The 115,343-nt window shown below is 33.5% G+C and carries 104 protein-coding genes, 1 tRNA gene and 11 pseudogenes (2 of these 116 running past the window's edge); 60 read left to right on the forward strand and 56 right to left on the reverse strand.

Annotated elements, in window-relative coordinates; genetic code table 11:
* The 4 genes from P5P87_RS15835 to P5P87_RS26160 all read left to right on the forward strand — a co-directional run.
* Positions 1-1,358: the 3' portion of a lantibiotic dehydratase family protein gene (locus tag P5P87_RS15835; RefSeq protein WP_278019887.1), read on the forward strand. 472 nt of this gene lie to the left of the window's left edge; the window shows 1,358 of its 1,830 coding nt (coding positions 473-1,830); its start codon lies off the left edge, out of view; the stop codon is at positions 1,356-1,358.
* Between the two features lie 29 nt (positions 1,359-1,387).
* Positions 1,388-1,729: a lantibiotic dehydratase gene (locus tag P5P87_RS26155; protein ID WP_278019888.1), complete on the forward strand. Its 342-nt coding sequence runs from the start codon at positions 1,388-1,390 to the stop codon at positions 1,727-1,729.
* Positions 1,730-1,733: 4 nt separating this feature from the next.
* Positions 1,734-2,579, forward strand: a complete 846-nt coding sequence (locus P5P87_RS15845; protein WP_198854938.1) for a thiopeptide-type bacteriocin biosynthesis protein — start codon at positions 1,734-1,736, stop codon at positions 2,577-2,579.
* A 184-nt stretch (positions 2,580-2,763) separates the two neighbouring features.
* Positions 2,764-2,892 (forward strand): helix-turn-helix transcriptional regulator, encoded by a 129-nt coding sequence (locus P5P87_RS26160; protein WP_198854939.1) that lies wholly within the window; start codon positions 2,764-2,766, stop codon positions 2,890-2,892.
* Positions 2,893-3,242: 350 nt separating this feature from the next.
* Here P5P87_RS26160 and P5P87_RS15850 read toward each other — a convergent pair whose 3' ends face one another.
* Positions 3,243-3,926, reverse strand: a complete 684-nt coding sequence (locus tag P5P87_RS15850; protein WP_198854940.1) for a hypothetical protein — start codon at positions 3,924-3,926, stop codon at positions 3,243-3,245.
* Positions 3,927-4,046: 120 nt separating this feature from the next.
* Positions 4,047-4,325, reverse strand: a complete 279-nt coding sequence (locus tag P5P87_RS15855; RefSeq protein WP_278019889.1) for a hypothetical protein — start codon at positions 4,323-4,325, stop codon at positions 4,047-4,049.
* Positions 4,326-4,503: 178 nt separating this feature from the next.
* On the opposite strand from P5P87_RS15855, the gene P5P87_RS15860 reads away from it, so the two are divergent.
* From P5P87_RS15860 to P5P87_RS15870, 3 genes are all read left to right on the forward strand, one after another.
* Positions 4,504-4,899, forward strand: a complete 396-nt coding sequence (locus tag P5P87_RS15860) for a helix-turn-helix domain-containing protein (RefSeq protein WP_278019890.1) — start codon at positions 4,504-4,506, stop codon at positions 4,897-4,899.
* A gap of 187 nt (positions 4,900-5,086) precedes the next feature.
* Entirely contained in the window at positions 5,087-6,763 is a 1,677-nt protein-coding gene (locus P5P87_RS15865) for a DUF262 domain-containing protein (protein WP_278019891.1), read from the forward strand.
* A gap of 6 nt (positions 6,764-6,769) precedes the next feature.
* Positions 6,770-8,746, forward strand: a complete 1,977-nt coding sequence (locus P5P87_RS15870; protein WP_278019892.1) for a DUF262 domain-containing protein — start codon at positions 6,770-6,772, stop codon at positions 8,744-8,746.
* A 94-nt stretch (positions 8,747-8,840) separates the two neighbouring features.
* Here P5P87_RS15870 and P5P87_RS15875 read toward each other — a convergent pair whose 3' ends face one another.
* The 15 genes from P5P87_RS15875 to P5P87_RS15945 form a co-directional block, all read right to left on the reverse strand.
* The gene (locus P5P87_RS15875) at positions 8,841-10,010 is read right to left on the reverse strand and encodes a C1 family peptidase (protein WP_278019893.1); all 1,170 of its coding nucleotides are present in this window, start codon (positions 10,008-10,010) and stop codon (positions 8,841-8,843) included.
* Between the two features lie 250 nt (positions 10,011-10,260).
* Positions 10,261-11,421, reverse strand: coding sequence for a BamA/TamA family outer membrane protein (locus tag P5P87_RS15880; protein WP_278019894.1), 1,161 nt, complete (start codon positions 11,419-11,421; stop codon positions 10,261-10,263).
* Between the two features lie 69 nt (positions 11,422-11,490).
* Positions 11,491-12,459, reverse strand: coding sequence for a SphA family protein (locus P5P87_RS15885; RefSeq protein WP_278019895.1), 969 nt, complete (start codon positions 12,457-12,459; stop codon positions 11,491-11,493).
* A 66-nt stretch (positions 12,460-12,525) separates the two neighbouring features.
* Positions 12,526-13,587, reverse strand: coding sequence for a helix-turn-helix domain-containing protein (locus P5P87_RS15890; RefSeq protein WP_278022803.1), 1,062 nt, complete (start codon positions 13,585-13,587; stop codon positions 12,526-12,528).
* Between the two features lie 234 nt (positions 13,588-13,821).
* Positions 13,822-14,403 carry a DUF4136 domain-containing protein gene (locus P5P87_RS15895; protein WP_278019896.1) on the reverse strand — a complete coding sequence of 194 codons (582 nt, stop codon included), beginning with the start codon at positions 14,401-14,403 and terminating at the stop codon, positions 13,822-13,824.
* Between the two features lie 246 nt (positions 14,404-14,649).
* A complete protein-coding gene (locus tag P5P87_RS15900; protein ID WP_278019897.1) occupies positions 14,650-16,050 on the reverse strand; it encodes a DUF2252 domain-containing protein in 1,401 nt (466 codons plus the stop codon).
* A gap of 45 nt (positions 16,051-16,095) precedes the next feature.
* Complete coding sequence (locus P5P87_RS15905) at positions 16,096-16,899, reverse strand: hypothetical protein (RefSeq protein WP_278019898.1); 804 nt, start codon at positions 16,897-16,899, stop codon at positions 16,096-16,098.
* A 123-nt stretch (positions 16,900-17,022) separates the two neighbouring features.
* Positions 17,023-17,982: an HAD family hydrolase gene (locus tag P5P87_RS15910; protein ID WP_278019899.1), complete on the reverse strand. Its 960-nt coding sequence runs from the start codon at positions 17,980-17,982 to the stop codon at positions 17,023-17,025.
* Positions 17,983-18,017: 35 nt separating this feature from the next.
* Positions 18,018-19,001 carry a sulfatase-like hydrolase/transferase gene (locus tag P5P87_RS15915; protein ID WP_278019900.1) on the reverse strand — a complete coding sequence of 328 codons (984 nt, stop codon included), beginning with the start codon at positions 18,999-19,001 and terminating at the stop codon, positions 18,018-18,020.
* Positions 19,002-19,009: 8 nt separating this feature from the next.
* On the reverse strand, positions 19,010-19,729 hold the full coding sequence (locus tag P5P87_RS15920; RefSeq protein WP_278019901.1) for a sulfatase-like hydrolase/transferase: 720 nt from the start codon (positions 19,727-19,729) through the stop codon (positions 19,010-19,012).
* A gap of 600 nt (positions 19,730-20,329) precedes the next feature.
* The gene (gene pyk, locus P5P87_RS15925; protein ID WP_278019902.1) at positions 20,330-21,763 is read right to left on the reverse strand and encodes a pyruvate kinase; all 1,434 of its coding nucleotides are present in this window, start codon (positions 21,761-21,763) and stop codon (positions 20,330-20,332) included.
* Positions 21,764-21,768: 5 nt separating this feature from the next.
* Entirely contained in the window at positions 21,769-22,257 is a 489-nt protein-coding gene (locus P5P87_RS15930; protein WP_198854955.1) for an IPExxxVDY family protein, read from the reverse strand.
* Positions 22,258-22,382: 125 nt separating this feature from the next.
* Complete coding sequence (rnc, locus tag P5P87_RS15935; protein ID WP_278019903.1) at positions 22,383-23,123, reverse strand: ribonuclease III; 741 nt, start codon at positions 23,121-23,123, stop codon at positions 22,383-22,385.
* A gap of 10 nt (positions 23,124-23,133) precedes the next feature.
* Positions 23,134-24,387, reverse strand: a complete 1,254-nt coding sequence (gene fabF / locus P5P87_RS15940; protein ID WP_111368511.1) for a beta-ketoacyl-ACP synthase II — start codon at positions 24,385-24,387, stop codon at positions 23,134-23,136.
* Positions 24,388-24,623: 236 nt separating this feature from the next.
* A complete protein-coding gene (locus P5P87_RS15945) occupies positions 24,624-24,860 on the reverse strand; it encodes an acyl carrier protein (RefSeq protein ID WP_007137004.1) in 237 nt (78 codons plus the stop codon).
* Between the two features lie 175 nt (positions 24,861-25,035).
* Between P5P87_RS15945 and purN the strand changes: the two are divergent.
* Positions 25,036-25,607, forward strand: a pseudogene (purN, locus tag P5P87_RS15950) (phosphoribosylglycinamide formyltransferase).
* A 41-nt stretch (positions 25,608-25,648) separates the two neighbouring features.
* A complete protein-coding gene (gene rnhA / locus P5P87_RS15955) occupies positions 25,649-26,125 on the forward strand; it encodes a ribonuclease HI (protein WP_198854958.1) in 477 nt (158 codons plus the stop codon).
* A gap of 54 nt (positions 26,126-26,179) precedes the next feature.
* On the opposite strand, the gene P5P87_RS15960 is transcribed toward rnhA, so the two are convergent.
* The gene (locus tag P5P87_RS15960) at positions 26,180-26,527 is read right to left on the reverse strand and encodes a DUF6249 domain-containing protein (RefSeq protein WP_198854959.1); all 348 of its coding nucleotides are present in this window, start codon (positions 26,525-26,527) and stop codon (positions 26,180-26,182) included.
* A gap of 315 nt (positions 26,528-26,842) precedes the next feature.
* On the opposite strand from P5P87_RS15960, the gene P5P87_RS15965 reads away from it, so the two are divergent.
* The 5 genes and pseudogenes from P5P87_RS15965 to P5P87_RS15985 all read left to right on the forward strand — a co-directional run bounded on the left by P5P87_RS15965 (position 26,843) and on the right by P5P87_RS15985 (position 31,924).
* Positions 26,843-27,430: an RNA polymerase sigma factor gene (locus tag P5P87_RS15965; protein WP_198854960.1), complete on the forward strand. Its 588-nt coding sequence runs from the start codon at positions 26,843-26,845 to the stop codon at positions 27,428-27,430.
* Complete coding sequence (locus P5P87_RS15970; RefSeq protein ID WP_198854961.1) at positions 27,414-27,809, forward strand: hypothetical protein; 396 nt, start codon at positions 27,414-27,416, stop codon at positions 27,807-27,809. Before P5P87_RS15965 ends, P5P87_RS15970 begins: the two co-directional genes overlap by 17 nt.
* An 8-nt stretch (positions 27,810-27,817) precedes the next feature.
* The gene (locus tag P5P87_RS15975) at positions 27,818-28,720 is read left to right on the forward strand and encodes an alpha/beta hydrolase family protein (protein WP_233074022.1); all 903 of its coding nucleotides are present in this window, start codon (positions 27,818-27,820) and stop codon (positions 28,718-28,720) included.
* Between the two features lie 300 nt (positions 28,721-29,020).
* Entirely contained in the window at positions 29,021-29,944 is a 924-nt protein-coding gene (locus P5P87_RS15980; protein ID WP_008465988.1) for a PfkB family carbohydrate kinase, read from the forward strand.
* An 80-nt stretch (positions 29,945-30,024) separates the two neighbouring features.
* Positions 30,025-31,924 (forward strand): annotated as a pseudogene (locus P5P87_RS15985) (amidophosphoribosyltransferase).
* Between the two features lie 845 nt (positions 31,925-32,769).
* On the opposite strand, the gene P5P87_RS15990 reads toward P5P87_RS15985, so the two are convergent.
* The 4 genes and pseudogenes from P5P87_RS15990 to P5P87_RS16005 form a co-directional block, all read right to left on the reverse strand.
* The gene (locus tag P5P87_RS15990) at positions 32,770-33,381 is read right to left on the reverse strand and encodes a superoxide dismutase (protein ID WP_091490394.1); all 612 of its coding nucleotides are present in this window, start codon (positions 33,379-33,381) and stop codon (positions 32,770-32,772) included.
* Positions 33,382-33,521: 140 nt separating this feature from the next.
* Positions 33,522-34,199 (reverse strand): aminoacyl-tRNA hydrolase, encoded by a 678-nt coding sequence (pth, locus tag P5P87_RS15995; RefSeq protein ID WP_198854963.1) that lies wholly within the window; start codon positions 34,197-34,199, stop codon positions 33,522-33,524.
* A 345-nt stretch (positions 34,200-34,544) separates the two neighbouring features.
* A pseudogene (locus P5P87_RS16000) lies at positions 34,545-35,157 on the reverse strand (50S ribosomal protein L25/general stress protein Ctc).
* 120 nt (positions 35,158-35,277) lie between these two features.
* A pseudogene (locus tag P5P87_RS16005) lies at positions 35,278-36,220 on the reverse strand (ribose-phosphate pyrophosphokinase).
* 286 nt (positions 36,221-36,506) lie between these two features.
* Between P5P87_RS16005 and P5P87_RS16010 the strand changes: the two are divergent.
* Positions 36,507-36,585, forward strand: a tRNA-Leu gene (locus P5P87_RS16010).
* A 784-nt stretch (positions 36,586-37,369) separates the two neighbouring features.
* On the opposite strand, the pseudogene P5P87_RS26165 reads toward P5P87_RS16010, so the two are convergent.
* The 3 genes and pseudogenes from P5P87_RS26165 to P5P87_RS16020 all read right to left on the reverse strand — a co-directional run.
* Positions 37,370-38,116, reverse strand: a pseudogene (locus tag P5P87_RS26165) (recombinase family protein); the annotation flags it as partial.
* On the reverse strand, positions 38,097-38,390 hold the full coding sequence (locus P5P87_RS16015) for a hypothetical protein (protein WP_278019905.1): 294 nt from the start codon (positions 38,388-38,390) through the stop codon (positions 38,097-38,099). The gene P5P87_RS16015 and the pseudogene P5P87_RS26165, both read right to left, overlap by 20 nt.
* Positions 38,391-39,069: 679 nt before the next feature.
* On the reverse strand, positions 39,070-39,645 hold the full coding sequence (locus tag P5P87_RS16020; RefSeq protein ID WP_278019906.1) for a tyrosine-type recombinase/integrase: 576 nt from the start codon (positions 39,643-39,645) through the stop codon (positions 39,070-39,072).
* A 1,214-nt stretch (positions 39,646-40,859) separates the two neighbouring features.
* Between P5P87_RS16020 and P5P87_RS16025 the strand changes: the two genes are divergently transcribed.
* On the forward strand, positions 40,860-42,458 hold the full coding sequence (locus tag P5P87_RS16025) for a hypothetical protein (protein WP_278019907.1): 1,599 nt from the start codon (positions 40,860-40,862) through the stop codon (positions 42,456-42,458).
* Positions 42,459-42,518: 60 nt separating this feature from the next.
* On the opposite strand, the gene P5P87_RS16030 is transcribed toward P5P87_RS16025, so the two are convergent.
* Positions 42,519-42,782 carry a helix-turn-helix domain-containing protein gene (locus P5P87_RS16030; protein WP_278019908.1) on the reverse strand — a complete coding sequence of 88 codons (264 nt, stop codon included), beginning with the start codon at positions 42,780-42,782 and terminating at the stop codon, positions 42,519-42,521.
* 112 nt (positions 42,783-42,894) lie between these two features.
* Between P5P87_RS16030 and P5P87_RS16035 the strand changes: the two genes are divergently transcribed.
* The 4 genes from P5P87_RS16035 to P5P87_RS16050 all read left to right on the forward strand — a co-directional run bounded on the left by P5P87_RS16035 (position 42,895) and on the right by P5P87_RS16050 (position 45,470).
* Positions 42,895-43,266 (forward strand): hypothetical protein, encoded by a 372-nt coding sequence (locus P5P87_RS16035; RefSeq protein WP_278019909.1) that lies wholly within the window; start codon positions 42,895-42,897, stop codon positions 43,264-43,266.
* Positions 43,267-43,301: 35 nt separating this feature from the next.
* The gene (locus P5P87_RS16040; RefSeq protein WP_278019910.1) at positions 43,302-43,913 is read left to right on the forward strand and encodes a hypothetical protein; all 612 of its coding nucleotides are present in this window, start codon (positions 43,302-43,304) and stop codon (positions 43,911-43,913) included.
* 171 nt (positions 43,914-44,084) lie between these two features.
* The gene (locus P5P87_RS16045) at positions 44,085-44,654 is read left to right on the forward strand and encodes a hypothetical protein (RefSeq protein WP_278019911.1); all 570 of its coding nucleotides are present in this window, start codon (positions 44,085-44,087) and stop codon (positions 44,652-44,654) included.
* A gap of 3 nt (positions 44,655-44,657) precedes the next feature.
* Positions 44,658-45,470: a hypothetical protein gene (locus P5P87_RS16050; RefSeq protein WP_278019912.1), complete on the forward strand. Its 813-nt coding sequence runs from the start codon at positions 44,658-44,660 to the stop codon at positions 45,468-45,470.
* 63 nt (positions 45,471-45,533) lie between these two features.
* On the opposite strand, the gene P5P87_RS16055 is transcribed toward P5P87_RS16050, so the two are convergent.
* From P5P87_RS16055 to P5P87_RS16175, 26 genes and pseudogenes are all read right to left on the reverse strand, one after another.
* Positions 45,534-46,046 (reverse strand): hypothetical protein, encoded by a 513-nt coding sequence (locus tag P5P87_RS16055; protein ID WP_278019913.1) that lies wholly within the window; start codon positions 46,044-46,046, stop codon positions 45,534-45,536.
* On the reverse strand, positions 46,043-47,011 hold the full coding sequence (locus P5P87_RS16060) for a hypothetical protein (protein WP_278019914.1): 969 nt from the start codon (positions 47,009-47,011) through the stop codon (positions 46,043-46,045). The genes P5P87_RS16055 and P5P87_RS16060 overlap by 4 nt, the downstream gene beginning before the upstream one ends.
* 304 nt (positions 47,012-47,315) lie before the next feature.
* On the reverse strand, positions 47,316-47,456 hold the full coding sequence (locus tag P5P87_RS16065; protein ID WP_278019915.1) for a hypothetical protein: 141 nt from the start codon (positions 47,454-47,456) through the stop codon (positions 47,316-47,318).
* 115 nt (positions 47,457-47,571) lie between these two features.
* Positions 47,572-48,042, reverse strand: coding sequence for an OsmC family protein (locus P5P87_RS16070; RefSeq protein ID WP_278019916.1), 471 nt, complete (start codon positions 48,040-48,042; stop codon positions 47,572-47,574).
* A 42-nt stretch (positions 48,043-48,084) separates the two neighbouring features.
* Complete coding sequence (locus tag P5P87_RS16075) at positions 48,085-51,897, reverse strand: T9SS type B sorting domain-containing protein (RefSeq protein WP_278019917.1); 3,813 nt, start codon at positions 51,895-51,897, stop codon at positions 48,085-48,087.
* Positions 51,898-52,091: 194 nt separating this feature from the next.
* Entirely contained in the window at positions 52,092-53,234 is a 1,143-nt protein-coding gene (locus P5P87_RS16080; RefSeq protein ID WP_278019918.1) for a T9SS type B sorting domain-containing protein, read from the reverse strand.
* A 76-nt stretch (positions 53,235-53,310) separates the two neighbouring features.
* A complete protein-coding gene (locus P5P87_RS16085; protein ID WP_278019919.1) occupies positions 53,311-55,380 on the reverse strand; it encodes a PKD domain-containing protein in 2,070 nt (689 codons plus the stop codon).
* A gap of 192 nt (positions 55,381-55,572) precedes the next feature.
* Positions 55,573-56,758 (reverse strand): annotated as a pseudogene (locus P5P87_RS26170) (aldose epimerase family protein).
* Positions 56,759-56,897: 139 nt separating this feature from the next.
* Positions 56,898-58,406, reverse strand: a complete 1,509-nt coding sequence (gene araA / locus P5P87_RS16095) for an L-arabinose isomerase (RefSeq protein WP_278019920.1) — start codon at positions 58,404-58,406, stop codon at positions 56,898-56,900.
* A 131-nt stretch (positions 58,407-58,537) separates the two neighbouring features.
* Positions 58,538-59,239 (reverse strand): annotated as a pseudogene (locus P5P87_RS16100) (L-ribulose-5-phosphate 4-epimerase).
* Positions 59,223-60,914 (reverse strand): ribulokinase, encoded by a 1,692-nt coding sequence (locus tag P5P87_RS16105; RefSeq protein ID WP_278019921.1) that lies wholly within the window; start codon positions 60,912-60,914, stop codon positions 59,223-59,225. The pseudogene P5P87_RS16100 and the gene P5P87_RS16105 overlap by 17 nt, the downstream one beginning before the upstream one ends.
* A 291-nt stretch (positions 60,915-61,205) precedes the next feature.
* Positions 61,206-62,321 carry a family 43 glycosylhydrolase gene (locus P5P87_RS16110; RefSeq protein WP_278019922.1) on the reverse strand — a complete coding sequence of 372 codons (1,116 nt, stop codon included), beginning with the start codon at positions 62,319-62,321 and terminating at the stop codon, positions 61,206-61,208.
* A gap of 45 nt (positions 62,322-62,366) precedes the next feature.
* The gene (locus P5P87_RS16115) at positions 62,367-63,284 is read right to left on the reverse strand and encodes a glycoside hydrolase family 127 protein (protein ID WP_278019923.1); all 918 of its coding nucleotides are present in this window, start codon (positions 63,282-63,284) and stop codon (positions 62,367-62,369) included.
* Complete coding sequence (locus tag P5P87_RS16120) at positions 63,259-64,347, reverse strand: glycoside hydrolase family 127 protein (protein ID WP_278019924.1); 1,089 nt, start codon at positions 64,345-64,347, stop codon at positions 63,259-63,261. The genes P5P87_RS16115 and P5P87_RS16120 overlap by 26 nt, the downstream gene beginning before the upstream one ends.
* A gap of 12 nt (positions 64,348-64,359) precedes the next feature.
* Positions 64,360-65,340 (reverse strand): arabinan endo-1,5-alpha-L-arabinosidase, encoded by a 981-nt coding sequence (locus P5P87_RS16125; protein ID WP_278019925.1) that lies wholly within the window; start codon positions 65,338-65,340, stop codon positions 64,360-64,362.
* Between the two features lie 80 nt (positions 65,341-65,420).
* Positions 65,421-66,365 (reverse strand): glycoside hydrolase family 43 protein, encoded by a 945-nt coding sequence (locus P5P87_RS16130; RefSeq protein ID WP_278019926.1) that lies wholly within the window; start codon positions 66,363-66,365, stop codon positions 65,421-65,423.
* A 180-nt stretch (positions 66,366-66,545) separates the two neighbouring features.
* Complete coding sequence (locus P5P87_RS16135) at positions 66,546-68,168, reverse strand: arabinan endo-1,5-alpha-L-arabinosidase (protein WP_278019927.1); 1,623 nt, start codon at positions 68,166-68,168, stop codon at positions 66,546-66,548.
* 11 nt (positions 68,169-68,179) lie between these two features.
* Positions 68,180-69,718, reverse strand: a complete 1,539-nt coding sequence (locus tag P5P87_RS16140; protein WP_198854975.1) for an alpha-N-arabinofuranosidase — start codon at positions 69,716-69,718, stop codon at positions 68,180-68,182.
* Between the two features lie 54 nt (positions 69,719-69,772).
* Positions 69,773-70,780, reverse strand: coding sequence for an arabinan endo-1,5-alpha-L-arabinosidase (locus P5P87_RS16145; RefSeq protein WP_198854976.1), 1,008 nt, complete (start codon positions 70,778-70,780; stop codon positions 69,773-69,775).
* A gap of 168 nt (positions 70,781-70,948) precedes the next feature.
* On the reverse strand, positions 70,949-72,211 hold the full coding sequence (locus P5P87_RS16150) for a RagB/SusD family nutrient uptake outer membrane protein (protein ID WP_278019928.1): 1,263 nt from the start codon (positions 72,209-72,211) through the stop codon (positions 70,949-70,951).
* A complete protein-coding gene (locus P5P87_RS16155) occupies positions 72,153-72,512 on the reverse strand; it encodes a hypothetical protein (RefSeq protein WP_278019929.1) in 360 nt (119 codons plus the stop codon). Before P5P87_RS16155 ends, P5P87_RS16150 begins: the two co-directional genes overlap by 59 nt.
* A 28-nt stretch (positions 72,513-72,540) precedes the next feature.
* Positions 72,541-73,500, reverse strand: a complete 960-nt coding sequence (locus tag P5P87_RS16160; protein ID WP_278022804.1) for a SusC/RagA family TonB-linked outer membrane protein — start codon at positions 73,498-73,500, stop codon at positions 72,541-72,543.
* A 43-nt stretch (positions 73,501-73,543) separates the two neighbouring features.
* A complete protein-coding gene (locus P5P87_RS16165) occupies positions 73,544-74,944 on the reverse strand; it encodes a SusC/RagA family TonB-linked outer membrane protein (RefSeq protein WP_278019930.1) in 1,401 nt (466 codons plus the stop codon).
* Positions 74,880-75,149 carry a TonB-dependent receptor plug domain-containing protein gene (locus P5P87_RS16170; protein ID WP_278019931.1) on the reverse strand — a complete coding sequence of 90 codons (270 nt, stop codon included), beginning with the start codon at positions 75,147-75,149 and terminating at the stop codon, positions 74,880-74,882. Before P5P87_RS16170 ends, P5P87_RS16165 begins: the two co-directional genes overlap by 65 nt.
* Positions 75,058-75,462 carry a carboxypeptidase-like regulatory domain-containing protein gene (locus P5P87_RS26175; protein WP_422854100.1) on the reverse strand — a complete coding sequence of 135 codons (405 nt, stop codon included), beginning with the start codon at positions 75,460-75,462 and terminating at the stop codon, positions 75,058-75,060. The genes P5P87_RS16170 and P5P87_RS26175 overlap by 92 nt, the downstream gene beginning before the upstream one ends.
* The gene (locus P5P87_RS16175) at positions 75,429-75,599 is read right to left on the reverse strand and encodes a hypothetical protein (protein ID WP_278019932.1); all 171 of its coding nucleotides are present in this window, start codon (positions 75,597-75,599) and stop codon (positions 75,429-75,431) included. The genes P5P87_RS26175 and P5P87_RS16175 overlap by 34 nt, the downstream gene beginning before the upstream one ends.
* Positions 75,600-76,172: 573 nt before the next feature.
* Between P5P87_RS16175 and P5P87_RS16180 the strand changes: the two genes are divergently transcribed.
* A complete protein-coding gene (locus tag P5P87_RS16180) occupies positions 76,173-76,862 on the forward strand; it encodes an NUDIX hydrolase (RefSeq protein ID WP_198854979.1) in 690 nt (229 codons plus the stop codon).
* An 85-nt stretch (positions 76,863-76,947) separates the two neighbouring features.
* On the opposite strand, the gene P5P87_RS16185 is transcribed toward P5P87_RS16180, so the two are convergent.
* A complete protein-coding gene (locus P5P87_RS16185) occupies positions 76,948-77,946 on the reverse strand; it encodes a GntR family transcriptional regulator (RefSeq protein ID WP_278019933.1) in 999 nt (332 codons plus the stop codon).
* Between the two features lie 102 nt (positions 77,947-78,048).
* On the opposite strand from P5P87_RS16185, the gene P5P87_RS16190 reads away from it, so the two are divergent.
* The 5 genes and pseudogenes from P5P87_RS16190 to P5P87_RS16210 all read left to right on the forward strand — a co-directional run bounded on the left by P5P87_RS16190 (position 78,049) and on the right by P5P87_RS16210 (position 84,383).
* The gene (locus tag P5P87_RS16190; protein ID WP_278019934.1) at positions 78,049-79,101 is read left to right on the forward strand and encodes an aldose epimerase family protein; all 1,053 of its coding nucleotides are present in this window, start codon (positions 78,049-78,051) and stop codon (positions 79,099-79,101) included.
* 35 nt (positions 79,102-79,136) lie between these two features.
* On the forward strand, positions 79,137-80,297 hold the full coding sequence (gene galK, locus P5P87_RS16195; protein WP_278019935.1) for a galactokinase: 1,161 nt from the start codon (positions 79,137-79,139) through the stop codon (positions 80,295-80,297).
* A 16-nt stretch (positions 80,298-80,313) separates the two neighbouring features.
* A complete protein-coding gene (locus P5P87_RS16200; protein WP_198854983.1) occupies positions 80,314-81,372 on the forward strand; it encodes a UDP-glucose--hexose-1-phosphate uridylyltransferase in 1,059 nt (352 codons plus the stop codon).
* A gap of 253 nt (positions 81,373-81,625) precedes the next feature.
* Positions 81,626-83,312: pseudogene (locus P5P87_RS16205) on the forward strand (sodium/sugar symporter).
* A gap of 291 nt (positions 83,313-83,603) precedes the next feature.
* Positions 83,604-84,383, forward strand: coding sequence for an SDR family oxidoreductase (locus tag P5P87_RS16210; RefSeq protein WP_278019936.1), 780 nt, complete (start codon positions 83,604-83,606; stop codon positions 84,381-84,383).
* A gap of 134 nt (positions 84,384-84,517) precedes the next feature.
* Here the strand turns inward: P5P87_RS16210 and P5P87_RS16215 are convergent, their stop codons facing one another.
* Together P5P87_RS16215 and P5P87_RS16220 are read right to left on the reverse strand one after the other, a co-directional pair.
* Positions 84,518-84,880 (reverse strand): helix-turn-helix domain-containing protein, encoded by a 363-nt coding sequence (locus P5P87_RS16215; RefSeq protein ID WP_278019937.1) that lies wholly within the window; start codon positions 84,878-84,880, stop codon positions 84,518-84,520.
* A gap of 113 nt (positions 84,881-84,993) precedes the next feature.
* On the reverse strand, positions 84,994-85,407 hold the full coding sequence (locus P5P87_RS16220; RefSeq protein WP_278019938.1) for a cupin domain-containing protein: 414 nt from the start codon (positions 85,405-85,407) through the stop codon (positions 84,994-84,996).
* Positions 85,408-85,579: 172 nt separating this feature from the next.
* Here P5P87_RS16220 and P5P87_RS16225 point away from each other — a divergent pair, with 172 nt between their 5' ends.
* The 5 genes from P5P87_RS16225 (at position 85,580) to P5P87_RS16245 (ending at position 90,171) form a co-directional block, all read left to right on the forward strand.
* Complete coding sequence (locus P5P87_RS16225; protein ID WP_278019939.1) at positions 85,580-87,235, forward strand: UxaA family hydrolase; 1,656 nt, start codon at positions 85,580-85,582, stop codon at positions 87,233-87,235.
* A 37-nt stretch (positions 87,236-87,272) separates the two neighbouring features.
* Entirely contained in the window at positions 87,273-88,037 is a 765-nt protein-coding gene (locus tag P5P87_RS16230; RefSeq protein ID WP_278019940.1) for an SDR family NAD(P)-dependent oxidoreductase, read from the forward strand.
* A 177-nt stretch (positions 88,038-88,214) separates the two neighbouring features.
* Positions 88,215-89,072 (forward strand): fumarylacetoacetate hydrolase family protein, encoded by an 858-nt coding sequence (locus tag P5P87_RS16235; protein ID WP_263523806.1) that lies wholly within the window; start codon positions 88,215-88,217, stop codon positions 89,070-89,072.
* Between the two features lie 4 nt (positions 89,073-89,076).
* Entirely contained in the window at positions 89,077-89,412 is a 336-nt protein-coding gene (locus P5P87_RS16240; protein WP_278019941.1) for an L-rhamnose mutarotase, read from the forward strand.
* 153 nt (positions 89,413-89,565) lie between these two features.
* A complete protein-coding gene (locus tag P5P87_RS16245; protein ID WP_278019942.1) occupies positions 89,566-90,171 on the forward strand; it encodes a hypothetical protein in 606 nt (201 codons plus the stop codon).
* Between the two features lie 49 nt (positions 90,172-90,220).
* Here the strand turns inward: P5P87_RS16245 and P5P87_RS16250 are convergent, their stop codons facing one another.
* Positions 90,221-91,471 (reverse strand): NAD(P)/FAD-dependent oxidoreductase, encoded by a 1,251-nt coding sequence (locus P5P87_RS16250; RefSeq protein ID WP_278019943.1) that lies wholly within the window; start codon positions 91,469-91,471, stop codon positions 90,221-90,223.
* Between the two features lie 101 nt (positions 91,472-91,572).
* Here P5P87_RS16250 and flxA point away from each other — a divergent pair, with 101 nt between their 5' ends.
* From flxA to P5P87_RS16395, 29 genes and pseudogenes are all read left to right on the forward strand, one after another.
* Complete coding sequence (gene flxA, locus P5P87_RS16255; protein ID WP_278019944.1) at positions 91,573-93,093, forward strand: flexirubin biosynthesis tyrosine ammonia-lyase FlxA; 1,521 nt, start codon at positions 91,573-91,575, stop codon at positions 93,091-93,093.
* 40 nt (positions 93,094-93,133) lie between these two features.
* Positions 93,134-94,357 carry a WG repeat-containing protein gene (locus P5P87_RS16260; RefSeq protein WP_278019945.1) on the forward strand — a complete coding sequence of 408 codons (1,224 nt, stop codon included), beginning with the start codon at positions 93,134-93,136 and terminating at the stop codon, positions 94,355-94,357.
* A gap of 94 nt (positions 94,358-94,451) precedes the next feature.
* On the forward strand, positions 94,452-95,183 hold the full coding sequence (flxB, locus tag P5P87_RS16265; RefSeq protein ID WP_111378968.1) for a flexirubin biosynthesis SDR family reductase FlxB: 732 nt from the start codon (positions 94,452-94,454) through the stop codon (positions 95,181-95,183).
* Between the two features lie 175 nt (positions 95,184-95,358).
* A complete protein-coding gene (locus P5P87_RS16270) occupies positions 95,359-96,594 on the forward strand; it encodes a beta-ketoacyl-[acyl-carrier-protein] synthase family protein (RefSeq protein ID WP_278019946.1) in 1,236 nt (411 codons plus the stop codon).
* Complete coding sequence (locus P5P87_RS16275; protein ID WP_008465907.1) at positions 96,587-96,841, forward strand: acyl carrier protein; 255 nt, start codon at positions 96,587-96,589, stop codon at positions 96,839-96,841. The genes P5P87_RS16270 and P5P87_RS16275 overlap by 8 nt, the downstream gene beginning before the upstream one ends.
* A complete protein-coding gene (locus P5P87_RS16280) occupies positions 96,842-97,741 on the forward strand; it encodes an LpxL/LpxP family acyltransferase (protein ID WP_278019947.1) in 900 nt (299 codons plus the stop codon).
* A gap of 137 nt (positions 97,742-97,878) precedes the next feature.
* Positions 97,879-98,781 carry an NADPH-dependent FMN reductase family protein gene (locus tag P5P87_RS16285; protein WP_198854996.1) on the forward strand — a complete coding sequence of 301 codons (903 nt, stop codon included), beginning with the start codon at positions 97,879-97,881 and terminating at the stop codon, positions 98,779-98,781.
* 17 nt (positions 98,782-98,798) lie between these two features.
* Positions 98,799-99,932 (forward strand): dialkylresorcinol biosynthesis protein DarB, encoded by a 1,134-nt coding sequence (gene darB / locus P5P87_RS16290; protein WP_278019948.1) that lies wholly within the window; start codon positions 98,799-98,801, stop codon positions 99,930-99,932.
* Positions 99,932-100,360 (forward strand): hotdog family protein, encoded by a 429-nt coding sequence (locus P5P87_RS16295; protein WP_278019949.1) that lies wholly within the window; start codon positions 99,932-99,934, stop codon positions 100,358-100,360. Before darB ends, P5P87_RS16295 begins: the two co-directional genes overlap by 1 nt.
* A gap of 8 nt (positions 100,361-100,368) precedes the next feature.
* Positions 100,369-100,836: a hotdog family protein gene (locus tag P5P87_RS16300; RefSeq protein ID WP_278019950.1), complete on the forward strand. Its 468-nt coding sequence runs from the start codon at positions 100,369-100,371 to the stop codon at positions 100,834-100,836.
* A 499-nt stretch (positions 100,837-101,335) separates the two neighbouring features.
* A complete protein-coding gene (locus tag P5P87_RS16305) occupies positions 101,336-101,740 on the forward strand; it encodes a hypothetical protein (protein ID WP_278019951.1) in 405 nt (134 codons plus the stop codon).
* Between the two features lie 11 nt (positions 101,741-101,751).
* Entirely contained in the window at positions 101,752-102,156 is a 405-nt protein-coding gene (gene DarG / locus P5P87_RS16310) for a flexirubin biosynthesis protein DarG (protein ID WP_278019952.1), read from the forward strand.
* A complete protein-coding gene (gene darH, locus P5P87_RS16315) occupies positions 102,157-103,155 on the forward strand; it encodes a BtrH-related acyltransferase DarH (RefSeq protein WP_278019953.1) in 999 nt (332 codons plus the stop codon).
* A 63-nt stretch (positions 103,156-103,218) separates the two neighbouring features.
* Positions 103,219-103,917 (forward strand): ABC transporter ATP-binding protein, encoded by a 699-nt coding sequence (locus P5P87_RS16320; protein WP_278022805.1) that lies wholly within the window; start codon positions 103,219-103,221, stop codon positions 103,915-103,917.
* Positions 103,907-105,192: pseudogene (locus P5P87_RS16325) on the forward strand (ABC transporter permease). The gene P5P87_RS16320 and the pseudogene P5P87_RS16325 overlap by 11 nt, the downstream one beginning before the upstream one ends.
* Positions 105,167-105,617, forward strand: a pseudogene (locus P5P87_RS16330) (acyl-CoA thioesterase). The pseudogenes P5P87_RS16325 and P5P87_RS16330 overlap by 26 nt, the downstream one beginning before the upstream one ends.
* A 314-nt stretch (positions 105,618-105,931) precedes the next feature.
* Positions 105,932-106,162, forward strand: a complete 231-nt coding sequence (locus P5P87_RS16335) for a hypothetical protein (RefSeq protein ID WP_278019954.1) — start codon at positions 105,932-105,934, stop codon at positions 106,160-106,162.
* A 112-nt stretch (positions 106,163-106,274) separates the two neighbouring features.
* The gene (locus P5P87_RS16340) at positions 106,275-107,414 is read left to right on the forward strand and encodes a beta-ketoacyl-[acyl-carrier-protein] synthase family protein (RefSeq protein WP_278019955.1); all 1,140 of its coding nucleotides are present in this window, start codon (positions 106,275-106,277) and stop codon (positions 107,412-107,414) included.
* Positions 107,415-107,436: 22 nt separating this feature from the next.
* Entirely contained in the window at positions 107,437-108,258 is an 822-nt protein-coding gene (locus tag P5P87_RS16345; protein WP_278019956.1) for a GNAT family N-acetyltransferase, read from the forward strand.
* A 33-nt stretch (positions 108,259-108,291) separates the two neighbouring features.
* Positions 108,292-108,909 carry a 3-oxoacyl-ACP synthase gene (locus P5P87_RS16350; protein WP_278019957.1) on the forward strand — a complete coding sequence of 206 codons (618 nt, stop codon included), beginning with the start codon at positions 108,292-108,294 and terminating at the stop codon, positions 108,907-108,909.
* Between the two features lie 2 nt (positions 108,910-108,911).
* The gene (locus P5P87_RS16355; protein ID WP_111378796.1) at positions 108,912-109,169 is read left to right on the forward strand and encodes a phosphopantetheine-binding protein; all 258 of its coding nucleotides are present in this window, start codon (positions 108,912-108,914) and stop codon (positions 109,167-109,169) included.
* A 120-nt stretch (positions 109,170-109,289) separates the two neighbouring features.
* Positions 109,290-110,489 carry a beta-ketoacyl-[acyl-carrier-protein] synthase family protein gene (locus P5P87_RS16360; RefSeq protein ID WP_278019958.1) on the forward strand — a complete coding sequence of 400 codons (1,200 nt, stop codon included), beginning with the start codon at positions 109,290-109,292 and terminating at the stop codon, positions 110,487-110,489.
* Positions 110,489-111,551 (forward strand): annotated as a pseudogene (locus tag P5P87_RS16365) (beta-ketoacyl synthase N-terminal-like domain-containing protein). The gene P5P87_RS16360 and the pseudogene P5P87_RS16365 overlap by 1 nt, the downstream one beginning before the upstream one ends.
* The gene (locus P5P87_RS16370) at positions 111,548-112,333 is read left to right on the forward strand and encodes a polysaccharide deacetylase family protein (protein ID WP_278019959.1); all 786 of its coding nucleotides are present in this window, start codon (positions 111,548-111,550) and stop codon (positions 112,331-112,333) included. The pseudogene P5P87_RS16365 and the gene P5P87_RS16370 overlap by 4 nt, the downstream one beginning before the upstream one ends.
* A 35-nt stretch (positions 112,334-112,368) precedes the next feature.
* The gene (locus tag P5P87_RS16375) at positions 112,369-113,175 is read left to right on the forward strand and encodes a hypothetical protein (RefSeq protein WP_278019960.1); all 807 of its coding nucleotides are present in this window, start codon (positions 112,369-112,371) and stop codon (positions 113,173-113,175) included.
* Positions 113,176-113,236: 61 nt separating this feature from the next.
* Positions 113,237-113,863: a flexirubin biosynthesis/transport protein LolA2 gene (lolA2, locus tag P5P87_RS16380; protein ID WP_278019961.1), complete on the forward strand. Its 627-nt coding sequence runs from the start codon at positions 113,237-113,239 to the stop codon at positions 113,861-113,863.
* Complete coding sequence (gene lolB2, locus P5P87_RS16385) at positions 113,829-114,464, forward strand: flexirubin biosynthesis protein LolB2 (RefSeq protein ID WP_278019962.1); 636 nt, start codon at positions 113,829-113,831, stop codon at positions 114,462-114,464. The genes lolA2 and lolB2 overlap by 35 nt, the downstream gene beginning before the upstream one ends.
* Before the next feature lie 37 nt (positions 114,465-114,501).
* Positions 114,502-115,098: a porin family protein gene (locus tag P5P87_RS16390; protein ID WP_177211465.1), complete on the forward strand. Its 597-nt coding sequence runs from the start codon at positions 114,502-114,504 to the stop codon at positions 115,096-115,098.
* 2 nt (positions 115,099-115,100) lie between these two features.
* A protein-coding gene (locus P5P87_RS16395) for an outer membrane beta-barrel protein (RefSeq protein WP_278019963.1) crosses the window boundary here: on the forward strand, positions 115,101-115,343 show its 5' portion. The gene runs 369 nt beyond the window's last position; 243 of the gene's 612 nt are visible here — the first part of the coding sequence; the start codon lies at positions 115,101-115,103; its stop codon lies off the right edge, out of view.

Below are 115,343 nucleotides of genomic sequence, written 5' to 3' on the forward strand. Positions count from 1 at the left end.
ATGAAACTGGTGATTTTTATCGGTTTATTGAATATAAATATGCCAATGCAAAGCGTGAACATGCCATTTCAGCATTGCGAAAATCTGATCTATTGACTCAGGTTTTAAACCAGTCAAAATCTGGAATGACTGTCAATGAAATAGCATCCCTTCTGGCTGATAGTGAATCTGAAAAAGAGCAGGCTGAAAAATATATTTTTCAGCTAATTGATTTCCATTTTTTAGTGCCTGACATTGATGCATCACTGACTGGAAATAACGAATGGGAAAAAATAATTAGACTCTTTAACGATATTCCTTTTTATAATAACCAAACCGAGATGTTTAAAAGTTTAAAAATAAAACTTTCTGATCTAGATATTAGTTTATCGCCGTCTGGAGCAATATATAAAGAAATAAAAACAATAATAGATAGAATTGGAACGACATATGACGAAAAATATCTTTTCCAGACAGATTTAAATCTATCAGCCCAAAAAAACAATTTAAATCAAAAGATTCCACAAAGAGTTCTAAAAGCTATTGAATTCTTAAACAGCATCCAGACTCAGAAGGAATTTCAAAATCTAGAAAATTTCAAAAAAGCCTTCACCAAAAGATATGAAACCAGAGAAATGCCCTTAAGCATGGTATTGGACACTGAAATTGGAATTGGATACCTGCAAAATCATGATATGAATGATACTCATGATCTATTAGAGAATTTTTCATTCAGAGCTAAACCAGCAAAAGAAAAAAAACAGGTTTGGACTGATTTTGATTTTATTATGCAGAAGAAACTTCACGACTGCTATATTGGAAAAGAAAAAGAAATTCAGCTTAATAAAAATGACTTTCCTGAATCAGATTACAACCTCAAGAATATTCCGGTAACATTTTCGGTAATGATCGAAGTCTTAAATGACGATCAGATTGTTTTAATATCTTCCGGAAATGTCAGTCTTGCAAAATTACTTGGAAGATTTTGCGGCTCTAACACTGATATACATAATTTAATCAAACAGATTATTGAAAAAGAGAACGGATATCATGATGATAAAATTCTGGCAGAAATTGTTCATATACCCGAATCCAGGACGGGCAATATCCTTAAAAGGCCAAATCTGAGAGAGCATGAGATAAGCTATTTATGCAAATCTGGCGTTTCAAATGAAAATAACTTTGATCTAAATGATCTTTATGTATCGGTCAGATCCAATAGAATTGTTTTGAGATCCCAAAAACACAATAAAGAAATACTTCCATGCATGTCAAATGCTCATAATTTCACAAGTAATTCGCTTCCCGTTTATCATTTTTTATGTGATTTGGAAATGCAGGATAGCAAACCAGTATCTTCATTTAACTGGGGGTTTTAGAATCTCATTATATCTATTTTCCAAGAGTTGTGTATAATGCAACTATACTTTCTAAAGCTAAATGGAAAATTAAAAAAGACGAAATAAAAAATTTTCATAAAATCGATGAAAGTATTTTAAAAGAACATTTCTTGAAATGGCGGTCAGAAAGGAATCTTCCACGTTTTGTAAATTGGATTAATGGCGACAATACGCTTCTATTTGATTTTGAATCTTTGATTTCAATAAAATTATTTTTAAATGCAACTAAATCAAAAGAAGAGTTTTTTCTAGAAGAATTTCTATTTGTTGATGATGCGGCCGTAAAAAACAATTTAGGAGAGAATTTTTCCAATCAGATTATACTTTCTTATTATAAAGAAAAAGCGTAAAAAAATGCAAAGAGATTTTTGTCTTGGCAGCGAATGGCTGTACTATAAAATTTATACTGGGGTTAAAACTTCTGATTATATTTTACTAGAAAAATTGAAACCTGTTATTTTAAAATTAGAACGCAAAAAAATAATCAAACAATGGTTTTTTATTCGTTACAAAGACACAGATGAACATCTTCGAATTAGATTTTTGATAAAAAACACTAACAATTTAGTTGTTGTAATTCAAGCTTTACATACTGTTCTTAATCAACTGCTACAACAAAACTTAATATGGAAAATACAAACAGACACCTATAATAGAGAAATAGAACGATATGGAGCCAATACAATTTCAGATTCAGAATATCTATTTTGGAAAGACAGTAAAATGATTCTGCAATACATCAAAATAAAATCTTCCTTTAAAAAACAAGAAACCCCATTACTGTTCAGTTTTTTAGCAGTTAATTCATTTCTGGATTCTTTTCAATTATCAAATCAGGAGAAACTGTCATTAATGGATGATTTACAAAGATCCTATAAAACTGAATTTGAAACTGACACAGCGCAAAAAAAAGATCTGTCTAAAAACTATCGGATGATTTATTCCCAAATGAAGGCACTTTTATCAGATATGCCAAGTAATAATTATCCTGAAATGCACAAGATTGTAAATAAAAAAACTATTAAAACTATTAAACGCTCAATACAAATTAAAACCAAAATCGAAATTTCTTTACAAAACTTTCTCGCGAGTCATATCCATATGATGATTAATAGGCAATATACTTCTAACCAAAGAATGTATGAATTAATTATCTATGATCAGTTATTTAGATTTTACAAATCTTTAAACTATAGATAAATGCATGAATATGTGTTTTTTTCATAATTTGCAAAATCCATTTCTCACAATGTTAAAAACTTTATTACAAAAAACAACCCTTTTAAGCTTCATTCAATAAAGCTAATGATTTTATATTATCTCAAAGTTAATTTTAGTTCCAAATATTTTTAATTAAATATTATCTAATAGCATTTTAGCCGAAATGGTTGGAAAAGATAGACAGTATCTTTATAAAATTGAAAAAAGAAAAGTTACCCCAAACATCGTTACACTTTCAGTTTTAGCAAAAGCTTTAAAAATATCACTATCTGAATTATTTCAAAAGATTTAATCAATATTTCTTTTAAACAATATTTTAGTTTGCACTTGAGTGTGATCCTTCGTTCCTCAGGATGACGAACTGTAGGTAAAACAAAAAAAATCGCAAAGCCTTATACACATAAAGCTTTGCGAACTTAATCTTTAGATTTTGGCTAAACTCCACATTAAAATAGCTTTGTGCTCTTTGCGTAAATCTTAGCTACTTTGCGTTAAAAAACTTCACACAAAAAAGCTCGCAAAGCTTTATAAACACAAAGCTTTGCGAACTTAATCTTTAGATTTAACTCAAAAAATAATCTTAGCGAACTTTGCGTAAAACCTTAGCGCTCTTTGCGGTTAAAAAAACACACAAAGAAAACCTTATTTCATTGTCAAAGTTTCGCTCTTGAACCTTTTCATTAAAGTATTGGCTTTTTCATCTTCGTTTATTGCTTTTAAAGACTGGGCGTATCTATAATAATAAATAACTTCTAGATTGGGCGATTCTTCAAATAGCTGCGCATAATAACCTACTGCTTCCTTTAAATTTCCTTCAAAATACAGTCGGTCGGCGACTTTTTTTAGCATGTCGGTAGATTTATATCCTTTATCAATAACTTTTGCATACGTGTTGACTACATCGACTTTTACGTATTTTGAACTTATAGATGCAGGAGCTGTAATTTCTACCTTTACAGGTTCTAAAGAAGCAGATGCGCTTGCAACAGTTGTTTTGGCCTCTATGGCATTTGGAGCTACTTTAGGTTTTCTTTTTACGTAATTCGGAATTACTGTTCTAGTATTATTAGGCCCAAGATCGTAAGTGTCGACCATGTCCAATTTTGAAACTTGGTAAGTAATAATTCTACCTCCAAATAACTTATTTATTCTTTCTTCTACATAATACGATTGTATTACAAAATCGCTATTATTAGCAAGACTATCCGTCAATAATGTCGTTTTTCCTGTTACTGGCGAAGCGGAGGCATGGTTGGTGCGCTGGGCAAAACAGCCGAGAGAAAATACGAACGCAAGTGTACATAAAATTGCTTCATACTTTTTCATGATTTTTTTGAATAAAATTAGATGCCCCAATTAAAAAACTCAGACCAAAGTTACTGATTTTCTTTTACTTAGCTCTACACACACCATGAATTACTTAGAAAGCCGATAAAGTACTTCTTTTTACGCATTTATCATTTGAACGCAGGCTTTTTGTATTTCTTCGTCTGAAAATGGTTCTAGCGCTTTTGCCAACATTTTGCTCGTTCTAATGCAACTTAACATTTTAATTCTCAGCGGAAGACTGTTTCCTGGCTCAGTCTCGAGAAGATGCTCAAAAATCTCGGTTAAGTATTCTGGATGGCTTTTAAATTCTCCGTCGAAACAAATATCTGATACCAATCTAGCTACCGATTCTATTATTTTGTTTTGATTTGCATTGTTTTCGTTTTCTGTTTTCATGGCGTTTATTTATGGTTTTGGTTACGAATAATTATTGTACGAAAAATTGTATTTTTGTTTCAGCTAAATAAACGATAGAATACATTCTAACAAAATAGATCATGATTTTATCTCACAAGCAAAAAGATTGTATTTTACTATATTCCTAATTTTTAAGGATTTTTAATATCTTTGAAGTATGAGCACAGCAACAAAACCAAAACATATCGGAAGAAACATAAGCCGAATTAGAGAGCTTAGAGGAATGAAACAAGAAGCACTTGCGATTGCAATTGGCGTAAGCCAGCAATACGTTTCTACCATTGAAGGAAGCGAAAATGTTGACGATGAAAGACTAAACTCTATTGCTGAAGCTTTGGGAGTTTCGGCTGATGCAATTAAAAATTATAGCGACGAAGTTGTATTAAACAACATTCAAAATAATCACGAAGGTTCTGTTATTCATAGCGGACCAACTGTAAACCATAATTGCAACTTCAATCCACTTGATAAAGTTGTGGAACTTTATGAACGTTTGGTTCAGGCTGAAAAAGATAAAGTGGAGTATTTGGAGAAGTTGATGAAGGGTAAGTAATTTCTGGTTTTTGAAAATATATAATAAAAAGAGGCGCATTGATTGCGCCTCTTTTTATTATATATAGTAAAATCCCTAATTGTTCAAAAACTATCAACAGAGAAAAACAGGTATTTATACGTGTATAAATTTCCATATAAAGTTCTTTTATTTATAAATCTCTTTTAAAAACAGATATTAAATATAAATGGAAAATATATTAGAACTTAAAACCGTAAATGAACTTCAAGAATATAAATTTTATGTTCCTTCTTATCAAAGAGGATATCGATGGAGTTCAACTGAAGTTACAGAGCTATTAAATGATATTTCAGAATTTAATCCTAGATTAGTAGAAGCAACTGATGATAAAACCTGGTATTGTTTACAACCAATTGTAGTCAAAGAAAAACATGATAGAACATTTGAAGTAATTGATGGCCAGCAACGTTTGACAACTATATACTTAATTCTTTTCTATCTAAATCAGGATTACAAAGAAGACCGAAGGGATAAGTTATTCGATTTAGATTACGAAACAAGACATGGTTCTAAAGATTTTTTAAAAGACTTAGAAAATATAAAAGATGAAGAGAAATGTATAGATTTTCATTTTATTGCCAACGCGTATAAAACGATAAACGAATGGTTTAATAATAAAGGAATAAACTTTGATAAAAACAATTTTAAATCAAATTTTAAATTCCACTCCAAAGTAATTTGGTACCTCAGTAATGAAGATGATTCCATAGCAATTTTTACGAGAATTAATATTGGGAAAATTCCGTTAACAAATTCTGAATTAATCAAAGCTCTTTTTTTGAATAGTTCAAATTTTGATAAAACAGATGATAAACTACGTTTAAGACAATTGGAGATTTCAACAGAATGGGATTTCTTTGAGCATTCTTTACAAAATCAAAAATTTTGGTATTTTTTAAATCAAAATAATTCAACAACAAATAGAATTGAATTTATTTTTAGATTAATGAATGATAATAATGAAGAAAACGATAATTATTCAACATTTCGTTTTTTCAGTAAAAAATTTGCTTCAAAAAAGCAGATAGATTTGGATGAAAATTGGAATGAAGTTAAAAGATATTTTCAAACTTTTAATGAATGGTTCCATGAACGAGAATTGTACCATAAAATTGGATATCTTGTAAGTATTGAAGATGTAAATCTTAAAGAACTTTATTTAATTTCTGATAAAATAACAAAAACTGAATTTAAATTACATTTAGATAATTTAATTAGGAATAGTTTAAAAAATATTGATCTCAATAAATTGCAATATTCAGACGGTAAAAACGTACGAAAAATACTTCTTTTATACAACATATTAACAATGCTGACTAGTGATAAAGACAATTCTTTTTTCCCTTTTGATCTTTATAAAAATGAAAAGTGGGACATCGAACATATCACTTCTATAAAAGATAAAATTCCCGACAATAAATTAGAATGGCTTTCTGATGCAAAACCTTACATCGATACCAATAAAAGCGATGGAAAAAATTTACTTAAACGTATAGATAAATGTGATTGTAAAGATGATTTAGAATTCAAAAGTCTATTTGAAGACATTGTTACGCATTTTAACTCAGAACTTAATGATGACGATGACATTAATGACATATCTAATTTAACATTATTAGATCGTGAAACAAATAGAGGATATAAAAATGCTGTTTTTCCTTTTAAAAGAAATACCATAATAAATAGAGACAAACAGGGCATATTTATCCCAATATGCACCAAAAATGTTTTTTTAAAGTACTTTAGTGAATACCCTCCCAAAATCTCTTTCTGGACTCAACAAGATCGCGAATCTTACGAAAAAGATCTTTTTTCTGTACTTGAAGAATTTCTAATTAAATAAAAAATTATGACCGAAAATAAATACAAGGGAACTGTTTTAAGTTTCTTCGAATTACTAAATAATAAGAGTGTAGAAATTCCAATTATTCAGAGAGATTATGCACAAGGAAGAATAGATAAAAAAGAAATCAGGGGAAATTTTCTAAATGCATTATATGATAGTCTTAATGAAGAAAAACCCATAATGTTAGATTTTATTTATGGGAGCAATGTAGATAATACTTTTCAACCACTTGATGGACAACAAAGACTAACAACCCTGTTTTTATTACATTGGTATGCATTTACTAAAGAAAATAAAACTGACCAAAATAATATCCTGAAAAACTTTAGCTATGAAACAAGAATTACATCTCGAGATTTTTGCAATGCTTTGGTTTCTAACAACATTAATATTGTAGAAGAAATTGCTATTAGCAAAAAAATTGTAGATTGTCCTTGGTTTTTTTTAACTTGGAGAAATGATCCTACAATTGATGCTATGCTTCGAACAATTGATGATATTCATCAAAGATTTTATAAAATTGACAATTTATGGGATAAACTTATTTCAACTGAAAAAGGTATAATTAGATTTTATAATGTTGAGTTAAAAAATATTGGTTTGACTGATGATCTTTATATTAAAATGAATGCAAGAGGCAAACTATTGACTCCTTTTGAAAATTTTAAGGCCGGATTTCAAAAAACGATCATAGATGCTAAATGGGAAAATAATATAGAGTTTAAGAATACTTTCGCATGCCGTATAGATACAATTTGGACTGACTTCTTTTGGCATCATTTTAGAAAAAATAATAATATAGATGATTCTTTTATAAAGTTAATATCGACTATTTCTATGATTAGAAATTCTGTTGAGCGTAATAACAGAAGCGAAGACAGAATTACAGTTATAACTAAATTACAAGAAGATTCGAATAATGTCAAACCAAAAAATTTTACTATTGCAGACTTTAACTATCTTGTTGAATGCCTAAATCTCTACAGCGAAAAATATTCAGTAATAAAATCCCTCAAACTAGATATACCATTTTGGAGGCACACTCCAGGACAAGATTTTTTACATGAAGTTGTATTTTCTGAAAGTGGGGCTTCATATACTCAGAAAGCATTATTTTTTGCGCAAACAGAATATTTCCGAAATACGCAAGAATATAATCTTGACAAATACAATGAATGGATGCGAGTTGTTAGAAATATCGTATCAAGAGGAGATATCGAAAAAAGCGGAAAAAGACCAGATATTGTTAGAAGTCCACAAACTTTTGATGGGGTTGTTAATTTAATATCTGAATTATCTGCTGGTTGCGCCGATATATATATACATTTAGCATCAATTGAAAATCTAAAATCAACTTTTGCCAAAGAGCAAATTGAAGAAGAAAGACTAAAAGCAAGACTAATTCAAGAAAATCCAAATAGAAAGAAATTAATTTGGAGCGTTGAAGATACTGATCTACTTAGAGGGCGAATTAACTTTATGTTACATTGTATCGATTATGAGACTTCAAACAATTTTGACGATAAATTATTTGATAAATTACAAATAGTTATAAATAAACACTTTAAGGAAGAACAAGAAGTTTCAAATGATCTTAGAAGAGCACTTTTAACTATAGAGGTTAATGGAAGATATGATTTCTATGGATATTGGTGGTCCTTTTGGAATGTAATAAGCAGCAATAAGAGATGTTTAATTGATAGATTTCGTGAAATGGAATATTTAATTTATTCAGATTATAGAGATTATTTTAAAAAATTAATACTTGAATTATCGTCAAACAATTTAAAAGATATCGCTGAAAACTTTAATCCTCCCGTAGACTTTCCAAAATGGAAAACTAGATTAATTAAAGATTCTACTTTATTAGATAATGAAAGTAAATCAAATTATATTGCCATTCCTGAGGATGAAAGCTGTTGCTATCTATTAAAAAGTAAAAGGCCAAGAGATTCCAATGGTTGCCTTAAAATAGAATAATATTGTTTATAATCTTAGACACTATCACTTAAAAAAAGCGCCGCAATCCAAAGATTACGGCGCTTTTCTATTTTCTATAAAACTCTAAGGTTAATTAAACCCCTAATTTCTTAGCAATTTCAGCAGGAATTCCTCCTTTGTTTACTAGTAATGCAGTAGTTTTATATTTTACGAAGTTCTTAGTTACAAACAAGAAACCTTTGTAGTCGTTTGTTTCTCCCCAAGAATTTTTTACTATGTAGTATTCTTTTCCAGTTTGATCTTTTGCAAGACCAATAATGTGCATTCCGTGGTCGTCTGTTGTAGTATAGTTATCAAACGCAGCCTGACGCATTTCTGGAGTAATTTCTGGTTCTGCTTTTGGTCCGTTAAACATGTCTGCTTTTTCTTCAGCCGTCATGTCGTCGAATTTTTTAGATGCTACATAAGCTACACCGTTTTTCCAGCTAAAGCTTTTCTCGCTCACATCTGTTGCCCAAGCTACAGTGTATCCTTTTTTAAGTGCATTGTCGATAACGTCTGTCATATCGTTCAATTTTACATTGTAAACTTGATCCAATGACCAGTTGTCTGGCACCATCATAGTTGTTTTTTGGTAGTAAGGCGCATTTGTAAAAGATGACATTTCTACATAATCATCTGGGTTAATTCCTACTACTTCTTTAGCAAAAGATTGTGGCGTGTAGTTTTTTCCTTTGTAAGTAAAGTTATCTGGCACTTTTCCTAAGTAAGAATCAATAACTGCTGCATAGGCTTTTTGCCAGTTTGGAGTCAATTCTCCGTTCGGGTTTTTTACCACTGCTGTTAGAACACCTTCCATAAGAGCGCCCATTTCAGCAAATTTGTTTTTGTCTGTTCCGTAGTTTAATCCTGTGTAAACTTCTCTAGGTACAGTTCCGTATTTTTTATACATATTAATTACATCGTGAAGAGCTCCTCCGTCTCCAAGCGTAATTGCTCCGTGCATACGAACATAGTTTACTCCTTTTTCTACATATACGTTTCTTGCAGAATAAATTTGAGATAGCTCAACTGGCTGTTTTCCTAAACGAATCATTTCTGACTCTAAGAATGAGTTTGTTGAGTAGCTCCAGCAAGTTCCAGATGATCCTTGAGATTTTACAGATGTTGTACCTAGGTTAATTACTTCTGTGAATTTGAAGTTTTCTTTACTTTTGTCGCTTGCATTTAGTTTAAGTGAATTTACTAAAATGTCTTGCGCAAAGCAGCCTGCAGTTCCAGCCAAAAATACTGAAGCAGACAAACACTGATTTGAATGAAAATGTATTCATAATTTATGTTTAAGATTTAACAAAATTAGTCTTCAATGTTTCCAATTTGTTACAAAACAATTAAATATTATACAATTTGTGTAATCTTAAATTGTTAATATTTTCTTAACGGCATAAATTATTAAGTTATTTAATACAAAAAGCCTCTATAACGCATTATTGAGGCTTTTTGTGTGTAGTATTTTATAAATTAACTTCTTACAAGTTTTTTTGCTTGAAAATTTATCGCATCCAGTTGCTTCCAAAAACGATATAGTATGCCCAATCTTCTGGTCCTTTGGCAACGTCTATTCCCATTCGGAGTTTAAATTTTCTGGCAATTAGGTATCTAAAACCGCTTCCGTAGCTGTAAACGACAGGTTTTGCAAAAGCCTGATCCCAATCGTTAAAGGCGCTTGCGAGACCTCCATAGCCCATAAGGCTCCATCTTCGGTACAAATCCCATCTAAACTCGAGTTCAGATACAATACTGGTTTTTCCCATATAACGGGCAGCGGGAATTCCTCGCATATTAATTCCTGGCTGTAAATAAAAAGGCGGACTCCCCAACGCCTGTTCTCCTTCAATCCTGAGCCCACCAATTAAGGTTTTCGCCAACGGATAATATCCTATTGCCGATAAATTTATTCGCCAGGCCTGGTAATCGCTGCCAATTGCCTTGTCTGACCAGAAAAAATCGGACTGAATTCTTACTCCTTTATCTGGTGTAAATATATTGTCACGTCCGTCAAACTGAAGCGCAAGTCCCAGCTGGCTTATGGTGCTTTTAATGTCTTTAGGGTCTACAAATGGCGGCGGAAGATTAAAATCGGGCAGGTTTATCTTGGAGTTTAAAAATAGATATTGTGGTCCTGCACTCCATTTTGCATTTTTAAACTGTTTGAGCCATTGCGTATAAAAAATAGTTGATTTAAAGTTGAGTTTAAATTCTTCGTCATTATGATTGGGAAGATTATTGGCGTAAAATGATAAATTCATATCGCCATAAGCGGCAAAACCACGATACAATATTTTAGATTTTACCAATGTTGCAGAACGAAAAGCACCTGCCAACCAGCTTTTATTTGCAGTGTACATTCCTATTCCTCCTGTTATATCTGGATTTACGAGGCGTTTGGTTCCGTCTTCTTCAATAACAGGCGGACGTTTTTTTAAGAAAACCGGTGCGACTGCACCTCCAAATCCTCCCAGCGCAGGTTCTGTAACAATGGTAGGCACAACTAAGAATCCGTTGGCATAGATAAGAAAATCACTCAAATCGAAAGCTCCATCTAGAGAATCTTTAAAAACTACTTGGTGTTTTTGCGCGCTTAAAACATTAAACGATAAGATAATCCAAACCAAAAATAGAATGCTTTTTTGTGTCGGTTTTTTGTTTTTCATATAAGATTTTTATCGTTTATATTTAAAATTTCACCTCATCTACAAAACCCGAAATTCTTAATTAAGAAATTATTTTTTCTTGAAACTGAAAACATGTGCCAACGTAATAAAAAAGGTATTTCCTTGAAATCTATTTTCGGCATTGACTTCTCCAACCCATCTAAAACCTGCCGATGTCATACAGCCAATGTGCAGATAATTAATCTCTGCGCCAAGTCCTGCAACTTTATCTTTGTCTGGTTCAATAACAAGAATGCTTCCTACTGGAATCTTGTCTTCAGAAACTTTGTATTGCAGATAGTAAATTAAACCCGCATTGAGTATGCCTTTTGGAGCAGTTTTTTCGGCATTCATGCAATAAAAGGTTTTTCCTAAACCTCCTTCAATGCTTAAAATATCTCCTGTTTTTATATCGGTGTCTTTCTTTTTTCCGTTGATTTCATAAGAGGCTAAAGCCGAAAAATGAAATGTTTTCTTATCATTAAAAAACAATGTAGTTCCTGCAGAGAATTCGTTCATAAACATTCCTAAACCGCTATTGTTGCTTCCGCCAAGTTCATATTTACCAGTGGGCAAATACAATTGGTAACCAAATACAAAATCGGCTCTTTTGTTATGCCAGCCTAACTGAATGGGTTGTATGTACATATCTGTAAAAGCAAAATCGCTTTTAGAATCGATGTAACTTCCTTGAATTGTGTTAGAAGCGCCAGCTATCAGAATTGTGGCTCCATAATTGGCTCCCAAAATTTTAAAATCGCTTACATAATTAGCTCCAATACCTGTTATAAACATGGTAAGATCTGGATTTCCAACTTTGTCTCCGTTAGAATCTCTTAAAGAAGATGCGCTATAAATATAACCTGGAATATATACACTGAGTGTGTTTTCTGGTGATTGAGTTCCCGATTGAAGCCCCATTGACCCCAAAATATGTCCGCCTTTTAACTGGGCATTACCACAAAAAGCAATCAATAGCAATGTTGCTGTTAAAACCGATTGCGCTAGTTTTTTCGGATTACTAATTTTTGCCTTCATAATGAAATATTTTGAATGGATTCCAGCTTGGTAACAGGCATCAAATAATTATTATTGGAGAAAACTTTATTTGAAATAATAAACTTCTGAACGATCTGGATTTATACGAATCGTTTTAAAGTATTCTGAAGGAGATTTTCCGGTGTGTTTTATAAATGCCCTGAAACAAGTTGTTCGAGATTTAAAACCAGAACCCCAAGCCATGCCTTCTAAGGATAAATCTTTCCATTCTGGATCGTTTATTTTCTCTTTAAAATATTCAATCCTTTTAAGATTTACATAATCCTGAAAATGAAGTCCGAATTCAGAATTAATTAAATTGGACAAATGGTGTACAGATATTCCTGTTTCTTCAGCCAAATCTCTTATTACAAAATCCTTTTTTAAGAATAAACTTTTAGAGTTTAATTCATAGTCTAGTTTTATAAGGTATTCTTCTCTTTTTTCAAGAGTAAGTTCGTTGGCAATTGGAAGCGTACTTTTTGTTTCTTTTGCTTTTACGACTAATGTATTGTCGACAACAAAATCGAATGTTTCTTCTTCGTCATGAAAAATTTGCGGTTTGAAATAAAGCCAACCAACGGTAAAAAACAATACAGAAGAAAGAAGAATATAACACGAAAGATCTGTTGGCTCTACTTTTTGCAATAAAAAATGATGAACAAAAAGTGCCGAAAATAAAACCAAAATCATGAGATTGTATACTCTAATCCAGTTAATTACTTTAATATGATGAAATTGGTTTCCTGCAAATTTTTTCAGATCATAGTTTAAAACCAACATGGTTTGAAAAAAGACATAGAAAAGCCAAATCGTCAGTGTTAAAACAGAAAATGGATTTTTGATTAATCCTGCAATATAATGAACCGCTTTTATATTAGTATAACTTCCAACATAAACAACCAGCGTTAAAAAGAAATAAATGCCAAATGGCACAAAATGCAACCAATCGTATTTTCTGAAACTTTTATTTAATGATAAAATGTTTCTAACGTACAAAAATGAGCAAGGAGCGGTTAAAAATATAAACGCTTTTGTAATGGTAAATAGATCTGGAAAATCTTTAAATAAGTTGGCCGACAAATAAAAATTGTAGATACTTACTACCGCAAGACTCAATAAAAACATTCCCAAAAAGAAACTCTTTGAATAGTTTTTTCTGGAAAATAAAACCATAATTGAAGTTGCCAGACCTGCAATTGTGGCTACGAAAAAAGAAAAGTGAGAGTAATATATCGATCATTTTTTTAAGCTTAATTAGTGAATGGTTTTCTTAAAATCTTAAAAATAGAATGCGAGAAGGGGCGTGTAGTATAAAATTGTACTTGCCGAAGCTTGGCAAGTACAATATTTATTTCTGTTTTAATTATTTTTTAACTGTTCCGGAGGAAAATCAGCTAGTATTTTTTTAATTGCATCGTTGATGAATTGTTCTGGATTATCTGGTTTGCTGTCAATTTCAGCATTTCCGATTCCTTGCCAAACCAATTTGTCTGTTTTTGCAGATACGATATCGATAATTAATGATCCATCAACATAATCATAAGAATTAAATGTTGTAGTACTGCCACCCATCATAGCACCGCCACCCCAATATCCGTATGGACGATACATTCCGCCATAGCCATAAAAATTACTATCGGCTGTGACTTGAGTTTTGTTTTTTAAAATAGAAACAGCATTTACTTTTAAATCTGGATTACTCGATTCTGTAAAGCCTTTTGCGAGCATTTCGTTTCGGATTGCTTTTGCAACACGATCAACATTTAACTGATTTACTTGGCCTTGCTGTGCTTTTAAGTCATAAACTGCAAAAGTTTTGTATTCGCTAAAGTTCGCCGCATGATCATAATCAGTTGTAACTTTTACAGTTGGAGAGCAGCTGTAAAACAAACCCAAAAATAAAATTGGGATTATACGAAGACTTGTTCTTTTAATATTCATGTTTTGGTATTTATTAAATTAATAATTAAATCAGTTTAACTCGAATGTATTAAAATCATAAAAATCTTGAACGAAGGGGGCAAAAACATCCAAAGAATCGTCAAAGCACCACAAGTACTTACTAAACAATTACTTAGATCACTATCAAAGATAAATCATTTTATTTAATTAACAGTATTAAATAAATAAAATCTTACTTTACTCTTGTTTGATTTTTTTGTCTATTTAACTTTGCATAACTATACCCTAAATTTCGGATGCTATTGGCAGTTTACCGTGTTTTATTGCTTCTAACATTTTATTGTAATCCGATTCGTTCTGATCAGCATATAAAACTGAAAATTCTGAAATGGCGTCGGCAAATTTATCTGTATCTCCAATATAACCCGAAATCATTGAAGGATCTCCTGAGCGTGCATGTGCTCTTGCAAGCGCCCATCCGCAAGCTTTGGCATAATCTGCCAGATTTTTGGGTTTCATAACTTCTAAAACCGGTTTTATTTTAGCATCTCTAAGTTGTCTTATATAGAAAAATCTGTCCTTACTGTCGTTTGTCCAACCCAAAAACATATCAGATGCAGACTGCATCAGCTTTTGTCCCATTACAATACGTTCGCCCTGATGAGTGTATTTGCTTTTAACTTTTACATTTTCTTCTATCACACTTTTTCTGGCTTCTTTAAACTGTAAAAAAATAGGTTCGCCTGTAGCAGACATTAGCAAACTAATTCCGCAAAGAGTTCCAACGCTTCCTACACCCACGACCTTAATGACAATATCATGAAGCTTATATCTGCTTAATAAAATCTGCTTCTCTTCTGAAAGAGATTCTATGTATCTTTTATGGATAATTTCACCTTCTTTAGCAACTTGTTTTTCAAGATCTCCACTTGGGTGAAATATCAACGGTGGATCATCTTTTATTCGTGCTCTGGCTCCGTCAAAATAAGTCATCTTTGCAAATTCTTTTTCGTGAGCTGTATATTCTGATGCTTTTTTTATTCTCTTCTGGTCAAACTCTTTCTGTTCTTTATCATGGCCTAATTCAATCATTTCTGCCAGATCAATATCAGCATACCAAATTTGAAGGGCAGATAATTTACTGTAATCCAACATATGCCGTTTGTAACTATCAGCAACATGCCAAGCAAATTCTTTGCAATTTTTATTAGAAAATTTTCGCCATCTTCCTGCAATAACAAAACTTGCTGCCAGTCGTTTTATATCCCATTCCCATGGTCCAGGAAACGTTTCGTCAAAATCATTTATATCAAAAACCAATTTACGTTCGGGAGTAGCAAAACCTCCAAAATTCATTAAATGGCAATCGCCGCAAAGCTGTAGATTTATTCCCGATATTGGAGTATGCGCTAAGTCGGCGACCATAATTGCCGCTGCTCCTCTGTAAAATGCAAAAGGTGATTCCATCATTCTGCTATACCGAATTGGCACTAGACTTTCAACTCTTCCTTCACTGGTTTTGATTAAAATATCTACTGGATCTTTTCGATTTTTAAAAGAATTCCATTCCTGATGCTTCTCCAAAGGAATTTTCTTTCTAATCGAAACTCCTTTTTCATAACGTTCTGCCTTTGATGCTATCGGGTTAAATGGGGTTTTGGCTGTATGTTTTGAATCTTCTTCCATAATTCCGATAAATAAAATTAAAAAGACCTTCTTAAAACGGTTTTATTATTGTGGAAATATAAATGCTACAACCGCTCTTAATCCCCAATCTGGTCTTATGTTTGAATGTCCAACAACAGGAATTAGAGGCATAACGGCAAATTGCATCGTCTGACCTCCTAATTTTGTAATTGCACCAACATTTGGACTAACGGTAATAAGAGTTGTATTTCCTTCCCAGTTTTGTGTGATCTCTGAAGTGATTCCTAAACTTGCACCGCTCTTATAACTATGCGTTAAGAATATTTGCGTGTAAAACTGATTGAAATCTGCTCTATCTGCATTTCCTGCAACAGACCAAATTTGATTGGCCAAAAAACCAATAGAAAGTCCTTTTCCTTGATGCATAACTAAAACGCTTGGTCCAATTCCGAATTTTTCTGTTCCTAAAAGTTTGTCTGTAGCGGTTGGCACTAAAAAAGCAGGACCAACTCCTAAGATGATTCCTTTTGTTTTGGGAGCAAAAAATGCGGTTACGGTGGCATCACTTAAACCAAACTCGTGTGTGTTTTCTCCCGTTACATCCTGCTGATCTACAACTGGAAGAATATAACGAGTAATTAAGTTTAAATTCTCACTTAACTTGAATGGAACAACAGGCTGTATATTGATCTGATATTTTGATCCATTATAAGCGCCAATTCCGTAAGTAAGATTATTTTGCAACGGAACACTAATTAAACTTGCCACGGGATTTGCCATTTTATCTGCTAATTCCTGTGCACTGTTTCCCGCTTTTGCCGGTTCTTCTTGAGCTGAAATTGTAAAAGTGACAAATAGCGACAATATTGCTAGAAAAGAATTTTTCATACGGCTTAAAACTTATTAATTAAAAAACTTCAACTCTTTGCCCCTTTAATCTGCAAACAATTCTTTTTTTCTTACTCTGCGAAAACTTTTTTCCAGTCTTTCTGCATATCCACAACATGCCATTTATTTTTTGCATATCGCATTTAATGAAGCATTATCTTTCTCCTGATATTTATACTCTCTTATTGAATCATTGTGATTTACGAGTAATTGAAAAGATGGATATTTATTTCCCTGCGAATAAGTTAGCATTGCAATATCTCCTGCTCCGCCTTCATTACCACAAGCAAAAACAGGTCGCTGTCCAATGTGCAATTGAATGCCAACTGGTTTTCCTTCTTTATCATTAAAATGGTCTAAAGCCGCTTCTCGTTGTACCGCATTTTTAGTCGCATCATATTTATATTTGAAAGAAGTTCCTACCACTTGGTCTTTTGGAATTCCGTAAAAATCTTGAGATATTGCTCGTACCACTTCTATTGTTCCACCAGTAACGATATAGGTTTTAAACCCGTTGGCACGGAGATAATTCAGCAGTTCTAATTGCGGCTGATAACGTATTTGTTTGACTGGAATATTTTTACCTGGATATTGCGCACTTTTAAAAAAGTCATTCACCGAAGTTTCAAATTCATCTTCATTCATTCCTGTATGAGTTGCAGCAACCAATTCTATAAGTGCTTTATCGCCTCCTTTTTCAAAAAAGGTTTTATCTTTTTCTATAACTGCCTTAAAAGGTTGTTTTTGCGCCAATTCAGGTTTGGCTTCTACCATTTTTTTTACTCGATAAAAAGCAAATAATTCCTGAACATAAGGCTTTTCGGCCCAAAGTGTTCCGTCATTATCAAAAGTGGCAATTCTACTTTCTGTTGGAATAAAGTCTGGACTTCCTTCTTTGGTTACTTTTTCAACATAAGCGATTATATCTTTCTTTAAAGCTCCGTCATTCCAGCTTGGTAAAGGATCTCCATTTGCCTCTGTTTGTGTCTGCTTGCTTTCTGCCGTAGATGTTGCAGGTTCTGATTTTTTACAAGAAACTAAAAATAAAGTGACAAGAGATAAAATAAATATTCTTTTTTTCATGATACTTTTATTTTATAAAAGAGATTCAGATTTTTTCAATCTGAATCTCTTTTAAGATTATTTATTTTTTCTTTTTTGAAGTCTGCCTCTTCTTCTTCTTTTAACTTAGGTAAAACATTTTTCTCTACATATTTTTGAGCTTTGATATCTTTCATTGCTTCTTCCATAATAGTATAAGCAGAGAAACTTGGCGGAATTGATCTTGGAGGATACTCTTTAAATGTTTCTGCGAAAACCACAACATCTTGTATTGCTCCATACATTAACTGCACGTGATTCATTTGCCAATCCCAAAAAGTATTAGATGTTATATCTGCTCTTTCAAATGGATCTTGATACAAATTGAAGATCTTTTGTAAACGAAGTTTAGTAAATGGTTCTGCCCAAACACCCATTGTTCCGCCTAAACGCTGTTCTGCAAAAACATACTTATAATCTCCTTCTCTTAATCCTACCAATAAACCATCATCATCTGTATAAAAGAATTTATCTCTTGCACTTTTTGCTGTTTTGCCTTCTAAAAATTTACTTTGGTCATAACCATCTAAATGCACTTTATAAGTTTTACCATTTGCGCTATAACCTTTTAAAAGTTTATTTACGATATCTGGTTCACCTGCAATTGAAGCGAATGTAGGAATCCAATCATTATGGCTCATCAATTCAGTAGTTACAGTTCCAGCTTTAATATGTCCTGGCCAACGTACAATACATGGTACACGGAAAGCTCCATCCCAGTTAGTATTTTTTTCTGAACGGAAAGGTGTCATCGCTCCATCAGGCCAAGTATTCATGTGAGGGCCATTATCTGTAGAATACACTACAATTGTATTGTCAGCTATTCCTAAATCGTCTAATGCTTTTAAAATGCTTCCAATAGTTTCATCGTGTTCAATCATACCGTCAATATACTCACTGTCTCCATGCGTATATCTTCCTCTGTGTTCTGCTCTTACGTGTGTACGAAGGTGCATACGAGTAGCATTGAACCAGCAGAAAAATGGTTTTCCTGCAAGCATTTTGTCTCTTAATAAAGTCGATTGTCTGCAGCAGAAGTTTCATCATCAACAGTTTCCATTCTTTTTTTAGTAAGCGCCCCTGTATCTTCAATTTTTTGCTTTCCAACTCTTCCAAAACGAGGATCTGTAGTTGGATCATCAACATTCGTTGCTGTACATTTTAAAACCCCTCTTGGTCCAAATTTTTTCAAATATTCTGGATCTTTAGGATAATCTGGCAATTCTGGCTCTTCTTCTGCATTTAAGTGATACAGATTTCCGAAGAATTCATCAAAACCATTTACAGTTGGCAAACTTTCATTTCGGTCTCCTACGTGGTTTTTACCAAATTGTCCAGTTACATATCCTAAGCTTTTCATAATTCCTCCAATTGAAGGATCTAGCTGGCTCATTCCCATTGGTGCCCCTGGGAAACCAACTTTTGTAAGACCAGTACGTAGACCATGTTGCCCGGTTAAAAATGCCGCACGACCAGCAGTACAGCTTTGTTCTCCATAATAATGTAAAAATCTAAGCCCTTCATTGGCTAAACGATCAATATTTGGAGTTGTGTAGCCCATAAGTCCATCACTGTATGCACTTATATTAGTTGTTCCAATATCGTCACCCCAAAGCACCAAAATATTTGGCTTTTTGCTTTGCGCTATAATAGAAACCCCAGAAAAAAATAGTAACACAAATACCTGTAAGGCATTTGAAAATCCGCATTTTAATTTGATTTGTTTCATGATAAAAAAATTCGTTAATGATCTTGTTATGATATGAGCTTGAAAATCCAAAAAAATAAATGGGAAAATTGCAATCTTTCAAAAAACACTTTCAACCTTAGGTTGCATTTTTTTGATGTGTTTCAAATTCATTTTATTTTAAAATCTGAAACAAAATGTTTTTAACTTTTTTTTAAGTATCTCAAATTTAACTAGTAAAAGGGCGAACTATTGAATTTATAAGGCATGAACTTGTTTCATATTATAATATGAAACAAGAAAATTGGCTAATTTGCACCAAAATGTTTCATTTTATAAAATGAAACACATCAAAACATCAGAAAATTAAGCTGTTAAGTCTTTGGTGAAAAAGTGCCAAAAAGAGAGAAATAACCATGAGAATTCTATTTTGACATCAATATTTTTTAAACTTTTAGTCAAATGGAACAAAAAAATCTTCATTTTGAACTAAAATTTTATCAGATTATCAAAATATTACACTATAAAATGTCTAGTAAAAGATAAAAAGTCTAACTAGCAAACTAATTTTTTAAAAAAAGGTTTAGTAACAAAAAAGCCGCTTAAAAAATTAAGCTACTTTTTTACATATCTTAAGAAATGTTACTCGATTTCAGAAACTCTCATCGTGTTAACCATTCCTCTATCTTTAATTGGCATTGCAGCAAGGTTGATTAAGTAATCTCCTTTTTGTGCATAACCTTTATTGATTGCAATTTGATTTACATCTGTTACAGTGTCATCAGTACTTTCTTCATTATCATAGTAGAAAGATTTAACTCCCCATAATAAATTCAATTGTGTTAAGATTCTTCTGTTTGAAGTAAATACTAAAATATGAGCTGTAGATGGTCTCCAAGCTGAAATTTGGAATGCTGTATAACCGCTGTTTGTTAAAGTACAAATTGCTTTAGCTTCAATTTCATTTGCTAATAAAGTCGCTTGGTGGCAAACTGTTTTAGTAACAAAACGTTTAGTTTTAATTTGTGGCGTATTTTGTGGAACCTGGATAAGTGGTGAATTCTCAACAGCTTCACAAATTTGTGCCATTCTTTGAATTACTTGTACAGGGTAGTTTCCTGTAGCAGTTTCTCCAGATAACATTACAGCATCTGCACCATCCATTACAGAGTTTGCAACGTCGTTTACTTCTGCTCTTGTCGGAGTTAAACTTGTAATCATTGTTTCCATCATTTGTGTAGCAACGATAACAGGAATTCTAGCTGTTTTAGCTCTTCTGATCAAATCTTTTTGTACCAATGGAACTTCGTGAGCAGGAAGCTCAACACCAAGATCTCCACGAGCAACCATTAAACCATCGCAATATGCTACAATTTTATCCATGTTCTCAAGAGCTTCTGGCATTTCAATTTTAGCAATGATTGGAATTTTTACATCTGAATGTTTAGCAATTAATTCTTGTAAATCTTGCAAATCGCGTGGAGTCTTTACAAATGAAAGTGCGATCCAATCTACTTTTTGCTCGATTGCGAAAATCGCATCAGCAATATCTTTTTCAGTTAAAGCTGGTAAAGAAATTTTTGTGTTTGGAAGATTAACTCCTTTTTTAGATTTTAATTCTCCACCTTGAATAACTTTAGCAACAACTTCTGTTTTTTTATCTGTAGAAACAATTTCGAAAATAAGTTTACCATCATCAAGCAAAATGCGCTCTCCAACATTTACATCATTTGGGAAATTCTGATATTTCATAAATGCTTTTTTAGCATTTCCGATAATATCCTCTGCAGTTGTAAAAGTAATTTCGTCTCCATCATGTACAACAGTTCCTTCTTCCATTACACCAACTCTAAGTTTTGGTCCTTGCAAATCTCCTAAGATTGCAGTTGTGTAACCAAACTCTTCGTTTAATCCTCTAATGATGTCGATTTTTTCTTTTACTCCTTCGTAATCTGCATGCGAAAAATTGATTCTAAACACATTAACCCCAGCATCGATCATATCTTTAATGATCTCTCTTGTACTACAAGCGGGCCCAAGTGTAGCAACAATTTTGGTTTTCTTGTTTGTTAGCATTTTTTTTAAAAAATTAGATTGTTTTTTGATTTTATTTTGTCTGTATCAACAGCATAAATAGCCGCAATACTTTCTATTGTGTTTAATTTTTGTTGAATTTCTGAAAAATTAAGCGCCTCTTCGCTATTATCAATTTTCAGGAAAAAATCGACTTTTTTAAATTCAGGAAGTAAATGAATTGTTGTCGAAACCTCACTTGTTTCATTAGAAAACAAATTCTGGAAATCATTTGTACTCACAGAAATGATTTCATTTTTATTCTGAATTAAATTCCAGGAAACAGCCTTTTCTTCATCATAATAATAGAATCTCGAAAAATTTGCTTCACCTTCCTTAGTTTGAGCATGGATCTCGTGTTTGCTCTTACTTAAGTTGATCGGAAGGATTTTATTAATAAAATAAGCCAATCTATAATCTTCTAATGAAGTATGAATTGCCATTAAATAATAATCAATTTCGTCAAATTCGTCTAAATCCAATTTATGAATAGCCATGTCTTGAAAAATCAAGTTGTAAATATACTATTTCTAAACGGAGCATCAACAGTAATGACGCGCTTGTTTTGTTAAATTATAAACGAAAACGTTGTAGACTTGTGATAGTTACAACATTTTTGCGACTATTTCTTGTCAATTTTTTCTTGAAATGCAAAATAAGCTCTCTGAGATGCTTTTTCTTCTGCTTTCTTTTTTGAAGTTGCACGCGCTCTTGCGACAACTTTATCGTCAATGCTCAATTTGACACCAAATAAACGCTGGCCGTCTATACCATTATCTTCGAAAATGTCATAATGAAAAACTCTTTTTTCTTTCTGACACCATTCGATAACAAGACTTTTATAACTAATAACTTTACCTTCTAATCGAGCAATATCGACATAAGGAGTTACTACTCTTTTTTGGATGAATTTCTCGCAAAAAGCATAGCCTTTATCTAAATAAATTGCTCCAATTAAAGACTCAAAAATATTACCATGAATGTTTTCTCCAAAGTGCTGAATTGGCACTTTGCTCTCTACAAACTGTACTAAATTTAAATCTTTACCTAACTCGTTCAAATGCTCTCGACTCACAATTTTCGAACGCATTTTAGTTAAATAACCTTCGTCACCATTTGGAGCTTTATTAAATAAATGTGCGACAATCACGGCACTTAACATAGCATCTCCTAAAAACTCTAAGCGTTCATAATTTATAGGATGCCCATTTTGATCTAATTTATTTGAAGAGCGATGTGTGAAAGCTCTTCGGTAAAAATCAACATTTGTAGGCGGAAAACCAAGAATTTTCTGAATAGTGTCAAAAAAAATCCCGTCTTCTAGAGAACGGGATTTAGAAAATATTTTTTTGATAATATTCATATACAGAAAATTAATCAGCTAGTTTTTTAAACAATACGCAAGCATTGTGTCCACCAAAACCAAATGTATTACTCATAGCAACATTTACTTCTCTTTTTTGAGGTTTGTTTAGAGTAAGGTTTAAAGATGGGTCAATGTTTTCATCAACAACTGTATGGTTAATCGTTGGAGGAACAATTCCGTGTTGCATTGCCAAGATAGAAGCAATAGCTTCGATAGCTCCAGCAGCACCAAGTAAGTGTCCTGTCATAGATTTTGTAGAGTTGATGTTGATATTTTTGGCGTGATCTCCAAAAACTTTACTGATTGCTTTTAACTCAGCAACGTCTCCTAATGGAGTAGAAGTTCCGTGAGTATTAATATGATCAACCTGATCAGGTGTCATTCCAGCATCTCTCAATGTGTTTTCCATTACTGCGATAACTCCAATTCCTTCTGGATGTGGTGCCGTTAAGTGGTAAGCATCTGATGACATTCCGCCACCACCAATTTCACAGTAGATTTTTGCACCTCTAGCTTTAGCATGTTCGTAATCTTCAAGAACCAAAGCTCCTGCTCCTTCTCCTAAAACGAAACCATCTCTAGTTGCATCAAAAGGTCTTGAAGCTGTTTCTGGACTTTCGTTTCTTGTTGATAAAGCGTGCATTGAGCTAAATCCTCCCATACCAGCAATTGTAACTGCAGCTTCAGAACCACCAGAAACAATAACATCGCACATTCCTAAACGAATGTAATTGAAAGCATCGATTAGCGCATTTGCAGAAGATGCACAAGCAGAAACCGTTGTATAATTTGGTCCCATGTACCCGTTACGCATAGAAATATGCGCTGGAGCGATATCGGCAATCATTTTAGGAATAAAGAAAGGATTGAACTTTGGAGTTCCATCACCTTTTGCATAATACAATACTTCATCCTGGAAAGTTTCTAAACCTCCAATTCCTGCTCCCCAGATAACACCAACTCTTTGTTTGTTTACGTTGTCATTTGTGATTCCTGCATCTTTAATAGCTTCATCACTAGCAGCAATTGCATATTGTGCAAACTTATCTAATCTACGAGATTCCTTGCGATCCATGTAATCTTCAATATTGAAGTTTTTTACTTCGCAGGCAAATTTCGTTTTATGTTTCTCGGTATCATAATATGTGATCGGAGCGGCTCCGCTAACTCCATTCACAAGTGCGTTCCAATATTCTTGGATATTATTCCCGATAGGAGTAAGTGCACCTAATCCTGTTACAACAACTCGCCTTAATGCCATAAATATGTGTTTTGTACTTTAAACAAATAAAACCCACGCTTTCTTAACTTATTGTTATTTAAGAGCCATGGGAATTACAATAAAATATATCTTGTTTGATTGAAAATCAATCGAAATTTAAATTTTAAAAAAATAATAACACCCGACTCTTAAAAATTTCAAAAATCAAAAATCAAATTCCAACTGGAATTTGGAATTTCAAAAATTGGTACTTTTAGAAATCGGGTGTGGTATTATTATTTTTTTGCTTCTTCGATATAAGAAATAGCTTGACCTACAGTAGCAATGTTTTCTGCTTGATCGTCTGGAATTTGAATATCAAATTCTTTTTCGAATTCCATAATAAGCTCAACAGTGTCTAATGAGTCAGCTCCTAAATCATTAGTGAAGCTTGCTTCTGTTACAACTTCGTTTTCGTCAACACCTAATTTGTCTACGATAATCGCTTTTACTCTTGATGCAATGTCTGACATAATCTTTAATTTTAGAATTTAATTTGTTGGCAAAAATAAAAAACTTTATTTTAAAACAACTATTTAGTTTATAAATGTGACACTAATTTATAAAATTAATTTCAAGAAAGGTCTTTTAAAGCTATTTATTTTCGATTTTTATTCCGTTTTTTGCAGTCTTAAAACACACAACTTTATGAAAAAAATTATCGTTTTCGCCTCAGGATCAGGAACTAACGCGGAGAACATTATAAAATATTTTTCGAACACCGAAATTGCGAAGGTTGTTTCGGTCTTTACAAATAATGCTTCGGCAAAAGTGATTGAAAGAGCAAAAAATCATCAAATTCGGTCGAAATCTTCTCAAAAAACGAACTTTTAGAAAGAAACGTACTACAAAAAGTGCAAGAAATCGACCCGGATTTGATAATTTTGGCTGGCTTTTTATTAAAGTTCCCAGAAAACATAATCGAACAATATCCGAATAAAATAATCAACATTCATCCTGCCCTTTTACCAAGTTACGGAGGTAAAGGAATGTACGGAATGCACATACATAGAGCAATTGTAAATAATAAAGAAAAAGAAACCGGAATCTCTATTCATTATGTTAATGAAAACTATGATGAAGGCGGTATTATCTTTCAGGCAAATGTGGCACTAACCGATGAAGATACTCCAGAAAGTGTTGCAGAGAAGATTCATGAGCTGGAACAAAAACATTTTCCAGAGATTATTCATAAATTGTTAGATTCAAATTTCAACTAATCAAATCTCAATTTAAACAATCTACAATTTAAAATAATTAAATGTCTCACGAAGTACATATATATACAGACGGCGCAGCAAAAGGCAATCCAGGAAATGGCGGTTATGGAGTCGTAATGGAATTAGTCGGAACACCACATAAAAAAGAATTTTACGAAGGTTTTCGTCTCACTACCAATAATAGAATGGAACTTCTAGCAGTAATTGTAGGTTTAGAAAAACTGAAAAAGCCAAACATGAAAGTCCTTGTGGTTTCAGATTCTAAATATGTAGTCGATTCTGTTGAAAAAAAATGGGTTTTCGGTTGGGAGAAAAAAGGATATAAAGACAAGAAAAATCCCGACCTCTGGAAACGTTTTTTAATTGCATATCGAAAACATCAAGTAGATTTTAAATGGATTAAAGGACATAACAATCATCCGCAAAACGAACGTTGCGATCAATTGGCAGTTATGGCATCGATGCAACCGAAACTTTCTGTAGATGTCTACTACGAAACCATTGGTTCTAAAGAATAAAAAAAACGCATCAAATAATTGATGCGTTTTTTTGTACTAACTTAAATTTCTTATTTACTCTTTATCTAAATCTTTTGCTGTTTTAAATCCAGTCAAAAGCCCGATTCCTGCCATTATAAAAATAATTGAAGGATAAACAGCTCCATCATCTAGAGAAGTATAAGTTGTAATTAACAACGCTAGAAAAATTCCAACTCCACTACCTATTAATAAGAAAGCTATATTGACAACAAATATTTTCCATGCTGGAACTCCGTTACCTCTTCCCTGCAAAAAAATACTAGCATCTACTCCTTTTTCTATAAGAGCAAGTCGCTCTCTATTTCTTGTTGAATAAATTAAATAAACGATCCCGAAGATCATCAAAAAAAGACTTAGCGGTACTAAAACTTGTGGTCCCATAATTTTATGTTTTTATAATTGATTGATACTCCATATGACGACACCTTTTAAATTGAGGTTACAGCTTTTTTGAAAAATTTTTAAATTTTAAATTTCAAACTTAAAAAATCACTGATTATCAGCTATTTTTGAATATATTTTTCGCAAACAAACTTTATCGAAGTCTTAAATTTTGACAAAGTATTATACTCCTATATATGTACATATAACAAAATTGGAATTTTGAATTTGTATTTAGAATTCATGCTTAAAAAAAATAGAATTTATTTTCGAATTTCTTGTAACCTAAATAAACAAACGGTCGTCCTATATAATATGAGCACAATACAAGATCAACATTATATCGATAAAGTTTTGCGGGGAGACACCAATGCATTTGGCGTTCTTGTAGATCGTTATAAGGATATGATCTTTACTTTGGCTCTAAAAATGGTTAAAAACCGTGAAGAAGCAGAAGAAGTTGCTCAAGACACCTTTATAAAGATTTATAATTCGCTGACAAAATTTAAGGGAGATTCCAAATTTTCGACTTGGATTTACAAGATTGCTTATAATACATGTCTAGACCGTTTGAAAAAAAATAAAAAAGAAGATCTGAATATTTCTATTGATGATTTTTCTTCTCATTTAATTAAAACCATGGACAATGCTTTGAGCGCATTAGAAGAAAAAGAACGAAAGCAAACCATTCAGAAATGTTTAAATTTATTGCCAAGCGATGAAAATTTTCTTTTGACCTTATTTTATTTTGATGATCAGAATTTGGAGGAAATTGGAAAGATCATGAATATATCGGCCAACAATGCCAAAGTAAAGTTATTTAGGAGCCGACAGAAATTAGCTGTAATTTTGAGACAGCAGTTAGAACCAGAAATAATAGAATGTTATGAAAGAGAGCGATAAAAATATAGAACAACTTATTGAGAAAATGATGGCTGAAGAAAAACTGCAGTCGCCATCAATAGATTTTACTTCTAAAATAATGGCTGAAGTTCATCTTTTAGAAGAGAAAAAACTCAAAGCATACAAACCTTTAATTTCTAAACCAATCTGGATTTTAATGGGATTGGCTTTAATTGCTTTGGTGATTTATGTTTCTCTATTTACCGCATCACAAAACAATTTGGAAATTGGCAAACAGTACGCCGATCAAGTGGCAAGTCTATTTTCAGGAATTCATTTTTCTAAAAATATCTTGTATGCCATCTTAATTGTTCCAATTATGATTCTGCTTCAGGTTGGAATTTTGAAGAATTATTTTGACAAAAAGTATCAATTATAAATTTAAAGATGAGAAACAAAACGACAACTTTTAAACAAGTTCTAAAAGCAAAAAGAATACCCATATATATTCTCTTAATGTTGCTGTTTTTTATCACTACTCATACATCAGCAACTCCATCAAACTTTACCACTAAAGACGTAAAATTTGTTAGCGAGGGCATTTCACTCGCTGGAACTATTTTTACGCCTAACAACATGCAAGCTGCTGTTGTGATTGTTCACGGATCTGGACAGGAAAAAAGAATGATAGACTTTGCTACAACTCTAGCCAATAATGGAATTGCAGTCTTAACATATGACAAACGTGGAGTCGGAGAATCAGGTGGCGTATATGCTGGACCAGAAGTAGGAACTAATAATGTCGATTTCTCAAACCTAACTCTTTTGTCTTTAGATGCAAGTGCAGCTGTAAACACTTTGTCAAAATATTTATCAAATGACAAAATATCAATTGGCCTTATAGGCGGTAGTCAAGCTGGATGGATAATTCCATTGGCTGCAGAAAAAAATAAGAAAGTCAAATTTATGACCATATTTAGCGGAGCTCTTATCACGGTTAAAGAACAATTGAGATTCCAATTTTATACAAATGGGAATCAAGATTTTTGGAATACGCATTCAGAAGAAGAGGCAAGAAAGCACGTATTCAATGATCCAGACAAATATGAGTTTATTGATACAAATCCAAACGACATTCTTTCTAAATTATCAATTCCAGGATTTTGGATTTTTGGAGGCAAAGACATTCAAGTTCCAGTTAAACTATCAATCGAATATCTCGATGCATTAAAATCTAAAGAGAAACCTTATGAATATAAATTATTTCCAAACTTGGGTCACAATACAGCATTTTCAAACTCTGAAGAACCTATGAAGGATGCAATCAATTGGATTAAAAATATAAAATAATTTAAGGAATCGTACGCAAAGAATTTTTCGTGTTTTAATCGAAAAAAGAAAAACTTCTTCATTTAAAAAAACAAGACAGAAGAATGAGCTGTAAATTATTCGCAATTATTTTCAAAAAAGTTGCATCTTAAATTCAAAAAACCTATTATAAACACTGCGAAAAATCAATTTTAATTCATTCATTTACAATAGTTTTACTTCGAAAATACCTTCATTTTTTTAAGAAAATTTTGAGACCCTAAACCGTTGCAAGATTGTAACTTATGAAGTATCTTTGCACCCTAATTCGAAATTCATAAAATGAATAAACTATTGATTGTTGGAACAGTTGCTTTCGACGCGATTGAAACTCCTTTCGGAAAAACAGATAAAATATTAGGTGGTGCTGCAACGTATATTGGTTTATCAGCTTCATTTTTTAACTTGCAATCGGCCATTGTTTCTGTAGTTGGCGACGATTTCCCTCAAGAACATTTAGATCTTTTAACTTCAAAAAATATTGATATCTCTGGTATTGAAATTGTAAAAGGAGGAAAGACTTTTTTCTGGAGCGGTTTATACCACAACGATTTAAATTCTAGAGACACTCTTGTAACAGAGCTGAATGTTTTAGCTGATTTCCAGCCAAAAGTTCCTCAAAACTACAAAGATGCTGATGTTGTGATGTTAGGAAACTTACATCCACTAGTACAAAGCAGTGTTTTAGATCAGATGGAGAAAAAACCAAAATTAGTAGTTTTAGATACTATGAACTTTTGGATGGACTGCGCTCTTCCAGAATTATTAGACGTTATTAAACGTGTAGATGTTATTACAATCAATGACGAAGAAGCTAGACAACTTTCTGGCGAATATTCATTAGTAAAAGCAGCTGCGAAAATCCAAGATATGGGGCCAAAATATGTGGTCATCAAAAAAGGAGAACACGGAGCACTTTTATTCCACAACAGAGAAGTTTTCTTTGCACCAGCTTTACCATTAGAAGATGTTTTTGATCCAACTGGAGCTGGAGACACTTTCGCAGGTGGTTTCTCTGGATTTATTGCACAGAGCGAAAACATTTCATTCAACAACATGAAGAATGCAATTATTTACGGTTCAAATTTAGCTTCGTTCTGCGTAGAAAAATTTGGAACTGAAAGGATGGAATCATTAAGCAAAGCCGAAGTAGCGATTCGATTACAGCAATTTAAGTCGTTAACTCAGTTTGACATAGAAATATAATGCCTAAGAGCCTCGATAAAACGGGGCTTTTTTATTACGAATACACACAACTTACAACAACACACAAATAACAAAAAACAATGAGCGACGCTTTAAAACACGAATGTGGTATAGCCTTAGTTAGACTACTAAAACCGCTTGAATATTATAAAGAAAAATACGGAACTGCTTTCTACGGAATCCAGAAAATGTATTTAATGATGGAAAAACAGCACAACCGCGGACAAGACGGTGCTGGTTTTGCAAGCATTAAATTTGATGTTGAACCTGGACAGCGCTACATTAGCCGAGTTCGTTCTAATCATTCGCAACCAATCCAAGATGTTTTCAAACAAATCAATGAGCGCGTTAGCGAAGAACTAAAAGCGCATCCAGAACTTGGAGACGACATGAAAGAACTAAAAGCAAACATTCCTTATGTTGGAGAATTGTTTTTAGGTCATGTTCGCTACGGAACTTTTGGAAAAAACAGCATCGAAAGCGTTCACCCATTTTTGCGTCAAAGCAACTGGATGCACCGTAACTTGATTTTGGCAGGAAACTTTAATATGACAAATGTTAAAGAACTTTTCGAAAATCTAGTTGAATTAGGTCAGCATCCAAAAGAAATGGCTGATACTGTTACTGTAATGGAAAAAATTGGTCACTTCTTAGATAAGGAAGTAATGCAACTTTACCAAGACTGTAAAGCTGAAGGATATTCTAAAAGAGATGCTTCGCCAGTAATTGCAGAACGTTTGGATATTGCTAAAATCTTAGCTCGTTCGGCTAAAAACCTAGATGGTGGTTATGCTATGGCTGGTTTATTAGGTCATGGTGATGCTTTTGTTTTTAGAGATCCAGCAGGAATTCGTCCAGCTTATTTTTATCAAGATGATGAAGTAGTGGTTGTAGCTTCTGAAAGACCTGTTATTCAAACTGTATTTAATGTTCCTTTTGAAAGCGTTCAGGAAATTGATCCAGGAAATGCTTTGATTATCAAGAAAAACGGAAAAGTTACCATGAATCAAATCTTGGAACCAACTGTTAAAAAAGCTTGTTCATTCGAAAGAATTTATTTCTCAAGAGGAAGTGACGCTGAAATTTATCAAGAACGTAAAGACTTAGGAAAATTAATTTTACCTGCTGTTCTTAAAGCAATTGACAGCGATACAGATAACACTGTTTTCTCTTATATTCCAAATACAGCTGAAACTTCATTTTATGGTTTAGTTGAAGCTGCTCAGGATTTCCTAAATCAGAGAAAAAACAATTATATTCTAGAAAATAGAAATACGTTAACCGCTGAAACACTTCAGGAACTTTTAGCTGTAAAAATACGTACAGAGAAAGTTGCTATTAAAGATGCTAAACTTAGAACCTTTATTACAGAAGATAGCAGCCGTGACGATTTAGTGGCTCACGTTTACGATGTTACATACGGTGTAATTAAACCAGAAGATAATTTAGTAATTATTGACGATAGTATTGTTCGTGGTACTACATTGAAAATGAGTATCATTAAAATGATGGATCGTTTGAAACCAAAACGTATCGTAATCGTTTCATCTGCTCCACAAATTCGTTACCCAGATTGTTACGGAATTGATATGGCAAAACTAGAAGGTTTAGTTGCTTTTAGAGCAAGCACTTGCTTTATTAAAAGAAAGAAACCTTTACCATATTGTAGATGAAGTTTATGCAAAATGTAAAGCTCAAGAAAATTTCCTTGATAAAGATGTTGTAAACTATGTAACAGCAATTTACGACCAATTTACACCAGACGAAATTTCAGATAAGATTGCAGAAATGTTAAGCTCACCGGAAATCAATGCTGAAGTAAAAATTATTTTCCAAACAGTAGATGACCTTCATAAAGCTTGTCCTAAAAATTTAGGTGACTGGTATTTCACTGGAGACTACCCTACTCCAGGTGGAAATCGAGTTGTAAACCGTGCTTTTATGAATTTTTACGAAGGGAAAGACGCTAGAGCGTATTAATAAAATACTAATAAAAGGTTAAATTGTGCATTTCATCGGTTTTTTTGCCGTTCATCCTATTTCTTTGGTGAAATTGAAAAGCTATGATACTTTTGAGATACCATAACATTAGTAGGTTAAGTTTATGGTAGATTTGGGGCAAAAAGGGTGGAAGCAATTCCACCTTTTTTATTGGAATTAACTCAACCAATTTATAAACAACCTATTACATCTCTTAATCGGATATACTTACCTTTCATCTGAAAAATTTTCTTCACAATATTATCTGCCATACATTTACTAAACCATAACATTAGTAGGTTAGTTTATGGTAGATTTGGGGCAAAAAAGGCGGAGTAACATCCGCCTTTTTTATTTTTTAAAACTTAAAAACCTGTAAATCAGCCAATTAAAAACACTTCATCGAGTATAATTGCCTTTCATCTAAAAAATTTTCTTTATAAAAATACCTGCCATACATTTACTGAACCATAACATTAGTAGGTTAGTTTATGGTAGATTTGGGGCAAAAAAGGCGGAGTAACATCCGCCTTTTTTATTGAAATAAATTCATGATTTTCAAAAACAAGCTTTATACGTCTTTAATCGGATATTGTTGCTTTTTATCTGATAAGTTTCTATGAAAAAAATATCCGCCATACCTTTACAAGACCATAACATTAGTAGGTTAAGTTTATGGTAGATTTGGGGCAAAAAAGGTGGAAGAATTTCCACCTTTTTTATTTTTCTTTTTTTGAGAGAATAGATGAAAGAAAATAGAACAAAGATTATAGACGAAATATGTACAGATAAAAAAAAGACGAGCACAGTGCTCGTCTTTTTTCTTTATTCTTTACTCTATTTTCTTATTTGTCTAAAGCAAATCTTCTAGCAACTTCTGTCCAGTTAATTACACTGAAGAAAGCTTCAATATAATCTGGTCTTCTGTTTTGGTAGTTTAAGTAGTAAGCGTGCTCCCAAACATCCATTCCTAAGATTGGAGTTCCACCGTGACCAGCAACTTCTGGCATTAATGGATTATCTTGATTTGGAGTACCTACAACTTCTAATTTTCCTCCTTTTTGAACTGTTAACCAAGCCCATCCAGAACCAAATTGTGTTGCGCCAGCTTTAGCAAATTTTGCTTTAAATTCTTCGAAAGATCCGAAAGAAGCTTCAATTGCAGCCAATAAATCTCCTGTTGGCAAACCTCCTCCGTTTGGAGACATTACAGTCCAGAACAAGTTGTGGTTGTAGAAACCTCCACCATTGTTACGAACTGCAGCGTTAGATTTATCTAAATTGATTAAGATATTTTCGATTGTTTTTCCCTCTAAATCTGTTCCAGCGATTGCTGCGTTAAGATTTGTAGTATATGCATTGTGATGCTTTGTATGGTGGATTTCCATTGTACGCGCATCAATATGTGGTTCTAATGCATCGTATGCATATGGTAATTGTGGTAATTCAAAAGCCATGGTATTATGATTTTTATGGTTTATAAATAATTTATCCCAAATTTAGACATTTAACTTTGGAATTGAAAATACTATTTCGTTATAATTGAATTTAATTAACTGATAATTTACATTTTTATCACATAAACACCTGAAAATCTTTATTTTCCATTAAAAGTTGTCATAGTGTTTTCTAGACCTGCTGTTCCAAAAGTTCTAATTATTTCGGCAGAGGTTTCTAAACGTTCTGGCAGTTTTGCTTCTTCTTCAGCATTCCATTCTCCTAAAACATAATCCACCTGCTGTCCTTTTTTGAATTGATCACTGATCCCGAATCTAAAACGAGTATAATTTTGTGTATTTAAAACCAAATTGATGTTTTTAAGTCCGTTATGGCCTCCATCACTTCCTTTTGGCTTGATTCTAATTGTTCCGAATGACAGGTTTAAATCGTCTGTAATGACCAAAATATTCTCTAGCGGAATATTCTCTTTATCCATCCAATATTTTACCGCTTTACCGCTTAAATTCATGTAAGTGTTTGGCTTTAAAAGAAAAAAGGTTCTTCCTTTAAATTTGTATTCTGCCATTGAACCTAATTTTACGGTTTCGAATGAAAGACTTTCTTTTTTAGCTAAAAAATCAAGCACTTTAAATCCGATATTATGTCTCGTGTTTACGTATTCAGCTCCGATATTTCCTAATCCTACGATTAAATATTTTTTACTCACGTTTTTTATATTGTTTTTTTGGTGTTCGTGAACCTCCAGTTTCATAATGTCTTCTGCGTTCTCTTCTTTTGGTATTGATGAAAACAGTTTTGTTATCCATTTTATCATTAGGCAAAAATAGGACTAATTATTTTTAACCGCAAAGAGCGCGAAGGATTTACGCTAAGAAATAGTTTCTATCGAGATGTGCAAAGAACACAAAAAGAGTTCTCTCGCAGGTTAGTTGATCATACCGATTTATCTTGATTCCTTATTTCGTGTTGTTAGGCTGAGCGAAGTCGAAGCCTAACAAGAAACTCGACAATCTAAATTCCATACTTTGCGCGGACTTCGACTTCTCTCAGCCTGACAACGATGAAAAAAACTTAGTCTCTCAGCATCTTAGAAACTTAGAATCTTCAAAAAAAAAGCCCCAATCGTAAGATTGAGGCTTTTTGTATTGAGTGAAAAAAATTATTTTTTCTTTCCTTTTGCAGGAGCTTTTGCAGCTTTTGCGGCTTCTTGAGCAGACTTTCATAGCAGCACGAGAAATTCTCACTTGACAAACAACTGTGTTGTCTGGGTGCATAATTTTGTACTCTGGTTTTCCAACTTTAGTAACATATAATTTGTTACCCATTTCAAGTGGAGTGATGTCAGCTTCAACGAAATCAGGAAGATTTGCTGGTAAAGCTTTAACTTTTAATTTACGTTGGTTCAAACGTAAAACACCTCCCGCAAGAACACCTTTAGATGTACCAACGATTTTCACAGGAACTTCCATTGTGATTTCTTTATCATCAAATAATTGGAAGAAGTCAATGTGTAAAATTTTGTCAGTAACTGGGTGAACTTGGATATCTTGCAAAATTGCATTGAATGATTTTCCTTTTCCAAGCTCAATCACAACTGTGTGTGCATTTGGAGTGTAAACCAAGTTTTTGAACGCTGCAGCGTCTGCTGAGAAGTGTACTGCTTGATTTCCTCCGTATAACACGCAAGGAACCGCTCCAGCATTACGTAAGGCTTTAGTTGACACTTTGCCCACGCTTTCTCTTTCTGATCCTTTAATTGTAATCGATTTCATTGTAAAAAAATATAGTTATTAAATAAATATTCTATTTTGTTGTAAGCTTTAAGCAATATGCTTTAGGCTTTTTATGCAAAGTAAATAAGCTTAAGGCCAAAAGCCTACAGCCTACTGCTTTTACATAATGAATTTTCCACTGATGGAATTGTTGTGGTGAACCATCTGCATAACCTCTGCAAATAAAGGCGCGCAACTTACCACTTTTATTTTCTTTGATTCTCTCTTTAACGGAATAGAATCTGTTACGATTAATTCTGTTAGTTTCGAATTTTCAATTTTCTCATACGCACCGCCAGATAAAATAGCGTGTGTACAAATTGCTCTTACACTTAGCGCTCCTTTTTCGATCATTAGGTCGGCAGCTTTCGCTAATGTTCCTCCCGTATCGATCATGTCGTCTACTAAGATTACGTTACGTCCTTTTACTTCACCAATAAGTTCCATAGTGTCGATAACGTTGGTCGCTTTTCTTTGTTTGTAACAGATAACTACATCTGATGCTAAAAACTTAGAATAAGCATATGCTCTTTTTGAACCTCCCATATCTGGAGATGCAATTGTTAGATTTTCTAAATTTAAACTTTCTACGTATGGTAAAAAGATTGTAGATGCAAATAAATGATCTACTGGTTTTTCAAAGAATCCTTGAATTTGGTCTGCATGCAGATCCATTGTCATGATTCTTGTTGCTCCTGCAGCAGTTAATAGGTTTGCTACTAACTTTGCTCCAATCGGAACTCTTGGTTTGTCTTTTCTATCTTGTCTTGCCCAACCAAAATAAGGCATAACTGCTGTAATGTGTCTTGCTGATGCGCGTTTTGCAAGCATCAATCATTAACAACAATTCCATCAGATTATCTGCACTTGGAAAAGTCGAACAAACGATAAATACTCGCAACCCTCTTATTGACTCTTCGTAAGACGGCTGAAATTCTCCGTCACTATACGTTGACATCGTTACTTTTCCTAACGGAATCCCGTAGTCTTTTGCAATTTTTTCTGCAAGATAAACACTTTGTGAACAAGCAAAAATTTTAGCTTCTGGTTCTAGGTGCGACATTGTAATGTGTTGTTTTATTCCGTTACGTTTAAAAAATTCTACTTTATACCTGGATAAAGCGGAAGCGTATAAATGTCTCGGATGTAGTTAGTTGTGTGTGCTTCGTTTTAACGAGCTGCAAATTTATAAAATTTATTGAACACTGAAAGCAAAAATTTAAGTATTTTTAGTAGTTCGTTTAAAATTATTTTTTACATTTGCACCGTGTTAAAGGAATGACGCCATTTATGACTTCATTCTATTGCGTTAAAATAATTGATTTATCATTTATTTTTTCGTCTGCTAAGCCCGGATGGCGGAATTGGTAGACGCGCTGGTCTCAAACACCTGTGGGAAACCGTGCCGGTTCGACTCCGGCTCGGGTACTTTAACGGAAAAGCTGTCATTTTTGACAGCTTTTTCTTTTTTAAGCCTTTCCGAACCCTTGCTATTTCTAGTCAAGACGTTGATTACCTCATTGACTTGAGTGGTTCGACAATCATCATTTCCAAAAAGTAATTTTTGAGTAAAAATCGCACCTGCTACAATTCTTTTTCCATCATAATCTGCATTAAGAAACAACTTATCCAAGTTTGCAAGTAACTCAAGACCTGAATCTACATACGTTTTTATTGAATCCGTCTTAGCACTAAGAATCTCAATTTCATTGTTCACAACGCTTAAATTTCCATTTATGCGTTCTATTATACTTTCAAATCTTTCTGTACTGATATCGTCACTCATAAGCTTATCTTCTGCTTTTTCAATTTGAGCTTTTAATGCTCTCTGAGCCTCCAGCTTAATCTCAAGCTGATTACTTTTATCTCCATTGATTTGAGATTCTGAATCTTTTAAAACATCAACAAACAATTCTTTTATATTTTCATTTATCTGTAAACCACTTAAAATACTTGCGATTTTAAGATGAGCATCATCAACGGAGACCCTTGTTTTGCACTTATTTCTACAATGATAATAAGCATACCTCTTTGTTCTACCTTTAGAATTACTTCCCGTGATTTGACTTCCACAAATCTTACAAGTTAAGAAATCACGCATTGGGAAATCATGGTTTTTATGACTCGGTTTGATTCCGTGCCATCTTTTTCCCTTAAACACATTTTGAACCTTGTTGAACGTTTCCAAATCTATTAAAGCCTCATGTTTACCATCAACTATCATCGCAGATTCCTTTTTAAATTCAGGAACTCTTATTTTACCGATATACACAATGTTTTTAAGAAGTTCGCTAAAAGCACTCTTCTTTAACTCCATTCCGTCTTGTCTTAACTTTTTCCTTATCGTTTCTACAGGCTCTATCCCCATAGCAACTTCTTTGAATGCTCTTTTTACTAAACCAGCATGTTCATTTGGCTTAAGAGTAGATTTTTTCAGTTCATCTCTAAAGTTATCATATCCAAACGGAGCTTTTCCAACAAAATAACCATCTTTCTTCGCTTGATAAGTTCCCGCAATTGTTCTACTAGATATTTTATCCCTCTCAACCTCGCCAGCAGTCAAATAAATAGCCAATACCATTTTATTGTCAGAATTACTCGTGTCTAGGTATTGCTCAGATGCATTTAACTCAACACCTATTGAATCAAACTCTCTTAAAACCGTCAGAGCTTGTTCAACATTCCTTGAAAACCTATCCCATTTAGCAAAAAGAACCTTATGGATTTCTTTCTTGTTGGATTTCACATATGTTTTCAATTTTGACCATTCTGGTCTATTGAAGTTTTTAGCCGAGTGGTCTTCTCTGTAAACTTTGACAATATTATAGCTCCTTGAATCACAGTATCTCTTTAAGGATTCTTCTTGATAATCTAAACTAAAACCTTTTTGAGCTTGCTCATCAGTGCTCACCCTGCAATAAATTATCACATTTACACTACTATTCATAAACTTCTCCATTTAAGTCGGTTGGTAAGTTTAGACAATAAGTCCTTGCTCGTAATTCATTTTCAAAAGACTCGATATCCTCATAATAGCATATATCTGCATAGCTATCCAAAACTGAGTATGTCACAAAATATTCATCTTCGAATGAAATCATTGCCCATTCTACATATTTATCATTAAGTAAACTAATAATTCCAGATTCACACACAATACCTTTTAATTTAATCATTGCTATTTGCTCATGTATTGTCATTCTAAATCTTCTTCGTAATCTTTGTATTCCCATATATTTTTATTTTAAATTATTTTTATTTGATTGGCACACTTCTGCCAATTTATAAAGCACATTTCGGATTAATTCAATTTCTTCATCCGAGTATTTTATTCCTTTTTTATTTAATATTTTTTTACATTGTGTTACACTTAACAATTTGATACTCTGTCGTCATTTTCCAATTTTTTTCTTTGACGGTGGAATTCTTCTTATTGTAGGTCGCTAAAGACCTTTCCTAAACCAGTTTGATTTAGAAATTGTATGTATACGGCATGATTAACACTAATTTGTTGACATACCTTTCCTCTTCAGTTATTTTTACTGAATTTGATTATTTAAAACATGTTTTGATTTTTAGAGCCTGCTGTTCAGCTTTACAACTTGCTCTTATTCCATTCTTTAGCTGTCAGAATGGCGAAAAGATTCTTGCAATAATCTTTTTCCTTTGATTTTGTTTGACAAAGGTATGCGAAAAAAACGGGACTCAAAAATGGGTAAAAACCTACAATTATTGATTTTGTTAAAGTTGCTAACTTAATTGAGTTACAAGGCTCTTAATTGTTTTTAAATAACTAAAAATCAATAAATTAGCATAAATACATAACTAAATTGAGTTATGTATTTTTCCTTTTTTGAAGAATTCGCAAAAAACAATGAAAAATGCATTGAATTTTTGCGAATAATTTTTTAGCTATACGCTTAAATACAGGTTACTTATCTCCTGTTCTCGGATTCCAAGATAGATTTTAGTGGTCGAAACATTCGAATGATTGAATAATTGAGATAGTAACAGCAAAGCTTGGTCACTGTACTTGTTGACCTCCCATACACGTCTACCTAAGGTTTTTCTCATAAAGTGGCTTGAATACTGACCACGCACTTTGTATTTGGCAAAAATATCTTTCAGTTTGCTGTTCACGTATTGTATGCTGAACGGCTTATCTCCAGTGCGGTTGGCGAACATCAAATCGCTTTCGTTAGCTTTGAGTTGAACAAACAGACGACTCAGGATGGTCTGCAACTCTGGGTTGATGGTCACTTTTCTGGTCTTTTTGGTCTTCTTCTCGGTTATCGTGAAGTAATCCTGATTCAAAACCTGATTCCAACGAAGCTGGAGCAGGTCAGAAATTCTCAGACCAATGTAAGAACCTGTTGCAATAAGTAGCGCAAATTTCAGGTCGTTATCACGCTCCAGTTTCAAAACGATGCTCTGCATCTTTTCCCACTCTAAAAAATCACTTGTCGTCTTTTGTCCTTTTAATGCCATAATTCATGATTTTAGTTTCACTTTTCTACCTTAATATGTGTATCTGAAAGCGGTAGATTCTTCATGCTCTGTAAACCGCTGATTTCATTGAGCTTACACGATTACTTTCACTTCTTTTAGAAAGTGAAACAAATGTCCAGGTCTATTTTGGATTGTGCAAGAAAAATCCTGGATTTCCTGGACTCACGGATTTTTGGGTCATTTCAGAGCACAAAAAAACGAGGTCGTTAGCCTCGTTCTTTGGATTGTATCAATTGTGTAAATTCTTCAAGTTCCTTGTCCGTAAAATTTCCCGCTTTGAATGACAGCGGATATCTTATAGCTTGCGTCTTTAGTATCTGTTTTAGTTGGGAAGCTTATTACTATTTTCATGTTCTCTTTTTATCATAAATATCATCGGAAATCAAATTCGGAATTTTTTCTCAGAAATTTTTTGCCATTTTCTCATCAGATTTTTTTTTCTCCATTTTTGTCAGCGCAGTTTACGGACATATCCGAGCTACGGGGAAGCAATGTGTACATTTTGGAGTATTAGGTTAGGAGGTAACTTGGCTCTACTGCCAATGTTTGCAGGAGGTGCGGAGGGTCTGCTTGACGTGAATAAGTCTTTTGGTTCAGATTGTTCCACTTTGCAGGCTTCCCAGCATTTACAGGAGCATCTATAGCTCTATAGGAACATGATACGGCACTTAATGGTACATGAAACAGCTGATAAGGTTTGATTACTCTTTATCTTCTCTCTATCATATATGTTACTTAGTACCTTATAGCATTTTATGAGTATAACATCAGTGATATCAAGGCTTAAGAGCACATAGACCAAAATTTTGTTATGCTCAGTCTGCGCTATTGTTCTAAAGGTTTCGAGCGGAAAATTATTTCTTTCTGTCTCTCTTCTATCATATATGTTACTTATTACTATTATACAACAACACCAGCAATAACAAGGTATTCAGACGTATTTTGACCTTGGCTTTATGCGCAGTTTGCGCTAATCAAAAATGTTGGTCTAAAAAATAACTTCAAATATTTATCAAAATAGTGTTCCAAAACTATTGACTATTCTATGATTTAGAAGTATACTTGATAATAACTGAGAGAAAACTCATTAAATCCTTGGTTGCTGGGAGTTATAGCCCCAGCTTCTCTTACCAAGCTAATCTAAGAGACAATAATCCGTCCAAGTGGCGGAACGAGAATAAGAGAATATCGCAATGACCTCTAAAAATGAAGACTACATCGCTTTTACTGGCGATACAGGAGACTTAGACGTGCTCCTAAACGATTACAAGCTGTCAGAATCAGCACTGCGTTTCCCGAACGTAAATTCTATCCTAATACCAAAGAAAGCTCAGCATAACTTGCGAAAACACTGTAAAGTCATACTTAGAACAGTGGACTCGGATATTGACATTGCAGTTGAGAAATGTCTAGTGTTCCTTTCGAATCTCGCGAGCACCTATTACACGGATTCAAAATGGAAACCGCTTAACGCAATGCTTCTGCACCAGCAGACCAAGAATGCAGACAATACCTATCTATACACCAAGATTATCAAAGTTCTGACCACTGGAACAAGCACAGGAGCGTTTATTGAAGTTGACAAAAGTTATCAGAAAGGTTTTGAATCTAAAAAATTTCGATTGACCGATACTTATCTTAAAGCGGGTCTGATTGAGTATACCATAAAAGATGCAGGAATTATTAGTACACGGAATAAGTTGTACTATCAGCAGTTAAGCAAAGCCATAACAAATCCAATCTGTTACAATCTAATTATGATGTATCAAAAGATTGATTTACCGACCAGCGAAGAATTGCTTGCTATCGGCAGGAAGTTGGTCAAAGAAGGTCGTATTACCAAAAAAGGCAAAATCCTAACCGTGCGTAACAAACATAAAGACCACTACTGGCTAGACGTAAAAAACAGAAGCTTCGTTGAGGATAACATCGAGTTGTTTGAGTTCTTAACTTCTCGTGGCTTTATGATTCCAAGTGCTGGCGATATGTCAAGCGGTGGTCGTGTGGTGGACAGCTTCACGCTTATGCCTTCATGGATTCGGGAACAGATTACTATTGAAGGAAAGAAGTTAACTGAATGTGATTACACCGCTCTGCACCCAAACATTGCCATCAAGCTGTATGATGGTTCAATGACTTACCTCACACACGGATTAGTGGCGGAACGTACAGGAATTGACCTCAAAGATGTCAAGATTGAGCACCTGAGTTTTTTCAATATGACATGGAATGGAATGCGAAAATCTCCGCTGTTTGAATACTATTCAACAAATGAATCCGACATGTTAGCTCGAATCTATCATGATAAAAACGAGCATGGTCATAAGATTACTTCTCAAAAGATGTTCATGGTTGAAGTCGATATCATGAGCGCAGTTATCAGAGATTTGAACGCTAAAGACGTTTATGTTCTGTACGTTTATGATGCACTGATTTGTGAAGAAAAAGACAGAGAACTTGTAGCTGAAACCATGAATTGTATTATTCTGGAACATGGTGTGAAAACCAGAGTCAAAGTAAACAGCAGTGATTTTATTGAATCAACGTTTGAGCCGTTGCAGAAATACGCTCTGGATGAAATTGTAAATCTTTACGATATCCTGCCTCAATTGTCCTTTGATGTTGAAGATACTTTGAAAATCATTTCTGGCATTGACAGCTCCAACGTTGAAATGACTAAACTTCTGGATTATTTCAATAAACAGACTGCTCAGCAGAAGTACAATGATTATGATGGAGTTTTGATAACTCCTTCAATGATTTCGAAACTAAAAATTTTGATAAAACCTTAATAAAGAAAATAAGCGTTAATCATGCTACTATGATTAACGCTTACTTATTCATAAGATTGATTATTCTTTTCTTTTGGAATTAGGAATATCAATTCCTTTAAAAAACTCTTCCAGACTAATATCTAGCAGTTTACAGATTTTTATTAATGTTTTTAACTCAAAGTTTGCTCCTGTTTCCAATCTCCAATAAGCGGAACGGCTCATTTCTAAAGCAAATGCAATATGTTCGTAATTAGAATATCCTTTAGCTTTTCTTAATTCTTTTAACCGCAATGCGATAGCTTGCAATTCTTCTATACTGTCTTTTGGAGTTGAATCTTTCATACTCCAAATCTCAATATTTTGTATTTTTTATGGTACTCTATAATTTAGTACACTATAAAATAGAATTTTTAATATATTTGCTTGAATTTTAACACATCTTAAAAACCAAAAAATGAACAATCCATTAAAAATTATCGTGAGAGTTTCCGCTATCGTTTTTGCACTTCTCTGCTTTGCGGGCTACATGTTCAGTCTTCGTGTCCACAATGAATACGTAAAAGAGCATCCAAAAACAAAAAGCCTAGAAGACCTGAAAGCATGGGCGCAGACAGAAATCATTCAAGACTACTGCAAAAGATACTCTTATGTACAAACCATCAACAATGAAACAAGCCACCAGCGTGAGCTGAGCCGTGTCGATAACAGTAGGTATCTGTATGTACCGCAATTGGTTCGAAATGTCATTGAGGATAATGATTTGCCTGATAGCTATGCGGACGAATTGTTCCACTACGTTGATAAGGAAATAGATAAATGCCGATAAAATAAGAAATCACTTAATCCAACTAAATTAAAAAAATGAAAAAAATTGTACTTATTGCATTGTTAAGCGTCTTATTCACGAACTGCCAGTCTGATGACTCCGAACAGGAAAATGCTGACAATTCAAAATCATCCATCAGCTTCACATTGAACGATAAAACACAGTATGTGACCGCTACTGATGTTTCTGGTTCTGCAATTGACGTTACATGGTCGAAAAGTGAGCCAACTGCCAACACTGAGAACGAATACAGCATTTACGGCAGTTTCATCATCAAAAATCCAGCATCGAATGACAACCGTGATTCTGGAGACATGTATTTTCAAATCGTAACTTCTGATGCTAAGCTGACTGCGGGAAAAACATACGACATTTCGTTTAGCTATCTCAACTCTGGCGTAAATGGCATTCCTCTGGCTTATGACCCAGCGGTCTGCTACACCAGTACTGATTTGTTTCAAGGCAGTTATACGGCAGGTAAAATTAAGATAACCAGCTTTGACGGAACAACTCTGAAAGCTGAATTTTCAATTGAGAATCTTACAAACAAAAATCCTTACTCAGATTTTGGCTATTGCAATGGAATTAAAATAGTTGAAAAATCATTTACTATTACACGAGGCTCTTTAATAGCAATGCCTGAATAAAATTTAAAAGAGAGATTTATTCTCTCTTTTTTGTTTATAGGCCACAGAGTCTTTTTTATAATTAATGTTTTACAATTTATTTATAATTAAAAGATAACCAGATTATAATTATATTTGGATTACGAACAAGTCAAATAAAGTCTCTAACTTTAGATTGTCAGAAATATTGTCATGAGTAAAATAAACCAAATAATAATAGAAAAATTTGATTTTTTTAACGACCTAGTCAGTAAGGAAAAAATTATTTTAGACGACGAAATAAGTTTAAAACCCAAAGTAAATAACATTTACTGGTCTACTGGCGAATCCAAAACCAAACATTCAACTATCAATGAGGAAATCATTTTCATGGTAGAACAAAGCAAAAGAGACAATAAATATGGAATAAAATTGAGGTGTGAAAATTTCCTAAAACAGCCTTTTTTTAGATTTGATTCTGACGGTCCAGCGCATCGGAATGATGATGTTAACATTCCATTACATGAACAATCAATAAAAACGCCACATTTTAATTCTTTTAATGAAGCAGGAAAATCAATAGCATATCATAACCATGTTCTCAAAGATGAAAATCAAGCGAAGATAATTGCTAACGATATTAATTTCGGTATATCATTGTTTTGTCAGGAGACAGATTCAAAGTTAAAAAATAGTAATTTCCCTACTATTGCACCACTAATCCCCGAACTAGAGTTTTCAGAAACTAATAATATTGATTTTGATAATATTAATTTTGAATAAGTAATGGATAATCAAATTGTAATTGAGCAAATAAAAAAATCCTTTTGTAGCTTAACTAGTTTCAAAGAAAGAGCAAACGCTTTAGAAATTGTTACCGCTTTTTCGACTCTGAACAATAAGTTTGTATCTGTTTTTGTCACTGTAACAAACCAAAAAATTGTTGTTACCGACCATGGTTGGATAGACCAAAATTATTATGAAACTCCTTATTTCGAGGAATCCGAAGTTTTGATAAAACGCATTACTTCCTCTTATTCTGAAAACTACAAGATAAAATCGACATTGGATAAATCTGGAGTTGAATATTATTATAAAATTTGTTCAAAAATAGAAGAAATCCCAAGTGCTGTATTTGACTTAGCAAATTTTATTGTAGGAGCTGTGAATGCTCTTTGCATTCAGTTTAAAGATGAAAAAGAAGAAAAAGAAAGAGAGACTTTTAGAAGTGATGTAAATACCTTTTTCAAAATTCATTATGCTAAAGATGTTAGATTTAGACAACCATTAGATGATTACAAAAACATAAAGTTTAACGCAATTGTTAGTAGTAATTCTAAGATAAATCTAATAATGTACGCGACAGGTTCTTCACAATATTATTTTGAAAATGATTTGAGAAAATCAATAGTGAATTTTGAAATAGCGCAAAAATCTAAATATGATACTTATATTAAAGAAAAAATCACGATAATAAATGATGAATCTGATGGTTATTCTCCGATAAAATCTTCGTCTATTTTTCAGCTTTTAAACGAAAAAACAACTCGAGAACCGATAAAATGGTCCGAAAGAGAAAAAATTTTAGAACACATATAAATAATAAGTAACAGGCTTTTTTAGAAATTTGCTTAATCTGCTAAAGTGATAAATAAAAAGCAACTAATTATCTTTTTCATCATTTTCTTTCTGTAAATCCATTACTTTTCCTAAAATCAGTAAGCATCTTGTAATTGTAAAAATTATTATAGTAAATCCAAAAATATTAAAATAAAAAACATCTGTTTTTAAAGATTCTGGAAAGAATATCTTTATTGTAAAGCCTATAATGGCTACTACAATCAGCGATTTAATACAATTTTTTAGATGTCTAACAGTTTCATGATATAATCCCGTAACAAAAAAAAGGTCAAATAAAGGTTCTTTACTATCAACTTCTATCTTTGTGATTTTTGAGCCACCTTTGAAGGTTATCAATACAGTCAAAAGAGTTAATATAAAACCAGACATTGTCAAGCTAATATTTGTAACATCTGTTATTATTGTAATAGAATCACTTGCTTGAGGTTTTAAAATTATTTTTTTATAAACCAAAACAAAACCCAATACAGATAACAGTAATGCAATGAGAAAATCCCAAAATAGTGGACGCTTAAAATAGGTGTCTAAAATCATAATGTAGCCATTAAAGCATTAAAATCTTCTTCAATTAAAGAATACCAATCTTTCGACTTTGTAATTTTTTTCAAGTCAACAGGAATCACAAATTCACGTTTACTATTTAACAAATTAAAAACTTCCTCAACTCCTTCTTTATCTTCATATTTTACGACAAATGCATCAAATGCATCAATATTGAATGAACGTCCTTTAAATCTTTGTAGCATTTCCATAAACATCTTATTAGCTTCTTTATTCAATTCCGTACTTTTAATTCCTTTGCCTGGTGTTTGAAAGAAGGTTTCAATTTTAATATACTTTGGCTTTAAAGTATTAGCGATATTGTTCATACCGCTAAAATATCTTCCTTGTATATCCGCATCAAGTTGAGGTAGATTTTTTGGCTGAACTTTAATATCCATGTTTAATACGTTTTTCATATTGTTTAAAGCTTTATCTATTGAAACATCCATAAATAAGTTTACTTCAGTTGCTTTACTCTGCTTAAGAACTTTATGCGCAACATTTCTAAAATAATACTCAATATCTGATAAACGTGGACCAAAATGCTGATATTCTATACATATGACAGAAAATCCTTTACTATAATCTATAAAAAAATGTGTTTCTTCGGCAATACTCCCAAGAACATTCATAGATACTAATTTAAATTGCTCTTTTGGCTTCAATAGTGGTTCTCTTCCACTTCTTAACAATGCCATTGAGCATCTAATTCTCCTATCCTTAGGAATAAAAACAGCTCTATTCATAAAAAGCTCTCTCATACTATTAGGTCTGCCTTCATGTCTGTCAATAAGATGTCCCTCTCTATCCTCTTGAAGTTTTCTTGATATATATGTAATGACATTTCTCATAATGTCGTTACTATCAAGTTTATCTTTTAGATGATTTAGAGGCGTAAATTTTAAAGAAAAATATTGAAACTTGACTTCTGTAAGATTATCTTGAGTACCTTTCATTTGAATATAATAGCTTTTTTTAGATTACTTTACATTACAAATAAAATCATTTTTTGTGAGATTTTTAATTCTTTAACTATTAAAGATAATAAGTTTGTTTTGACCTAAATAAAATTAAAAAGTAAAGTAAACTTCTTCCTTTTATTAAGTTAATCTTATCTCTGTAATTGCCTATATGCATAAGATAATTTCTTTAAATCTTCAACAAACAAATTCGACAATTCAACCGTAAATGGTACTTAAAAACCTCTTCTTAACGGAAGAGGTTTTTTTATTACCTTATTTCAAAACAACACTCCTGTGTCTAATCCTTTGGTTTATGGATATGAGGTTTTAAAATTGGATGTTTTGGTTGATTTGGAGGAGTGACCCTTCTTCTTTCATCTGGTGTCCCGTCTGGTGTTTTAGGTTTTGGGCCTGGTTTAATTGCTTGAATTGCTTCCATAATTTAATTGTTTTAAAGTTAAAAAATCTTTCGTCGAGATTTAATAAATCTCTAAAGCAAATAACCCGAATAGTCCCTTTAGAATATTACGGAAAACCATATTGATTTTTATTTTTTAAATTGCTTTACAACTCGCCTCATGCAAAACAGGAAAATTGCATGAATTAGCAATAAAACATAGTTGGTTTGCTTTTTTATGAAGTTCTAAAGCCAATTCTATTTTATATGAGTTTCCAATCGTAACATTTGGATTCAATCTAACTTCTGTAAAACTCCCGCTTCCATCTTGATTTACTTCTAAAGTTGCTTCAGCATTATCTGAATATTCTAAAACTTCTATTCCGTTTTGGGAGCAGACATATAAGTATGACATCATGTGACAAGAAACTAAACTGCTCAATAATAAATCTTCTGGATTATATAATACTGGATCGCCTTTGAAGGCTTTTGCGACTGAAATATCTAAAACGGGTTTTCCTTCAATTTGAATTTGATGGTTTTTGGTGTAAATTTTTGAAGTTGTATTTTCTGAACTTTTGTTTGAAATCCAATTTAATGATGCTTTAAATAGATGTTTATATGCCATTTTTTTACTTTTTTACCATTGCAGAATATGCCTTAGTATGTTTTACCTCTTTAAACTAAAATGCCCCTTAAAGATTCTTCCGTCTTCTAGTTGAATTGAATACCAATAATCTGCCGAAGGCATTTGCTGTCCTAAATATGTTCCGTCCCAACCTTCTCCTATTGGATTAATTTGTTTTATAAATTTACCATAGCGATCAAAAATTTGTACACTAGTCTTTGAGGTGAATATAGGATTTATTCCTTTTAAATTCCATGTATCATTATACCCGTCTTGATTGGGAGTAAAATAATTAGGAATTCCTAAAATTGCAACTTCTTGTGCAACAACACCGCAACCATTTAAGTCTTTAACAAAAACATTGTGTATTCCTGCAGGCACATTTGTAAATATATTGCTTGTTTGATAATCACCATTTTTATCATCCAAAGAAAAAACATAATCGCCAGCACCAGTAGCCAAAACTGTTATCGCATTATCTGAAGACATATCGACAACTTCTATTTCTAATGTTGCTTTATCAGATGCATTTACTGTAATGGTTCTTGTTGCAGAACACCCTTCGTTATCAAGCACTTCTACTTTATAAATTCCTTTTTTATTTACAGTCAAATCATAATTGTTTTCTCTTTCAATTAAATTACCATTAAATGTCCAGCTATAGCTATAATTTCCTTTTTGAGTTTCATCTAATAAACCTGCATTGATAATTTTTGTAAAAGTTGGCAGATCACTGCACACCAGCTCCTCTCCTTCTAATTTAATAACCGGTTTTGGTCGTACAATAAACGGAATAATTGTACTGGCAATACAAGAAGAATTTAAAGGATTGCTAACTTCAACCTTTATATTTTGAGAAGAAGTAATAAAAGGGTTGGGCAACGGACTCGGCAATTCAATATTATTACCATCTGAATATTTTACAATCATTCCGGTTTGTCCTCCAAGAATTGTATTTTGAAAATCAGAAGTGTCAAACGCGTATTTTCCGTCTTGCAGAGCTGGATCTACTTCATCATCACAAACAGTAGTTAAGGATGCGTCAATAGGAAAAGCTTGAGGCAAGTCATCAACGATAAACTTCAAGGTACTTGCAAAAGAACAAGATGGTAAATTATTATTGCTAACAACAACACTTATTGTTTGTGTCGATGTTATAAAAGGATTTGGCAACGGACTTGATAACTCATTATTATTTTGATCAAAATACGAAACCGTAACATTGTTTAAACCATTCAATAAATTGTTTTCAATTGCTGATGTATCAAAGGCATATAATCCGTCATGATCATCGTCACAATGAATTTGCTCCATTGGTTGTATTAATGGAATTGGTTCAACCGTAAGGGTAATGCAATTTTCTAACCCTAAACAGTCATTACTTAATTTATTATCTACACGTACATAAATATCTTGAGTATTTGGAGATCCTGTATTTCTATAATTTGAGATGTCTAAAATATTATTTTTCTCTGCAAGTGCATCCGATAAATTTGTATAAAACGTAATATCTAACTGCTGTCCTGCTGGAAATATATTTTGAATTTGATTGGTTACGTCACTAAAATCAAAAGATGCAATTCCGTCTGTATTTGTGCCTAAAATTGCATCATCACATTGCACAAAGCTTTTTCTAAAAGATTTCGGTATTTGAGTTGTAGATACGATAAGATTTAATTGTGCGGTTCTGTAACATCCATTTTTATTGGTTACACGAACAAATACTCTGTCGACACTAGCAACCTGATTAATATAATTTGTTGTATTCAAAATAGGATTAGTACTATTTTGTGCATCTTGGGCAGTTTTAAAAAAAGAAATATCTTCATTGTTTACATTGGAAGTTATTTTACTGATGGATTCTTCTAAATTAAAAGCACTAAAACCATCAATATTATCATCACATTGCTTTAAATCAATTGCATTATTGATATCTGGCAAAACCAAAACTTCAATTTTGAATGAAGTAACCGCTACACAATTGGGATTATCTTTATTAACCAATTTGACAAAAATAGTTTCTTTTAAGTTTGTGTTTTGATAATTTTCTGGAGTAAGAATAGGCTGTGTTAAGGTTTCATCTTTATAATAGGATAAGAGAAATTGCATCGCTGACTGCCCGTTTAAAATAGCCGTAGCTCTTTGAGTCAAATCAAAAATAACTTTACCATCATTGTCACTTCCAAAACTTGAATTATCGCATGAAACTAAATCCTGAATTGCTGTGGATAAATTAGGAAATGGCGTGTCAAATACATCAATTTTAAAAGTTGTGATGCTTTTACATTCTGTATTGTTTTTATTTGAAACTTCGGCAGTTATAGTTTCCTCCTGATAAGAAACCGAATTAATGTAATTTTCAGGTGAATCAATTATTTTATTATTAGAAAAATAATTTACTATAAACAAATCAGGATCTTGTCCATTTAATATAGCTTTGTTCTGCGCAGTTAAGTCAAAAGAATACAATCCATCATTATCGTTGTCGCAAACTAATACGTTTTGAGGTTGGGTTGCTATAGGTATTTGTGAAATATGCACCTCTTTTTTCCTTTTGAGATTTTTTCCAAGTGCACTTGTAGCAGATACAGAGACAATATATTTTCCTGCTGAAGTATATGTATGAGAAGGATTTTTATCTGTGCTTGTAGTCCCATCACCAAAATCCCAAACTATAGACACAAGGTTTTGACTGCCTGTTAATGAAAACGAGGTGTTTTCTCCCAAACAATTATTCTTTGTTTTTATTGAAAAATCAAGTACTGACCTTACAAACTGTGGGAGATCTGCATTGGTTTCTCCAAAGATATTAAGAGCTGCAGGATTATAATTGCAACTAGGCCCCAGGTTATCAGGATCATTAATAACACCTAAGGCATAAGAATTGGTAAATGAAAGATATATTTTGCCATCAGGAGCATATTGCAAGGACGACATAGAACCGTAAAATCCCATATTGTGACCGCTACCTATAATTTTTTCAGTAGACTGAATATTTGAAGCCGTTAAATCGTATTGAATTAATTGATTTTTATATATATCAGATCTGGTTGTATATAAAACATCTCCTGAAGGAGAAAATTCAACTCCATAACAGTCATAATGATTATTTATAATCTGTGGATTAGATATTAGTCCGTTATTGACATCAAAGTCAAATAAAGTTGTTCCTGCACCATAGGCTGCCATTGCAATTTTTGATCCATCTGGTGAAAACTTTAAATATCCTGAAAAAAACAAACCTCCATCATTTGCAGATTTAGAGCTACTTACTATTGGATTAGTGATAATTCCCGCAGAAGTAATACTGTAAACATAAAATTTGTCATCAATTTCATTATGGAGAATAAACCAGTAATCGATATCATTTGGTTTTTTTATAGCCGCTATATTTCTGCAAGTACCAGTTGCAATTGGTACATTTTTATTGACAGTCACATCTCCTAATCCGCCATTTAAATTCATATCTACTTCTGTATATTTTGTAGACGAATTCATGTTTATATCTAATCCTGGACTTGTTATTATATAATAAATATTATTTGATCCTGGTTTGGGAATTATAATTGTTGATTGGCCTATTACATAACTGCCTCCTAAATTGCTTCCGTTTGACATTTTATTATGAAGCTTGTCCCAAACAACCACTCCGTTAGTATAAAATAACAATTCTCCGTTTGCATTAGAAATACTCGAACATCCGCCATCTGCATACATTTGGCTGTCTTTTAAAGAAACTGGTAATACACCATTAAAATCAACCCCTGACAAATCTCCAAAATACCAAATGTTTGCCTCACCTTGTGCATAACAACCTAACGATAAAAAGAAAATTACGGATAATATTTTTAGCATAAATGATATAATAATTCGCGTAAAAATAAACATTTACACTAAAGAATATCAAATAATAATTCCTATTAAGATCTTCATTTTTTCTTAAAATTAGAACTAAACAATTCTTTTGAACAGAAACCTTAAAAATAGTTTTTGTTTTATAATTTTCTGATAGATTTAAAAACCGTTGCTGTAAAATTTATTCCAGCAAATTATCTTTTTAATGAAAAATGTCCTGAAAAAATAGTCTTATTATCAAAATTAGCTCTAAACCAATAATCATCTGTCGGCATTTCTGCTCCATTGTAGAATCCGTCCCAACCTAGATCATTTGCAAAAAGTTCTTTCAATAATCTGCCATATCTGTCAAATATGGATATTTTTGAATTTGGGTATTTTTTACTACTTGCTATCTGCCAAAGATCATTATGACCATCGCTATTTGGTGTGAAAAATTTAGGATAATCAATTACTGTAACTTCTTTAGTGTCTTCACCGCAACCCTCTTTATCTCTCAGATAAGAAATATAAGTTCCGCCCTGAACATTAGAAAAATAATTACTATCCTGATAATTTATACCATCTATAGAATATTCTAGATTCCCTTCGAATGTTGGGATAATTTCAATAAAATTGTTATCTGACAATTCCTTGTATCTTACTTCTTTAATAGTTGGAAGAGTCGATCGTATCAATTCAAACTCAAATTTGTTTTCACAATAAATATCGTTTTGAATTTTTCCAACCACAAGAGTATACTTTCCTGCATTTACCAAATCTGCTTCGTTAGTATTTGAAATAACATTATCCTCGCCAAATTTCCAGCTGTAACTATCTAAATTATTCTCAACATTTACATGTAAAGAAGTCTCTAGATTACATAGAAAATATGTTTTTTCGACCTTTACAGTAGGCAATTCGTTCACCAATAAATCAAAATTTGTTTCAGAATTGCAAAGGCTATTGGTTTGGTTTTCTACTTTTACTTTTATTGTTTGGGATTTTGACTGTGTATTTCGAAATAAGGCTGGAAATGGGCTTGCCAATTGGTTTCCGTTATTATCAAAATACATTACTTTAAGCCCTGATTGATTTCCTATAATTTCTTTTTCTATGCCGGACATATCAAAAGTGGCAAAACCATTTCCTTCATCGCAGGCATATTTATTGGATGGTTTATTAATTTGAGGTTGCGAAGTTGTTTTTAAAACTAATGTTGTTTCCTTATAACAATTGGTTAAAATATTAGTTACTCTAACAGTTATTATTTCTTGATTTTTAGTTGCATTTGTATAAGGATTTGGCAACGGACTTGCTAATGGATTTCCATTATTATCAAAATAAGAAACTTTCATTCCTTGTTGATTTCCTAAAACGGTTAATTCAACATTTGAAGTGTCAAAATATTCCGAAATTCCATCATTGTTATCATCACAGCCTATTAATTCTTGTAAAGAATTTGCAAGCAGGAACCGGACTTACTATTAATTTAAATGTCGATTCATTATAACAATTCGTATTCGTATTGACAACCTTGACAGTAATTTTTTCTTCTTTGGCTATTAGATTCGCAACTGCATTTAATGACCCTTGTATCTTCTGCCCGTTTTGATGATAAAATTCAGCTTTTAAGTCAGCAGAAGTTTCTAAAATTGTCTCTATTGGTTTTAAATCAAATTGAGCAAAACCATTTCCATTATCACAAACAACCAAATCTGAAATTGGAGATAAATTTGGCAATTGATTTACAATTAAATCAAATGTAGTTTCAGAATAGCAACAAGGATTGTCATCGTGACTTACCCTAACAGTAATCGTTTCTCTATCTTTAACTGTATTTGCGAATGGGTTTGGCAATGTTTCATACTTATTGCCTTTGCTGTCTATGAAAGTAACTATTTTTTCAGTTTGAGTTCCCAAAACCTGCTGCGTAACTGTTGAAGTATCAAAAGAGGTAGAAAATCCTGTGTTTAAACTATTTTCACAAGCGTAAATATTATTGATTCCATATGCTTTAGGCGGTTCTTTCACATCAATTGTTTCCGATAAATTTTCAACAGTTCCATCTTTGCCAGTAACCTTGGCGGTAATAGTATATTTTCCATCGGCCGAAAAATCATGAAAGGGAGATAAATCCGTAGAAACATTATTTGCTCCTGAATCTGGATCTCCGAAATCCCATATAATTGAAGCAATTTTTGACTGATCACTAACACTAAATTCTTTTAAGAATTCAGAACATATATTCGAAATGTTCATTTCAAAAACATTATTTTTAACCTTATTTACATTTCCTGTCACGTTGATATAAAAATTGGCTTGCGGTTTTCCAAAATCAGCAGTCGAAACATAGCCATTTCCAAGATCAGGATATCCTACTAGTGTTGTACAACCTCGTTGCCATGACACGCCCTCACTTTGTGTTGTACCCGCTATAAAGGCAACTCCATCTCCATAAACAATTCCTTTATGAACTTCTACCAGAATTTTTTTTACACCAGCTGGAATTTTGATTGGTTTATCAAAATCTACTTGTATAATCTGAGAGTTCTCATCAATACTCGGCCGCAGCTCTTCATATTGACTGCTTCCTATTAATTTTTTTTCAGAGAAAGAACATGGGAAATTATCATCAATTTCATAGATATTAAAACTAATTTCAGCTAGCCAACCTGTTTTGTTAATTCCAACTTGCCCTGAATTAATTATAAATTCCTCATTATTTGATATACCAAAATCTTTTAAGTTAAAAGTTCTTGCCCAATAAATATATGCCGATGTACATGAATGTATACCAGTATCTATTAATTCGTCATTGAGGTTATGTGAGATTCTAGTGATTGGTCCTAAACTTTTTGTATCAAATACTTCGCCCGTCACATTAATATAAAAATTTGCATCTGGAACAGGAATAGTCAAATCTGTAGTACGCGATAGTCCATGATTTAAGTCACAGCCTAAATACCACGATTCTCCATTGTCTTGTGCAGTACCCGCAATAAAGACTTCTCCCGACTTTGGATTATAAATATCTTTTATCTTATGCACTGTGACCATTATTCTTTTAGTTCCAGCTGGAACAACTATTGGTTCATCAAAATCAAACTGGAAAATTTCTGGAGCACCATTAATAACTCTCGTTGGATTAAAACTACGGCTTCCAAGCACCGTTCTTGGAAATGAAGAATAAAAGAAAACAGGAAAATTGTCGTCGATACTATAGACAGTAAAATATAAATTTGAACCTTCATCAGATTTACTAATTCCAATTTGTCCCGATCTAATAACAAATTGTTCGTTTGGTTTTATACCAAAATCTGATAATGTAAATAACTTCGACCAGGCTTCATCTCTATCGCAAGTATACATACTAGTCTTAACAAGTGTTGTTCCAACATTATGAGTCAATGTTATCTGCGCATTTATGCATTGGAAAAACAGAAAAAATAAAAACGAAATTGCTGTATTAAATTTGTTTTTTTGATTTATAGTTATTCTCATTTAAGTAATTTTTGGCCTCTCTTTTAATTTTTTAGGTTTGATTATTAACTCCAAATATAAGAATCAAATGACAGAAATAGGGTTGAAAAAATATTTCTTTGAAACTAAATAATCTTCAAAACAAAAAACCCCGAAAGTCAGACACTTTCGAGGTTTTTAGAGAATTACTAAACTAATTAACAGATTCTAAAACTATTTTTTTACCGAGAATTTAAAAGTAGTTTTAGTTTTATAATTTTCTCCAGGGTTTAGAACCGTTGTTGGAAAATTTTTCTGGTTTGGAGAATCTGGATAATGTTCTGTTTCTAAACATAATCCTGTTCTATGTGCAAAAGTTCCTCCGTTTGGCATTGGCAACGTTCCGTCAAGGAAATTTCCAGAATAGAACTGAATTCCAGGCTCGTCTGTTGTCATTTCCATAACTCTTCCGCTTGCTGCGTGATATACTTTTGCAATTATTGTTTTTCCTTTTTCAGGGTTATTCAACACCCAGCAGTGATCATAACCTTTTCCTTTTTGTAATTGATCATTTTTAGCATTAATGTCTTTTCCAATTAATTTTGGCGTTCTGAAATCGAAAGGCGTACCAGCAACATCTTCTAATTTTCCTGTCGGAATCAAATCTGCATCAACTGGAACTAATTTATCTGCATTTAATGTCAATTCGTGATCTAAGATTGTCTTGGTGAAATCTCCAGATAAATTGAAATATGAATGCTTGCGTTAAGTTAACAACCGTTTTTTTGTCTGTTGTTGCTTCGTATAAAACTTCTAACTGATTGTCATTTGTCAATGTATAAGTCACAAAAACCTTTAAGTTTCCAGGATAACCTTCTTCCATATCTTTACTTAAGTAAGACAATTTTAAAGATGCTGTTTCACCAGATTTAACCTCATCAGCTTTCCAAACCACATTAAAAAATCCTTGCGGACCACCGTGTAAAGCATTTGGCGCATTGTTAATTGCCAATTGATAATCTTTTCCGTCTAATGAAAATTTACCTTTTGCAATTCGGTTTCCGTATCTTCCAATTAAAGCTCCAAAAAATGGATTTTCTTTTTCGTATTGCGCTAGAGAACTGAATCCGATTACTACATTTTCAGAAACACCTGCTTTATTAGGCACTTTCAAATCTGTAATTCTTCCGCCAAAAGTGATGATGTCTACTTCCATCCCGTTTTGATTTTTCAGTTTATAGCTTTCTACTTTTTCGCCTTTAGCAGTAGTTCCGTATTCCGATTTGTCAATTGTAACTAAAGCTTTTGCATCGGTTTCAGCTTTTTCTGTATCAGCTTTTTTATCGCCTTTACACTGAACTGAAACTATAGCAATACCAAGCATGCTTAATATGAAAAGAGAGCGTTTTAATACATTCATAAATTGTAGTTTTTTGGTTTGTAAAAGTTAGATGTTAGATATAAAATGTCAGATGTGAAATTTAATCATTTTATAAATGTAAAAATCACCTTTTTCTTTTTTTTCACATTTAACATCTAACAAATTACATTTTACCGCCTTATAGGCCGTGTTGGAATAAATGGAAATATGCTTCGTTAGCATTGATTTTATCTTTGAATTCTCTTACAGTTGTTTTTTCATCAATTACCAATAATTCGATTCCAGCAATATCTGCAAAATCTTCCATATATTCTGTTGTAATCGATTGGCTGTAAACCGTGTGGTGAGCTCCTCCAGCTAAAATCCAAGCTGTTGCCGCAACTTCTAAATTTGGCTTACAATCCCATAAAACTCTAGCAACAGGAAGTTTTGGTAATTCTGCCATTGGTTTAACAGCTTCAACTTCGTTTACAATTAAACGGAAACGAGTTCCCATATCAACCAAAGAAACATTGATGGCGTCTCCTGCAGGAGAATTAAACACCAAACGAGCTGGATCTTCTTTCCCGCCAATTCCTAATGGATGCACTTCGCAAGAAGGTTTTCCGTCAGCGATTGATGGACAGATTTCCAACATGTGAGAACCCAAAACGTATGATTTTTGTGGTGTAAAATGGTACGTGTAATCTTCCATGAAAGAAGTTCCGCCTTCTAAACCAATACACATTACTTTTAAAGCTCTAACCATTGCAGCAGTTTTCCAGTCTCCTTCTCCACCAAAACCATAACCATCGGCCATTAATCTTTGTGTTGCAATTCCTGGCAATTGTTTCCAAACTCCAAGGTTTTCAAATGTATCTGTGAAAGCTCCAAATCCTCCTTCTTCAAGAAAAGCTCTTAATCCTAATTCGATTTTTGTCGCTTCTACTAATGAACTTCTTTGTGCTCCGCCTTCTTTTAAAGAATCTGTTAAGTTATAAGAAGACTCATAAACTGCCAATAAATCAGCTAATTGTTTGTCTGTTACTTTCTCAATATGTTTTGTAACGTCTGAAGAATCGTATCCGTTTACAGACATTCCGAAACGAATTTGCGCCTCAACTTTATCACCTTCTGTAACGGCAACTTCACGCATATTATCTCCAATACGAGCTACTTTTAGGTTTTGAAGTTCATCCCAACCCAAAACCACTCTAGACCAGATTCCTAGTTGTTTTTGAACTCTTTGATCTTCCCAATGTCCAACTACAACTTTACGTTTTTTACGTAATCTAGACATCATGAAACCAAATTCACGATCTCCGTGAGCCGATTGGTTCAAGTTCATGAAATCCATATCGATGCTTCCCCACGGAATTTCAGCATTGTATTGTGTATGCAAATGGCATAATGGTTTTTTAAGAATATTTAATCCGCCAATCCACATTTTTGCTGGAGAGAAAGTATGCATCCAAGCAATAATTCCGATACAATTTTTCTCAGAATTCGCGGCCAAACAAACGTCTAAAATCTGCGAAGGAGATTTTACCACATCTTTGTAAACTACTTTTACTGGAATTGAAGATGAAGCATCTAATCCTTTTGCCATTATTTGAGAATGTTCTGCTACTTTTCTAAGTGTTTCTTCACCGTATAATTCTTGGCTTCCTACTACAAACCATACTTCTTTTTGAGATATATCTATCATGTTGTTTAATCGTTTATTTGTTTAACCGTCAAATCGTTTTTCTTTGTCTAAAAGTTCACGATTAACGAAAGTCTTTTCTCTATGTTCTTTATTCTATTTTCTTTAATCTAAAATCTGCACTCTAAAATCATTTACTGTCCGTAGTACGAATCTTTTCCGTGTTTACGGTTGTAATGTTTCTTAATTAATGAATCTTTTAATCTTGGTGCATTTGGGTTGATTTGTAAAGTCAGGTACGCCATTTCTGCGACAACTTCTAAGACTTTACTGTTGTAAACCGCTTTTGCAAGCATTTTTTCCCCATGCAAACGGGCCGTGATTTCCAATTAAAATCATTTCTACTTCTTCATAAGAAAGATTTTTTTCTTTGAAACAATCCAAAATCTGAATTCGGTATTGTGCTCGTAGTTTCCTTCAATTAAATGATCTGCCATCGGGGGCGCACACGGAATATCAGCCGTTAAGTGATCGGCATGCGTTGTTCCGAAAATCGGAATATCTTGCTGAGATTGTGCCCAAGCCACAGAATATGTTGCGTGAGTATGTGCAACGCCACCAATATTTGGCCAATTTTTGTATAAATAAGCGTGTGTTTTTGTGTCAGATGACGGACGCATTGTGCCTTCGATAACATTATTATCAAAATCGACAATTACGATATCTTCAGGTTTTAAATCTTCGTAAGGAACACCGCTTGGTTTAATGGCAAAAACACCATTTTTTCTGTCTACAGCGCTTACATTTCCGAAAGTATAAACCACCAAATTCAATGCATTTAACTGCATATTGGCTTCATAACATTCTTGTTTTAAATCTTTATAAAGAGAACTCATTTTGAGAAATTTTAATAGTTGGATCTGCAAAAGCACTTAATTTTTCGTATCCTAAAAGCAGTTTATGATACGCTTCAACTTTATCTGTTTGAGGGAAATATTCTCCGTCAAAATCACTTCCGATTTTCTGGCTCGCTTCTATTACGTTTGGATAAATTCCAGCTGCAACCGCTGCATAAATTGCCGCTCCTAAAGCAGGAGTTTGGTCTGAAGTCGCCACTTTAATTGGCTTGTTTAAAACGTTAGCCAAAGTCTGCATAATAAAAGGAGATTTACGAGCAACACCGCCAATTCCGATAACGCTGTCAATTTTCACTCCTTCTTCTTCGAAACGATCTACAATTTTCTTCGCTCCAAAACAGATTGCGTTTACTAAAGCTTTAAAAATATGAGGCGCTTTTGTTCCTAAAGAAAGGTTTGAAATGGCACTTTTTACTTCTTGATTTGCATCTGGAGTTCGTCTTCCGTTAATCCAGTCTAAAGCAATTGGAAGACTTTCTGAAACTGGTATTTTCTCTGCTTCTTTCGTTAATTCCACAATTAATTTATCACTGAATTCTTCTCTTAACTGCTCTTTTTGAGCATCATTTAAAACAGAAGATGTTCCTAATAAATGTTCTGTCGGCCACATTAAAAGTTCTTTGTACCAAGCCAATAAATCACCAAAAGCAGATTGTCCTGCCTCTAAACCAATAAATCCTGGAATTACAGATCCATCAACTTGTCCGCAAATTCCTCTAACTGTTTTTGTTCCAACCTCATCATAAGAACCAACAAGAATATCACAAGTTGAAGTTCCCATAACACGAACCAAAGTATTCTCTTCGATTTTAGCTCCAACTGCTCCAGAATGCGCGTCGAAAGTTCCAACAGCCACAACTGTTTCTGTAGAAAGTCCTAAACGATCTGCCCATTCTTGGCTTAATTTTCCAGCAACTAAGTCTGACGTATAAGTTTCATCATATAAATTGCCACGTAAAGTCGCTAAATATGGATGCAGTTTTTCTAAGAATTCAACTGGCGGTAATCCGTTCCAGTCTGCGTGCCACATTGCTTTATGACCCGCTGCGCAACGGCTTCTTTTGAAGGTTTTTAAATCTTTATCTTCAATTAACAAATACGTCATTAAATCGCAGTGTTCCATCCAAGTGTGTGCTGCATTTCTAACCGCTTCGTCTTGTCTTGCGATATGAAGGATTTTTGCCCAAAACCATTCAGAAGAATAAATTCCTCCAACGTATTTTGTTACGTCTTCTCCACCCCAACTTACTGCCAGTTCGTTAATTTCGTTTGCTTCATTTATAGAAGTATGGTCTTTCCATAAAACCATCATGGCATTTGGATTTTCTTCAAAACCTTTTGTTAATGCCAATGGCGTTCCATCTTTTGTAACTGGAACTGGAGAAGATCCTGTTGTATCAATACAGATTCCGCGAACCAATGCCGGATTAACATTACTTTCTTTTACAACATTTTGAATTGTAATTTCCAATCCTTCGATATGATCCAAAGGATGCTGACGAAATTGGTTTATAGAAGCGTCACAATATTGCTTGTTTTTCCATCTTTTGTAATGAGAAACATTCGATGCCAACTCCTGCCCATTTTCTGTGTCAATAAGCACCGCACGAACAGAATCTGTTCCGTAGTCCAATCCTATTACATAATTTTTCATTCGTATTTTATTTTAAAATATTGACAAATATAATTATTAAAATTTTATAAGTGTACAAAAAACACTTAATAAAATTCTGCTCCTTAATTTTTACAAAAAATGCATCAAAACAAAGATTTAAGCCTAAAACAGAAAATAAATGTCAATGTTACATTTATAATGTTGCGATTATTTCATCTTAATCTTCAAGAAGGTCACAGAATAAGCTGGAAAATTGTACTAAACTTTGCTTCCATTTACTTTAAACTGACTTACTTTCGGACTAATTTTCGTCATTATTATTTGACGTTTTTAGTTAAATTCGAATATTGGTGTCTCGTTTTTATCAAATTTTAATTTCATCATTCTTGCATGACGATTAGGATCATACAGCGGATCTGCAATAATTTCTTTCAACGGTCTTTTATCTGTCGCAGGTACAACTTTTGGATCGCCAACAGCTTTTTCGTAATCTCTTGCATGATAAATTACTAATGGTTCTCCGTTTTCATCTACTGTAAACGAGTTATGTCCTGGTCCATAAATTTTCTTTGCTTCGTTGGTTTTTAATACTGGATATCTGGATTTTTTCCAAGAATTTCTATCTAGTAAATCAGCGTTTTCATCTGCTTCCATCATTCCCATACTATAACAAGAACCTGTAGCACTTGCCGAAAAAGTAATGTAAATTTTCCCTTTGTGTTTAAGAACTGCAGGGCCTTCATTTACCCAAAAACCTATGCGTTCCCAATCATAATCTGGAGTCGTTAGCATAAATTGAACAGTTTTTAGTTTTACGGGCGATTCCATTTCGGCCAAATACAAATTAGAAGCGGCGAACTGTCCACCTGTTTTTTCTGCCCAACAGAAATAGCGTTTATTTTTATGCTCAAATACAGTCCCGTCTAGAGAAAAATCGGTAAAACTTTTTGGATCTGCGTCAGCCGCCTGCATTTGTCCAAGTTCAATCCACTTATCATGTAAAGGATCCTGACCTGTACACTCCAAAACATACGGTCTTAATTTCCAAATATCATTTTCTTCGCTTGCCGCAAAATACACGTACCATTTTCCATCTAAATAATGAATTTCAGGAGCCCAAACATGACGGCTCATTGGTCCGCTCTTATGTTTTTCCCATACTCTAAAGGTTTCAGCATTTTGAAGTTCATCAATAGACTTGGCACGTCTTAACTCTATAGCATCGTACGTTGGTATCGATCCTGTAAAATAGTAATACCCATCTGTATGCTTATAGATAAAAGGATCTGCTCTTTGCAAAACAATAGGTTTATTAGTTAAGGTTGTTTTTGTAGTAGCCGCTTCTTTTTTAGTCAACTCTTTTTCTGCTTTTTTATCTGTACAGGAAGAAACACTTACAAAAACAATGGCTGAAAGTGCCCAATTTTTTAATATGTTTGTTTGCATGTTATACTGGTTTGTTTGTATTTAATTTATTGGTAAGGAATTAATTCAGTCTTTAAAATCAATCCACACTTTCATTTTCCCAACTCCGCGATTTGACCAAGAATAATAGGGAATGGCTTTGAATTTTGAATTTTCGATCACATTTACACCTTGCAGTAAATTCGCTTCTTTTCTCACTTTAAAAGTATCTGAAGAAGAAATATCTATTTTATCAAAGTTGTTTTTATTGTCGATTTCTTCAACAGCATAAACTAGCGGACCATATTCTAAAGACACTTTGTTTTTGTTTGTTTCAACTTTAGAATTCGTTTCAACTTCTTGAACTTCCATCGGGAAATTAAGAGCGATTTTGTCTCCTTTTTTCCAATTTCTGGTCACATTGAAATAGCCATTTTCAGGCTGAATTGCCAATACTTCTCCATTTACAGTAATAGTTGGTTTTTGAGTAGAAGCTTTTTTATACGTATATAAATCTCCTGGTAAAACTTCATTTCTTGCCCAACCTGGAACTCTAAGTTTAATCGTGAATTTGCTTTCTTTTTTAGGATTAACTGAGATTCCAACTTTTCCATTCCAAGGATAAGAAGTCTGTTGCGAAATCTGTAAATCTGTTTTTCCTAATGTGAAAGAAGCATTGTTTGAAGCATATAAATTCACATACAAATCGTTTTTTGTTTTCGAATAAATCAATCCTGGAATTGATGGAATAAAACGAATTAAATTTGTCGGACAGCAAGAACAATCAAACCAACCTTGACGTGTACAAGAACCTCTGTTTGATTTATAAACACCATCTGCTTCTAAGGCATTTGGATAGAAAAATTGTTTTCCGTCAAGCGAAATACCCGAAATTAATCCGTTGTACATGGTTCTTTCGATGACATCAAAATACTCTGATTTTCCGTATAAATTATGTAATCTGTGATTCCAATACACATCACCAATTGCTCGCACAAGTTTCATTGTAAGCCGTTAGATTTGGCAATTCGTAATTAGCTCCAAAAGCTTCTCCATCATGTCTGGATCCGATTCCGCCTGTGATGTACATTTTTTTGTTCACCATATTATTCCATATTGTATTTACAGCATTTTCATAGGCTTTATCCTTAGTCAGTGCCACAATATCGGTCATTCCTGCATACATATAAACGGCGCGAACGGCATGTCCTACGGCTTCTTTTTGTTCTATAACCGGCATGTGATCCTGAGCATATTCTCCGTATAATTTATGATTGTTTGGATTTCCGCGATTGTCCAAATAGTATTTTGCCAATTTCAGATAATCTTCTTTTCCTGTAATTTGATATAATTTCAATAACCCAGTTTCTACAATCTGATGTCCCGGAACTCCTTTTACTTGACCTGGATTATCGCCAAAAGTTCTTACCAACATATCGGCAGCTTTTATGGCAATGTCTAGGAAATTGGTTTTTCCTGTTGCTTCGTAATGCACGATAGCGACTTCAATTAAATGTCCCGGATTATACAATTCGTGGCTAATCTGTAAAGATTCCCAACGTTTTCCTTCGATTACAGGAACCCAAGGTGCTGGCGGTTTTGCAGGATTTATAGTTCTCCAAGTTGTAATATATCCATCTGGCTCTTGACCAATTTTTACAATGGCAATCATAGAATCCAAAACTCTTTCCAATTTCGGATTTGGTGCGCTAATTAAAGTATTCGACGCTCCTTCGATAATTTTGTAAACATCGGTATCATCAAAAGGCATATCTCCTCTTGTTGTTCCTGTTTTTTGCTTTCCGGCAATTAAAAAGTTTTCAAAACGCCCCTCTTCGTCACATTTTTTAATGGCGTATTCTATCGTTACTTCCTGTACTCTTTTAATAATTGGAAGCCAGAAAGAATCGGTTAGTTTTACATTTTGAATGTTAACCGGTTCGATTTCGTAACCTGCTTTTAAGGCCGATGTTTTATTCTGCACCACATTGTTTTTGGTCTCTTTACAGGAAACCAAAACTAGAAGTGACATGAAAATCGTTAAAATTGGTAAGTTGTATTTCATCATTACTTTTGTATTCTATTTTAAAACAGGCCATAAATCGGCGTCCCATTGCATTTCTCGAATTACTAATCTTGGCGTTCCTTTGGTTTTCTTTTCATAAGCATGGTAAAACATATAATCTTTTCCATCAAAAGTATAAGCGCTGTTATGTCCTACTCCAAAATAGTTTTCGTCGCCTTGAACTACTAAACTTCCTCCGCCTTGATCGAGTTGTTTTCCTTCTTTATCCAAATAAGGTCCCGTTACATTTTTAGATCTTCCAACAACGACTTTATAAGTGCTTTTTTCTCCGCGACAGCATAAATCCCAAGAAAGAAATTGATAATAATAACCGTTTTTCTTGAAGATAAAAGGAGCTTCGAGCGCGCCATCTCCTGGGTCTGAATCTGCTAATTCGAAAGTTCTTTTGCGTTTTGCAATTGTATACCATTCTTGAGGCTGAGCAATTGATTTTAAATCGGGATTTAATTTTACCAATTTCAATCCTTCCCAAAAAGAACCAAATGAAAGCCAAGGCGTATTGTTTTCATCAAAAACCAAATTGGGATCAATGGCATTCCACATATCTCTGTTTGGCTGTGATTGAATTACAATTCCCTGATCGACCCATTTGTAGTTTTTATCTTTTGGATCTAAAGTCGTATTAGTGGCAACACCAATTGCCGATGTATTTTTAGCAAAAGCAGAAACAGAATAATACAAATAATAGGTGTTGTTGTGAAATGAAATATCCGGCGCCCAAATATGATTTTTAAAATCAGCCGCAACGCCATCTGCCCAAATTGGTTTTTCGGCAAAAACCTGTGGTTCTTTATTCCATTTTTTCAAATCTTTTGAACTGAAAACACTGATTCCGTTTCCTGTACAAAATAGATAATAAGTGTCTTTTTGTTTGAAGACCACTGGATCGTGAACTACAATTTCCTGCGCAAAAGAAACTGAAGCAATCAGCATCAAAAAACCAGAAAGTGTATATTTTATATTTTTGTAAACCATATAAGCTATATAAGTAAGTTTAAGTTTGGTTGCTGAAAACTGCGACCGTGACTGTCTTCGACTTCGCGCAGACCGACAATCTATTGAATTCCTTCAGAGGTCATTACAACACGTTTCATCGTTCCGTCTTTGTTATAAAATAATTTATCTACACAGACCGATCTTCTAAAACTTCCTCCATTTGGTTTTGATGCTCCGTTGTGATAAATGAAATACGATTGTCCTTTAAAATCAATAATTGATTGATGATTCGTATTACTGTTTCCTGCTAATTCATTCAAAATCCCTTTAAATTCCCAAGGCCCTGTAATTGATTTGCTCATGGCGTAGGCAATTTTCTCTGGAAACTCATAAGCGTATGACAAGTAATACCAATCTTTGTGTTTATGAATCCACGGTGCTTCGGTAAAATTTGGCAGTTTTATGTGATGAATTTCGCCTTCTATTTCCGTCATGTTTTCTTTTAATTTGGCATAATGACAGGCGGTATTTCCCCAAAATAAATAGGCTTGTCCGTCAGTATCGATAAAAACTGTCGGGTCGATATCGTCCCAGCTTATATCGCTAAATTTGGTCATGTCGTTGGTAATTAATGCTTTTCCTAATGCATCTTTAAAAGGTCCAAGCGGATTATCTGCCACAGCAACTCCAATTGATTTTCCTGGAACAGTACCATGTTCAACTGTTACATACCAATAAAATTTTCCGTTTCTTTCTATTACTTGAGAAGCCCACGCATCGCTTTTTGCCCATTTAAAATCTGTTACTTTCAATGGAACCGGATGCGATTCCCATTTTTTCATGTCAGAAGAAGAATACACCAGCCATTCATTCATTTTATAAAAATTAAAATCGTTTGGTGCTTCATCATGGCCTGCATACAAATACACTTTGTCTTTGTAAACCAATGCTGCAGGATCTCCAGTATATTTATCTGTAATAATAGGATTGTTGAATTTTACCGATTGTGCAGTTCCTGCAATCGATAAAAACAAAACAGAAATATTTATAAATAGTTTTTTCATTTGTTACTTTTTTTTGCCACAGATTTCACAGATTAAATGGATTTATTTTTAAAATCTAAGTCTGTTTTTTGCCACGAATTGCACCAATTTTCTCGAATTTTAATTTGTGGCTTATTTTCTCTCGCAGATTATGCAGATTTTTTTATTCTTTAATTTTTGGAATTTAAGAATTGTAATTTTCTAATTAATCTTTTTACCCCAAACGGATATTCCTGCACTATTGATTCCAGTATAGGTTAAAGTCACTTTTCTAGTTGCCGATTCCCAATCCCAAGCGTCAACTACATTGCATTTCACTCCGTTTATGGTTGCTATTTTTTTTGCGGGATCATAAGACCAAGTTCCCGTTATATCTCCGCTTACTTTTTTATCGGCAGTTAAAAAAATCGTCACTGCTTTCTGCATGGTTTTGTATTGGTAATTTAGCGTAATCTGTTCCCAAGTTCCAACTAGATTCCCTTCTGCAAAAGTGGTTGTTGGCACTCCTGCGTAACGTTCTGGCTCTATTACAGGCCAGCCATCTTCTGTCCATTGAATTCCGTGCACGTGTCCCATCATTACTGCATTTGAAACGGCAATTCCGGCAACTCCTTCTGGCAAACGCGCTTGTGAAGCATAAAACCATTGTTTGGTGTCTGGGTTTTGAAAAACAGCACAATGCGAAAATCCAACCCAGCCCGTATGATTTTTAAATTGATACGGATGTGTTACCAATGGATAGCATTCTGCACCATTTGTAATGCTCATTCCTGTATTGGTGACATAAGGCCCAAGAATATTTTTGGAACGTGCCACACGTGTATTATACGCAACCGATAATTCATCATAAGCTAAGAACAAGTAATAATACTGAGTCTCTGGATTATAGATAATTTCTGGCCCTTCGAGCGCCTGCCAACGGTTTGTATTTACGTTTCCGCGACCTGCAATTCGAACTCCATAATCGTCGATTGTTTTTAATTTATCTGGTTTCCCTGTTGTTGGATTTAATTTTAAAGTCGCAATTCCAGAATGCCATGAACCGTAAATTAGATATTGTTCGCCTTCGGGAGTTTCAATAAAACTCGGATCAATGGCATTGAATTTAAAATAAGCATCCCAATCGTTTCCTCCGTTTCTAACATAACTTTTTACACCGTCAGGTTCTGAGCAGACTACCATTCCTTTGTCAACCCAATTATTAGAAGCTAAATCTGTTGTTTCAGCCAAACCGATAAAAGCACGTTCTGTCCAAGAAGTATTGGTATCTGTTCCCGTAATTGGGTTTGTTACTACAATGCTATAATACATTCTGAAAACATTCCCGACTTTTCGAACACAAGGCGCCCAAAATCCGTAATTTGGATTTTCTATAGGAGGAAGTGCCGGACTCATTCTCGCTCTTTTGTTATTTAAAGAATCTTTTACCCAAGCTGGAGCCTGAAGCATTGAAGGCCCCATAAATTCCCAGCTGATTAAATCTTTGGATCTTCTGTAGAAAAAATGTCCTTTGCCATCATGCGCATTTCCGTAAGAAGCATCTGTTTGATACATATAATAATATTCTCCAGATTTCTCCACTGATGGATCGTGTACATTTGCCAGATTCCATTGTGATCTACTTGCCCAACTTGCAAATGCAGTATAATTGTCAGCATAAGTTGGTCCGTTAAACGTTGGTGTGACCACAGGAGGCGTCACCACTGGATCTGGATCTGGTGTCTTTACCGCTGGATCATCTTTGGAACAACTTGTAATTAAAATCGTTGCAACAAAAAATCCGACGAACGAAATGGTTTTTAAAATGAAGTTTTCTTTTTTCATTTGCCTCTATTTTATTTTCCTTCTAAAACAACTACTGAGAAAGGAGGAATAGTGATTTCAAGTTTTCCTTTTTTGTTTTCGAAACCTTTAAAAGCTGTCGGAACAATTTTATTTGGATTTTCGAATGAATTGTAATCTTGTAATTTAGCCGATGTTATGACCGTTCCTGTGAAGTTTTTCACACCTAAATCTTTTACATCAATTTCGATTTTGTTTTTGTTTTTTGCGTCTACGTTAACTAATGAAATGTGAACCGCTCCGCTTTTATCTTTTGATGCTGATGCTGAAACTGCTGGAAGTTTTTCTCCATTAAAAGTGTATGATGGCGATTCGAAACTTACTGGCAATAATTTTGCATCTTGGTGCACGCTGTACATTTTCATTACATGGTATGTTGGCGTTACAATCATTTTAGCTTTATCAGTAAGAATTACGGCTTGTAAAACGTTAACACATTGTGCTAAGTTTGCCATACGAACACGGTCTGAATGGTTGTTGAAAATATTAAGAGTTGCTCCAGCTAAAACTGCATCACGCATTGTATTTTGCTGATATAAAAACCCTGGATTTGTTCCTTTTTCAACTTCATACCAGCCTCCCCATTCGTCAACAATCATGGCTACTTTTTTCTCAGGGTCGTATTTGTCCATAATAGCAGAATGTTTCGTAACCAATTCTTCCATTTTTAGAGCAGACTGCATCGTTTTGAAATAGCCTTCTTCAGTAAAATTTCTGTCATCTCCTTTTTTACCCCAATCAATTACAGCATAATGGTGAACTCCAACTCCGCCTAACATATTTAGCGGAATGCCTTTCATTAAAACTTCTGTCCAATTGTAATCTGCACTGTTTGATCCTGAAGCAATTCTTGTAATTCCTCCCGTATTTTCCCAGTCCGACATGAAAGTCGCATATTTTCTGTATTCTCCTGCATAGTATTCTGCAGTCATATTTCCTCCACATCCCCAAGCTTCATTTCCAATTCCCCAGTATTTTACTTTCCAAGGTTCTTTTCTTCCATTTTTAGCACGTAAATCACTCATTGGACTTTTACCGCTGAAGTTTGTGTACTGAACCCAATCTGCCAATTCTTGAACAGTTCCGCTTCCTACGTTTCCAGATAAATACGGTTCTGCTCCTAAAAGTTCGCACATATTCAAGAAATCGTGTGTTCCGAAACTATTATCTTCGGTTACTCCGCCCCACCATTTGTTTACAATAGTTGGTCTTTGCTCTTGTGGTCCAATTCCGTCTTTCCAATGGTATGTATCTGCAAAACATCCTCCCGGCCATCTTAAGTTTGGAATTTTTAAATCTTTTAAAGCCTTAATAATATCATTTCTTACTCCATTTGTATTTGGAATTTTTGAAGTGTCTCCCACAAAAAATCCTCCGTAAATACAACGGCCTAAATGTTCTGCAAAATGACCGTAGATATTTTTGTCAATTGTAGGTGCATCAGCAGAATTTTTAATAGTAATTGTCGTCTGCGCGAAATTCAGCTGACTACAAAACGAAATAAGAAATGAGATTAAAAGTGCTTTTTTCATAATGGTTTTTATTGTAGAGGAAAGCCCGAAGACTTTCCTCTGAATTTTAGTTTTTTAATAAGAAAGTGTTGGCCATCCAGATGACCAAGTAAAATATACGATTTCGAGTTTTGGGTTTCCGCTGTCAGCTCCGTCATAATAATGAACAGATCCCTTCTGCGTTCCTGTAATTCTAGACAAATGTCCAGGACCAATATAATTTCCTTGCGTAGCTAAAACGGTTGTACCTCCGCCATTGGTTAATGCCACTCCGTTTTTATCAACGAAAGGTCCAAACGGACTTGTAGAACGTCCTACTACAATATAATAAGTACTGTTTACACCATTACAGCAAGTGCCTCGGTTTACAAACATATAATAATAGCTTCCTTCTTTAATTAAACAAGGAGCTTCCCAAGATGCGCTGTTTCCTCCAGCGACAATCGTTCTGCTTCCAGTTGTTTTTCCTGTTGAAGGATTAATTTGGATAACTCCAATGCCTGCATGCCACGAACCGTAAGCCATATAGACATTGCTTCCATCAACCAAAATAGAAGGATCTATTGCATTCACGTCTGATGCTGATGACGAAGAAACGACTACGCCTCTATCTGTCCATGTTGTTCCTGCGCTCTGCGAAATAGCTGGCGTTGTAACCAATCCGATTGCTGATGTCGCCGAACCAAATGTTGAGCATGAATAATACATATTCCATCTGTTATTAAACCAAGCAACATCTGGTGCCCAGAACGTTTTAACGAATCCTGGAACATATCCTGTAATCCAACTTGGAGTTGATGAGAATACTGATGTTCCCCATGTCCAGCTGGTTAAATTTGTTGAATAAGTCATTGGAATATTATCTCCCGTAGTAAAAACATAATAATTAACACCGCTTTTTACAATCGTACTTGGATCGTGCGATGGCACATTTCCGCTGACTGTCTTTGCTGTTGAATTGGTAACCTGTGAATCCTGAGCATTTACAACTGCTGTTGTTCCTTCTTGTGTTGGGACAATCTCTTCATTTTGACAACTCCCAAATAATATCGCTAATAAAACCAAACTTGTAATTGTTTTCATTGTTCTAATTTTAGTTACTGTTAAAAATTAATTTTCTTGTATTCCAAATTCTAAGGCATAATATCATGTGAAGAATCCACACCTTCACATGATATTAGGTATTTAACTAACTCAAAATATTTTTAGTCTCAGTTTTCAGTTAGAGTATACAGAACCGAGACTGTAAACTTAATAACTGTCGTTTTGGATTGTTCCTGGATTGTTATCCATTTCTAATTGTGGAATTGGGAAATATTCTCTTCCTGCTGTATACGAATTAAACTCAGCATCTCTCGATTTTAACCAAGCTAATTTAGTTGGATCCTGAAGCCATCCCCAACGACGAATATCATCAAAACGGTGTCCTTCAAGAGGGAATTCTAAGAATCTTTCGTGGCCAATTTGTTCTCTCATTTGCGCTTGAGACATTCCTGGCTTTGTAGTTGCCAAATCAGGAAGATTTACTCTATCTCTTACCATCTGAATATAAGTGTATGCTCCTGGTGTATCTCCTGTTTCGTTTAAACATTCTGCATACATTAAAAGAACATCAGCGTATCTTAATAAACGCTCATTGATTCCTGAACGCCAATCGTATTCATCTGCAAATTGTCCGTCAGAGTTTTGATATTTTCTACAGAATAAATCATTTAAATCGGCTGGACTTGAAGCATAAAATGTTGCAAAATCTTTTCCATACAATTGCATTCCGCCTGGTTTGTTGTAGAAAATAGTAGCATCTAAACGAGGGTCATCTGCTCCTGTTTTTGTTTTTTCTTCTTTAAATTCATTGAATAATGCCCAAGTTGGCTGTACGTCTGTCCATCCAAAAGCACGTGGCGCATACGTAATTGCTCTTGCCGATGTTTTTCCCCATCCTGAAGCTGGCGCACCTCCCCAACCTAAATCAACTCCTCCGGCATCACGGCTGAATTGCACTTCAAAAAGAGATTCTGAATTATTTTCGTTTGCTGTTGTGAAGTTATCACGATAATTTGCAACTAGAGAATAAACTCCCAAATCTATTACTTGTTTAAAAGTTGTTTTTGCATTAGAAAAATCTTTAGTAAACAAATATGCTTTTCCTAAATATCCTAAAGCAGCACCTTTTGTAGCGCGTCCTTTTTGTCCTGCATCTAATCCTGAAATTCCAGTATAAGAATTTGGAAGTAATTCGGCAGCGACTTTAAAGTCTGAGATAACTTGCGCCCAACCTTCTTCTTGTGTTTTTTGAGGATAATAAACCGCCAATTCTGTTGGAAGAGGTACATTTTTAAACATGTTTACAGCATGGAAAAAGAACAATCCTCTTAAGAAATAAGCCTGTCCTATTATTCTGTTTTTTAAAGCTTCGTCTTCAAAATCAATTCCTGGTACATTTGTTAAAACTTGATTAGCACGATAAATACCTTGGTAATAAGTTTCGTAAGCCCATCCGTAAATAGTCTGCATCTGCAACATTAGAATTGAAATGTCCAACATTATACATAGAACCCCAAGGGCTATTTGTACGCGAATCATCTGCTTTTACATCTAATAATAATGGTGTACTTCTCATGTAAGTACCATCTGTTAATAAACTTCCGTAAGCTGCATTTACACCTTGCAATGCATCTTCATCTGTTTTCCAAAAATTATCGACTGCATTATTATTTGGGTCTAATTGAGTCAAGTCTTCGTTATCAACACAGCTTGTGGTTACCAAGGCTAGTGAAAGAAAAACGGTTATATAGCTAAAAATTTTAGATTTCATTTTAATACGTTTTAATGGTTAGACCTGGTTAGAAGCTTACTTCTACTCCTAAAGAAATTGTTCTTGGATTTGGGAAAGATCCTGCATCATATCCTCTTGAAAGCAATCCGTCACTATTAAAGTCTGGATCGTATCCTTTATATTTAGAGATAATCAACAGGTTTTGACCATTTAGGTAAACCTTAGCTTTTTCAATAAATTTATCTTTGATCGGAATGTTATAACCAATTTCCATTGTTTGCAGTTTCACATAATCACCACTTTCAATAAATCTGTTTGAATCTCTGCTATTTCCGTTTGGATCTCCAATAACTGGAGCAGGAATATTTGTATTGGTATTAGTTGGTGTCCAGTAATTTAATTCGTCTGTATGATGGTTTGTATATTGTCCGATCATTAAATTTCGGTACATAGCATTAAATACTTTATTACCACCTGCTCCTTGCCAAAACATTGAGAAATCAAAGTTTGAATAACTTGCACTAAAATTAAGTCCGAAACCATATTTAGGAATTGTTACCCCCTGAAAAGTTCTATCTGCGTCTGTTATCGCTCCGTCGCCATTTACATCTCTAAATTTTACATCTCCAGGAGCTGCACCTGTTTGGGTTGGAGAAGATGCAACTTCAGCAACATTTTGGAAAATTCCAATTGCTTCCCAAGCAAATAATTCACCCACAGATCTTCCTACTTCAGTTTTAGAAACTGCTCCATAAATAGGATTTCCATTTACACCAATTTTAGTAACTTCATTTTTAAGTGTTCCGAAGTTTCCAGAAATATCATATTTAAATTTATGATGATGATTGCTATAAGATGCTGTAAATTCTACCCCTGAGTTTTTCATTGCTCCCGCATTTGTTGTCACACTTGCAGGAAATGCTCCTGTTGAATATGGAAGCGGAACTCCTAATAACAAATCGTTTGATTTCTTTACAAAATATTCTGCTGTAAATTGTAAATCGTTGTTTAAGAAACCTAATTCAATACCAACATTTGAGTTTGTAGATTTTTCCCATTTTACATTTGGGTCAAGTGCTTGCTACTACAGTAGTTCCAGGAGCAAGCTCATTATTAAAATCATAACCTGCAAAACTGTTTACTGTTGAAGCAAAGAAATATTGAGAAATAGTATTATTACCTAAAGTACCATAACCACCTCTTAGTTTAATATTGCTTATCCATTCTGGTAATGTCCAGAATTTTTCGTTACTAAGTTTCCATCCTCCTGAAAAAGAGTAAAAGTTTGCTGAATTATTTTTTTCGCTGAAAAGAGATGTTTTATCTTGTCTAAAATTAGCCTGCAATAAATATCTGTCATCATAAGCATAATTTAATCTGCTTATATATGATATTCCTGTAATCGTAAATTTGTATTCAGATGCGTTTCTAGAATCTGCATATTGAAGCATTGGGATTTCGCCTGGAGTATAACCAACACCTCTCATATTATATCGGTGGTAATCTCTTTTTTCTTGAATCCAACCTGCAAGAGCATCAATTTTATGTTTACCTAAAGTAATTTCATACGTTAATAAATTATTCAAGAAAGTTCTTAACTCATTACCCGTTTCAACATCTAGAGATGCCTCATCATTTGTTGTAATGTAATACCATCCTAAGTCACTTGGCGGAATAAACTTTCTGTTTTCCCAATCTGTTCTGTCGTAGCTTACGTCCAATTTATATTTAAGACCTTTTACAATTTCAATTTCTCCCCAAGCATCTCCAATAAAACGGTTTCTTTTTCCATTATTAGTAATTAGATTGTTGTATCCTATTGGGTTCATAGAAATAGCTCTCTGAGTTAAGTTGTCTGTACCACCATAACCTCCAAGTCTATTTGCGTCGTAAACTGGCATAGTTGGAATAGCTCCTAAAATGTCACTTACAACAGTCTGACCTGCATTATACTCATTAAAAATTTCTTTATCAGATTGTGTGTAAGCTATTTTTGCACCATATTTAAATTTCCCTTTTTTCCCATTTAAATTTAAATTCGTTGACAATCTCTCATAGTCCTGAGGTGTTTTAATGTAACTTGTATTTTTAAAATAGTCAACATTAAAACTATATGCAATACTTTCTGCTCCTCCAGTTAATGTCAAAGCTTGATTTTGCACAACACCTGTCTGAAAAGATTCTTTCTGCCAATCTGTATTTACATTTGAAATATAAGATGGGCTATTAGGATCATTTCCTGGAGCGATACTTACAGGAACGCCTGCTCTAATATCTCTATTTCTCTCAGCCTCGCTAGTAATTTTTTGGTAACCCTCGCGATCTGTAACATCCCATTTTTTAGCAACATTTTGAAGACCAACAATAGACTTGAATTTAATATCCATTTTACCTTGTCTTCCTTTTTTAGTCGTAATAATTACAACACCATTTGCACCGCGCACACCATAAATAGCAAGCAGAAGAAGCATCTTTTAAAACCTGCATCGATTCTATTTCTCCTGGAGCAAAATCATAAGGTGAATCGACCATAATTCCGTCGATTACAAAAAGCGGATTATTGTTACTGAATGAAGTTATACCTCTAATCTTCACATTTACAAACCCTCCTGGTTCTCCTGAAGATTGTACCGTAACACCTGGAACTTGTCCTTGAAGCATTTTTGCAAGCATCATAAGTAACGACCTTTTTAGCCGATTCTAAATTAACGACACTTACAGAACCTGTTAAGTCAGATTTCTTTTGAGTTCCGTAACCAATAACAACTACTTCATTCAGTTTATTGGTATCTTCACCTAAAGCTATATCAAGTTTAGATTGACTTCCTACAGCTATTTCTTTATTCTGAAATCCTATAAATGAAAAAACTAAAACATCAGTTGGCGATGCTTTAATCGAATACTCTCCATCAAATCCAGTTGTAGTAACTGTTTTGGTTCCTTTTATTATAATGTTTACACCGGCAAAGGAAGGTTGTCTTGTGCCGATGTTACAACTCCTGTTATCGTTTTGCCTTGAGCAGACATTTGATTAACAGAGAATAATAGCATTAATACTGCTAAAATCCAATTTGTTTTTGGCAATAGAAAATTGCAATACAAAAGTAATTTTTGTTTTGTAATCATAATGGTTTAGTTAAGATTGGTTAGTGGTTTAGTTAATAAGTGTTAATCTTACATTTGTAAATTTAACTAAAAAAAAACCACGTAAACAAATTAATATCACAAAAAAACAGCCTAAAAAAAACACATATCGTAAATTAAGTGTTGAATTAACATTTAAAAAATCAAAGTTTTTTCAAAAAAACAGCTGTTTTATTGATTTTAATTGTGTAAAAAATACACTTTTAATCGAAAAGTCGTTTTTTAAGCAAAAAAAGAGGCAAATGAAAAAAAGCATAAATAATCTGTTTTTTAATGCTTTGAATTCGAAAAAAAGAATATTTTGTAAGTAAAAGATTGTTTATTTTAGTAGGTTTCTAATTAAACAGAGCCTATTTTTGCAAAAAACTATCCTTGACTGTCCTGTTTTTTTCTTAAAAAAATCTTAAAAAACAGATTTGTATGTTATTTTTATGTGAAAAGTAATTTTTTTAAGGCTACATTTGAGTAGTTAATTATGTAAGTGTAAAATCTACATTAATAAATTATGATACGTTTTAAGAAGTTCATATATTTACCCATCCAAATTAATTATATATGCTAAATAGTTATAGCTCTGCTGATAAAGTTTTACTGGCAGTAGACTGCATCATTTTCGGATTCGATAATGATGGTCTGAAAATCCTTTTGATTCAAAGAGATTTTGAGCCTGAAAAAGGAAAATGGTCCTTAATTGGTGGGTTTCTAAAACGAGATGAAGTTTTAGACGCTGCCGCAACTAGAATCTTAAATACCTATACAGGTCTTAACGATATTTATATGGAACAGCTGTATGCTTACAGCGAAATAGATCGTGACCCAGTAGAACGAACCATTTCGGTTTCTTATTTTGCTTTAATTAATATCGAAAACCATAATGCAGAATTGATTCAGAATTATCATGCAGAATGGTTTCCTATTAATGATGCACCAAACTTAATTTTTGACCACAACGAAATGGTCGAAAATGCAATAAAGAGACTACGCTACAAAACTTCTATCAAACCTATTGGCTTCGAATTGCTTCCGGAGAAATTCACAATGCGCCAGCTTTTAGAATTGTACGAAGCTATTTTGAGCAAAGAATTAGACAAAAGAAATTTCATTAGTAAAATAAACTCTTTGGAAATCTTAAATAAACTAGAAGAAAAAGACATGCAGTCTTCTCGAAAAGGTTCTTATTTATATACTTTCAACAAAGAAAAATACGAAGAAAAACTACTCAATAATTTTGTATTGAATTTATAAACCTTATTTATTCTCTCGCAGATTTAGGAGATTTGGCTGATTTAATAAAAAAATCTCCTGCATCTGCTAAATCTGCGGGAGAAATTTATAGCGAATTACGCAATATAAGAGCAGATCTATTTTCGATCTGCTCTTTTGTTCCTTTCAAAACCATATCGGCCAAAATTTTTCCCATCACTTCAAAGTTGGTTGAAATTGTAGTAATTCCGTTTGTCGCAATTTTCTTCAATGGAGTTTCATTATACGATATAATTCCAAAATCTTCACCTAGCTTTAAGTTTCTATTAATCGCATTTTCTATTACCAAAAGTAAATCGCGATCATGCGGAATAATATATAAATCTCCTAAAGCGATAGACTGATTGCTAAAATCTGAAATAATTGCATAATCGAAACCAAACTCTTTACAAAACGATTCAAAGCCCAATTTCATTCCAGGAGGTTCTCTAAAACCAGGGAAAATTAAAATTAGTTTTTTGTATTTTGATAATCTTGATTTGCCTTTCATCAAACCTTCGTAAATATCTTTTTGGTGATTTTGGTAAATTGCAGGAAACATTTTCAAATCCGAATTGGTCTGATCCAAAATAATTACGTCGCTTACTGGTAGGGTTTTTATAGAATCTACGACATCGTTTAAGTTTGTCGGCATAATAATATATTTTGTATAATTTCCATTGCTATCATTTATAAGTTTTTTGAAAACCTGAACATTAAAATGATGAAAGAAAATATCGACCTGAACATTTTTTCCAATATTTTTTAAAAACGAATTATAAATATCTTCTTTGAAAATATTCAATTCATCAAAAAGTAAAAAAACCTTCTGAGTTATAGTGATTTCAACACTTTTAACATAATATCCCTTTCCTGGAATGGCGTAAATAATACCTCTTTTCTTCAATTCGTCATACGCCAGCAAGACCGTATCTCGAGATAAAGAGAAAGCTAAACAGACTTTATTTACCGACGGAAGCCTATCTCCTTTAATTAAATTTCCCTCTTCAATCGCTTTTTCGATTGAAAGAATAATCTGCTTATATTTTGGCAGACCAATGTTATTTTGGATTGAAATAATGTTCATAATAAAAGTCATTTTGACTATAAAGATTAAAAACTGGTAGGTACTGGTATGCAAAAATAATAAATGTTTCTATTTTTGGATTTCATTTTTGGTAAAAATTATATGGAAATAAAACACATATCGCATTTAAAGGAGACTCACAATTGCAAATTGTTTGGTTTAATGCCCAATAAAGAAGAAATTTATTCTTTTGATCTGGTTAATAAAAACGGAATGAAAGTTCAAGTCATCAATTATGGTGCAACGGTAACTTCGATCCAAATTCCAGTAAATGGGAAACTGGTAGATGTTGTTTTAGGCTTTGACAATCTAGAATCATATTTAGAATCCTATAATCTACCAAGTGCTCCTTATTTTGGAACTACAGTTGGCCGTTACGCTGGTCGTATTCATAATGCGACTTTTAGCCTTGCTGATAAAAAGTTTCAACTAGACGGAAACAATAATGGCAACACGCTTCACGGAGGAGTTATGGGGTTTGGAAGAAAAGCTTGGAGTGTTGTTAATGCAACTTCTGGTGAAAATCCATCAATTACTTTTGGTCTTTTGAGCGAACATTTAGAAGAAAATTTTCCTGGAGAAATGACCGTTTATTTAAGGTATACTTTAACTGAAGAAAATGAATTGAAGTTAGAATACAAAGCAACTTCAACAGAAGACACAGTTATCAATTTAACGCATCACAGTTATTTTAACCTTGATGGACATGACGGAAATGTTTTAGAACAGCAAATGTTTATTAAATCGGCTAAAATGCTAGAAACTAATACAGACAATATTCCAACTGGAAACTTTACCGATTTAACCAATCATGATTTTGATTTTAGAAATCCAAAAAGCTGTCCGTTTCCTATTGACAACTCTTTTGTAGTAAATTCTAAAACAGAAATCGTTGGACAATTAATCAGCTTAAAAAATAAACTGAGAATGAATGTCTACACCGATCAACCAAGTGTACATATATATGTAGGCGGAAATTGTTTCGGAAAACTAAAAGGAAAAGAAAATGTAGATTATCATGCACAAAGCGGAATTTGTTTCGAAACTCAAAATTTCCCAGATGCTCCAAATCAGGCTCACTTTCCGAATGCAGTTTTGAAAAAAGGCGAAGAATACACGCAAAAAACACTTTACAAATTTGAAAATTTAAACTAATACAATTCCAAAAACCACAATACACTAACTATATAATGAATGATATTTTAATACAGAATACCGTTGCTTTTTTTGAGAAATCTTTTGGATCTTCTCCTCAAAAAACGGTACTTTCTCCTGGTAGAATCAACATCATAGGAGAGCATATTGACTACAATGATGGTTATGTTTTACCTGCTGCAATTGACAAAGTAATTTGTTTTGCTTTTGAAAAAAACAATACCAAAACTTCTAAAATAATTGCTATCGATTTAAATGAAGAATTTGAAATCGATTTGACTCAAGAAGTAAAACTAAGTGATGTAGTTTGGACTAATTATATTCGTGGCGTAATTAAACAATTACAAGATAACGGATTTTCTTTTGACGGTTTCAATTGCGTTTTCAGCAGTAATATTCCGGTTGGTTCTGGATTGTCTTCTTCGGCAGCTTTAGAATGCGGGATGATTTTCGGAATCAAATCTCTTTTCGATTTAAAAATTGAGAAAAAAGACATTTCGTTATTAGGACAAAAAGCAGAACATTGGGTTGGAATCAACTGCGGAATTATGGATCAATTTTCGAGCGTTCACGGCCTTGAAAATAAAGTAATTCAATTAGATTGCAACAATTTAGATTTTGAATATCACAATGCCGACTTCAAAGATTATTCTCTAATTTTATTTGATTCTAATGTAAAACATTCTCTTTTTACATCAGAATACAACACTAGAAGAATCGAGTGCGAAGAAGGTTTATCGATTATAAAAAGCCATTTTCCAGAAGTAAAAAGTTTTAGAGATGCGACCGAAGAGCAGGTTTTAAGTCTTAAAGATAAAATGACCGAAAAAGTATTTTCAAGAGTTCATTTTGTTGTAAAAGAAATCAATCGCGTTATCAAAGCCTGTAAAGCTTTAGACGAAGGAAATATCGAACTTTTAGGCGAATTGCTTTTTGAAACGCATTATGGTTTATCTCAAGAATATGAGGTAAGTCGCGAAGAATTAGACATGCTTGTAAATACAGCAAAAGAAGACGATGCCATTGTTGGTTCTAGACTAATGGGAGGCGGTTTTGGAGGTTGTACTATCAATTTAGTTAAAAAAGGAAATGAAAATGAGGTTAAGCGTAAGTTCTCTAAGCTTTATTTGGATACATTTGGAATTGAATTAAAATTCTATGATGTAAAAATCTCTAACGGAACAACGCTACTTTAAAACCACACACTGTACAATGAAAAATTTTGACATTAACGAAGATCCGCACAGACGCTTCAACCCATTAATTAACGAATGGGTCTTAGTTTCACCTCATCGTGCGAAACGCCCTTGGCAGGGACAAAATGAAACTATTTCAACCGAAGAACTTCCTAAATACGACCCAACTTGCTATTTGTGTCCAGGAAATGTTCGTGCCAACGGAATGAATAACCCACAATACGAAAGCAGTTTTGTTTTTGAAAATGATTTTGCCGCAATGAAGCAGGACGAAATTATTTTTGAAGAAGATATTAAACATACATTCTTTAAAGCAAAACCAGAACAGGGAATTTCTAGAGTAGTCTGCTTCTCGCCAAGACATGATCTAACTTTACCTGAGATGGAAATTGCTGATATTGAAAATATAATCAGAACTTGGCAGAAAGAATATACCGATTTAGGAAATATTAAATTCATTAACCATGTTCAGATTTTTGAAAACAAAGGAAGCGTTATGGGTTGCAGCAACCCGCATCCACACGGTCAGATCTGGGCACAGTCGTCTCTTCCTACTCAGGTTGAAAAAACACAGAACAGCTTAAAATTATACTACGACAAAAATCAAAAAACATTATTAGAAGATTATGTCAAAGCTGAACTAAAAGCTGGTGATCGTATCGTAATCGAGAATGACCATTTTGTTGCATTGGTTCCTTTCTGGGCAATTTGGCCATACGAAACCATGATTATCAGCAAAAGAGCTGTAAACAAAATCACCAATTTTACAGCTGACGAAAGTACCGCTTTCGCGAAAATCTTAAAGGAACTTACAACGAAGTATGACAATTTATTTAATACTTCATTTCCATATTCTTCAGGAATTCACCAATCTCCAACAGATGGTTTAATTCACCCAGAATGGCACTTCCACATGCATTTCTACCCGCCATTGTTAAGATCGGCAACTGTAAAGAAATTCATGGTTGGATATGAAATGTTAGGCGAATCGCAACGTGACATTACACCTGAAAAAAGTGCTGAAATTTTAAGACAGCTTTCAGATGTACATTATAAAAGTTTGGTAAAAGCCTAACCGTTTAATGTTGTAATAAAGCCAAAAAATAAAAATTTAACACAATTACCTACGAATAAATGTAAAAAACACATTTGCTAATGGTTGATTTTTAAATTTTTATTTTACATTTGGCTTCTGCTTTTATTTTCGCAAAAAAATAACAGAAATAAAACACATCTTGCATTTTTAACAAGATTTGACAACATAAAAACTGATTTAAAACCACATAAACAAACAACCCTATAAATAATTATTTAAAATACTACTAACAATGAACCAAAACCTCGCTTTCGCAGACTATGCGGTTTTTATTATCTACTTTATCGTAGTCTCGGTCTACGGTTACACAGTTTACCGTAAACGTAAACAAGACGAACAAGATGCTAAAGCTTACTTTTTGGCTGAAGGAAATTTAACATGGTGGGCAATTGGAGCTTCTCTTATTGCTTCTAATATCTCTGCAGAACAGTTCATCGGAATGAGCGGTGAAGGTTTCTTTTTAGGAATCGCTGTTGTCGCTTACGAATGGCTTGCTCGCTATTGCACTTATTATTGTTGCTGTATGGTTTATTCCTGTATATCTTAAAAACAAGATCTACACGATGCCGCAATTCTTAAAAACACGTTACAACGAATCTACTGCTTTGATTATGGCAGTTTTCTGGTTGTTCTTATATGTTTTTGTAAACTTAACTTCTATTTTATATTTAGGAGCTGTTGCTATTAACGGTCTTGCTGGAGGTCAATATCTTCACGCAATCATGATCGGATTAGCTGTATTTGCATTATTTATTTCTCTTGGAGGAATGAAAGTTGTAGCTTATACAGACGTAATTCAAGTTGCTGTATTAATCATTGGAGGTTTAGTAACTTCTTATATTGCTCTTACAACTGTTGGACAATATTTTGGCGTTGGCGAAAATGCAATTGCTGGGTTTAAAGTTTTAATGAAAGAAGCTCCAGAGCATTTCAAAATGATTATTCCAAAACCAACTGCTGCATCTTCACAGATTGAAATCGATAAATATTTAACTTTCCCAGGATTGTTATCTTACGCCGCTGGTATCTGGATCATCAACTTAAACTACTGGGGATGTAACCAATACATTACACAAAGAGCACTTGGAGCAGATTTACAAACTGCACGTACAGGAATTTTATTTGCTGGTATGTTAAAATTATTAATGCCACTTATCGTAATGCTTCCTGGTATTGTCGCTTACGTTTTATACACAAACGGACATTTACCACAATTAGTTGGAGGTAAAGATGGTGCTTATTCTGCTGTATTAACTTTCCTTCCAACAGGATTAAAAGGACTTTCAGTTGCTGCTTTAACAGCTGCAATCGTAGCTTCTTTGGCTGGAAAAGTAAATAGTATTTCTACAATCTACACATTAGACGTTCACAAAAAATACATCCAAAAAGATGCTGGCGAAAAACAACAAGTAAACATTGGACGTCTTGCCGTTTTTGTCGCCATGCTTTTAGCTGTTTTATTTACATGGAATGACGTTTTAGGAATTGGTGGCGTTGGAGGATTTACATACATCCAAAAATATACTGGATTCATCAGCCCTGGAGTTTTTGCTATGTTCTTCTTAGGTATGTTCTGGAAAAGAACTACTGGAACAGCTGCAATCGTGGGAGTAATTCTAGGATTCTTATTATCTGTTTTATTCAACGAATACGCTCCAGCTTTATTTGGAAACGATACACTTTTATACACAGCATACTCTAATGGAAAAGGAGCTTTTGAAATTCCGTTCCACATCTGTATGGGATTATCATTCTTATTTACAATGATTGCCATGATTCTAATAAGTTTCGCTGGACCAAAAGTAAACCCTAAAGCATTCGAGACAGAACCTGGAATGTTTAAAGTTAAACCGCAAACAACAGTCTTAATCGTAATTACATTATTGATTATTGTTGCGCTTTATGTTAAGTTCTGGTAATAAATTATCAGTTCTATTCTCTCTATTTTTACAGCTGTTGTTTGTCATGAACAACAGCTGTAAATTTTTTAAAGTATATTCATTGAATAAAAAATATAGCCACGAATTTCACTAATTTCCACGAATTAATTTTCCAAATAAAAAATTCGAGTTAATTCGTGTAATTGCTTCGCCTATTCGCTATCGCTCGAGTCGTGGCAAAAAAAAACACATTGAAGAGAAAAAGAATCATTTTAATCCTTTTAATCTGTGGCAAAAAAACTGAATTACAAATTATAATATATTAATACCATGCAGTTATCATTAACCCAAAAAATCATTATCGTTACTGGAGGCGCAAAAGGAATCGGTTTAGGAATCGTTAAGGTTTTAGCCGAAGAAAATGCCATTCCGTTTATCGTTGGACGTAACGAAAATGACAATATCAAAGCCGTAGAAGAATTAAAAGCCATTGGAAAAGAAGCGCACCAAGTTGCCGCCGATTTAACAAAACCAGAAGACTGCAAAAAAGCCGTTGAAGCCGTAATCGAAAAATTCGGTCGCATTGACGGACTTGTAAACAATGCCGGAGTTAATGATGGCGTTGGATTAGAAAACGGAAATTATGAAGATTTCGTCGCTTCTCTTCATAAAAATTTAGTGCATTATTATTTAATGGCACAACACGCTCTTCCGTATCTTAAAGAATCAAAAGGAGCAATTGTAAACATTGGTTCTAAAACTGCCGAAACTGGTCAGGGCGGAACCTCAGCGTACGCTGCTTCAAACGGAGGTAGAAATGCTTTAACCAGAGAATGGGCAGTTGAATTATTAAAATACAGCATCCGTGTAAATGCCGTAATCGTAGCAGAATGTTACACACCGCTTTACGAAACCTGGATCAATACTTTTGAAAATAAAGAAGAAAAACTAGCGGCAATCACCAAAAATATTCCGCTAGAAAACAGAATGACAACAGCAGAAGAAATTGCAAATATGGTAGTTTTCTTATTGTCTGAAAAATCAAGCCATACAACAGGACAGATTATTTATGTTGATGGTGGTTATACCCATTTAGATCGTTCCATTTAATTTTTTTTGCCACAGATTAAAAGGATTAGAATGATTTTTAAATCCAGTTTTGTCAGGCTGAGCGAAGTCGAAGCCCACGTCCAATTGGAACGCCCTTCGACTTCGCTCAGGGTGACAAACTAAAGGGAATCCTTTTAATCTTTATAATCTGTGGCAAAACTAACCTTCGCATTATTTTTAAAATCGGAAGGCGTAATTCCTTTAACCTTTTTGAAGAGTTTATTAAAGTTTGAAGCTGTTTTATAACCGCATTCATACGCAATCTCAGACATACTTTTATCCGTTTCCAATAACAATTTGCAAGCATTCGAGATTCTGATTTCGTGCAGATAATCTACAAAATTCTTTTTCGTTTTTACCCTGAACATTCTACAGAAAGAGGTTCTTGTCATATTTGCGACAGCGGCAATTTCTTCTAACGAAATATTCTTTTTATAATTTTTATTGACATATTGAAAAACCTCCGAAAGACGATCTACTTTCGAATCCTTCTGCATCAACGAATAAATTTCATCATTGATATAAATCGTATCCTGACTTTCAGAAAGAATAGATAAAATCTCAAAAAGTCCGACAATTACTTCGAAGTCTTTTTTAGAAACTAATTTCTCTAGTTTTTTAGCAATTTGCTTATTCGTTTTTCCGATAATTGAAATTCCTTTTCCTGCTTGAAAAAAAGTTCGTTTATTTTCTGAGTTTCTTTTAATTCGTAAAAAGTCGGTCCAAAAATATCTTTATGAAAATATACGACAATCGAATTGGCTTTTAAATCCTCAATTCCCTGATAATATTTTTCATCATTCAGCCAAACATGAGGAATATCAGAACCTAAAAAAACCATATCGCCAGGCGCAAAAGGCATAACCGAATTTCCAATAATTCGCTTGCCATAACTCTCTTTTACATACACCAATTCCAATTCTGGATGCGAATGAAACGGCGCTTGAAAAAAAGGTTCAATACGATTCAACACCGAAACTTTGGTGTTGAGATAAGACGCTATTTTGGTTTGTTCCAATTTCATTCTGCAAAGATAATAAAAGATTATATAAGGATAATATTAGACTAATTTTGAATATCCAAAATGGCTACTTTTATTTTCGGCAAACTGTCTAATTTTTAGTGGGAATAAAGTCTTTAACTTCTTCTAAATTTAGAAAGCTGTCACACAAAAAAAGAAAAAAACAAACAACACAATGTCTGACAATAACACAAAAAAACTGGTTGTAAAACTGCATCCAGATGATAATGTATTGGTTGCCTTAACCGATCTTCAAAAAGGCGAAACCATTCATTTTGAAAACGAAACTTATGTTTTACAAGACCTTATCAAAGCCAAACATAAATTCTACATGCAGGACATGAAGCAGGGAGAAGAAGTAAACATGTACGGTGTTTTGGTTGGAAAAGTGCAAAACGATGTGGCAAAAGGAAGTTTAATGACGACCGAAAACCTAAAACATGCTGCAGATCCTTATGCATACAGAAACGCTTCTTACGAATGGAATGCACCGAATGTTTCAAAATTCGAAAACAGAACTTTCAAAGGTTACAAAAGAAAAGACGGACGCGTTGGAACAGCAAATTACTGGCTTTTCATCCCGACTGTTTTTTGTGAAAACAGAAATTTAGATGTCATCAAAGAAGCCTTACACAAACAATTGGGTTATGCTGTAACAGACAAATACAACCAATTTACACACGAATTACTGGAAGGTTATTTGAACGGAAATGACATTAACGACATTAATATTGAGTTGAATCCGACGCCAAAAAACAAACGTGTTTTTGAAAATGTGGACGGAATAAAATTCTTAAATCACCAAGGCGGTTGCGGTGGAACTCGTCAAGATGCTTCTACTTTGAGCGCTTTATTGGCTTCTTATGCGAATCATCCAAACGTGGGCGGAATCACACTTTTGAGTTTAGGATGCCAGCATTTACAAGTTCAAGATTTTGTAAATGATGTAAAAAGACAAAATCCAGAGTTCGACAAACCATTGTTTATTTTTGAACAGCAACAGACGGAAAGCGAAGAAGTTTTGATTACTAATGCCATCAAAAAAACGTTTGAAGGTTTAATCGAAATCAACAAATACGAAAGAACCGATGCGCCTTTGAGCGATTTATGCATTGGTGTAAAATGTGGCGGAAGCGATGGATTCAGTGGTGTTTCTGCAAATCCTGCGGTTGGTTATACTTCAGATTTAGTCGTAGCTTTAGGCGGAAAAATTCTTTTGGCTGAATTTCCAGAATTATGCGGTGCAGAGCAAAATTTAATTGACAGATGTGTTACCGAAGATAAAGCTAGAAAATTCATTGATTTAATGGAATCTTATGATGAACTTGCTCATAAAGTGGGTTCTGGTTTTCACATGAATCCTTCTCCGGGGAATATAAAAGATGGTTTAATTACTGATGCTATAAAAAGTGCTGGAGCGGCCAAAAAAGGCGGAACTTCTCCTGTTGTTGATGTTTTAGATTATACGGAATTGGTTACAAAACCAGGTTTAAGTTTGGTTTGTACACCAGGAAATGATGTAGAAGCGACAACTGGAAAAGCGGCTTCTGGAGCGACTTTAATTTTATTTACAACTGGATTGGGAACTCCGACAGGAAACCCAGTTTGTCCTGTAATTAAAGTGGCAACAAATTCTGTTCTAGCAACCAGAATGAAAGATATTATCGATATTGACTGCGGACCAATTATCAGTGGTGAAAAATCTATTGAGGAAATGGGCGAGGAAATTTTAGAATACTGCATCAAAGCGGCAAGCGGCGAAATTATTCCGAAAGCGGTTCAATTAAACCAAGACGATTTTATTCCGTGGAAACGCGGCGTATCTTTGTAAAAGACTATTAAAAACAACTCATAAAAATTTATATCAAATGTTTTCATTACAAAATAAAAAAGCAATTATCACTGGCGGTGGAAGCGGAATTGGAAGAGCGATTTCGGTTTTATTTGCTAAACAAGGAGCTGAAGTTCATATTTTAGAATTGACAGAAGAAAGCGCAAAAGAAACGGTTGAAGAAATTAAATCGGCTGGCGGAAATGTTTTTGCTCACGCTTGCGACGTTTCAAACCATGAACAAGTAAATTCAACTTTCCAAAAAATCGGAAATATCAATATTCTAGTAAACAACGCGGGAATTGCTCACGTTGGAAAAGTAGATACAACTTCAGAATCTGATTTTGACCGTATTATGAATGTAAATGTAAAAGGGGTTTACAACTGTCTTCATGCTTCGATTCCGGCACTAAGAAATTCTGGCGGAGGTGTAATTTTAAACTTAGCTTCAATCGCTTGCTGGGTTGGAATTCCTGATCGTTTTGCATATTCTACGGCAAAAGGCGCTGTAATGGCCATGACTTTATCGGTTGCAAAAGATTATTTGAATGATAAAATCAGATGTAATTCTATTTCTCCAGCGAGAGTTCACACGCCTTTCGTAGACGGATTTATCGCTAAAAATTATCCTGGAAAAGAAGAAGAGATTTTCGAAAAATTATCACAATCACAGCCAATTGGCCGTATGGGAAAACCAGACGAAATCGCAACTTTAGCATTATTCTTATGCAGCGACGAATCATCTTTCATTACAGGTTCAGATTACCCAATTGATGGTGGATTTATTAAATTAAACAACTAAAAATTATTTAGCCACAGACTTAAAAGATTAAAAGGATTTAAAAAAATCTGCTCGATCTGCAAAATCTGCGTGCAAAAAAATAAGCCACGAATTTCACGAATTTCCACAAATTTTAATTCGAGAAAATTTGTGCAATTCGTGGCAAAAAAATAAACACATTACTAAAAAAATTAAAATATGAAACTTATAAGATTCGGAGAAGAAGGAAAGGAAAAACCAGGAGTTTTACTAAATGAAAAAAGATACGATGTTTCGTCTATTGTAACAGATTACAACGAAGCTTTTTTTGAAAATGACGGTTTAGCGAAATTAGAAGAAGCTTTAAAAAATAATCCTTCTTTACCAGAAGTTAGCGATTCAGTACGTTTAGGTTCACCAGTTGCACGTCCATCAAAAATTATCTGCATCGGATTAAATTATGTCGATCACTGCGAAGAAACAGGCGCTGCAATTCCAGAAGAACCAATTATTTTCTTCAAATCTACGACTTCTTTATGCGGACCAAATGACAATTTGATTATCCCAAAAAACAGTGAAAAAACAGACTGGGAAGTTGAACTAGCTTTTGTTGTAGGTAAAAAAGCAAGCTATGTTTCTGAAGAAGATGCTCCAAATTATATCGCTGGATATTGCCTTTTGAATGATTACAGCGAAAGAGCATTCCAAATCGAGCGTGGCGGACAATGGGCAAAAGGAAAAGGTTCTGACACCTTCGCTCCTCTTGGACCAATTATGGCAACTCCAGACGAAGTGGGCGATGTAAACAATTTAAAAATGTGGCTTACTGTAAACGGAAAAACTTTCCAAAACAGTAATACATCAAACTTAATTTTTAAAATTCCTTTCTTGGTTCATTATTTAAGCCAATTTATGACCTTGCTTCCTGGCGATGTAATCAGTACAGGAACGCCTCCGGGAGTGGGATTAGGAATTAAACCAGATCCAATTTACATTAAAGCAGGTGACGTAATCGAATTAGGAATTGAAGGTTTAGGTACAAGCAAGCAAACTGCTGTAGCGTATCAACAAAACTAAAATTATGGCAACACAAAAATTCTATCTGGCTTTAGATCTAAAAGACGATGCAAATCTAATTGCAGAATACAAAGAACTGCATGAAAATGTATGGCCAGAAATTAAAAAAAGCATTCAAGATTCTGGAATCGAAGTTCTAGACATTTACTGCACCGGAAACCGTTTGTTCATGATCATCGAAGCTGATGCCGATTTTACTTTCGAAAAGAAAGATCAAGCCGACGCCGCCAACGAAAAAGTCCAAGAATGGGAAACTTTAATGTGGAAATTCCAACAAGCTTTACCTTGGGCAAAGCTTGGGCAAAAATGGATTTTAATGGATAAGATTTTTGGATTGTAACATTAACATTCAATAAATTTTTAAAAGACTGTCAATTGTGGCAGTCTTTTTTTAAAACAATATCCAAGAAAAAGATTACTTTTTTTAATGCTTGCAATTTAAATCCTTTTAATTATTTTAGCCCACAAAAAAACTAATCAATTAACCAAAAAAATGAAAAAACTAATTATTGCATGCTTCTTTATTTCAGGAGCGATGTTTGCTCAGGACATTAATATTGTTCAAGGCAATTTTGACTTTTTAAAAGATCAAAAAGAAATCAATACCGTATTTGATTATAGTAATTTTACTATGATGAAGGAGAAAAAGTCTGAAGCGCAATACGTAAAAGAGCACAAAGCAGATTTAGATGAAAAGGCAAAAGGAAATGGAAATCTTTGGGAAAAAAGATGGATCGTAGCAAAAGATCAAATATGGACCCCAAAATTCTTAGAAATTGCAAACGTTGTTTTGACTAAGGAAAAGAAAGAATTAAACTTTCAAGAAGGATTAAATACTCCTTATACTTTAATTGTACAGGCAGTTTGGATTTATCCAGGTTGGGATGCTGGAATCATGAAACAGCCAGCAAAAGTAACAACCAATTTAAAGTTTGTTGAAACGGCTAACAAATCAAATGTCTTGTTAGAAATTAACAGTGAAGAGGCTCCTGGAGATCAATGGGGAAGCAATTTTAATAATGAAACCCGAATTGGCGAAGGATTTGCAAAAACTGCAAAAACAATGTCTAAACTTATTGTAAAAAAAGCATATAAATAAAAACATATTCCTACATAGTGAATTGTTTTTCAATAAAACAAAGCCCTGATTATTCAGGGCTTTGTTCTTTTTGCATATTTAATAAATACGCCATATTAGCAATTACGTGATCATGTTTCTTGACAAACGAATTTTCTTCGTTCCAAACATAACCTGCTAAAACCGCACATATTTTTTCTTTTACTTCTGGATTTTCAGGTTGGTGGAAAAATAAAGTCTGTAAATTTCCCGTATACCATTCCTGAACATAAGTCGTAAAAACAGCAATTCCACGTTTCATGTATTGCGTGAATTCCACTTCCCAATCAACCGGAATTCCTTGCGATTCCTTTAAATATAATTTTGTCGCCAACATTCCCGATTCGGTTGCAAAAGCAACTCCCGAAGAGAAAACTGGATCTAAGAATTCTGAACTGTTTCCTGTCAAAGCAAAACCATCGCCATACATTCTTTTTACCGCTCTTGAGTAATTTTCTAATTTAACAGGCTCAAATAAAAACTCTGTTCCAGCAAATCTTTTAATATAATAATCCGATTTCTGAATGGCGTTTCTCAAAGCCTCTGCATTGTCTTTATTTTCAGAAAGAGAATTAATAAAATCCGTCGGACCAACAACGCCTAAACTTGTATTTCCGTTAGAAAACGGAATCACCCATAGCCAAACTTCGGTTTCCAGAATATCAAAAGAAATTTGAGTTCCTTCTACACCTTCTTCTCTATTAATATCTTTAACATGCGTAAAAATCGAAGAATGCGGATCTAGTTTTGAAGGCGTATCCAAATCTAAAAGTCTCGGCAAAACGCGTCCGTATCCGCTCGAGTCAATGATAAATTTAGCGTGAATTTCTTTTAGGTTTCCGTCTTTGTCTTTTACGATAGTTTTTGAATTTTTTCCTTCAAAAGAAACTTCCAAAACTTCAGTTTCAAATTCTAAATCAATTCCTTTTCTTATAACTTCTTGAGCCATTGTATTATCAAAATCAGCTCTTGGAACTTGCCAAGTCCAATCCCAGCCTTCGCCAAATTTTACACTAAAATCAAAATTGCAGATTTCTTCTCCTCTGATAAAACGAGCTCCTAATTTCTTTTCAAAGTTCATTGCATCTAGAGCTTCAAACAATTCTGCCTCAGCAAAATGATCCATTACACGCGGAATAAGGCTTTCGCCTACTACAAGTCTTGGAAACTTTGTTTTTTCTACAACTTTAACCTTTACGTTGTTTTTATAAAGATAAGATGCCGAAACACATCCAGATGGTCCTGCACCAATCACTAAAACATCAACAAACTCCTTTGTCATATTAGAATTATTATCATTAATTAACCTACATTTGCCATCATCAAAATAACTACATTTATTTTGATAAATAAAATTAAATTAGCACAACCAAAATTGATTTGATGAATACAATAAATGAATATTTAAGTTTAGCAGAATTTGAAGCCATAATATTCGGAAAAAGCAAAGTTGCTATTAGCGATGTGGTTTTAAATCGAGTAAACGAAAGTTTTAATTTCTTAAAAGAATTCTCAGGAAATAAAGTAATATATGGTGTAAATACAGGGTTTGGTCCAATGGCTCAATATAGAATTAAAGAGTCAGATCAAATTCAATTGCAATATAATTTAATTAGAAGTCACTCTTCTGGAACAGGAAAACCTTTAAATGCAGAGTGCGCAAAAGCGACAATTTTAGCTCGATTAAATACACTTTCTTTAGGAAATTCAGGAGTTCATTCTTCTGTTATTCATTTAATGGCAGAATTAATCAACAGAGATATTACGCCTTTAATTTTTGAACACGGTGGTGTTGGTGCCAGCGGTGACTTAGTACAATTATCACACTTAGCTTTAGTCTTAATTGGCGAAGGTGAAGTTTTTTATAAAGGAGATAGATGCGCAACTGCAGAAGTTTTCGAAATCGAAGGTTTAAAACCGATTCAGGTAGAAATTAGAGAAGGTTTGGCATTAATCAATGGAACTTCTGTAATGACAGGAATTGGAGTTGTAAATGTTCATTATGCAAAAAAATTATTAGACTGGTCGTTAAAAGCTTCTTGTGCAATAAACGAATTGGTTCAAGCTTACGATGATCATTTCTCAGAAGAATTAAACCAAACCAAACGTCATAAAGGACAGCAAGAAGTTGCTGAAAGAATGAGACAAAATCTTTCTGACAGTACTTTGATCCGTAAAAGAGAAGATCATTTATATTCTGGCGAAAACACCGAAGAAATCTTCAAAGAAAAAGTTCAGGAATATTATTCATTAAGATGTGTTCCTCAAATTCTAGGACCAGTTTTAGAAACTATAAATAACGTTGCTTCTATTTTAGAAGACGAATTTAACTCAGCAAACGACAACCCTATTATAGACGTAAAAAACAAACACGTTTACCATGGTGGAAATTTCCACGGAGATTATATTTCGCTAGAAATGGATAAACTGAAAATCGTTATTACAAAATTAACGATGCTGGCAGAACGTCAATTGAATTATTTATTGAATTCAAAAATCAACGAAATTCTTCCTCCATTCGTAAACTTAGGAACGTTAGGGTTTAATTTCGGAATGCAGGGCGTTCAGTTCGTTGCGACTTCAACAACTGCCGAAAACCAAATGTTATCTAATCCAATGTATGTGCACAGTATTCCAAATAACAATGACAATCAAGACATTGTAAGTATGGGAACCAATGCTGCGGTTATTACATCAAAAGTAATTGAAAACTCATTTGAAGTTTTAGCAATCGAATTAATCACAATTGTTCAGGCAATTGATTATTTGAAACAAAAAGATCTAATTTCGTCTACGACTAAAAAATGGTACGACGATATCAGAAATATAATTCCAGAATTTAAAGAAGATCAGGTAATGTATCCTTTTGTTCAAAAAGTAAAAGATTATTTGATAAACAGTTAAAAATCTTTATTTTACAGTATTAATATTGAATCTTAAAATCATGAAAAAGTCACTTGTTTTTTTATTGCTAAGCTGCATTCAATTTGTTAATAGTCAAGAATTAGCATTAGTTAAGAAAAATTCTAAAATTGGATATCTGTCTAAAGACGGATCTTTTAAAATCGAACCTCAATATAAATCTGCTAAAAGTTTTTCTGAAGGATTGGCTGCTGTAGAAAATGGCGGAAAATGGGGATTTATAGACACAAAAGGAACTTGGGTAATCCCTGCTGATTTTAAAGACGCTAAAGATTTTAACAGCGGAATTGCAGTTGTACAAAAAGACAAAGACTGGGTTTACATTAATACAAAGGGAGAAATTCAAAAAGGACCAACTACTGACAAAGTATTTGATTTTAATGACGGCGTTGCTTTCTTCAGACAAAACAATAAAGTGGGATTAATCAACAACAAAATGAATGTTGTTTTAGAACCAAAATACGATCAGATCAAACCCTTTGAAAATGGTTACGCTAGAGTGGAACTGAACAAAAACTGGGGAATTATTGATACTAACGGAAAAGAATTGGTTGAACCAGTTTATGCCGAAGTTGGAAATTATTTTAAAGGAACAACTTGGGCAAGAAAAGACAAAACTTTCGGTCTTGTAAGCGGCGGAAAATTTATTCCTGTTGACGGAGCTGAAAAAATCTGGGATTTTGAAACTCAAGATTTGACTTTCGCTAAAAAGAACGGAAAAATCGGTTACATCGATTTAAAAGGAAATTGGGCAATTCTTCCTATTTATGATAAAGGAAAAGCGTTCTCAAAAAATCTAGCTCCAGTTTTGGTTGGAAAAAAATGGGGATTCATTAATCCAGAAGGAAAATTTGTGATTGAACCAACTTACAACGATGCAGAAGTTTTTAGCACAAACGGTCTGGCTCCTGTAAAAGAAAGCAATTGGGGATTTATCAATGAATCTGGAAAACTGGTAATTCCAACTCAATACGGAATTACTACGAATGCTATTATTGCGATGTTTACGCAACAAGATAAAGGATTTATTGGTGGCGTTGCCCGAGTAAAAAACGAAGGAAAATGGGGGTTTCTTAAACCTGACGGAACAGTTTTAGCCAACCAATGGTTTGAAAATGCTGAACTGTTTTCTAAAGGTGCAGAAAAACCTCAGCCTGCAGCTGCTCCTGTAGAGAAACCAAAAGAAGAAACTAAACCGGCAACAAAAAAGCCAACAGCAAAACCAGCACCGAAAAAAAAGAAATAATATTTATCTCCAAATAAATTAGAAATTTGCATCAATGAAATCGCTTTTATAAAAGTGGTTTCATTGATGACGAATAAAAATAAACCCTACATAAATGAAGTGTGTATTAGTAACAGGCGGTTCGAGAGGAATTGGAAGTGCGATTTGTAAAAAACTAGCCGTAGAATCCGATTATCATATTCTGATTAATTATCATTCGAATAAAACAGCTGCCGAAGAAACATTACAAGAAGTGCAAAAATTAGGTGCAACAGGAGAAATCTTAGGTTTTGATGTTTCTAATTTTGAAAACGTACAAAATGTTTTAACTGCTTGGCAGGAAGCAAATCCTGAAAAATTGGTTGAAGCAATTGTAAACAATGCTGGAATCACAAAAGATGGTCTTTTTATGTGGATGACTCCAGAAGACTGGAACGGTGTTATGAATACGAGTGTAAACGGTTTCTTTAATGTTACACAGTTTTTTATTCAAAAAATGTTACGCAATAAATACGGCCGAATCGTAAATATGGTTTCTGTTTCTGGAGTAAAAGGAACTGCAGGACAAACCAATTATTCGGCTGCAAAAGGTGCAATTGTGGCAGCAACCAAAGCTCTAGCACAGGAAGTTGCCAAAAGAAACATTACTGTAAATGCTGTCGCTCCAGGTTTCATTAGAACCGATATGACAAGTCAACTGGACGAAAAAGAATTACTAAAACTTATTCCGGTTAACCGTTTTGGAGAAGCCGAAGAAGTAGCAGATTTGGTAAGCTTTTTGATTTCTAAAAAAGCAAGCTATATTACAGGAGAAATTATCAACATAAATGGCGGAATATATTCTTAAAGAATACTATGTTTGCGAGATTATTTTAAGATTTTTATACATAGAAAATTGCTCGCAAAGACACCGAGTCGCAAAGTTTAAGCAAAAAGACTTTAAAAAAACTTAGTGCCTTAGTGCCTTTGCGGCAAGATTAAAAAATTACACTTTAAGGATAAAAAATTACTTTTGAAAGACGATGAATAGACGAGTTGTAATTACTGGAATGGGAATTTATTCTTGTATCGGAACTTCTTTGGACGAAGTAAAAGATTCGTTATACGAAGGAAAATCTGGTATTCAGTTTGATTCTGAAAGAAAAGAATTTGGTTTCCAGTCGGCCTTAACAGGAATGGTTCCGAAAGCCGATCTTAAAAACTTATTGACGCGAAGACAACGTATGAGCATCGGTGAAGAAACCGAGTATGCTTATATGGCAACTATAGAAGCACTTAAAAACGCTAACATCGATGATGCCTTTTTTGACGAACACGAAGTAGGCATTATGTACGGAAACGACTCTGTTTCTAAAGCAATCATTGATGCAACAGATATTGTACGCGAGAAAAAAGACACTGCACTTATCGGTTCTGGTGCTATTTTCAAATCGATGAATTCTACTGTTACGATGAATCTTTCTACGATTTTTAAACTTCGCGGAATCAATCTTACAGTTAGTGCGGCTTGCGCCAGCGGATCTCACTCAATTGGTTTGGCTTATTTTTTAATTAAAAGCGGTTTCCAAGATATTGTAATTACTGGCGGTGCTCAGGAAATCAATAAATATGCGATGAGCAGTTTTGACGGATTAGGTGTTTTTTCTAACCGAGAAGGCGATCCGACAAAAGCTTCAAGACCTTTTGATATGGGTCGCGACGGATTAATTCCGAGTGGTGGTGGCGCAACTTTAATTTTGGAAAGTTACGAATCTGCAATTGCTCGCGGTGCCAATATCATTGCAGAAATTGGCGGTTACGGTTTTTCTTCAAACGGCGGGCATATCTCAACACCAAACGTTGAAGGCCCCGCAACAGCAATGAAACGTGCGCTTGACGATGCAAAATTACAAGCTTCAGATATTGAATATATAAATGCTCATGCAACCTCAACACCTGTTGGAGATGCTAATGAAGCAAAAGCTATTTTTGAGGTTTTTGGAGAAAAAAATCCTCCTGTAAGTTCTACAAAATCCATGACAGGCCACGAATGCTGGATGGCGGGAGCAAGCGAAATCATTTATTCTATCCTCATGATGCAACACGATTTTATCGCGCCAAACATCAATTTGGAAAACCCAGATGAAGATGCGTCAAAATTAAATTTAGTTAAAACTACGTTAAACAAAAAATTTGACATATTTTTGTCCAATTCTTTCGGTTTCGGAGGAACCAACTCTGCGTTGGTGGTTAAAAAGTTTAAATTGAACAATGAATAAAGAAGAGATTATAGCAAAAATTAATGGTTTTTTAGTTGATGAATTTGAAGTTGATAATGACGACATTGAACCAAATGCTAATTTAAAAGATACACTTGGGTTAGACAGTCTGGATTATGTTGACTTAGTCGTTTCAATAGAGGCAAACTTTGGTGTAAAACTAGTTGAAGCAGATTTTGTTGGAATTTCTGATTTTCAAAGTTTTTATGACTTAATCGAAACTAAAATCAAAGCCAAATCAGCTTAAATGAGTCAATGGGATGGTAAATCCAAAGGAACTGTTTTAGGTTATAAAATATTCGTTTTTTTAATTCAAAAAGCGGGTGTCAAAGCTGCCTATGTCTTACTTTATTTTGTTGCTTCCTATTATTTTTTATTTCTAAGAAAAAGCAACAAAGCCATTTTCTATTATTTTAAAGAAAGACTTCAATACTCCTATTTCAAATCCAAAAAAATGGTTTTCAAAAGCTATTATACTTTTGGACAAACAATTATTGATAAGGTTTCCATTTCTGCAGGAATGCGAAACAAATTTACCTATGAATTTGATGGAATAGAAACACTAAAAAAATTACTTGCCGAGAAAAAAGGCGGTGTTTTAATTAGCGCTCATGTTGGTAATTTTGAAATTGCAGAACATTTTCTGGGAGACATTGACCTTAATTTCCAGATAAATTTAGTGACGACAGATTTAGAACATTCTGCCATTAAAAATTATCTAGAAAGCGTTTCTCAAAAACCAACCGTAAAATTTATCATCATCAAAGAAGATCTCTCTCATATTTTTGAGATCAATGCCGCTTTGGCCAATAACGAATTAATCTGTTTTACGGGAGATCGTTATTTTGAAGGAACAAAATCGCTTTCTGAAACACTTTTGGGCAAAGAAGCCAATTTTCCTGCAGGTCCATTTTTAATTGCTTCGCGATTAAAAGTTCCAGTAGTTTTTGTTTACGTAATGAAAGAACCAAATCTTCATTATCATTTGTACGCAAGAGAAGCCGAAGTAAAACATCGTGATGAAAAAGCGCTTTTGAAAGAATATGTAAAAAGCGTAGAAAGCATTTTGAATCGTTACCCTTTACAATGGTTCAATTATTTTGATTTTTGGAACCAGTTAGAAAACAAAAATTCATTGCCAAAATAACACCGAATAAACTCTTTTAACTTCATTTTTTTTGAATAAATCAAAAATTTAGGAATTCTAGGCCATTCGCAGGAATAAGAAAATTCGTTTAAATAAATTTACTTATTTTTGCTGACCACCAAAGCCAAAAAACCTAAATGAAAAATGTTCTCGTAATTTATTATACCCAATCTGGACAGTTGGAATCTATTGCAAAAAATATTGCAAAACCATTCCTAAATTCAGACGAAATAAACCTTACATTTCACGAAATACAATTAGAAAAACCGTTTCCATTTCCTTGGAACAAAGAATCGTTTTTTGATGCCTTTCCAGAATCATTTTTACAGATTCCAACCGCATTAAAACCTGTTCCTGAGGAAATTTTAAATACAAAATTTGACTTGGTATTATTTCATTATCAAGTTTGGTATTTATCACCTTCTATTCCGATCAATTCATTTTTGAAAAGTGATGATGCCAAGAAAATTTTGAACAATACACCTGTTATTACCATTAGCGGTTCCAGAAACATGTGGATTATGGCACAGGAAAAAATCAAAGTTTTGTTGCGAAAAGCAAATGGCAAATTGGTTGGAAATGTAGCTTTGGTAGATCGTGTTGGAAATCTAATCAGCGTTATAACTATTGTAGAATGGATGTTCTCTGGCGTTAAGAAAAAATATTTAGGGATTTTTCCGCTTCCTGGAGTTTCAGAAAAAGACATACAAGAATCGAGTCAGTTTGGAGAAATCATGCTTGATTCTTTACAGCAAAATAATTTAGCCCAATTACAGCCAAAATTGGTCGATGCTGGGGCTGTAAAAATAAGTTCATATCTGGTAACGGTTGACAAAACGGCCAATAAAATTTTTAATAAATGGTCAAATATCATTTATAAAAATCAAAAAAACCGAAAACAGCTACTTAAAGTATTTAATGTTTATTTATTCCTTGCGATATGGTTAATCTCACCAATAGTGTATATATTGCACCTTATTACCTATCCGCTTAAGTTAAAATCTATAAAAAAGGAAACTCAATATTATCAGGGAGTTTAGAAGACGAAATTTAAATTATGTTTGAAGTATATATTACAAAAGTCGCAAAATATTTGCCAAACGAAGCCGTTTCAAATGACGAAATGGAAGCCTATTTAGGCCTTATCAATGATACTGCTTCTAAAGCAAGACGCATTATTTTGCGCAATAATAAAATTACAAGCCGATATTACGCTGTTGACAAAGAAGGAAAAAGTACTCACAGCAATGCCGAATTAACCAAAAATGCCATTTTACCATTATTCGACGAAAATTTTACGCCTCAAGATTTAGAAGTACTTTCATGCGGGACCTCAACTCCCGACATTTTTCTGCCTTCGCACGCTGCGATGGTTCATGGTCTGTTAAAAAACAAATCGGTAGAATTAAACTCTTCAACAGGAGTTTGCTGTGCCGGAATGAACTCTCTTAAATTTGGTTTTCTTTCTATAAAATCTGGAAATTCAAAAAACGCAATCTGTACAGGATCAGAAAAAGTTTCTACTTGGCTGAATGCTCAAAAATACAATCACGAGGCCGACAATTTAAAAAGCCTTGAAGAACAGCCAATTATTGCATTCAAAAAAGATTTCTTACGTTGGATGTTATCTGACGGTGCTGGAGCTTTTCTTTTGGAAAATAAACCAAGAGGACCAATTTCACTTAAAATAGAATGGATGGAAGCTTTTTCGTATGCATACGAATTAGAAACTTGTATGTATGCTGGAGGAGATAAATTGGAAAATGGAGAAATTAAAGGCTGGAGCGATTATTCTCCAGAACAATGGTTGAATGAATCTGTTTTCTCAATCAAACAAGACGTTAAATTATTAGACGAATTTATCCTGTCAAAAGGTGCTGAAAGCATGAAAGACGCCATGGATAAAAACAATATTAAATCGGAAGATATTACGTATTTCATTCCTCACGTTTCTTCAAACTTTTTTGTTGAAGGATTGAAAAAAGGATTAAACGAAAAAGGTATCGGAATGAGCGATGACAAATGGTTCATGAATCTTTCTCGAGTTGGAAATGTAGGCTCTGCTTCTATTTACTTGGCTCTTGAAGAATTAATGAATTCAGGAAATTTGAAAAAAGGAGATAAAATTTTATTATCTGTTCCAGAAAGCGGAAGATTCTCTTTCGCGTACGCCTATTTAACTGTTTGTTAATGGAAACAATGCTTTTAGAAAAAGAAATGGTAGAAAATTTACTGCCACAAAAGTTCCCTTTTGTGATGGTAGACGCTATGCATTCTTATTCTGAAACTTCTTTGGTTTCGGGTTTAGAAATTCAGCGCGAAAATATTTTTGTGTCAAACGATATTTTTCTTGAAGCTGGATTAATAGAACATATGGCACAATCTGTGGCATTGCATACAGGATACCAATATTTTTTGAAAAACGAAATTGCTCCAACGGGCTATATTGGTTCTATCAAAGAAATTGAAATTAAGAAACTTCCAAAGCTTAGCGATACTATTCAATCTGAAGTTACGATTCTGCAGGAATTTGCAGGAATCACTTTGGTTGACATTGTTACGACGTTAAATAATGAAGAAATTGCCCGAGGACAAATGAAAACCGTTTTGGCAAAATAAAAACAATCATGAAAGCAACTTCTGCAGTTGACATACAAAATTACTTACCACACCGAGCACCAATGCTTATGGTGGATTTGATTTTGGATATAGATGCCAACTTTGTAGAAACTATCTTTTTGATAAAAGAAGACAATATTTTTGTTCAGAATACTATTTTTATCGAAGCAGGATTAATCGAAAACACAGCACAGACTTGTTCTGCAATTGTCGGAAAAAAATATTTTTTTGACGACAACGGAATTGAAAATGAAAACGTAAATGTAATTGGATTTATCAGCGCTTTAAAAAGTGTAAAAATTCATACATTGCCAAAAGTTGGCGATACGATCATAACTAAAGCCGATTTGGTTTCAAAATTTGTCGGAGACGATTATACTTTATGCACAATGAGCTGTAAAAGCTTACTTGAAGATCAGATACTCTTAGAATGCGAAATTAACTTGTTTATTCAAAAGACGGTTTCAGCGATGTAATTTTTTAGATGATGAAAAAAGAAATCTCTTTATTATTCTTTTTTTATGCGCGTTTGTCTATTGTCAAGAAAACGATGATTTCACAAAACGTTTAAAAGCATTAAGTACCCAAAGCGTTACTTATTATAATATTGATGGTGTTGATTTTTCAAGTCAAACTTATAGTTATGATTTTTCTGAAAAGTCTCTTAAAAAGATTTATAGAAAATTCTCCATAAAAGATAGCGATTTAAAAATTAAAGACGAGTCGCTTTCAAACAACAACATTCATGTTGTTAAAACACAAAAAATTACTGAGAACTTAACTCAAACAAATTCTTATTATTTTGTAGAAGATAATAGTAAAACTATTACTATAATTTGGTTTGGATACTATAATCAGATTGATAAAGGTTTTGAAAAACAATATATAAACCGAATTTTAAAAAATGAAATTCCTAAAGAAGTCTTTGAACCACTAATTATTGACTCCATTGATTTTGCAGGAAGAAAAATAAAGTTGGGTCGTAATTGTTCATGGACAAATATAAATACTGTTCAATGTCCTTACAATGGAGAAATTAATTGGTCTGTTCATAAAGATATAGAAAGTGCCAAAAATGCGATTGATAATCAATTTATTGCCACAAAAAATAGAGGTGGTATCAAAGTAAATTCTGAAGAACAAGTAGCTGTAATATTTGAAGGAATTCAAACTACTGCGAAAAAAGTTATTTTTGATTTTACTGGTATGAAATCATTAATGGCCGGAATGTCTGGCGGAAAAACTTTGACAGTTTATTATGTCGCAGAAAAAGTTAGAAATAATTATGTAGGATGTGTTATGAGCTTTTGGAATAATGATAATTTAACAAAAGATGGATTGGCTCCATTATTAGAAGAAGTGATGCACCTAAAAATATAATACAACTAGTCATGGAAAAAGATCAAGTACCTCAGGATCAAAGCAACTTAACTAAGAATAATGTAAAAGAGCTTTTGTACGCAACTGATGAAAACGGCAATTATACCACAACATTAAGTACAGGCTGGGAACCTAAAACAATAGCACTTTCAAATTCTATTGATGAAATAAACGAACGAATTGCCGATGCCAAACAACAGGTTTTAAATGGCGAAGCAAGTCCTATTGTGTATTTTATGGAAGCCAATAAAATGGATCTTAATATATTATCCAGTTATGTTGGATTTTGGAAATGGCGCGTAAAAAGACATTTTAAGCCAAGCGTTTTCACCAAATTAAACGATAAAATCCTGAAAAAATATGCTGATACTTTTGGAGTATCAATCGAAGAATTAAAAAACAGCATTACCAAATAAATGGAATTAACTTTCACACATCATCAGTCTGCTCATTGCGAGAATGGAGTAGCGTCGAATCTGCTAAAAAATAGCGGACTAAACATTAGCGAACCGATGGTTTTTGGTATTGGCTCTGGATTGTTTTTTGTATATCTGCCTTTTATAAAAGTGAATCATGCACCAGCAATCAGTTATAGAACTTTGCCTGGACAGATTTTCAATAAAGTGGCCAACCGATTAAATTTAAAAATAAAAAGACAAAAATTTTCTTCTATAGCAAATGCCAATAAAGCATTAGACGAAAATTTAAAAAACAATATTCCAACAGGATTACAAGTTGGCGTTTACAATTTAAGTTATTTCCCAGACGAATATCGTTTTCATTTCAACGCGCACAATTTAGTCGTTTACGGAAAAACTGAAACCGAGTATTTAGTGAGCGATCCAGTAATGGAAACCGTTACGACCTTAACTTATGAAGACATGAATAAAGTACGTTTTGCCAAAGGAGCTTTTGCACCTCGCGGACAAATGTACTATCCTATTCAGATTCCAAAAGATGTTGATTTAAAAAGCGCCATCATAAAAGGAATCAAAAATACGTGTCGAGATATGCTCGCGCCAATGCCAATTGTTGGTGTTCGCGGCATCAAAATGGTTTCTCGCCAGATTCGTAAATGGCCTAAAAAGCATGGAGTCAGAAAAGCCAATCATTACTTGGCGCAAATGGTTCGTATGCAGGAAGAAATTGGAACTGGAGGCGGTGGTTTCCGTTTTATTTATGCGGCATTTTTACAAGAAGCTTCGGTTATTTTGGGTAATGAAGAACTGAAGGCACTTTCTAAAGAAATGACTCAAATCGGAGATTCATGGCGTGATTTTGCTGTTGAAGCTTCGCGTATTTACAAAAACAGAAGTGCCAAAGAAGACGCCTACAACACTATTGCCGATGAACTTTTGGACATTGCCAATAGAGAAGAAATCTTTTTCAAAAAACTAAAAAAAGCGATCAGCTAAAACACTATTTTGCAATCTATCATTCAAATAGAATCCCTTTCGAAAAAGTACAAAAATGCAGAAATGTATTCTTTGAACAATGTTTCGCTAAATATAAATGAAGGTCAGATTTTTGGCTTGCTTGGACCAAACGGTGCCGGAAAAACAACCTTAATTTCCATGCTCTGCGGATTGGTAAAACCAACTTCGGGACATTTTACAATTGATGGTTTAGACTATCAGCATCAGGCTTCAAAAATTAAAAAAATCATAGGCGTTGTTCCTCAAGAATATGCTTTGTATCCAACATTGACTGCCAGAGAAAATCTGCTTTATTTTGGAAGCATGTACGGTTTAAAAGGTTCTGACTTAAAAGATAAAGTAATCGAAACGCTAGATCTTTTAGGTTTATTGAAATTTGCCGACAAGCAAGTTCAGACTTTTTCTGGTGGAATGAAACGCCGTGTCAATCTGATTGCTGGAATTCTTCATAATCCGAAAGTTTTGTTTTTGGATGAACCAACAGTTGGTGTCGATGTGCATTCTAAAACTGCCATTATCGATTATTTGAAAGTGTTGAACCAAAACGGAACAACCATTATTTATACTTCGCATCATTTGGCTGAAGCCGAAGATTTCTGTTCTCAAATTGCGATTTTAGATCAAGGACAGATTTACGCACAAGCAACTCCGTCAGCATTAATTGAATCTACAAAAGATGCTCGAAATCTCGAAGATGTTTTTATTTCATTAACCGGTAAAGCGTTGAGAGATGATATATAAAATTTGGATGTCGGTAGTAAAAGAATTCCTTTTGCTAAAAAGAGACTTAGGCGGATTGATTATTTTATTTATCATGCCTTTGGTTTTGGTAATTGCCGTAACCTTAATTCAGGACAGTACTTTTAAAGCCGTAACCGATTCTAAACTTCAGATTCTTTTGGTCGATAAAGACCACGGTTCTGTTTCTAAAACCGTTTTTGAAAATTTAGAAAAAAGCAAATACTTTACCGTTGTAACCCAACTTGACAATAAACCGATTACCGAAGAAATTGCCAAAGAAAATGTCTACAAAGGAAAATTTCAATTGGCGATTGTAATTCCAGAAAACTTAAGTTCCGACTTACAGGAAAAAGTAAATCAGAATGTAGAGAAAATCGTGAGCAATTTAGGTTTGACCGATAGTACAACGGCTGCCGAACCTCAGCGAGTTATTAAAGAAAAAGAAGTAAAACTGTATTTTGATCCAGCTGTTCAGATGAGTTTCAAAAATGCTGTCATGAGTTCAATCGACAAAATGATTTCGCAGATTGAAACCAAATCGATTTACAGCACTTTCCAAAAACAATTAGGAGAAGAAACCATCGATTTTGAACAAAAGAACTTTATTACTTTCAAAGAAATAATTCCGAGAATCAACAACAAAGAAGTTCGTCCAAATTCCGTTCAGCATAATGTTCCGGCGTGGACGCTTTTTGCAATCTTTTTTATTGTCATTCCGTTATCTATCAATATTGTAAAAGAAAAATCACAGGGAACTTTTGTTCGATTAAGAACCAATCCTGTTTCTAATCTGGTTGTTGTTATCGGAAAAACCATTACCTACTCGATCATTTGCATGATTCAGTTTTATATGATGGTTGCCGTTGCAGTATTCCTATTTCCATCAATCGAATTGCCTTCTTTAAATATCGAAGGTCATTTTGCATTGACAAGTGTTGTAGCATTATTTTCAGGTTTTGCGAGCAATCGGCTTCGGAATCTTATTAGGAACTGTAGCCAGCACACAAGAACAATCTGCTCCTTTTGGTGCTACAAGTGTGATCATTTTAGCGAGCAATTGGTGGTGTTTGGGTTCCTGTTTTTGCTATGCCAAAAATCATGCAATATATCGCAAAATCATCTCCAATGAACTGGGGATTAGAGGCTTTTTACGATGTATTACTTAGAAACGTTTCTTTCGTCGAAATCATACCAAGAATAAGTTTATTATTTTTGTTTTTCATTATTACCACTTCCATCGCATTATTTTATGATAAAAAGAAAAGAGCAGTTTAAAGAAGCTACAGATCTAACCGTTTCACACGAAATCAGGATTCGTTTTAACGAAACAGATCCGCTTGGAATTGTTTGGCACGGCAATTATATCACGTATTTCGAAGATGGACGAGAAGCGTTTGGACGCCAGCACGGACTTACATATTTGGATATTGCCAAAACGGGTTATACAACGCCAATTGTAAAATCAACTTGCGAACATAAATTGTCTTTGCGTTATGGTGATGTGGTAACAATTGAAACCACTGTTGTTGACACTCCAGCAGACCAAAATGATTTACCGATTTAAAATTATTGACGACAAAGGAGAAGTGGCCTGTACAGGCGAAACCACTCAGGTTTTTTTAGATGCAGCAGGAAATTTAATGCTGACAAATCCGCCTTTTTATGAGGAATGGAAACGAAAAGTTGGGTTGTTGAAATAGAACACGGATTGCACTAATTTTCACGAATTAAAAATAAAATAATCTGAATCTATTTCTTGCAAGGTTTCCAAAACCTTGTAGGCATCCATAATATCGAATAAAGATGACACAACAAATCTTATTTGTACTAGTAGTATTAATAGGTGCGTTTTATTCTAGAAAACATGGTAATAAAGCGAAGTCCGATATTGAGAAGTTTGAAAAAATAAAGCTGACATGGAATATGAAAAGAAGTTTGATTATTTAAATCGAAATGTTTTCTTTGATCTTGAAAACAAAAATTCAGGATTCGATTCCGAATCTATAAAGTATTTTTGGAAGAAGATTTTAAAATAGTATTAGACAGAGTTGAGAATTTAAATCTTGGAATTAGTGGTATCGAACCCTGGTTTGATGAAGAATTTTATGATGTAATTGTTGTAGAAGATTATGGTAATAATCCATTTGATTCTAATTGGTATAAAAACGCATTCGAAAATTTAAAAAAAGAAAAGAAAAATCTTCTCTATGCGGCTAGTTATGTTGTACCACTTGACTTATTATAGAGAATTGTCATCAACTAACAGCTTAAAATCTGCATAGAATTAAATAAAAAGCTTAAAATAAAACATACCTAATAAGGTTTTAAAAACCTTGCAGGAGAAATCGAAATTTAAAATGTTAAGAGAAATATACATCACAGAAACAAATTGCATCACACCTTTAGGTTTTGATGTTGAATCTAATATCAGCGCCATTCTTAGCGGTGAATCTGGAATTCAGCTTCATAACGATGTTTCTTTGATGCCGAATCCTTTTTATGCTTCGATTATTTCTGATGAAAAAATAAACAGTGCTTTTTCAAAAATTAGTACTGAGACAAAATATTCCCGTTTAGAGAAAATGATGATTTTAGCTTTAGAGCCGATTATCAAAAATTCAAATGTAGAATTAAATTCAAAAACGGCTTTTATACTTTCTACCACAAAAGGAAATGTAACCGCTTTGGCAAATGATTCTGAAGAAAGTTTCAACAGCGCACATTTAGATGTTTTGGCTAAAAACGTTGCCAATTTCTTCGGATTCCAAACACAACCCATTGTAGTTTCGAATGCTTGCGTTTCTGGAATTTTAGCCGTTTCTGTTGCCAAAAGAATGATTCAATCTGAACTTTACGACAACATTTTTGTAGTGGCTGGCGACGAAGTTTCAGAATTTGTTTTGTCTGGTTTTAATGCTTTCCAAGCGATGAGCGAGCAGCCTTGCAAGCCGTATTCTAAAAACAGAACTGGAGTAAGTTTAGGCGAAGCAACAGCTGCAGTTTTAATTTCGGCGGAAGCTAAAAACGCTAAAATAAAAGTAATTGGCGACAGTTCGATAAACGATGCCAATCATATTTCTGGACCTTCAAGAACAGGTGAAGGTTTGTTTAGAAGTATTCAGAATGCTTTGAAAGAAGCGCAAATTGAAGCGAACAAATTAGATTATATCTCAGCTCACGGAACTGCAACGCCTTACAACGACGAAATGGAAGCGATTGCTCTAACTCGTTTAGATTTACAAAATGTTCCTGTTAATAGTTTAAAAGGATTTTACGGTCATACACTTGGCGCTTCGGGACTATTGGAAACGGTAATTGCAATAGAATCTGCTAATCAAAATAAACTTTTTGAATCGAAAGGTTTTGATGAAATTGGGGTTAGTGAAGTTGTTAATGTTATTGAGAAAAATGAAGAAAAGAAAATTGATTATTTCCTGAAAACAGCTTCTGGATTTGGAGGTTGTAATACGGCTGTTGTTTTTGAAAAAGTGAGATAGTTATAATTTAATAATTTCTAAAATGAATGTACTGATTGATCAAATAAAAGATCTTATAAAGAACAATAAATTTGAACATTTTTACCTTTTTGAAAATGTATTAAGAACTTATTCAGAAAATTTTGAAATTAATGCAAAATGGATAAAAGGAAATGAACATTCATGGATTATTGGTTTTTGTAGTAATAACAATTACAATATTTATGGACTGAATTATAGTCAAGAAATATTAGAAGAAGCAATAAAAGATTTAGATTTTAAATTGCTTCCTAATAAATTATGTTTTTCTGGAAACAAGGAAATTATTACTTCAATTTTTAATGCTAATCCGAATGTTCAATATACGGTTTACAAAGACCGATACTTTTATGAAACTGATTTAAAAAATTTCAAACCTTTTGAACTTGAAAATATTTTAATTCGGTATGCAGAAAATAAGGATTTAGAAATACTTACGGAATTTAATTGTAATTTTTTTGAAGAAGAATATAAAGGAGATAACAATCAAGATTTTAATGAAATGAAATTTCAAATGCAGTTTTTAATTGCGAGCAAAAAATTTATTGTTGGAGAAAAAGATGGGAGAATTATTGGTTTTTGTTCAAGAATGGACACAAACTTCAAAAATGAAATGATTGGAACTGTTTATATTGATACGCCATTTAGAAATCAAAAAGCTGGGAAATTTTTATTGAGTAAGATGACATCTGAAATTTTACAAAAAAACCAAAAATGCTGGCTAATGACAGATGTAGAAAATATATATTCAAATAAATTAGTGGAAGAACTTGGATACAGAAAAATATTTGAATACACATCTGGAGAAATAACAAACCACAAATAATCTTGATTGGAACAATTAAATCCATATCTGAAAATGATTTCAAACAAAACCTACATACAATCCTACATCACTATCCAAAACAACGAAATTGTTTTGAACGGAACTTCTGTATTCAAAATTGAACCGACAGATTTTGCTGATTTCTCGAAACAAGCCTATCGCAATTTTGAAATGCAATATCCAAAGTTTTTCAAAATGGATGCTTTGAGCAAACTGGCTTTTTTAGGATCAGAATTGCTTTTGGGTCCGATAACCTCAACAGAGCAGGAAAATAATATCGCTTTGGTTTTGGCCAATAAATCGTCAAGTTTGGATACCGATGTAAAATATCAGGAATCTATTTCAGACAAAGAAAACTATTATCCGAGTCCGGCGGTCTTTGTTTATACGTCGCCAAATATTTGTTTGGGCGAAATAAGTATCCGTCATCAGCTGAAAAGTGAAAATTCTTTCTTTATATTTGACACCTTTAACACCGAATTTATGTCGAATTATTCGAATATTCTTCTGAATACGAATAAAGCAGATGTGGTTTTGTGCGGTTGGGTAGAATATTTTAACGACAATTATAAAGCTTTTTTATGTACAATTAGTACAGAAGAAAATGCAAAATATACAAACGAGACTATCAATACATTATACAATAAATAATCATGGAAGCATTAAAAGAAGAATTAAAAAATAAAATCATAACAACTTTAAACCTTGAAGATATTGCAGTAGAAGATATTGCTGATAACGATCCTTTGTTTGGAGATGGTTTAGGTTTAGACTCGATTGATGCACTTGAATTGATCGTGATTTTAGATAAAGATTACGGAATTAAATTAGTAGATCCGAAAGAAGGAAAATCTATTTTCCAATCTATCGAAACTATGGCAGCGTATATCAGCGCTAACAGAACTAAATAGATTTCAGATTTTAGACTTTAGATTTTAGATTCCATCCTGAATCTAAAATTTTAAATGTTTAAAAATCCGTCAACTTTGACAAAGTTCTAAGAATCTACAATCATAAATCTAAAATCTAAAATGGCAAGAGGTGTTGCAATAACGGGAATGGGAATTATCTCTGCGATTGGTAATTCGGTTGAGGAAAACTACATTTCCTTGATTGAAAACAAAATCGGTGTTTCTCGTATTCAAAATATTTCGACTGTTCACGCAGATGTTATCAAAGTTGGCGAAATCAAAAAAACCAACGAAGATCTTGTTGATGAACTGAAATTAAATGAGGATAATAATTTCTCCCGAACCGCTATGATTGGCACTTTGGCGACAAAACAAGCTGTTGAAAATGCTGGCATTACCAATATAAATGAATTTAGAACGGGACTTATTTCGGCTACAAGTGTGGGCGGAATGGACATGACGGAAAGACATTATTACGATTATTTCGAAAAACCAGAATTGACCAAATACATCACTTGTCACGATGGCGGCGATGTTGCCGAAAAAATTGCTGATGAATTAGGTTTAAAAGGAATGGTTACAACTATAAGTACTGCTTGTTCGTCTGCGGCCAATTCCATTATGTTGGGTGCAAGATTGATCAAAACGGGAAAATTAGATCGCGTAATTGTGGGCGGAGCCGATGCTTTGGCAAAATTCACCATCAACGGATTCAAGACTTTGATGATTTTATCTGACGATTACAACAAGCCTTTTGACAATACCAGAAAAGGATTAAATCTCGGAGAAGCTGCCGCTTTTTTAGTTTTAGAATCGGATGAAATTGTAGCAAAACAAAACAAAAAAGTATTGGCAAGAGTTTCAGGTTACGGAAATGCCAACGATGCTTTTCATCAAACTGCTTCTTCAGAAAATGGAGACGGCGCTTATTTGGCCATGAAAAAAGCGTTTGAAGTTTCAGGTTTAAAACCTTCTGAAATTGATTACATCAACGTGCATGGAACTGCAACTCCAAACAACGATTTGTCTGAGGGAAGAGCTTTACTTCGAATTTATGAAAACGAAAAAGTTCCAGATTTCAGTTCTACAAAACCTTTTACAGGACATACATTAGCGGCTGCAGCCGCAATTGAAGCCGTTTACAGTGTTTTGGCAATTCAGAATAATGTGGTTTACCCAAATTTGAATTTTGAAGTTCCGATGGAAGAATTTGATTTGAAACCGCAGACAACTTTAAAGAATAAAACTATCGAGCATGTTTTATCCAACTCTTTTGGTTTTGGAGGAAACTGTTCAACTCTTATATTTTCAAAAAGCTAATGACGAAGACATATATAAATGGAGTAGGCTGTATTTCGACTCAAAAAACATTTGATACTGTTTTTTTGGAAGAAGCTGTTGTAAATCATGAAGAAAATGTACTGGCAATTGTTCCGCCAGTATACAAAGAATATATTTCTCCTGCTGCCAGCCGACGCATGGCAAAAGGTGTAAAAAACGGAATCGTGGCTTCGGCTTTGGCAATGAAAGATGCCAATATTGAAAAAGTCGATGCCATTATCACGGGAACTGGTTTAGGCTGTATTGAAGATTCTGAAAAATTCCTAAAAAGCATTTTAGATAATAACGAAGAGTTTTTAACTCCTACTTCTTTCATTCAGTCTACACACAATACCGTTGGAGCGCAGATTGCACTTTTGCGAGCAATGTAAAGGTTATAATTTTACGTATGTTAATGGCGCTGTTTCTTTTGAATCGGCTCTTATTGATGCTAAAATGCAAATTGAAGAAGCTGAAGCTAATTCGATTTTAGTGGGCGGTGTTGACGAAAATGGAGATTATACTACTTCGCTTTTTAAACTAAACGGTCGCATTAAAGCAGATAATTCTGCTCCGTACGATGTTTTAAATTCTACAACGAGCGGTGCTGTATATGGTGAAGGTGCCAATTTTTTTGTTTTAGAAAACGAAAGAAAAGAAAACTCTTATGCCGAACTTCTAGATATTGCTATTGTAAATACTCTGGAAGAAAATGAAGTTGAAGCGACAATTGTTTCATTCTTAAAATCAAATAACTTAGAAATTTCAGATGTTGATGCTCTTATTTTAGGTTTTGACGGAAATGTCGATTTTGAGAATTATTATAGAAATCTTGCCGAAAATGCATTTGCTCAAACTCTTGTTTTATATTACAAACATTTGAGCGGTGAATACGATACAGCTTCGGCTTTTGCTTTTTGGATGGTCGCTAAAATTTTGAAAACTCAGGAAATTCCTGAAATCGTAAAAGTAAATGCTATCGAAAAATCAGATTACAAAACGATTTTATTATACAACCAATTAAACGGAAAAAACCATAGTTTTACGCTGCTGTCAAAATGATAACGCACAAAAACATATCGCTGTTTTTTATCTTTTTATTGCTTTTATTGTTTCTTCTGAATCTTTATAATGCAATTCATTTTCTGTGGTTTGTTGTTGTAATTCTTATTTGGATCGGAATAAATGCTTTTGGTTCTGCACGCATTTCTTCCAATTATCATGTAAAAGCATTTTGCAGTAATCCGTTAGAAACAGAAAAAAAAATCGCGCTTACTTTTGATGATGGTCCGAGTATTTATACGTTGGAAGTTTTAGAGCTTCTTAAAAAATACAATGCCAAAGCGACCTTTTTCTGCATTGGAAAAAATATCGAAACGCATCCTGAAATTCTCCAAAAAGTGATTGATGAAGGGCACTTCGTTGGAAATCATTCCTACTCACATTCTAAATTTTTTGATTTTTATAATGCGAAAAAAATAACCGAAGAACTTCAGAAAACAGACGCTCTTCTGGAAAAATTCACTTCAAAAAAAATCAACTTTTTTCGTCCGCCTTATGGAGTTACAACTCCTTCGATAAGAAGAGCTTTAAAAGTGACCGGACATAAAACCATTGGCTGGAATATTCGTTCGCTTGACGGAGGAACCCAAAATCAGGAATTAATTTTCAATCGACTCATTAAGCATATTTCTCCCGGCGGAATTGTACTTTTGCATGATACAGCAGAACATTCTGTTTTGGTACTGGAACAGTTTTTGCAATTTTTACAGCAAAATAATTATGAAGTGGTTTCGATTGAAGAACTTTTGGATCTTAAAGCTTATGAAGTTGGACGCAGATAAACCTATTTTATTAGATTAATAATAGTTATATAAAAATGGCTGAAGAATTATATTTTTTAAAATTAAATACTGATGTTGCTAAAACTAAATTAATTCATTTTCTGAATACGGAAGATGAATTTTCCTATCGAGAATACATTAATAAACATTCAGACAAATCATTGATTTTTGATTATATATTAAAAAAAATTGAAGTCAATATTGAATCATTATCAAGGGATGAATTTATGAGTATCTTTTATTGGCTTTACAGAAGGATTGAATCTCTAGATTCTAATTTAAATTATACTGACCAGGAAGAAAAGTTTCATAATGAATTGAGTAATTACGGAATGGAATTATTTTTTGAAATACCTTCTAAAACACCAGTCAGAAAATTTCATAGTGTTTTAGACGATTACGAATGCCAAACAAGAGATTTAGAATTTATATGCAAATCAGAAGAATTTAATGATTTTCTAAAATATGCGATCTGCTTTACCAGGGAACTATATCTTTTTCTAAATAAATATTATTATGAAGATGAAAATGAATCAGAAATTCAAAAAGAAATTGATAAAATAAACTTCAATTATGGAAAACATTATCATGAATTAGCCTTAAAAAAATTTATGACTACCTATGAATATAATTTGGAAACGATAAATTCATTACCTCCTTTATTAGAATTTAGAAGAAATACTATGCATTTACCTTCCGTTTCTTATCCAGATGAACTTAGTGATTTATTAGATAGAGAAAATGATTTAATTGATTTAGCAGGCAGTTATTATTATTTCTTAGATCTAAAAGAAAAATTAGGTGATTATTGTGGTACAATTTTAAGGTTGCACTCTTTTTAATAATTACTACTTAAGTCAAGTAGATTTTAAAACCAAATATCTGTTAAAATTTGTAACAAATATGAAAACTAAAATAGCACTACTCATTCTATTTATTTCAGGCAATTTGTTCGCACAGGAACAAAAAATGACCGATGCCGAAATTGCTTCTTTTAAACAAGACGTAAATGTGGTGGCCAAAAAAATCAAAACGTTGACGACTGATTTTGTTCAGTATAAACATTTAGATTTTTTATCAAAAGACATTGAAACTTCAGGAAAAATGGTTTTTAAAGAACCAGCTTTGCTTCAATGGCAATATAAAAAACCATATAACTATAGCATCACTTTCAAAAACGGAAAAATCCTAATTAACGATGAAGGAAAGAAAAGTGCCGTTGATATTGGAAACAGTAAAATCTTTGCGCGAATTAATAAATTGATCGTGGGAAGTGTGAGCGGAAATATGTTTGATGATAAAGAATTTACGATTTCGTATTTTAAATTGAAAGGTCAGAATCTGGCAAAATTTGTTCCGAAAGATGCGACGCTTAAAAAATACATTAAACAAATCGAACTGACTTTTGACAAAGAAGAGGCAACAGTTGTTCAGGTAAAACTGCTAGAATCATCTGAAGATTATACCCGAATTGTACTTAAAAATAAAGTGATCAATGCAAAAATCGACGATTCAGTTTTTAGTAATTAATTGCTTTCTGGCAATTGTTTTAATTTCTTGTGGCTCGGTCACAAAAAATTATACGCCTAAAAAATTAGACAAAACGTCTTATACCGTTCCGTATTTTTCAGACTCAAAAACCGATTATGTTTATAAAACCAACATCAGTGTTTACGGGAATGAACTGTCTGGAATTTTCATTGCCAAGAAAATAAACGACACTACGCATCGAATAGTTTTTACAACCGAATTCGGAAATAAATTAATGGATTTTGAAATCTCAGAAACCGATTTTAAAGTCAATTCTATTGTATCAGAATTAAATCGAAAAATCTTGATTAATACTTTAAAAGAAGATTTTCGATTGCTTTTAAAGAAAGAATATTCGATTCAAGAGCAATTCGAAAATGAATCGGCAGACATATATAAATCGGCAGATGGCAAGCGTGACAATTATATTTTCATCTCCCAAAAAGATCAGAAATTAGAAAAGATCGTTCATGCTTCTCAAACAAAAGAAAAATTTACACTGCTTTTCAGTTCAGAAAACAATATTTTTGCCGAAAAGATTCAGATAATTCATCAGAATATTAAATTGAAAATTGAACTGAATTATTTCAAATCAGAATAAAAACTTAAACTAATCCTAAACTTAAACCAAACCCAAAATGAGAAAATTTGTTTTAATTGCATTTGTTTTATTAATCGGAATGCAAACAGAAGCGCAAGTAAAAGTTAGTCCAGGACTAAGAGGTGGTTTGAATGTATCAACATTAACGAATATTGATGACAATAGTTCTAAAACAGATTTCTATGTTGGTGGATTGGTAAATATTAAATTCAATAAATTTTTCTCGGTTCAACCAGAGATAAATTATTCTAGACAAGGTGATGAAGGAAGATATTTTGAAAACGGCCGTTATTATTCTGAAAAGTATGAGTTGAATTATATAACACTGGGAGCGGTTGCAAAATTTAACTTTGGAGGTGGAGGTTTTCATCTATTGGCAGGCCCTTCTTTAGATTTAAAAGTTAGTGATAATTATGTAAATACTAACCCAGAAGATTTTGATCTTTCATTTGTTGGAGGTGTTGGTTATACTTTGCCAAATGGTTTAACTTTTGAAGCTCGACTTAAACAAGGATTAATTGATATTTATGGTTATAACGGATATGATTATGACAATAATGGATATTACTATAATGATGTAATCTTAAATCAAGTTTTCCAAATCGGAATTAGTTATACATTTAAAACAAAATAAAAATGACTAAAAGAATATTCTTCTTTATTGCTGTTTTTTTCTTGGTTTTAAATATACAAGCACAAGTAACCGTTAAACCAGGTTTAAGAGCTGGATTTAGTTTTTCAACTATTTCTGAAATGCATGCCGATTATAAAACTGATTTTTATGCTGGAGGTTTTACAGAAATTAAAATAACCAAAGTTTACGCCCTTCAACCAGAGATTAATTACAGCAGACAAGGTTCTAATAATGTAGCTCGAAAT

Source organism: Flavobacterium ginsengisoli, from assembly GCF_029625315.1.
In the GTDB taxonomy this organism is placed as follows: Bacteria; Bacteroidota; Bacteroidia; order Flavobacteriales; family Flavobacteriaceae; genus Flavobacterium; species Flavobacterium ginsengisoli.

What these genes read in the sequence shown, in the direction of transcription:
- P5P87_RS15845 (WP_198854938.1), top strand. Translation starts at nt 1,734, where the DNA reads ATGCAAAGAGATTTTTGTCTTGGCAGCGAATGGCTGTACTATAAAATT.
- P5P87_RS26160 (WP_198854939.1), top strand. Translation starts at nt 2,764, where the DNA reads ATGGTTGGAAAAGATAGACAGTATCTTTATAAAATTGAAAAAAGAAAA.
- P5P87_RS15850 (WP_198854940.1), bottom strand. Translation starts at nt 3,926, where the DNA reads ATGAAAAAGTATGAAGCAATTTTATGTACACTTGCGTTCGTATTTTCT.
- P5P87_RS15855 (WP_278019889.1), bottom strand. Translation starts at nt 4,325, where the DNA reads ATGAAAACAGAAAACGAAAACAATGCAAATCAAAACAAAATAATAGAA.
- P5P87_RS15860 (WP_278019890.1), top strand. Translation starts at nt 4,504, where the DNA reads ATGAGCACAGCAACAAAACCAAAACATATCGGAAGAAACATAAGCCGA.
- P5P87_RS15865 (WP_278019891.1), top strand. Translation starts at nt 5,087, where the DNA reads ATGGAAAATATATTAGAACTTAAAACCGTAAATGAACTTCAAGAATAT.
- P5P87_RS15870 (WP_278019892.1), top strand. Translation starts at nt 6,770, where the DNA reads ATGACCGAAAATAAATACAAGGGAACTGTTTTAAGTTTCTTCGAATTA.
- P5P87_RS15880 (WP_278019894.1), bottom strand. Translation starts at nt 11,421, where the DNA reads ATGAAAAACAAAAAACCGACACAAAAAAGCATTCTATTTTTGGTTTGG.
- P5P87_RS15885 (WP_278019895.1), bottom strand. Translation starts at nt 12,459, where the DNA reads ATGAAGGCAAAAATTAGTAATCCGAAAAAACTAGCGCAATCGGTTTTA.
- P5P87_RS15890 (WP_278022803.1), bottom strand. Translation starts at nt 13,587, where the DNA reads ATGTTTTTATTGAGTCTTGCGGTAGTAAGTATCTACAATTTTTATTTG.
- P5P87_RS15895 (WP_278019896.1), bottom strand. Translation starts at nt 14,403, where the DNA reads ATGAATATTAAAAGAACAAGTCTTCGTATAATCCCAATTTTATTTTTG.
- P5P87_RS15900 (WP_278019897.1), bottom strand. Translation starts at nt 16,050, where the DNA reads ATGGAAGAAGATTCAAAACATACAGCCAAAACCCCATTTAACCCGATA.
- P5P87_RS15905 (WP_278019898.1), bottom strand. Translation starts at nt 16,899, where the DNA reads ATGAAAAATTCTTTTCTAGCAATATTGTCGCTATTTGTCACTTTTACA.
- P5P87_RS15910 (WP_278019899.1), bottom strand. Translation starts at nt 17,982, where the DNA reads ATGAAAAAAAGAATATTTATTTTATCTCTTGTCACTTTATTTTTAGTT.
- P5P87_RS15915 (WP_278019900.1), bottom strand. Translation starts at nt 19,001, where the DNA reads ATGCTTGCAGGAAAACCATTTTTCTGCTGGTTCAATGCTACTCGTATG.
- P5P87_RS15920 (WP_278019901.1), bottom strand. Translation starts at nt 19,729, where the DNA reads ATGAAACAAATCAAATTAAAATGCGGATTTTCAAATGCCTTACAGGTA.
- pyk (WP_278019902.1), bottom strand. Translation starts at nt 21,763, where the DNA reads ATGCTAACAAACAAGAAAACCAAAATTGTTGCTACACTTGGGCCCGCT.
- P5P87_RS15930 (WP_198854955.1), bottom strand. Translation starts at nt 22,257, where the DNA reads ATGGCTATTCATAAATTGGATTTAGACGAATTTGACGAAATTGATTAT.
- rnc (WP_278019903.1), bottom strand. Translation starts at nt 23,123, where the DNA reads ATGAATATTATCAAAAAAATATTTTCTAAATCCCGTTCTCTAGAAGAC.
- fabF (WP_111368511.1), bottom strand. Translation starts at nt 24,387, where the DNA reads ATGGCATTAAGGCGAGTTGTTGTAACAGGATTAGGTGCACTTACTCCT.
- P5P87_RS15945 (WP_007137004.1), bottom strand. Translation starts at nt 24,860, where the DNA reads ATGTCAGACATTGCATCAAGAGTAAAAGCGATTATCGTAGACAAATTA.
- rnhA (WP_198854958.1), top strand. Translation starts at nt 25,649, where the DNA reads ATGTCTCACGAAGTACATATATATACAGACGGCGCAGCAAAAGGCAAT.
- P5P87_RS15960 (WP_198854959.1), bottom strand. Translation starts at nt 26,527, where the DNA reads ATGGGACCACAAGTTTTAGTACCGCTAAGTCTTTTTTTGATGATCTTC.
- P5P87_RS15965 (WP_198854960.1), top strand. Translation starts at nt 26,843, where the DNA reads ATGAGCACAATACAAGATCAACATTATATCGATAAAGTTTTGCGGGGA.
- P5P87_RS15970 (WP_198854961.1), top strand. Translation starts at nt 27,414, where the DNA reads ATGAAAGAGAGCGATAAAAATATAGAACAACTTATTGAGAAAATGATG.
- P5P87_RS15975 (WP_233074022.1), top strand. Translation starts at nt 27,818, where the DNA reads ATGAGAAACAAAACGACAACTTTTAAACAAGTTCTAAAAGCAAAAAGA.
- P5P87_RS15980 (WP_008465988.1), top strand. Translation starts at nt 29,021, where the DNA reads ATGAATAAACTATTGATTGTTGGAACAGTTGCTTTCGACGCGATTGAA.
- P5P87_RS15990 (WP_091490394.1), bottom strand. Translation starts at nt 33,381, where the DNA reads ATGGCTTTTGAATTACCACAATTACCATATGCATACGATGCATTAGAA.
- pth (WP_198854963.1), bottom strand. Translation starts at nt 34,199, where the DNA reads ATGATAAAATGGATAACAAAACTGTTTTCATCAATACCAAAAGAAGAG.
- P5P87_RS16015 (WP_278019905.1), bottom strand. Translation starts at nt 38,390, where the DNA reads ATGGGAATACAAAGATTACGAAGAAGATTTAGAATGACAATACATGAG.
- P5P87_RS16020 (WP_278019906.1), bottom strand. Translation starts at nt 39,645, where the DNA reads ATGGCATTAAAAGGACAAAAGACGACAAGTGATTTTTTAGAGTGGGAA.
- P5P87_RS16025 (WP_278019907.1), top strand. Translation starts at nt 40,860, where the DNA reads ATGACCTCTAAAAATGAAGACTACATCGCTTTTACTGGCGATACAGGA.
- P5P87_RS16030 (WP_278019908.1), bottom strand. Translation starts at nt 42,782, where the DNA reads ATGAAAGATTCAACTCCAAAAGACAGTATAGAAGAATTGCAAGCTATC.
- P5P87_RS16035 (WP_278019909.1), top strand. Translation starts at nt 42,895, where the DNA reads ATGAACAATCCATTAAAAATTATCGTGAGAGTTTCCGCTATCGTTTTT.
- P5P87_RS16040 (WP_278019910.1), top strand. Translation starts at nt 43,302, where the DNA reads ATGAAAAAAATTGTACTTATTGCATTGTTAAGCGTCTTATTCACGAAC.
- P5P87_RS16045 (WP_278019911.1), top strand. Translation starts at nt 44,085, where the DNA reads ATGAGTAAAATAAACCAAATAATAATAGAAAAATTTGATTTTTTTAAC.
- P5P87_RS16050 (WP_278019912.1), top strand. Translation starts at nt 44,658, where the DNA reads ATGGATAATCAAATTGTAATTGAGCAAATAAAAAAATCCTTTTGTAGC.
- P5P87_RS16055 (WP_278019913.1), bottom strand. Translation starts at nt 46,046, where the DNA reads ATGATTTTAGACACCTATTTTAAGCGTCCACTATTTTGGGATTTTCTC.
- P5P87_RS16060 (WP_278019914.1), bottom strand. Translation starts at nt 47,011, where the DNA reads ATGAAAGGTACTCAAGATAATCTTACAGAAGTCAAGTTTCAATATTTT.
- P5P87_RS16065 (WP_278019915.1), bottom strand. Translation starts at nt 47,456, where the DNA reads ATGGAAGCAATTCAAGCAATTAAACCAGGCCCAAAACCTAAAACACCA.
- P5P87_RS16070 (WP_278019916.1), bottom strand. Translation starts at nt 48,042, where the DNA reads ATGGCATATAAACATCTATTTAAAGCATCATTAAATTGGATTTCAAAC.
- P5P87_RS16075 (WP_278019917.1), bottom strand. Translation starts at nt 51,897, where the DNA reads ATGCTAAAAATATTATCCGTAATTTTCTTTTTATCGTTAGGTTGTTAT.
- P5P87_RS16080 (WP_278019918.1), bottom strand. Translation starts at nt 53,234, where the DNA reads ATGAAAGTTTCTTATTTTGATAATAATGGAAATCCATTAGCAAGTCCG.
- P5P87_RS16085 (WP_278019919.1), bottom strand. Translation starts at nt 55,380, where the DNA reads ATGAGAATAACTATAAATCAAAAAAACAAATTTAATACAGCAATTTCG.
- araA (WP_278019920.1), bottom strand. Translation starts at nt 58,406, where the DNA reads ATGATAGATATATCTCAAAAAGAAGTATGGTTTGTAGTAGGAAGCCAA.
- P5P87_RS16105 (WP_278019921.1), bottom strand. Translation starts at nt 60,914, where the DNA reads ATGAAAAATTATGTAATAGGATTGGACTACGGAACAGATTCTGTTCGT.
- P5P87_RS16110 (WP_278019922.1), bottom strand. Translation starts at nt 62,321, where the DNA reads ATGCAAACAAACATATTAAAAAATTGGGCACTTTCAGCCATTGTTTTT.
- P5P87_RS16115 (WP_278019923.1), bottom strand. Translation starts at nt 63,284, where the DNA reads ATGAAACTTGTGCGAGCAATTGGTGATGTGTATTGGAATCACAGATTA.
- P5P87_RS16120 (WP_278019924.1), bottom strand. Translation starts at nt 64,347, where the DNA reads ATGATGAAATACAACTTACCAATTTTAACGATTTTCATGTCACTTCTA.
- P5P87_RS16125 (WP_278019925.1), bottom strand. Translation starts at nt 65,340, where the DNA reads ATGGTTTACAAAAATATAAAATATACACTTTCTGGTTTTTTGATGCTG.
- P5P87_RS16130 (WP_278019926.1), bottom strand. Translation starts at nt 66,365, where the DNA reads ATGAAAAAACTATTTATAAATATTTCTGTTTTGTTTTTATCGATTGCA.
- P5P87_RS16135 (WP_278019927.1), bottom strand. Translation starts at nt 68,168, where the DNA reads ATGAAAAAAGAAAACTTCATTTTAAAAACCATTTCGTTCGTCGGATTT.
- P5P87_RS16140 (WP_198854975.1), bottom strand. Translation starts at nt 69,718, where the DNA reads ATGAAAAAAGCACTTTTAATCTCATTTCTTATTTCGTTTTGTAGTCAG.
- P5P87_RS16145 (WP_198854976.1), bottom strand. Translation starts at nt 70,780, where the DNA reads ATGAAAACAATTACAAGTTTGGTTTTATTAGCGATATTATTTGGGAGT.
- P5P87_RS16150 (WP_278019928.1), bottom strand. Translation starts at nt 72,211, where the DNA reads ATGCAGACTATTTACGGATGGGCTTACGAAACTTATTACCAAGGTATT.
- P5P87_RS16155 (WP_278019929.1), bottom strand. Translation starts at nt 72,512, where the DNA reads ATGAAATCTAAAATTTTTAGCTATATAACCGTTTTTCTTTCACTAGCC.
- P5P87_RS16165 (WP_278019930.1), bottom strand. Translation starts at nt 74,944, where the DNA reads ATGCTTCTTCTGCTTGCTATTTATGGTGTGCGCGGTGCAAATGGTGTT.
- P5P87_RS16170 (WP_278019931.1), bottom strand. Translation starts at nt 75,149, where the DNA reads ATGATGCTTGCAAAAATGCTTCAAGGACAAGTTCCAGGTGTTACGGTA.
- P5P87_RS16175 (WP_278019932.1), bottom strand. Translation starts at nt 75,599, where the DNA reads ATGATTACAAAACAAAAATTACTTTTGTATTGCAATTTTCTATTGCCA.
- P5P87_RS16180 (WP_198854979.1), top strand. Translation starts at nt 76,173, where the DNA reads ATGCTAAATAGTTATAGCTCTGCTGATAAAGTTTTACTGGCAGTAGAC.
- P5P87_RS16185 (WP_278019933.1), bottom strand. Translation starts at nt 77,946, where the DNA reads ATGAACATTATTTCAATCCAAAATAACATTGGTCTGCCAAAATATAAG.
- P5P87_RS16190 (WP_278019934.1), top strand. Translation starts at nt 78,049, where the DNA reads ATGGAAATAAAACACATATCGCATTTAAAGGAGACTCACAATTGCAAA.
- galK (WP_278019935.1), top strand. Translation starts at nt 79,137, where the DNA reads ATGAATGATATTTTAATACAGAATACCGTTGCTTTTTTTGAGAAATCT.
- P5P87_RS16200 (WP_198854983.1), top strand. Translation starts at nt 80,314, where the DNA reads ATGAAAAATTTTGACATTAACGAAGATCCGCACAGACGCTTCAACCCA.
- P5P87_RS16210 (WP_278019936.1), top strand. Translation starts at nt 83,604, where the DNA reads ATGCAGTTATCATTAACCCAAAAAATCATTATCGTTACTGGAGGCGCA.
- P5P87_RS16215 (WP_278019937.1), bottom strand. Translation starts at nt 84,880, where the DNA reads ATGCAGAAGGATTCGAAAGTAGATCGTCTTTCGGAGGTTTTTCAATAT.
- P5P87_RS16220 (WP_278019938.1), bottom strand. Translation starts at nt 85,407, where the DNA reads ATGAAATTGGAACAAACCAAAATAGCGTCTTATCTCAACACCAAAGTT.
- P5P87_RS16225 (WP_278019939.1), top strand. Translation starts at nt 85,580, where the DNA reads ATGTCTGACAATAACACAAAAAAACTGGTTGTAAAACTGCATCCAGAT.
- P5P87_RS16230 (WP_278019940.1), top strand. Translation starts at nt 87,273, where the DNA reads ATGTTTTCATTACAAAATAAAAAAGCAATTATCACTGGCGGTGGAAGC.
- P5P87_RS16235 (WP_263523806.1), top strand. Translation starts at nt 88,215, where the DNA reads ATGAAACTTATAAGATTCGGAGAAGAAGGAAAGGAAAAACCAGGAGTT.
- P5P87_RS16240 (WP_278019941.1), top strand. Translation starts at nt 89,077, where the DNA reads ATGGCAACACAAAAATTCTATCTGGCTTTAGATCTAAAAGACGATGCA.
- P5P87_RS16245 (WP_278019942.1), top strand. Translation starts at nt 89,566, where the DNA reads ATGAAAAAACTAATTATTGCATGCTTCTTTATTTCAGGAGCGATGTTT.
- P5P87_RS16250 (WP_278019943.1), bottom strand. Translation starts at nt 91,471, where the DNA reads ATGACAAAGGAGTTTGTTGATGTTTTAGTGATTGGTGCAGGACCATCT.
- flxA (WP_278019944.1), top strand. Translation starts at nt 91,573, where the DNA reads ATGAATACAATAAATGAATATTTAAGTTTAGCAGAATTTGAAGCCATA.
- P5P87_RS16260 (WP_278019945.1), top strand. Translation starts at nt 93,134, where the DNA reads ATGAAAAAGTCACTTGTTTTTTTATTGCTAAGCTGCATTCAATTTGTT.
- flxB (WP_111378968.1), top strand. Translation starts at nt 94,452, where the DNA reads ATGAAGTGTGTATTAGTAACAGGCGGTTCGAGAGGAATTGGAAGTGCG.
- P5P87_RS16270 (WP_278019946.1), top strand. Translation starts at nt 95,359, where the DNA reads ATGAATAGACGAGTTGTAATTACTGGAATGGGAATTTATTCTTGTATC.
- P5P87_RS16275 (WP_008465907.1), top strand. Translation starts at nt 96,587, where the DNA reads ATGAATAAAGAAGAGATTATAGCAAAAATTAATGGTTTTTTAGTTGAT.
- P5P87_RS16280 (WP_278019947.1), top strand. Translation starts at nt 96,842, where the DNA reads ATGAGTCAATGGGATGGTAAATCCAAAGGAACTGTTTTAGGTTATAAA.
- P5P87_RS16285 (WP_198854996.1), top strand. Translation starts at nt 97,879, where the DNA reads ATGAAAAATGTTCTCGTAATTTATTATACCCAATCTGGACAGTTGGAA.
- darB (WP_278019948.1), top strand. Translation starts at nt 98,799, where the DNA reads ATGTTTGAAGTATATATTACAAAAGTCGCAAAATATTTGCCAAACGAA.
- P5P87_RS16295 (WP_278019949.1), top strand. Translation starts at nt 99,932, where the DNA reads ATGGAAACAATGCTTTTAGAAAAAGAAATGGTAGAAAATTTACTGCCA.
- P5P87_RS16300 (WP_278019950.1), top strand. Translation starts at nt 100,369, where the DNA reads ATGAAAGCAACTTCTGCAGTTGACATACAAAATTACTTACCACACCGA.
- DarG (WP_278019952.1), top strand. Translation starts at nt 101,752, where the DNA reads ATGGAAAAAGATCAAGTACCTCAGGATCAAAGCAACTTAACTAAGAAT.
- darH (WP_278019953.1), top strand. Translation starts at nt 102,157, where the DNA reads ATGGAATTAACTTTCACACATCATCAGTCTGCTCATTGCGAGAATGGA.
- P5P87_RS16320 (WP_278022805.1), top strand. Translation starts at nt 103,219, where the DNA reads ATGTATTCTTTGAACAATGTTTCGCTAAATATAAATGAAGGTCAGATT.
- P5P87_RS16340 (WP_278019955.1), top strand. Translation starts at nt 106,275, where the DNA reads ATGTTAAGAGAAATATACATCACAGAAACAAATTGCATCACACCTTTA.
- P5P87_RS16345 (WP_278019956.1), top strand. Translation starts at nt 107,437, where the DNA reads ATGAATGTACTGATTGATCAAATAAAAGATCTTATAAAGAACAATAAA.
- P5P87_RS16350 (WP_278019957.1), top strand. Translation starts at nt 108,292, where the DNA reads ATGATTTCAAACAAAACCTACATACAATCCTACATCACTATCCAAAAC.
- P5P87_RS16355 (WP_111378796.1), top strand. Translation starts at nt 108,912, where the DNA reads ATGGAAGCATTAAAAGAAGAATTAAAAAATAAAATCATAACAACTTTA.
- P5P87_RS16360 (WP_278019958.1), top strand. Translation starts at nt 109,290, where the DNA reads ATGGCAAGAGGTGTTGCAATAACGGGAATGGGAATTATCTCTGCGATT.
- P5P87_RS16370 (WP_278019959.1), top strand. Translation starts at nt 111,548, where the DNA reads ATGATAACGCACAAAAACATATCGCTGTTTTTTATCTTTTTATTGCTT.
- P5P87_RS16375 (WP_278019960.1), top strand. Translation starts at nt 112,369, where the DNA reads ATGGCTGAAGAATTATATTTTTTAAAATTAAATACTGATGTTGCTAAA.
- lolA2 (WP_278019961.1), top strand. Translation starts at nt 113,237, where the DNA reads ATGAAAACTAAAATAGCACTACTCATTCTATTTATTTCAGGCAATTTG.
- lolB2 (WP_278019962.1), top strand. Translation starts at nt 113,829, where the DNA reads ATGCAAAAATCGACGATTCAGTTTTTAGTAATTAATTGCTTTCTGGCA.
- P5P87_RS16390 (WP_177211465.1), top strand. Translation starts at nt 114,502, where the DNA reads ATGAGAAAATTTGTTTTAATTGCATTTGTTTTATTAATCGGAATGCAA.